This is a genomic window from Stenotrophomonas sp. 10L48, assembly GCF_056395105.1.
Genome location: NZ_JBFTIX010000006.1, coordinates 1 through 115,343 on the forward strand (window position 1 = coordinate 1; position 115,343 = coordinate 115,343).

Sequence of the window (115,343 nt, forward strand, 5' to 3'; positions counted from 1 at the left end):
GTGGTCACCACCATGTCGGCCATCGAAGCCTCCTCGAAGAAGATCGCCGAGATCATCTCGGTCATCGATGGCATCGCCTTCCAGACCAACATCCTGGCGCTGAATGCCGCAGTGGAAGCGGCCCGTGCCGGCGAACAGGGCCGTGGCTTTGCCGTGGTCGCCAGCGAAGTGCGTACCCTCGCCCAGCGCTCGGCCGCCGCCGCCAAGGAAATCAAGGGCCTGATCGACGACTCGGTCGGCAAGGTCGCCGAGGGTTCCAGCCTGGTCCACCAGGCCGGCAGCACCATGGGCGAGATCGTCGCGTCGGTGCAGCGCGTGACCGACATCATGGCCGAGATCTCCGCCGCCTCGCAGGAGCAGTCCGCCGGCATCGAGCAGGTCAACCAGACCGTGGTGCAGATGGACGAAACCACCCAGCAGAACGCCGCGCTGGTGGAAGAAGCCACCGCCGCCGCGCGGGCGATGGAAGACCAGGCCGCACAGCTGGCCGACGCCGTGGCGATCTTCCGCCTCGACAACCAGGTCGCTGTCGCAGTGAAGGCGGTGACCGCCAAGGTCGCGCCGAAGGCTGCCAGCCCTGCGCCTTCGCGACCGCTGTCGACGCCCGCACCGATCCGCCGTACCCATTCCAGCACCGTCGTCTCCAACGACGGCGACTGGCAGGAATTCTGATCCTCGCGGCGGCTCCGGCCGCCGCCCCGCCGATGGACACGTCACCCGTGCAGAGCCCTACCCCCATCGTCAGCGGTACGCGCGAATTCGAATTCGCCGACCGTGATTTCCGCCGCGTCTGCGACCTGATCTACCAGCGCGTGGGCATCGCCCTCGCCCCGGCCAAGCGCGACATGGTGTACGGACGCCTGTCGCGCCGGCTGCGCACGCTGGGCATGCGCAGCTTCCAGCAGTACCTGGACCACCTGGAACAAGGTGATGGCGACGAGTGGCAGGCATTCACCAATGCGCTGACCACCAACCTCACTGCGTTCTTCCGCGAGCCACACCATTTCGACAAGCTGCGCGAAGAGCTGCAGCAGCGCAACGGGCGCGGTCCGCTGCTGTTGTGGTCGTGCGCCGCCTCCACCGGCGAAGAGCCCTACTCGATGGCGATCACCGCCTGCGAAGCGTTCGGCACCCTGAAGCCGCCGGTACGCATCGTCGCCACCGACGTCGACACCCAGGTGCTGGCCACCGCCGGGCGCGGCGTCTACAACATCGACCGTGTCGCCGGCCTCGATCCGGACCTGCGTCGCCGCTATTTCCAGCGTGGCAGTGGCCCCAACGAAGGCCAGTGCCGCGTACTGCCGGCGCTGCGTGAACTGATCGAATTCCGCCCGTTGAACCTGCTGGCACCGCGTTACGACGTCGGCGGCCCGTTCGATGCGCTGTTCTGCCGCAACGTGATGATCTACTTCGACAAGCCGACCCAGCGCGCGATTCTTGGCCGCCTGGTCAACCACCTGGCCGACGACGGCCTGCTCTATACCGGCCACTCGGAGAACTACCTGCACGCGGCCGATCTGATCCAACCCTGCGGCCGTACCCTGTACCGTCGTGCGGCAAAGGCCGGCGCATGAACGCATCACTGCGTACCGACGATGTGATGCGCTACCAGGACGCACGCTTCAAGACCATCGCCGCCAAGCTGCTGCCAACCCAGTATCTGGTAGTGGATGACACCACCGCGCTGACCACTACGCTGGGCTCCTGCGTGGCGGCTTGCCTGCGCGACCCGGTACTGAAGATCGGCGGCATGAACCACTTCCTGCTGCCCGAAGGCAACGCCGGCGACGGCGCGCCCGCACGTTATGGCAGCTATGCGATGGAACTGCTGATCAACGACATGCTCAAGCGCGGCGCCCACCGCAAGCGCATCGAGGCGAAGGTGTTCGGCGGCGCCAACGTGCTGAAGGGCTTCACCAGCAATCCGGTAGGCACCCGCAACGCCGAATTCGTGCGCCAGTACCTGCAGGCCGAACACATCCCGATCCTCGCCGAGGACCTGTGCGGCATCCATCCGCGCAAGATCTGGTTCTTCGCCGATACCGGCCGCGTGGTTGTGCAGCGCCTTCCACACGCCCACGAAGCCGAAGTCGCCGCGACCGAATCGGCCGTGCGCGCACGCCTGTCCAAGGCCCCGGTCACCGGTGGCGTGGAGCTGTTCGAATGACCCTGACCGGCAACGCCCCCTGCCGGGTCCTGATCGTCGACGACTCCGCCGTCGTGCGGCAGATGCTCACCGAAATCCTGTCCAGCGATCCGGCCATCGACGTGGTCGGCACCGCCGCCGACCCGCTGCTGGCCCGCGAGAAGATCAAGCGCCTGGCCCCGGACGTGATCACCCTGGACGTGGAAATGCCACGCATGGATGGCCTGGCGTTCCTGGAAAACCTGATGCGCCTGCACCCGCTGCCGGTGGTGATGATCTCTTCGCTGACCGAGCGCGGCGCCGATACCACCCTGCAGGCACTGGGCCTGGGCGCGGTGGACTTCGTGTCCAAGCCCAAGCTCGACGTGGCCCGCGGCCTGCAGGGCTATGCCGATGAAATCATCTCCAAGGTGAAGATGGCTGCGCGTTCCCGGGTGCGCCCGCTGGTGCGCGTGGCCACGCCGAAACTCACGCTGGATGCCGCCCCTGCCGCGCGCCCGGCAGCAACGCAGTTCCGCACCACCGACCGCCTGATCGCCATCGGCTCGTCGGCTGGCGGTACCGAAGCATTGCGCGTGGTGCTGGAAGGCATGCCCGCCGACGGTCCGGCCGTGGTGATGACCCAGCACCTGCCCGCCAGCTTCAGCACCGCCTTCGCCGAACGACTGGACCGTCACTCGGCAATGGCCGTGCGCGAAGCCAGCGACGGTGAAGCGGTGCTGCCCGGCCACGCCTACCTCCCTCCGGGCGGCAAGCACCTGCGGATCATCCGCGACGGTGCACGCTGGCGTTGCCGTGTCGACGATGGTCCTGCGGTGAACCGGCACAAGCCGGCGGTGGACGTGCTGTTCCGCTCGGTGGCACAGAGCGCGGGCGGCAATGCCATCGGCGCGATCCTCACCGGCATGGGCGACGACGGTGCACGCGGCCTGCTGGAAATGCGCCAGGCCGGCGCGCCCACACTGGTGCAGGACGAGGCGACCAGCGTGGTCTGGGGCATGCCCGGCGCGGCCTTCAAGCTCGGCGCGGCCGAGGAACAGGTGCCGCTGGAGCGCATTGCCGAACGACTGCTGGCGCTGGCGCGCGGCTGAGCGTCTGCGGCGTCACCTCTGCCACTCCCTTTTTTCCACGTGCCGGCCGGGAAAGGCCGGCACGGATGTTTCGATTTTCATGGAGCTTGCCCATGGCCCAGCGCGCCCTCCCCGCCCGATCCTCCCTGCTGGCAGTCGTCCTGTTGGCCCCACTGGTGACTACCGCTGCCACAGCACCGGCCACGCCATCGGCCACGCCCGTGCCCCAACGCGATGGCCCCGCCTCCTGGACCGAGCGTGTGCAGATCCTGAGCGGCCCGGACAGCGCATCGAAGCGTCTGCACGCGCCCGACGTGGCACTGCGCATCGTCACTCCCGATGACAGCGAGGCGCTCACACCAAAGGGACTGGCCCTGCTGTTCAGCGGCAACGAGCCGGACTACTTCCGGCGCAACCACCTGCCCGGCAGCATCATCGAGGGCCAGGCCAGCCCCGCCATCACGCTGATGCCGAATGTGGCCAAGGCACTGGTGGGAGGCTACTTCCGCTATGCACCCGACGCTGTGCCCAAGCAGACCAGTACGCTGCGCTTCAGTGCAGATGATTGGGTGCTGGTACACCAGGGCAATACGCGCAAGGATCCGCTGTATCGCCTCAACCATTCCAGCACGATCCAGCAGCGCCGCGCCGATGGCAGCCTGGCCGAGATCATCAGCTGCAACGACAGTGATGACCGGGCGACCCTGGGCGCGTGGCAGGCCGATGACTACGCCAGGCTCAAGAGCGCGGCGCAGAAGATCACCATGAAATGCATCGACAAGCTCATCAAGCGGATACCGGCGATGTACCCACGCCCGCTGGCGGCGGAAGACCTCAGTGCCTATGCGGGCGGCGCGGTTCCGCCGGCACGGGTGCGCGTGTTCGCCGACTTCGGCCGGACCACGACGTTGTTTACCGATGCCTCCTGCCGCACCGACTACCGTGACCGGATTGACGTCAAGTACAACAACGCCGGTGACAAGGGCCTGCTTGGCATTCCCAGCACCGAGGCCCTGCGCAGCAAGGAGAACCAGCGATTCTCCACGCTCAGCTACCAGGAATACGAAGTTCCCGGTGGCAAGCCGCTGATCTTCGAGGCGGCCTTTGACCCGAAAAGCGGTCTCTACTGCAAGGGCACGCTGTCAGGCCAGTTCGTGGCCAAGCCCGGGCAGGATTACGAGGTGGAATTTGAAGTGGCCGACAAGATGTGCCGGCTGCATATCCGCCAGGTGCATACCGATGGCAGCGTGACACCGCAGCAGGCGCGGCCAACCCCCACGAGCTGCGAGGGCACCCGCGCGCCGGTGCGCATCGAACCGCGCCAGGACATGCAGGTCCTGCTGTTCACCCCGGGCAAGCTGCAGATCCAGGACGCCACGCAGAACAGTGCGCCGCAGCAGCTGAGCGACGACGGCAGCGCCAACGCCGCACTGCAGCAGGTGCTGCAGCAGGCCAGCAGCACCCCCGGTACGCGGTTGTGCATCGTGACGCCCGGCAGCACCTACAGCAGCCCAATGCGCGACGCGCTCTGGAACCGGGTGCTGGAATCGCCACAGGCGCTGCCCAGTCTGTGGCTGGAGGCTGCCGCAGTGACTCCGTCGCACAGCGCCGCAACAGGCGCCCAGGTCGACCTCGCCGCCGCGGTCACGCGCTGCAAGGCGTTCCCGATCAAGGAATTCGCGGCGCAGTGAGTTGCAGCGCGCGCACCCATCACGTTTCCCCAAGGAGTACCACCGTGGCATTACGCCCAGCCTGCCTCACCGTCGCGATCGCGGCCAGCCTGCTGCTGGCTCCGTCGGCCTACGCCGTCGACGAAGCACCCACGCCTGTCGCCGCCTCTGCGGTCACGTCCGGGGCATCACCGGATCCGGCAACGGACGCCATGCCCGTAACCGATATCGCCGAGGCCGCACCGGCAGCTGCGGCCGTCGCCGGACCAGCCGTCGGGGACGTCACAGTGGCTGTGGCACCCGCACTGGATCTCAGCAGCCTGCAACGGGTAAAGGTCACTTCCGGCCTGGGCGTCGGGCCCAACGGCAATCGCGTGGGCGACCATGTGCTGCGCCTTGTGATGCGCGGTGACACCGCCGCCGTCACCGCAGCCAAGGTCGGTCTGTCTGCCTTGGCGTTCGTCACCGGCGTGGGTGACATCGGCACCAGCAACAGCTTCAGCAAGAACAACGTGCGCGGCGAGGACATCCAGTCCGTTCCCAGCCCGGCCTTCGGCGCGTTGCCCGGCATGATCCGCGAGCAGCTGGCGCTCTATTTCACGGCCCATCCCGGCGCCATTCCCAGTGACGAGCGCACCGTGGAAGCCAGCGCCGGCCAGTGGTCCCTGGTGTACCAGAAGCTCAGCGACGCAGAGACCCCGTATGAGCTGCGCCACGATGTAACCATCGGCTTCCCGCTGGTGCGCAAGCTGTTCCGCAGCGCCAGTGGCGGCCAGGGCGTGCACTGCCAGGACGAAGCGCGGGTTGCTCCGCTGCAGGAATGGCAGGCCGACGACTACGCCAAGGCGAAAGCTGCATCGCGTGAGTTCGCCGAAGCCTGCATCGTCCGCTTCGTCGCCGAGCTGCCGCGCCTGTTCCCCGACCACGGTGCGTTGCCGGAAACGGCCGCGGAACCGGAGCTGCCGATGGACACGCCGGCGGTGACCGAGGAAGCGGCCGCCGCCGCCCAGGCCTGACCCCGGACGGACCTGAATCGCGACTAGTGCCGGCCAGCGGCCGGCACTACCCTCAGGCAGCGACCGTGTTGGCCACGTCCTGGTATTCCTCGATCTGGTCGAAGTTCATGTAACGGTAGATCTCGCTGCCGCTGGCGGCGATCACACCGATATCGGCCATGTACTCTTCCTTGGTCGGGATGCGGCCCAGGCGCGAGCAGATTGCCGCCAGTTCCGCCGAACCCAGGTACACGTTGGTGTTGCGGCCCAGGCGGTTCGGGAAGTTGCGGGTCGAGGTCGACATCGCGGTGGAGCCTTCGCGGATCTGCGCCTGGTTGCCCATGCACAGCGAGCAGCCCGGCATTTCCATGCGTGCGCCGGTCGCGCCGAAGGTGCCGTACACGCCTTCCTTGGTCAGCTCGGACGCATCCATCTTGGTCGGCGGGGCCACCCACAGGCGGGTCGGCAGGTCACGCTTGCCTTCCAGCAGCTTCGCAGCCGCACGGAAGTGACCGATGTTGGTCATGCACGAACCGATGAACACTTCGTCGATCTTGGCGCCAGCGACTTCGGACAGGGTCTTCACGTCGTCCGGGTCGTTCGGGCAGGCCACGATCGGCTCGTGGATGTCGGCCAGGTCGATCTCGATGACGGCGGCGTACTCGGCGTCGGCATCCGGCTCCAGCAGCTCCGGGTTGGCCAGCCACGCTTCCATCTTCTCGATACGGCGCTGCAGCGAGCGCGGATCCTGGTACCCCTCGGCGATCATCCACTTCAGCAGCGTGATGTTGCTGGTCAGGTACTCGATGATCGGTTCCTTGTTCAGGCGCACCGAGCAGCCGGCCGCCGAACGCTCGGCCGAGGCATCGGACAGTTCGAAGGCCTGTTCGACCTTCAGTTCCGGCAGGCCTTCGATTTCCAGGATGCGGCCGGAGAAGATGTTCTTCTTGCCAGCCTTGGCCACGGTCAGCAGGCCCGACTTGATCGCGTACAGCGGGATCGCGTTGACCAGGTCACGCAGGGTCACGCCCGGCTGCATCTTGCCCTTGAAGCGCACCAGCACCGACTCCGGCATGTCCAGCGGCATCACGCCGGTGGCAGCGGCGAAGGCGACCAGGCCCGAACCGGCCGGGAACGAAATGCCGACCGGGAAACGGGTGTGCGAGTCGCCGCCGGTGCCGACGGTGTCCGGCAGCAGCATGCGGTTGAGCCAGCTGTGGATCACGCCATCGCCCGGACGCAGCGAGATGCCGCCGCGGGTGGAGATGAATTCCGGCAGGGTGTGGTGGGTCTTGACGTCCACCGGCTTCGGGTAGGCCGCGGTGTGGCAGAACGACTGCATCACCAGGTCGGCCGAGAAGCCCAGGCAGGCCAGGTCCTTCAGCTCGTCGCGGGTCATCGGGCCGGTGGTGTCCTGCGAGCCCACCGAGGTCATCTTCGGTTCGCAGTAGGTGCCCGGGCGCATGCCCTTGCCTTCCGGCAGGCCACAGGCGCGGCCAACCATCTTCTGCGCCAGCGAGAAGCCCTTGCCGGTATCGGCCGGCTGCACCGGCAGGCGGAACAGGTCGGTCGGGGCCAGGCCCAGCGCTTCACGCGCCTTGCCGGTCAGGCCACGGCCGATGATCAGCGGAATGCGGCCACCGGCGCGCACTTCGTCGAACAGCACTTCGGACTTGACCTGGAACTCGGCGATCACTTCGCCGTTCTTCAGCGCCTTGCCATCGTACGGACGCAGCTCGACCACATCGCCGTGCTCCATCTTCGACACGTCCAGCTCGATCGGCAGCGCGCCGGCATCTTCCATGGTGTTGTAGAAGATCGGGGCGATCTTCGAACCCAGGCAGACGCCACCGGCGCGCTTGTTCGGGATGTACGGAATGTCATCGCCAGTCCACCACAGCACGCTGTTGGTGGCCGACTTGCGCGAGGAACCGGTGCCGACCACGTCGCCGACATAGGCGACCAGATGGCCCTTGTCCTTCAGCGACAGGATCTGCTGGATCGGGCCGCGCTTGCCGTCTTCTTCCGGGGTGAACGCGGCGTCGTCACGCTTGTTCTTCAGCATCGCCAGGGCGTGCATCGGAATGTCCGGGCGGGTGGTCGCGTCCGGTGCCGGCGACAGGTCGTCGGTGTTGGTTTCGCCCGGCACCTTGAACACGGTGACGGTCAGGCTCTGCGGCACTTCCGGGTTGCTGGTGAACCACTCGGCATCGGCCCAGCTCTGCATCACGGCCTGGGCGTTGGCGTTGCCCGCCTTGGCCTTTTCCTGCACGTCGTGGAAGGCATCGAACACCAGCAGGGTCTTCTTCAGCGCGTCGGCAGCGATGGCGCCAACGCTGGCATCGTCCAGCAGCTGCACCAGCGGCGCGACGTTGTAACCGCCCAGCATGGTGCCCAGCAGTTCGGTGGCGCGCTCGCGGCTGATCAGCGGGTTCTGCTCGCTGCCCAGTGCGATCGCGGCCAGGTACGAGGCCTTGACCTTGGCAGCGTCATCGACGCCGGCCGGCACGCGGTGGGTCAGCAGGTCGAGCAGGAACTCGGCCTCGCCCTGCGGCGGGTTCTTCAGCAGTTCGATGACATCGGCCGTCTGCTGCGCGGTCAGCGGCAGGGGCGGGATGCCAAGCGCAGCGCGCTCGGCGACGTGGTGGCGGTAGGCTTCCAACATGACAACTCCCGGGTAATGCGTAGGTTGAAAAAAAGTGGGCTCAGGCTTGCGGCACGATCAGCTTCAGGCCCTTGAAGTAGTCGCGATAAAACGTGTCGTTCCAGGTGATCAGGCCATCGCACTGCAGCAGGGCGTGCGCGCCGATCATGAATTCGTCCAGGCCACGGCGCTGGCTGCCGCCGCGCTGGCGATGGCGGCGATGCATCTCACCCGCGCGCAGGGCCGACTTGGCTTCCAGCGCGTTGAAGTGCACGCCCATTTCTTCCAGCGCTTCCAGCACCTCGGCACCGCCGCGCAGGGCGGCACAGATCTCGGCCAGGGTCGCGCCGCAGACCACCACGCGGCCACCGACCAGGCTCTGCCGCAGGCAGGCTTCCACCGCATCGGCCTGCGGGCCGTTGCTGAGCAGTTCGACCAGTACCGGTGAATCGACGGCGATCATCACCGCTTACTCCTCGTCGCGCAGGTCGCGCACGGCCGCGTCGGCCGATTCGAAGCCGTCCAGCGAGAACTTTCCGCGGGCGCGGGAGATCGCATCGTCCACGCTCTTGCGCAGGATGATCCGGCTGCCTTCCAGCTCCACCTTCAGCAAGGTGCCCTTGGTCAGGCCCAGCGCATCGCGCACTGCCTTGGGCAGGGTGATCTGTCCGCGTTCAGCAACGGTGGCTTCCATGGGGTACGCCTCAAAAAGTATGTATGAATTATACATACCCGTCGCATCCGGAACAAACCTCCCGATATGTGACACTGATCCCTCGTCAGTCGCAGCCGGGGGTTAGACTCGCCCAGCAGCCCTGCTGTGCCCCGGCTGGACGCCCCGGCGTCCAACCGCACCTATCCGCTCCATAAATAAGGAAGTTTCATGCGCGCGCTCGCCCTTGCCCTGATCCTCGCAGCCCCGCTGGCCGTTTCGACGACCTCCGCCCATGCCAACCCGTTCGGCGCCTACACCACCGGCATCGAGATCACCCAGCAGCAGATGGACACCCTGGAAGTGGGCAAGACCACCCAGGACAACATCCGTGAGAAGTTCGGCGCCCCCGGCCGCCGCGAACAGCTGGGCGACACCCAGGTCTGGTACTACGACTTCGTGAAGATCAAGAGCTTCGGCAAGAACATCCAGGAAGCGACCGTACTGGAGTTCAACAAGCAGGGCGTGCTGACGGCCAAGTCCAAGAGCAACGCTGTCGGCAAGACCGGCAATCCGCTGATCGATGCCGCCAACGGCAAGTAAGTCCTGCAGCCGATGCATTCCTGGACGGGGCGCCCATGAGCGCCCCGTCTGCGTGCGGGCTGGCGCAAAAACGATGCACACGCTGACACGAAGGCTACACACACCGCTGTAACCTTGCGTTCCAAGCCTGCCGGGTCATTGCCGGGCGCTGGATCGCCGATACTGGGCAGGATCCGGGGCCGGAGTGCCACCGGCAAACGCAAGCAGGCCCGCCCATGCGGGCCACTGCAAGCCATCCGCAAGAGGAGTCATCCCGCATGAGCGATTCGTTCTCCACCCGCAGCCAGCTGGACGTCGGCGGCAAGACCTACGACTACTTCAGCCTGCCCAAGCTGGGCCAGCGCTTCGACATCTCCCACCTGCCCTATTCGATGAAGATCCTGCTGGAGAACCTGCTCCGGCACGAGGATGGCGGCGTCACCGTCGGCAAGGATCACATCGAGGCCGTCGCCCGCTGGCAGCCCAGCGCCGAACCGGATACCGAAATCGCCTTCATGCCCGCGCGCGTGGTCCTGCAGGACTTCACCGGCGTGCCCTGCGTGGTCGACCTGGCCGCGATGCGCGATGCGGTGGTCAAGCTCGGCGGCCGCCCCGAACAGATCAATCCGCTGATTCCCTCCGAACTGGTCATCGACCACTCGGTGCAGGTGGATGTGTTCGGCAAGCCCGACGCACTGGACCTCAACGGCAAGATTGAATTCCAGCGCAACCAGGAACGCTACGGCTTCCTGCGCTGGGGCCAGAAGGCCTTCGACAACTTCAAGGTGGTGCCGCCCAACACCGGCATCGTCCACCAGGTGAACCTGGAAAACCTGGCCCGCGTGGTGATGACCGCGGACAAGGACGGCAAGGCCGTTGCGTATCCGGATACCGTGTTCGGTACCGACAGCCACACCACGATGATCAACGGCATCGGCGTGCTCGGCTGGGGCGTGGGCGGCATCGAAGCCGAGGCGGCCATGCTCGGCCAGCCTTCGTCGATGCTGATTCCGCAGGTGGTCGGCTTCAAGCTGACCGGCCGTATGCCCGAAGGCGCCACCGCCACCGACCTGGTGCTGACCGTCACCCAGATGCTGCGCAAGCTCGGCGTGGTCGGCAAGTTCGTCGAATTCTACGGCGACGGCCTGCAGCACCTGCCACTTGCCGACCGCGCGACCATCGGCAACATGGCCCCCGAATACGGCGCCACCTGCGGCATCTTCCCGATCGACAACGAATCGCTGACCTACCTGCGCCTGTCCGGCCGCAGCGAAGAGCAGATCGCCCTGGTCGAAGCCTACGCCAAGGCGCAGGGCCTGTGGCACGACGCCAACAGCCCGCATGCGCAGTACAGCACCACGCTGGAACTGGACATGGGCACGGTGAAGCCCTCGCTGGCCGGCCCCAAGCGCCCGCAGGACCGCGTGCTGCTGGAAGACGTGCAGAAGAACTACCGCGACGCGCTAGTCGGCATGACCGCCAACCGCGACAAGCGCAGCGAGGATGTCTCCACCTTCGTCAATGAAGGCGGCGGCGCCGCAGTGGGCAACGAGCAGCTGGCCAAGGGCTACGCCGACATCGAGATGGACGGCAGGAAGGTGCGGCTGAAGGATGGTGCGGTGGTCATCGCCGCCATCACCTCGTGCACCAACACCTCCAACCCGGCGGTGATGATCGGCGCCGGCCTGCTGGCCCGCAACGCGGCCGCCAAGGGGCTGGACCGCAAGCCGTGGGTCAAGACCTCGCTCGGCCCAGGCTCGCGTGTGGTCACCGACTATCTTGAAAAGGCCGGCGTTCTCACCGAGCTGGAGAAGATCGGCTTCTACGTGGTGGGCTATGGCTGCACCACCTGCATCGGCAACTCCGGCCCGCTGCCGACCGAAGTCAGTGCCGGCATCGCCAGTGGTGATCTGGTGGTGACCTCGGTGCTGTCGGGCAACCGCAACTTCGAGGGCCGCGTGCACCCCGAAGTGAAGATGAACTACCTGGCCAGCCCGCCGCTGGTGGTGGCCTACGCCATCGCCGGCACCACCGACATCGACCTGACCACCGAACCGCTGGGCACCGGCAGCGATGGTCAGCCGGTGTACCTGCGCGACATCTGGCCAAGCAACAAGGAGATCGGCGACGTCATCGCCGCCACCGTCGGCCCGGAGATGTTCAAGCAGAACTACGCCGACGTGTTCAAGGGCGATACCCGCTGGAACACCATCGCCTCACCGGACGGTGACCTGTACGAATGGAGCGATGCGTCCACCTACATCAAGAACCCGCCGTACTTCGATGGCATGACCATGCAGGTCGGCAGCATCGATGATGTGCACGGCGCGCGGGTGATGGGCCTGTTCGGCGATTCGATCACCACCGACCACATCTCCCCGGCCGGCAACATCAAGAAGGATTCGCCGGCGGGCCGCTTCCTGCAGGAGCGCGGCGTGCAGCCGGCCGACTTCAACAGCTACGGCAGCCGCCGCGGCAACGATGACGTGATGGTCCGCGGCACCTTCGCCAACATCCGCATCAAGAACCTGATGTTCGGTGGCGAAGAAGGCGGCAACACCCTGTACTACCCGGCCGGCGGTGGCCAGCCGGAGAAGCTGGCGATCTACGATGCGGCCATGAAGTACAAGGCCGACAAGGTGCCGCTGGTGGTACTGGCCGGCAAGGAATACGGCACCGGCTCGTCGCGCGACTGGGCAGCCAAGGGCACCCTGCTGCTGGGGGTGAAGGCGGTCATCGCCGAAAGCTTCGAACGCATCCACCGCTCCAACCTGGTCGGCATGGGCGTGCTGCCGCTGCAGTTCCGCAACGGCGAAAACGCACAGTCGCTGGGTCTGGATGGCTCGGAAGTGATCGATGTCACCGGCCTGCAGGATGGCGCCAGCAAGCGCGCCACGGTCACCGCGACCAAGGCCGATGGCACGAAGAAGACCTTCGAAGTCTCGGTGATGCTGCTGACCCCGAAGGAAGTGGAGTACTTCCGCCACGGTGGCCTGCTGCAGTACGTGCTGCGCCAGCTGGCTGCACGTTGATCGAACGTACTGCGTAGGTAGAGCCAGGCCATGCCTGGCTGCGACAAGACAAAAGGGCCGGATCCTCAAAGATCCGGCCCTTTTCTTTGCTGCTCGCCGGGCGTGGCGGCCCGGCGCCACCTACCGCCGCGGCGCGTCCGGGTCGGTACGCAGCGCCTTGAGCAGGCCCCACATGTAGAACGCCAGGATGAACGAGAACGGCAGGCCGCACAGCACCACCGCCGTCTGCATCGCGCTGAAGTTGCCGGCCAGCAACAGGCCGACACTGGCCACGGTAATACCCGCCGCCCAGAACACGCGCAGCCAGATCGGCGCGTCATGCCCATCCTCCACGCCATCATCGACACGCCGGGTACACAGGTTGGCGATCATCAGCGTGCCCGAATCGACCGGGGTCAGGAACAACACGAAACCAATGACCACTGCCGCACCAGCGATGTACGGCGCCGCGGGCAAGTATTCCAGCAGCTTGAACAGGGTCATCGCCGCATCGTGCTGAGCCACCTGGCCCAGCACCGCCTGGCCATGGTTCAGCACCAGGTCGATGGCGGTGTTGCCGAAGATCGACAGCCAGGCCAGCGTGAAACCCAACGGGATCAGCAGCACGCCCATGATCACTTCGCGGATGGTGCGGCCGCGCGAGATGCGCGCCACGAACAGGCCCACGAACGGCGCCCAGGCAATCCACCACGCCCAGTAGAACAACGTCCACGAGCCCATCCACTCACGCCCCTTCGGGTCGTTGAGGTACATGTCGAAGCTCTTGCGCACGAACGCGCCCAGGTAGTCGCCGGTGTTCTGTACCAGGCCATCGAACAGGTGCAGGGTCGGGCCGGTCACCAGCACGAACAGCAGCAGCAGGCACAGCAGGCGCACGTTGAGGTTGGACAACCAGGCGATGCCCTTCTCCACGCCGGCGACCACGCCGATGGTGGCTACGACCATCATCACCAGCACGATGGCCACCAGCACCTGCGGCGTATCCGGGATGTGGAACAGGTAGACCAGGCCGGACTGCACCACCAGCGCACCGATGCCGAGGTTGGTGACCATCGAGATCAGCGTCGCGAGGATACCGAAACCATCGACCATGTCGCCGATGCGGCCATGGATGCGCTCGCCGAAGATCGGGTACAGCGCCGAACGCAGGGCCAGCGGCAGGTTGCGGCGGTAGGCGAAGTAGCCCAGCGCCACGCCGACCAGAGCGTACAGCGCCCAGCCATGCAGGCCCCAGTGCAGGAAGGTCAGCACCATCGCTTCGCGGCCCGCGGCGACGGTGCCGCCGGGCTGCCCGGGCGGGTTGAGGAAATGATCGAGCGGCTCGTAGGCGCCGTAGTACAGCAGCGCGATGCCGATGCCGGCCGAGAACAGCATCGACACCCAGGCCACGTAGCCGAACGCCGGCGATTCCTCGTTATGGCCCAGGCGGATGCGCCCATACGGCGAGAACGCCAGCCACAGCACGAAGCCCAGGCAGGCCACGATCAGCAGCATGTACCACCAGCCGAACGCCGCCGAGACCTCGGCCTGTGCCCATTGCAGCCAGTGCTCGCTGGCCTCCGGGAAAAAGACGGTCAACGCACCGAGGATGCCGATGGAGACCGACGAACTGAAGAACACGAAACGGTTCAAGCGCAGGGGCGAGCGCTTGGGATGAGCCAGGGAAGACATGGGGTCGTCTCATCAGTCCAAGGGGGCACATGGGCGGGGCCGGACCGGAAACCGGGCCCATGGCGTGGGGGCGCGACCGGCATCGTAGGGTTTATTGATTGAACGTTCAATCAATAAAAAGTATGATCTTCACCAGCCCGGCATTCCGGGTCGCAATCCGTGGAGAGACAATGCCGAAGAAAGGCGTGGAACCGGTCCGCCGCGAGCAGCTGATCCGGGCCACTTTCCAGACCATCGACGAGATCGGCATGGCCGATGCCACTGTCGCCACCATCGCAAGGAAGGCCGGCCTGTCCAGCGGCATCGTCGCCCACTACTTCGGCGACAAGGACGGCCTGCTCAATGCGGCGATGCGGCAGATCCTGCGCGAGCTGAAGGCAGCCGTTGCCCGCTATCGCGACGCCGCCGCCGGCGACGCACGTTCACAGCTTCGCGCCATCGTCGATGGCAACTTCGACGACAGCCAGACCAACGGGACCGCCATGCGCGTATGGCTGACCTTCTGGGCCGCCAGCATGCATCAGCCGGAACTTGCGCGGCTGCAGCGCGCCAACGACCAGCGACTGTTCTCCAACCTCTGCCATCAGTTCAACCGCCAGTTGCCGCATGCACAGGCACGCCTGTCCGCACGCGGGCTGGCCGCGATGATCGACGGCCTGTGGCTGCGCGGCAGCCTGGTCGGTGGTGACTTCAACGCCGACAAGGCGCGCCGCATCGCCTACGGCTACATCGATTTCCAATTGCAGGCCAACGCGCCCTGAGCGCGCCACGACCCCGCCCCATCCCTTCCAGGAGCAAGCCGATGACCACCCTGCCCGTGCAACAGCTGTACATCCACGGCCGCCGCGTCGACGCCACCAGCGGCAAGACCTTCCAGACCGTCAACCCTGCCAATGGCCAGGTGCTGGCCGACGTGCAGATCGCCAGCCAGGCCGATGTCGAACGCGCCGTTGAAAGCGCCAGCGAAGGCCAGAAGGTGTGGGCAGCGATGACCGCCATGGAGCGCTCGCGCATCCTGCGCCGTGCCGTCGAGATCCTGCGCGAGCGCAACGACGAGCTGGCCCACCTGGAAACCCTGGATACCGGCAAGGCGCTGGCCGAAACCACCACGGTGGACATCGTCACCGGTGCCGACGTGCTGGAGTACTACGCTGGCCTGGCCACCGCCATCGAAGGCATCCAGCTGCCGCTGCGCGAATCGAGCTTCTTCTATACCCGCCGCGAGCCGCTGGGCGTGGTCGCCGGCATCGGCGCCTGGAACTACCCGATCCAGATCGCCATGTGGAAGTCGGCCCCGGCCCTGGCCGCCGGCAATGCAATGGTCTTCAAGCCGTCCGAAGTGACCCCGCTGACCGCGATCAAGCTGGCCGAGATCTACACCGAAGCCGGCGTGCCGGACGGCGTGTTCAACGTCGTGCAGGGCCCGGGCCGCGAGATCGGCAACTGGCTGACCGAGCACCCGGTGATCGAGAAGATCTCCTTCACCGGCGGCGTGGCCACCGGCAAGAAGGTCATGGCCAGCGCTGCGTCGTCGTCGCTGAAGGAAGTGACGATGGAACTGGGCGGCAAGTCGCCGCTGGTGATCTGTGACGACGCTGATCTGGACCGTGCCGCCGACATCGCGGTGATGGCCAACTTCTTCAGCTCCGGCCAGGTCTGCACCAACGGTACCCGCGTGTTCGTGCCGCGCAGCATGCTGGCCGCGTTCGAAGCTGCCGTGGTGGAGCGCGTCAAGCGCATCCGCATCGGCGACCCGATGGCTGAAGAGACCAACTTCGGCCCGCTGACCAGCTTCCCGCACATGGAAAACGTGCTGCGCTTCATCGAAAGCGGCAAGAGCGAAGGCGCGCGCCTGCTGACCGGCGGCGGTCGTGCTACAGACGGTGCCCTGGCCGAGGGCGCCTATGTGCTGCCGACCGTGTTCTCCGACTGCCGCGACGACATGACGATTGTCCGCGAAGAGATCTTCGGGCCGGTGATGAGCATCCTCGCCTACGACGATGAGGACGAAGTGATCCGTCGCGCCAACGACACCACCTTCGGCCTGGCCGCAGGTGTGGTCAGCAAGGACATCAGCCGCGCACATCGCATCATCCATCGCCTGGAAGCCGGCATCTGCTGGATCAACACCTGGGGCGAGTCGCCGGCGGAAATGCCGGTCGGCGGCTACAAGCAGTCCGGCGTTGGCCGCGAGAACGGTATCTCCACCCTCGGCCACTACACCCGCATCAAGTCGGTGCAGGTCGAACTGGGCGACTACGCCAGCGTGTTCTGACCGGCGCGTCCTGAGCACCGCCCATCGTCCGGCCACCGCGCCGATCCGACATTCCGCCGGGACGCCTGCATGCAGCGCGCCCGGCCTGCAGGAGAGCAACCATGAGCACCCATAACGAGTACGACTACATCATCATCGGCGCCGGTTCGGCCGGCAACGTGCTGGCCACCCGCCTCACCGAAGATGCCGATGTCAGCGTGCTTCTGCTGGAAGCCGGTGGCCCGGACTACCGGCTCGATTTCCGTACCCAGATGCCCGCCGCACTGGCCTTCCCGCTGCAGGGCCGCCGCTACAACTGGGCGTACAAGACCGATCCCGAGCCCTTCATGAACAACCGCCGGATGGATTGCGGTCGTGGCAAGGGCCTGGGCGGTTCGTCGCTGATCAACGGCATGTGCTACATCCGCGGCAACGCGATGGACTACGACAACTGGGCCGGCATGCCGGGCCTGGAAGACTGGACCTACCTGGATTGCCTGCCGTACTTCCGCAAGGCCGAAACCCGTGACATCGGCCCGAACGACTACCACGGCGGCGACGGCCCGCTGCGCGTCACCACGCCCAAGGCCGGCAACAACGAACTGTTCGCGGCGATGGTCGAGGCCGGCGTGCAGGCCGGTTATCCGCGCACCGACGACCTCAACGGCTACCAGCAGGAAGGCTTCGGCCCGATGGACCGCACCGTCACGCCGAAGGGACGCCGCTCCAGCACCGCGCGTGGCTACCTGGATCTGGCCAAGCCGCGCCCGAACCTGACCATCGTCACCCACGCGCTGACCGACCGCATCCTGTTCTCGGGCAAGCGCGCAGTGGGCGTGCAGTGGCTGCACAACGACCAGCCGCAGCGCGCCACCGCGCGCCGCGAAGTGCTGCTGTGTGGTGGTGCCATCGCCTCGCCGCAGATCCTGCAGCGCTCCGGCGTCGGCCCGGCCGACCTGCTGCGCAGCCTGGACATCGACCTGGTGCACCACCTGCCCGGCGTCGGCGCCAACCTGCAGGACCATCTTGAGATGTACCTGCAGTACGAGTGCAAGAAGCCGGTCTCGCTGGCCCCGGCACTGAAGCTGTACAACCAGCCGGCGATCGGCGCCGAATGGCTGTTCCTGGGCACCGGCATCGGTGCCAGCAACCAGTTCGAAGCTGGCGGCTTCATCCGCAGCGATGCCGAATTCGACTGGCCCAACCTGCAGTATCACTTCCTGCCGGTGGCGATCAACTACAACGGTTCCAACCCGATCAAGGCGCACAGCTTCCAGATGCATGTCGGCTCGATGCGCTCGCCCAGCCGCGGCCGCATCCACGTGCGCTCGAAGGATCCGCGCGAAGATCCCAGCATCCTGTTCAACTACATGTCGCACGACCAGGACTGGCGCGAGTTCCGCTCGGCAATCCGGATCACCCGCGAGATCTTCGCGCAGCCGGCGCTGGCTCCGTACAGCGGCCGCGAGATTTCGCCAGGCAGCGCGCTGCAGACCGACGCGCAGATCGATGCGTTCGTGCGCGAGCATGCCGAGACCGCCTACCACCCGTCGTGCTCGAACAAGATGGGCCACGCCGATGATCCGATGGCGGTGGTTGACGGCCAGGGTCGCGTGCACGGCCTGGAAGCCCTGCGCATCGTCGATGCCTCGATCATGCCGCAGGTGGTCACCGGCAACCTCAACGCACCGACCATCATGATCGCCGAGAAGCTGGCCGATGTGATCCGTGGCCGCGCGCCGCTGCCGCGCAGCACGGCTTCGTACTACAAGGCCAACGGCGCGCCGGTGCGCAACAAGAGCTGAGTCTCCGGCCATCGGAATCATCCGCCGGGCATGGCCCGGCGCTACCAGGCGGGCTTTGCCTTCAGTCGACGGGCATGGCCCGGCACTACGAGGCGAGCTTTGCCTTCGGTAGCGCCGGGCCATGCCCGGCGGCTTTTGGCGCATACGGCCGCGCAGTGTCCACCCTCTTCGCGTTTTCCCTACGGGACGGTATGCTGCGGAGAGCGGTTCTGGCGGATACTGTCCGCGCCGCACCCATCATTACGATTCCTGGAGGGGGAATATGAGTCTGGATCGTCCCTGGCTGCAGAGCTATCCGAAAGGCGTTCCCGCCGAAATCGACGTCAACGAGTTCCATTCGGTAGTTTCGGTCTTCGACGCCTCCGTCGCGAAGTACCGCGACCGACCGGCCTACTCCAGTTTCGGCAAGACCCTCACCTACGGTGAGACCGACGCCCTGGTCGAACAGTTCGCCGCTTACCTGCTGGGCGAGCTGAAGCTCAAGAAGGGCGACCGCGTCGCCCTGATGATGCCCAACTGCCTGCAATACCCGATCGCCACCTTCGGCGTGCTGCGTGCCGGCCTGACCGTGGTCAACGTCAACCCGCTGTACACCGCGCGCGAGCTGAAGCATCAGCTGGTCGATGCCGGCGTGACCGCGCTGGTGGTGGTGGACAACTTCGGCGACACCGTCGAACAGGTCATCGCCGATACCCAGGTCAAGCAGGTCATCACCACCGGCCTGGGCGACCTGCTCGGCGCCAAGGGCACGATCGTCAACTTCGTGCTCAAGTACATCAAGAAGATGGTGCCCAACTACCACCTGAAGGGCGCGATCCGCTTCAAGCAGGCGCTCAAGCTGGGCAGCCGCCACACCCTGCCGAAGGTCGAGATCGACCATGACGACGTGGCGTTCCTGCAGTACACCGGCGGCACCACCGGTGTCGCCAAGGGCGCGATGCTGACCAACCGCAACCTGATCGCCAACATGCAGCAGGCCTCGGCCTGGATCAGCGCATCGGGCATCGAGATGGGCAAGGAATGGATCATCACCGCCCTGCCGCTGTACCACATCTTCGCGCTGACGGCGAACGGCCTGGTCTTCATGAAGTTCGGTGGCTGCAACCACCTGATCACCAACCCGCGTGACATGAAGGGCTTCGTCAAGGAGCTCAAGTCGGTGCGCTTCACTGCGATCACCGGCGTCAACACGCTGTTCAACGGCCTGCTCAACACCCCCGGCTTCGACACCGTCGATTTCTCCTCGCTGAAGGTGACCCTGGGCGGCGGCATGGCCGTGCAGCGTGCGGTCGCCGAGCGCTGGAAGAAGACCACCGGCGTCACCCTGGTCGAGGCCTACGGCCTGACCGAGACCTCGCCGGCGGCCTGCATCAACCCGCTTACCCTGGCCGAGTACAACGGCTCGATCGGCCTGCCGATTCCGTCCACCGATGCCTGCATCAAGGACGACAACGGCAACATCCTGGCGCTGGGCGAAGTGGGCGAACTGTGCATCCGCGGCCCGCAGGTGATGAAGGGCTACTGGCAGCGCCCGGAGGAAACCGCCAAGGCCATCGACGCCGACGACTGGCTGCACACCGGCGACATGGCGAAGATGGACGAGCACGGCTTCTTCTACATCGTCGACCGCAAGAAGGACATGATCCTGGTGTCCGGCTTCAACGTGTACCCCAATGAAGTCGAGGACGTGATCGCGATGATGCCGGGCGTGCTGGAAGTGGCCGCGGTCGGCGTACCGGACGAGAAGTCCGGCGAGGTGGTCAAGGTGGTCATCGTCAAGAAGGACCCGAACCTGACCGCCGAGATGGTCAAGGAGCACGCCCGGGCCAACCTGACCGGCTACAAGCACCCCAGAATCGTTGAATTCCGAAAAGAGCTGCCGAAGACCAACGTCGGCAAGATCCTGCGTCGCGAACTCCGCGACACGCCCGCCCCGTAAGGGTTTCGGGAAAGTTGAACGCGCTCAGGCCCGGGTCGGCAACGACCCGGGCCTTTTCGCATGCGCGGGCCCGGGGCCGGTGTAGCATCGCCGCGTGAGTGGACCGTTCGGCCCGCCGGCCACCACCTTGATCTGCGGGCCGCACCGCCGAGGACCCTTCCATGAGTACCATCGAAAAGCTGCCCAGCAGCGGCTCGCCCTATGCCACCATCCGCACCCAGGACAGCGCCGACGGCGCCGCACACTGGCTGTTCATGCACGCCGATGCCTCCACCGGCGTGCGTCCCTGCTGCCGCAAGGACATGCTGGACGAGATGTGGAGCTACATGAGCGCCATCACCCGCGGGCCGGCGCAGCGCCACAGCGGCCAGCTGCGCCATTTCGTGCTGGCCTCCGACGCCGCCGCCTACAACCTGGGCGGCGACCTGGACCTGTTCACCCGCCTGATCCGCGAAGGCAACCGCGACCTGCTGCTGACCTACGCCCAACGCTGCGTGGAGGGCGTTCACCACCTGCACACCGGCTTCGGCGGCGACGTCCGCTCGATCGCCCTGATCCAGGGCGATGCGCTGGGCGGTGGCCTGGAAATGGCCCTGGCCTGCCACACCATCGTGGCCGAGGAAGGGTGCGGCATGGGCCTGCCCGAAGTGCTGTTCGGCCTGTTCCCGGGAATGGGCGCCTACTCGTTCCTGTGCCGCCGGGTGGCGCCGCAGCTGGCCGAGAAGATCATCCTCGATGGCCGTATCTACAGCGCCGAGGAGATGCACGCGATGGGCGTGGTCGACGTGCTGGTCAGGAAAGGTGAAGGCCGCGGCGCGGTCGAAGAGATGATCCGCCAGCAGCAGCGCCTGCCGCAGTCGTACCTGGCAATGAACGCCGCGCGCAACCTGGCACAGGCGGTCAGCTATGACGAACTGCTGGAAATCACCAAGGTCTGGGTCGATTCGGCACTGGCCCTGGGCGATCGTTCGCTGCGCACCATGGACCGTTTGATCAAGGCGCAGACCCGACGCGCCAATCTGGATGTGGCCTGATACGTTCCCCTCCCCCGCAGGGTTCAAGCCCGGCTGGCCACCGGGCTTTTTTTATGCGGCGCGCAGTCATCGACAACCCACCGCGCAGGCCCGGCAGGCCTGGCTCTACCGCTCGCCGTCGTCGGCCACGCCGCGTGCCTTGCGTTCGGCGCGCGCATCCAGCGCCTGCCGGCCTTCCTTGATGGCCCCCTGCAGCACCGCAAGACGCTGCCGCCATTCGGCCTTGAGCTGCCAGTCGGCCATCCGCATTAACTCACCGGCGCGGTTGGACGCGCGCACCAGGCCCAGGTTGCTGGCCACGCCCTTGATCGCGTGCGACTGCTCGCGGAAAGCACCCCAGCGTGCCGCTTCACCATCACCTTCGGCCTTGCGCAGGCACGATTCGGCATCGTCCAGGCACTGGCGGATGAACTCGCGCTCGAAACCCTCGCCCATTCCCAGCGACGCCAGCTCGTCAAGCACGCCGGTATCGAGCACGCCATCGAGGTTGGTGACGGTGCGCACGATCGGCGGCGCACTGGCCTTGAGCTGAGCGTTGTTGGCAATCTCGGCCAGGGTGTCCAGCAGTCGCACGGCCACCACGGGCTTGGCCAGGAACGCATGTGCACCGGCCTGGGTACAGCGCTGGATGGCTTCGGGAGTGACGTCGGCGCTGAGCACCAGCACCGGCGTGCGCGGGCCGCCGCCGGCCTGCATCACCCGCAGCTCCTTCAGCATGTCCAGGCCACTCATGCCCGGCATGTGCAGGTCGACGATGGCCGCATCGAACTCGCTTTCAGCCAGTGCGTCGAGCACCGCCTCGCCACCATCGACGCACAGCACCTTGTGCCCGGCCTTCTGCAGCAGCCGCTGCAGCACCATGCGGTTGGCCTCGTGGTCGTCGGCGACCAGGATCTGCATGCTGCGCACGCGCGCGCGATGGCGCAGGAACGGATCGGCGAAGGCGATGACGTTGCCGCCGGCACCGGTTTCGTCGCCAGCAGCAAGGGTCGGTACCGCACCCGGGACCACCGGCTGCGGCGGCGCGAACGGCAGCTCCACCCAGAAGTGGCTGCCCTGCGGCGGGTTGTCCAGGTAACCGATCTCGCCGTCCATGGCTTCCACCAGCCCCTTGGCGATGGTCGTGCCCAGGCCGGTACCCTCATGGCGGCGGGCCATGCTGACGTCGGCCTGCTCGAAGGCCTCGAACAGACGCGGACGCATCGCCGGTGCAACGCCGATGCCGGTGTCGAGAATGTCGAAGCGCAGCCGCACCCCACCCTGGGTGTCGGCGTGGACAACGCTGACGCGGATCTCGACCCGGCCGTGATCGGTGAACTTGACCGCGTTGCCGGCCAAGTTGAGCAGGATCTGCCGCAGATGCCCGACATCGCCGCGCAGGGTCGGCGGCACGGTCTCGGCCACCTTCACCCGGTAGTCCAGGCGCTTGGCCTTGGCCTGCGGCAACAGGATCAGGCCGATCGCCTGCATCACTTCGGAAAGAACGAAATCCTCGGCGACCACGCGCAGCTTGCCGGCCTCGATCGCCGAGATGTCCAGCACTTCCTCGACCAGCGCCAGCAGGCTGCGCGATGACGCCTGGATGGTACTCACGCACTCACGCTGCTCGTCATCCAGGCGCGTGGTCGCCAACACTTCTGTCATGCCATTCAATCCATTGAGTGGGGTACGAAACTCGTGGCTCATGTTGGCCAGGAATCGACTCTTGGCTTCGCTGGCGCGCCGCGCCTCGGCCATCGCTTCGGTCAACTGCCGCAGCAGCGTGGAAAAATACAGGGGAACCGCCGCCAGGCCAAGCCACAGGCCGATGGCCAGGCGTGCGTTCTGTTGCCAATAGGGGGTCGACAGCGCGGTACTGCCGAAGCTGACCATCGCCATCGCCACGGCCACATACAGGTAGTGGTTGCCGAAGCGCATGCCGTTGCCCACCGTCACCCACATCACCACGATGTAGACCCACGACAGCGGCTCGCCCATCTGGATCATGCCGGCAGCGATCAGGCCGTAGTCGGCCAGCATGCCCAGTACGCGGCGCGGATCGGAACGCTGCGGCCGCCACAGCAACCAGCCGAACAACAGCAGCGACAGACTCAGCCCCGTCAACACGATCGCCAGCACACCGACATACTGGGTGTGCGGCAGATCGTGCCGCGCCGAAGGCAGCAGCACGTAAGCCAGGATCAGGCTGATCAGGACGATGCGGACGATCTGCTGCCCGTGCTCGCTGTCCTGCCGCTGGGACAGGCGCAACCGCAATCGCGACAGCAGGCGTTTCACGCGCCCAGTCCCGGCCGTGCAGAGGCGGTGGAGTGCTCGGCGCAGATCTGTTCCAGCTGCTCACGGCCGCGCAGCAACGCGTCCACGCAACGCGGATCGAACAGGCGCCCGCGCTGGGCATACAGGTAGGCCATGGTGGCTTCCATCGTCCACGCTTCCTTGTAGGGGCGCGGCGAGATCAGCGCATCGAACACGTCGGCCACAGCGACGATGCGTGCCTCCAGCGGAATCGCATCGCCGACCAGGCCATCGGGATAACCACTGCCGTCGTAGCGCTCATGGTGACGCAGCGCGATCAATGCACCGACCTGGATGAAGCGGTTCTGGCTGCCGCTGAGCAGTTCATGGCCAATCCGCGGATGCCGTCGCATGATCGCCAGCTCCTCATCATTGAGCTTGCCCTGCTTGAGCAGCACCGCATCGGGAATGGCGATCTTGCCCATGTCGTGCAGCGGCGCGGCCATCTCGATCAGCTTGACGTCGTCTTCCGGCAGGCCCAGCTGCTCGGCGATCAGGCCAGCCACGCGCGCCATGCGCTCAAGGTAGGCACTGGTGCCGGCATCACGGAACTCGATCGCACGCGCCAGCCGCGAAAGCGTCTCGCGCTCGCGCTCCTCCACCTCGTGCATGCTGGCCAGCAGCCGCTGCTCCAGCGACAGCGCGCGCTGCTTCACGTTCTCGGTCTGCTGGCGCAGCTGCAACAGGTTGTAGCAGCGTGCGCGCAGTTCGCGCGGGCGGATCGGCTTGACCAGGAAATCGATCACGCCGGCTTCCAGTGCTGCCTGGCGGATCGGCTCGTCACCCACTACGGTGATCAGGATCACCGGAATATCGCGATGTTTCGGCAGCCGGCGGAAGCGGCGGGCGAACTCCAGCCCGTCCATCTCCGGCATGCGGTAATCGAGAAGCAGCAGGTCGACCGGGTACGATTCGCACCATGCCAACGCCGTCAACGGATCGCCGAAGTCATGCACGCTCAGTTCCGGCGCGATGTCCTCGATGACGTGACGGAGCATCGTCCGTGCGGAAGTCTGGTCATCGACGATGACGATGTTCAAGGCGTTCTCTGCCTGCTTTCTCGACCATGCTGAAAGGTCAGCGGGCGAGGATACCCCGCCGCTGTGCACGCTGGCACCCTGCATCGGCTCGACTCCCGTCACAAGCTCCCCGATTCATGATCGTCGTCACAATGTGAAGCGGATTCTCCACATCGCGGCCTCCCCTGACCCCATGAAGCCATAGCCGGTGTCAAGGTTGTGCAATAACGATACGCCGAGTGCGGGATGCGTCAATGGCGCCGTCTCAAACCGAGACGACGCGCACAAACGGACGCCGAAAACGCCGGTTACTGCTCCGGACGCATGTACGGGAACAGCAGCACGTCGCGGATCGAGCTGCTGCCGGTCAGCAGCATCACCAGGCGATCGACGCCGATGCCAAGGCCGCCGGTCGGCGCCATTCCGTACTCCAGCGCACGGATGTAGTCGGCGTCGTAGTGCATGGCCTCGTCATCGCCGCCTTCCTTCGCCGCCACCTGCGCCTGGAAGCGCTGGGCCTGGTCTTCCGGGTCGTTCAGCTCGGAGAAGCCGTTGGCCAGCTCCTTGCCGTTGACGAACAGTTCGAAGCGGTCGGTATAGCCCGGATCGTTGTCGTTGGCGCGGGCCAGCGGCGAGACCTCCACCGGGTGATCGGTGATGAAGGTCGGCTGGATCAGGGTGTGCTCGACGGTGGCTTCGAAGATCTCCAGCAGCAGCTTGCCCCAGCCGTAGGACGGCTTGACACGGATCTTCAGGCGCTCGCAATGGTGCAGCAGCGCGTCACGGTCGGTGCAGTCGGCCGCGGAGATTTCCGGGTTGTGGTGGCGCACCGCCTCGTCCATGCGCCAGCGGCGGAACGCCGGGCCCAGGTCGATGTTGGCGCCGTCCCACTCAACCACGGTGGTGCCGTTCACCGACTGTGCCACGTCACGGATCACGCCTTCGGTCAGGTCCATGATCTCGTTGTACGTGGCATAGGCCTCGTACAGTTCCATCATGGTGAATTCCGGGTTGTGGCGGGTGCTGACGCCTTCGTTGCGGAAGTTGCGGTTGATTTCGTAGACGCGTTCCAGGCCACCGACGGTCAGGCGCTTGAGGTACAGCTCCGGCGCAACGCGCAGGTACAGGTCAAGGTCCAGCGCGTTGTGGTGGGTGGTGAACGGCTTGGCCGCCGCGCCGCCGGGGATGTAATGCATCATCGGCGTTTCGACTTCGAGGAAGTCGCGGTTGTCCAGCCATGCACGCATCGCACGGATGATCTTCGAGCGCTTGATGAAGACCGCGCGCGACTCCGGCGTCACGATCAGGTCGACGTAACGCTGGCGATAACGCTGTTCGACGTCGGCCAGGCCATGCCACTTGTCCGGCAGCGGGCGCAGCGACTTGGTCAGCAGACGGATCGATTCGGCCTTGACCGACAGCTCGCCGGTCTTGGTGCGGGTCAGGCCACCTTCGACAGCGATGATGTCGCCCACGTCCCAGCCCTTGAAGGCGGTGTAGGCATCACCCAGCACGCTGCCCTGCAGGAACAGCTGGATGCGGCCCGATTCGTCCTGGATCTGGGCGAAGCTGGCCTTGCCCATGACCCGCTTGGCCATCAGGCGACCGGCCATCTTCACCTGGCGGCCGTTGCCTTCCAGGGTTTCGGCGGTCCACTGCTCCGCATCGGCGAATTCTTCCTGCAGGCTGCCGGCGAAGTCCTCGCGACGGAAGTCGTTCGGATACGCGATCCCCTGCCCGCGCAGCGCTTTGAGTTTCTCACGGCGCTCGGCGATCAACTTGTTTTCGTCGACGGGGGGGGTATCGGTAGCTTCGCTCATGGATCTGCGGGAATCGTGTAGTGAGGGGGAGTGTTGCGCCCGGCGCAGCCGGTTGCCCAGCATACCAAAAGCGCCCTGCCCCGGCCTCGGGCCGCCCCTGCTGCGGTAGCCGCCAACCTTGGTTGGCGCCCACCGTGTCGACCAAGGTCGACACCTACCGGGCTCCCAGGAACCMCTGCCGCAGTCGATCAACCTCAATCCACCGCCCTGGTAGCCGCCAACCTTGGTTGGCGCTCTACCGCGCCGGGCATGGGGAGGCATCCACGCATGGTCTGGATCTACTGTGTCGACCAAGGTCGACACCTACCGGGCTCGGGGGTCGACACCTACCGGGCTCGGGGGGCGACGCCTACGGGGCTCCGGGGGGGCGACACCTACCCGTTTCCCGGGAATGCCTGCCGCAGCTCATCCACCAGCACCCGCTGGTTCTCCGAATAGTCCACCGGCACCGACACCAGATGCACGCCGCCCGCGGTGAACGCTGCTTCCAGGGTCGGAATGAACTGCTCGATCGCCGTCACCTCGTGCCCTTGGCAGCCATAGGCCTCGGCGTATTTGACGAAATCCGGATTGCCGAAGGTCATGCCGTAGTCGGCGAAACCATCCACCGCCTGCTTCCAGCGGATCATTCCGTAGGCGCCGTCGTTGAGGATCAGCACTACCAGGTTCAGGCCCAGCCGCCGCGCGGTCTCCAGCTCCTGGCTGTTCATCATGAAACCGCCATCGCCACACACCGCCAGCACGCGTCGCTGCGGATACAGGATCGAGGCCATGATCGCTGACGGCAGCCCTGCGCCCATCGTTGCCAATGCGTTGTCCAGCAGCAGCGTATTGGCCACCTGGGTACGGTAGTTGCGCGCGAACCAGATCTTGTACATGCCATTGTCCAGCGCCACGATGCCGTCCGGCGGCATCACCTGGCGCACGTCATGCACCAGCCGCTGCGGCGTGAAACCGGCCTCTTCGGCGCGATCGGCGATGTGCTCCAGGATCGTCGCGCGCAGCGGCAGCAGTGCAGCGGCGTTGTCCACCCTGCCCTCGATACGGTCGGCCAGCAGGGTCAGCGAGCGGCCGATATCGCCGATCACCTCCACCTGCGGGAAGTACACCTGCTCCACCGCAGCCTGCGAGTAGCCGATGTGGATGACCGTGCGGCCACCCGGGCGCATCACGAAGGGCGGCTTCTCCGTCACCTCGTGGCCAATGGTCACGATCACATCGGCCTGATCGATGGCCATGTGCACGTAGTCGCGCTCGCTCAGTGCCGCCGTGCCCATGTACAGGCCCGAGCCACCGGCCACCGCGCCCTTGCCCATCTGCGTGGTGACGAACGGGATGCCGGCCCGCAGCACGAAGGCCGACAGCGCCTCGCTGGACTGCGGTCGCGACGCCGCCGAGGCGATCACCAGCAGCGGACGCTTGGCCTCGCGGATGATCTGCGCCGCACGGTCCAGCGCCTCGGGACTGGCGATCGGCCGATCCACCGGGTGTGGCGGGATCAGTGCAACGTCCTCGACCTCCATCGCCGCGATGTCCTCGGGCAGTTCCAGCAGCACCGGCCCGGGGCGCTCTTCCAGCGCCGTGCGGAAGGCCTCGCGGACGATGGTGGGGATGGTGCGCGCCGAAACGATCTGCCGCGCCGACTTGGTCAGCGGCTTCATCGTGCTGACGATATCCACGATCTGGAAGCGCGCCTGCTTGCTGGCCACGATGCCCTTCTGCCCGGTGATCATGATCACCGGCCACGCGCCGAGCAGTGCGTAGGCGGCACCGGTGGTGAAGTTCAGCGCACCCGGGCCGAGCGTGGCCAGGCACACGCCGGGCTTGCCGGTCAGGCGGCCGTAGGTCGCGGCCATGAACACGGCAGCCTGTTCGTGGCGGGTGATGACCAGCTCGATGCTGGAGTGGCGAAGCGACTCGACGACATCGAGGTTCTCTTCACCGGGAATGCCAAAAATGCGCTCGACGCCCTCGTTTTCGAGTGCGGCGACGAGCAGATCGGAACCCTTGGACATGGAATGACGTCCTTCTCGCAGTGCGTGATGATGGAACGTTGCAGGGATGCTGACAGGAACGGTGGATGGCCCGCGTCAACGGCGGTCGAACCACACCGTCTGCGCGTTGACGAACTCGCGGATGCCGAAGTGCGACAGCTCGCGGCCGAAGCCGCTCTTCTTCACTCCGCCGATCGGCACGCGTGGATCGGAGGCAGAGAAACCGTTGACGAACACGCCACCGGTCTGCAGCCGGCGCGCCAGCTGCATCGCGCGGGCGTGGTCGCCGGTCCACAGATTGCCGCTCAGGCCGAACTCGCTCTGGTTGGCCAGTTCCACCGCATGGTCGGCGTCGCGCGCGCGGCTGATCGACGCCACCGGCCCGAAGGTCTCGGTGTCGAAGGCCTGCATGCCCGGCTCGACGCCCGCCAGCACGGTGGGTGCATAGAAACTGCCGGGGCGATCGAGCTGCTTGCCGCCCACGAGCAACTGCGCACCGGCCTCGACCGACGCACGCACCTGTGCATCAAGCTGTTCAAGCAGGTCCTGCCGGGCCATCGGTCCGATCCGGTTGCCGGCCTCGCGGCCATCGCCCACGGTCAGCGCCTGCACGCGCTCGCAGAACAACGACACGAAACGCTCATACACGGCGTCTTCGACGATGATGCGCTTGCCGGCAATGCACACCTGCCCGGTGTTCTGGAAGCGCGAGGCCACCGCGGCATCGACCGCTGCCTCCAGGTCGGCGTCGGCCAGCACGATGAATGGATCCGAGCCACCCAGCTCCAGCACCACCTTCTTCAGCGCCTGCCCGGCCTGCGCGGCGATGCTGCGCCCCGCAGCGACGCTGCCGGTCAGGGTCACGGCAGCGATGCGGTCATCGGCGATGGCGGCACTGGTTCCCTCGCGGCTGATGTTGGCGGCGATGAAGGTGCCGTCGGGCAGGCCCGCGTCGCGCCACGCAGCGGCGAGCAGCCCGGCGGTGCCGACGATGTTTTCGGCCGGCTTCAGCAGGAAGCCGTTGCCGCCCATGAGGATCGGCACGGCCGCGCGCATCACCTGCCAGTACGGGAAATTCCACGGCATGATGCCGAGCACAACGCCCAGCGGCAGGTAGGAGACATAGGCCTTGTTGTCGGCCACCGCGGTCGGCTCATCGCGCAGGAACGCCGCACCGTTGTCGGCGTACCAGTCACACAGCACCGCGCACTTCTCGATCTCGGCCAGCGACTCGGCGTGGACCTTGCCCATTTCGGCAGTGGCCATCGCAGCGAGGGGTTCGCGGTCGCGACGCAGCACAGCGGCCATCGCACGCAGCACGCTGGCGCGTTGTTCCAGTGACTGCGCGCTCCAGGCTGCAAAACCGGCCTGGCCGCGGTCGAGGATGGCTTCCAGTTCGGCGTCGGTGGCGAAGGGGTGGCTGGCGATCTGCTGGCCGGTCGCCGGATCGCGGGAAATGGCAGCGGGGGCTGCGGGGGAAGCGGACATGCAGGTCTCCTGTTGTCTCGACAACGGGCGGCTGCCCGTTTCCTGACAACGAATGTGGACCCGATCGATGGCAGCAACAAGGCGTCTGCGTATCCTGTGACCTGCACTTACCTGCCTGAATGGGGTTGATCGGCAGGGCTGCGCCCTGGTACGCGCCATCGCATGCGCGCTGCCGCTCCCACGCTTCGCTACGCGAACCGCGGGCCCCACTTACCAGCCCCCATACCCCCGCCGCTTCGCGGCCGCCCCCTGACTCAGGGGGCTCTTCTCCAGACCCAACCCGGCGCCTCCAGTAGATCCACGCCATGCGTGGATGAATTTCCATCGAGATCGACTATCTCGAATTGAAACCGAAAAGCATCCACGCATCGCGTGGATCTAACGTGTCGACCAAGGTCGACACCTACCAACAGCAGCGGAGATCTGTCAGAGGTGGGGCGGTGTCGGAGTGCGGGGTGTCCGCGGCATGGATGCCGCGGCCAAGCCCCCATGGATGGGTTCACGGCGTCCCCGCACTCCGACACCGCCCCGCCACCCCACGGAAAGCCGGCTGTTGCTGTTGCTGTTGCTGTTGAGGTTGCCGGCCAGCGACCGGCACTACAGCAGGTGCAGGGCGCAGCCCTGCCGACCAACCTACCTTCGCGGCAGGTAGGTCACCAGTGACAGGTCATGCCGGCTCTCCGGCACCAGCGCCACGTACTGCAGGTCCAGCAGCCCGCGCGTGGGATGGTTCAGCTTCTTCGCACCTTCGTCGAAACGACGCACATCGTGCTCGGGCCACCACTGGCGGAACTGCTCGCTGTGCGCACCGATGTCCTCGGCCAGTGCCAGGAACGGCGCCTTGTCCGGCGCCTGCGCCATCGCCGCGCGGAAGCTGGCCAGCAGCCCGCGGGTCATTTCTTCCCAGTTGAGGATCAGCGTGCGGTACGGCGGATACAGGAACATCAGCCGCAGCGTGTTGCGTTCGTGCGGCGCCAGCTGACCGTAATCAACAAACAGATCGGCGATGGCCGGGTTCCAGGCCAGGATGTCGAATCGGGTATTGCGCACGTAGGCCGGGATCGGCTGCATCGCCTCCACCAGCTGGCGCAGGCCGTCGGTCACCGTCTCGTCGGGCGATTCCAGCGGCACGCCATAGCCGGACAGCGCGAACGCGTAGGCGCGCTCGTCGTCGCTCAATCGCAGTACCTGCGCCAGGCGCTCCAGCACCTCGGGCGAGGCGCGCACTTCGCGGCCCTGCTCGATCCAGGTGTACCAGCTGACACTGACCCCGATCGCCAGTGCGACTTCCTCGCGCTTCAGGCCCGGCGTGCGTCGGCGGCCGGCTGGCAGCCCCAGCGTTGCTGGGTCGACCCGCGCACGGCAGGCCTTGAGAAAGCCTCCCAGTTCCTTGCGTTCGGCTTCACTGCGCATCATCGCCCTGCCCTGCAGGTTTCAACGGCGTTGCGGGACGCCGAAGACGCCCCGCAACGCAGGGCCCGGGCAGCGGACGGTACCGCTGTCGCCGGGCACGCATCAGGCATCGATGCGCTTGGAGCCGACCGCCAGGCCGGCCTTCAGGCTGGCCTCGACGAACTCGTCCAGGTCACCGTCGAGCACCTTCTGCGTATCCGAACGCTCGATGCCGGTGCGCAGGTCCTTGATACGGCTCTGGTCGAGCACGTAGTTGCGGATCTGGCTGCCCCAGCCGATATCGGACTTGGTGGCTTCCACCGCATCACGCTCGGCGTTGCGCTTCTGGATCTCCAGCTCGTACAGCTTGGCGGCCAGCATCTTCATCGCGTTGTCGCGGTTCTGGTGCTGGCTACGGCCGGTCTGGCAAGCCACGACCGTGTTGGTCGGGATGTGGGTGATACGCACCGCCGACTCGGTCTTGTTGACGTGCTGACCACCGGCACCGGACGAGCGGTACACGTCGGTACGCAGATCGGCCGGGTTGATGTCGATTTCGATGTTGTTGTCCACTTCCGGCGACACGAACACCGAGGTGAAGCTGGTATGGCGGCGGTTGTCCGAGTCGAACGGCGACTTGCGCACCAGGCGGTGCACGCCGGTCTCGGTCTTCAGCCAGCCATAGGCGTAGTCGCCTTCCACGCGCAGCGTGGCCGACTTGATGCCCGCGACGTCGCCACCGGACACTTCCATCAGCTCGGTCTTCCAGCCACGCGATTCACACCAGCGCAGGTACATGCGCAGCAGGATCTCGGCCCAGTCCTGGGCTTCGGTACCACCGGCACCGGCCTGGATGTCGACGAACGCCGGAGCGTTGTCCATCTGCCCGGAGAACATGCGCTGGAACTCCAGCTTCTCCACGTGCGCCTGGTGCTTGTCCAGGTCGGCCACCACGGCCAGCGCGGTGTCCTCGTCCTGCTCGGACTCGGCCAGCTCCAGCAGTTCGGTGGCGTCGCTCAGGCCCTCCAGCACCGCGGCGATGCCGCCCACGGTCTTTTCCAGGGTCGAGCGCTCGCGCCCCAGGTTCTGGGCGTACTCGGCATTGTTCCAGACGTCGGGGCTTTCCAGCTCCCGCGTTACTTCCTCAAGACGCTCTTTCTTGGCGTCGTAGTCAAAGATACCCCCGGAGCGACAACACGCGATCGGTCAGATCGGCGATGCGCTGGCGGACAGGATTCAGTTCGATCATGTCGGCGGTTATGCATTCAAAAGATGACTGCAAATGATACCGCAGGCCGGGGTGAACCGGCGCAGAAGCCGGTCCCGCCCTGCCACGCCCCTACCCGCCCAAGGCCTGGCGCAGCAACGGCAGCTGGCGCCGGCTGCAGGGTACCTTGGCCCCATCGGCCATGTGCAGCAAGGCCTCGCCCCCATCCAGCGGCTCGATCGAGCGCAGCTGGTCACGGTTGACCAGCCAGCTGCGGTGGCTGCGCAGGAACAGGACCGGGTCCAGCCGCGCCTCCAGCACGGCCATGGTGATCCGCAGCGGGTAGTCATGCCCGCGCACCCGCAGGTTCACATAGTTGCCGGCGGCCTGGGCGTACTCGACGTCGGCCGTGGCCACCAGGAACTCCTTGCCCAGCTTGCGCACAAGGAAATGGTCGGGGCGATCGACCGGTTCGACCGGCGGGCCCTCATCGGGGGCGGCAAGCAGGGTCGCTTCACCCTGGCGGCGGCGGCCGAACCAGGCCAGGGCATGGACTGCCGAGACCAGCAGCGCATAGGTCTGGATGTCCTTGAAGAACTCGTAGAACCATTGCGCCGGCCAGTCCCCAAAGGTGTAGTGGCTGCCAAGCACGGCGTGGGCGGCCTTGCGCAGCAGGACCATCGCACTCACATGCAGCAGCCACCACGCAACCGCGCCCAGCAGATACGGCACCAAGCGCTGTCGCCAGGTATCGGTGTGCAGCGGCCAGCGCGAAGCGGCGCGGATCAGCACCGCCAGCAGCAGCAGCGACACCAGCGCACTGCTGAACTCGTCAATCGTGGCCGCCATCCATTGGGAGGGCAGCCCATCGCGCGCCGCCATCATGGCCTTGGCCAGCACATTGGCCGCCGCCGTCCCCAGGAACAGTACGACCCAGAACACGGCTGCCTGCCGCCCTTGCCTGCCGTTGCCCATCGATTCGCCACGCACGTCCGGGTCCTGCTGGTTGTACTCATCCATCACTGGATTATCGCCAACCACAGCCCCGCTGACGTACGCCATTCGTCCCCCCGCCCCGCCATTGGGCCCTGCCGGGCATCCAACCGCCCCTTGCTGCTGGCGACAGCCCACAAGGACTTCCACTCTGCGAGGACTCCAACACGGATACCGCCATGACCCGCCGCCACGACCTCGACACCCTGCGTATCGGTGCCTTCGGGCTGTTGATCCTCTACCACGTGGCCATGGCCTACGTGGCCGGATGGGACTTCCACCTCAAGAGCGTCCACACCGCGGAGTGGCTGCAATGGCCGATGATCGCGCTGAATCGTTGGCGCATGCCGCTGCTGTTTGCCATCTCCGGCATTGCACTGGGCCTGTGCCTGCCTGCGCAGGGCCGTTGGCGGTTCGCGTTACGGCGCAGCGGGCGGCTGTTGTTGCCGCTGTTGTTCGGCATCGTCGCGGTCGTTTCGCTGCAGGCCTACTGTGAAGCGGTGGACAAGGGCGACGTCACGCCAGGGCTCGGTGCATTCCTGTGGCGCTACTGGCAGTTCCGGCCGTGGCCGGGAGCCAGCTTCACCGGTGCCGCCTATGGCTTCACCTGGAACCACCTGTGGTACCTGGCCTATCTGATCCCTTACACGCTGCTGGCGATCGTGTTGGCCAGCGTAGTGCGGCCGCTGCACCACCGCCTGCCGGGCCTGCCTGCGGGCGACCGCTGGGTGGCCACGCTGGGCCTGCTGCTGCCGGTGCTGTGGCTGGCGTGGGCGCTGCTGGTGATCCTGCCCGCCCACCCGCCAACCCATGCGCTGGTCGATGACCTGTACGTCCACGCCGAATCGCTGCCCCTGTTCCTCGGCGGCTTCCTCGCCGCGCGCTGGCAGCGCGGCTGGGATCTGCTGGTGCGCGGCCGGCGGTTGACCCTGGCGCTGGCCGTTGTCGGGCTGACTGTCGAACTGGGCATCCGCGCGTTGGGGCGGATGCCCGACCTCGGCGATCTGCCGCAATGGGTGCTGGCGCTGCCGTGGGCGCAGACCGAGCGCGTTGGCCGAGCGCTGTACACCTGGTGTTCCCTGCTGGCCCTCTTCGGATGGGCGCAGGTCCTGCTGGCGCGGCCATGGCGTGGCCTGGGCTACTGCCGCGAGGCGGTGTTCAGCTGGTACATCCTGCACCAGACCGTGCTGATCATGCTGTTGTACTGGTTGCGTCCCCTGCAGCTGGGCGCATGGCTGGAGCCGGCGCTGGTGATTGTAGGCACCGTCGCCGGCTGCCTGCTGATCCATGAACTGCTGGTACGCCGTGTGCGCTGGCTGCGGCCGCTGTTCGGGTTGCGTGCCGATCGCAACGGCGCAGTGAGCATCACGCAGGACCACAGCGCCGGCCGCCGGGCATGGCCCGGCGCTACCGCACCTCGAACTCGCCGACCAGCACCGTCTCGGCACGATCCTTCAGCCGCATCGTGATCATCTGGTCCTTCTGCTTCGGCGTGCCCCAATGGGTGGTCAGGCGCAGCATCAGCGTCGTCGCACCGGTCACCAGCTGCTGGCGGCTGCCGAAGTAGTTCGCCTCCACCTTGTACTTGCCCGGCTTGGCGTTGCGCAGCGAGAACTGTTCCGGACCATAGCCACCGGTGAAGTCCTGCGACATCTGCCCACCCTGGTAGGTCAGGCGGTTGCCGTAGTACGCACGCTCGCCGTTCGGGTCGGTGACCCACAGGTCCATGTCGCTGTTGTCGGCATCCCAGGCCAGCACCACGCGCAGGTCCAGTGGCATCGCCTGCAGCAGGCGCGGGTCGATGCCGGTGGTATCCAGGCGCGGCGTGCTGCCGGCCACCAGGTTGGTCAGTTCATCCAGGGCGATCAGCGCGATGCCGTCGAAACGACCATCCCACGGCCGCACGACCACCTGGTACAGCGGCGCCAGCGCCTGCTGCGGCTTGCCCGCTGCGGCCAGCGCCAGGCCCAGATCACGGAAGCTCTGCGGTTCCTCCTGGCCCATCGCCAGCACCTGCTCGAACACCGGCACCGCCAGTGCGGGTGCATCGGCCTGCAGCAGGCGGTAGCCGAGAACGCGCAGCAGATGGCGGTTGTCCAGCTCCATCTCGGCCAGGTTGGACAGCACGCGCAGGGCAAGATCGCGCTGGCCCTGTTCGATCAACAGGTCGGCCACGTCGAGGAAGAACGCACTGCTGTTGGCGTTCGCAGCGCGCTCGGCCAGATAGCGGTCGTACAGCTGCGACGACGGCCCCTGGCGCAGGCGGCGGGCAACCGGCGAATCCGATTGCCAGGCGGCCAACCGGATTCCCAGCTGGCCGTCATTGGCGGCGGCCGGTGCATTGGACGCCGTGGGTTCGATGGCAACTGCATCCATCGCGGCCTCCAGGCCCGCAGGTGCCTGCCGCGGCGGCGATCGACGGGCGCGCGCGCTGCTGGACTCCGCCCGCTGCTCGGCGGCAACGGCCATCGGCGCTGGCGCGGGAGGAGGCGCGGCGAGCATCGCCACCGGGGCAGCCGCATACGCGTCCTGACCGACCACTTCCAGCGCCTTCGCCTGCACGCGCATGCCCTTCGGCCAACGGCGGCTCCACCATTGCTGGCGCTGCTGCCACTGCGTCACCACCTTGTCCAGGCGCTGACGGTCGGCGGCATCGCGATCTGCAACCTGGCGTGCGAAGCGCTGGTCGTACTGGGCGCGCAAGGCACCTGCGGGGCGGATCGCGTAGCGCAGGTAGTCGTCCAGCGTTTCCAGCACGATCAGTGAAGTGTCCGGGCCCACCAGGCTGAACTGCTGCGACAGGCGCTGCATCGCCTCGCGATTGCCGCGCCGATCGGTCGACAACTGCTGCAGGCGTGCCTGTGCCCACAGGCCGGCCAGCAGATCGCCATCGGCGCTGGTGGAGCTCTCCGGCAGTGCCTGCCATTGCCCACCGGCAATGCGCACCCGCATCGGCACACCTTCGGCCGCCAACCGCGCATGCAACCACAGCCAGCCCTGGGCCTGGCTGCGGCGGTCGACCACCACGTCCTGCACGCCACGGCCGGCATCGATCTGGACATCCAGTGGCATCGACAGCAGCTCCCGTGCAGCGGCATCGATATCGCTGCCGAGCGCCACGAAACTGCCAGCATGCGCCTCGCTCCAACCGCGCAGGCGTGTGGCATCGGTGCGTGCGCCGGCACTGCTGACCGCAAACAGGCGCTGATCGGCGGCCAACGCCGGCAGTGCTTCCGGCCCATAGGTCAGCAGGCCGTCGCTGACCATCAGGTACTCCTTCACCGAGGGCTGCGGCTGCCACTGCGCCAGCGCGCTGGCGCCATCCGGCTGCACCGCCATCAACGCGCGCCGCAGTTCACTCCAGTCACCCCTGCGGATACGGAAACGACGCACAGGCTCGGCGCGATCACGCAGCACGGTCAGCGCGACGTTGCCCTCGCCCATCGCAGCAAAGTAGCGATCCAGCAGCGCGAACTCGCGGGTGCGGTCGCGCTGGCCTGCGGAACCCGAACCGTCCCACAGCAGCCCCACCTCCGACGGCACACGGCGCGGCGCGGTCGACGTCGGCACCGGCAGCTGCGCCAACAGGTAGTGACCGTCCTGCCAGCGTGCAACCTGCACCTGTGCCTTGCGCTCGGCCAGCAGCGTCCATTGCAGCTGGGCCGGCAACTGCGCGCCACGTCCTTGCCAGTGCAGGCGGCCATCGGCGATGCGGAACGGCGCGCTTCCTGCCTCAGCCCCCTTCGGTGCCCGCACGTCCAGTTCGACGGCTGCGGCGCCGGCGACGAACTGCAGCGGCAGTGTCCAACGCCAGCCCTGCCCGGCATATGCCAGCGGCTCGCGTACGACCAACTGCACGCGGCGGCTGCCGCCGGCCGGCAGCGGATACACGCGCAGCCGGAACTGGTTGCCGGCGGTCTGCTCCAGCAGGCCCGGGTCGACGCCACGGCGGGCGATCTCCTCGAACACCTGACGACCGCGGTCCTTGGGCACCGGTACTGCCTCGCGCAACTCGCCGTTGATGTCCAGGGCGAACCCGGTGATCTGCTGGCCCTCGGCCAGCGGGAACTGCAGCTCGCCTTCCAGCACGCGCTGGTTGGGGTTATGGAACTCCAGGGTGATACGGGTCTGGGCGATACCGGCCTGGACCTCGCCTTCGATGCCGGCATGTCGCAGCTGCACGGGCTGCTCGGCGGCGGGCGCGATCAGGAGCGGAGTGGTTGCCTGCGGTCGAGCAATTCGGGGCGCCTGAGCGCCGACAGGCCAGGCCGCAAGGGCCAGCAACAACACAGCGCAGCAACGGGTGAAGACCATGACAGGACTCCAGTGGGATCGTGACTGCTTGAACGCACCAACCGGGTGGACGGGGTTAACGTGATTCGATGCTGGTTCTTCGCTGCCCCTGGGCGCACCATGTGCGACTTCCCGATCCCGTGCAAGGATGCCCATGCGTTCTCTCCTGCTTCCCACCCTGCTGGCCCTGTGCTGGCCGTTGGCCGCCGGCGCCGTCGATGCGCCTGCAGGCCTCTATTTCCAGCATCACGACTGGGTCGTGGCCTGCGACAACACGCGCACGTGCCGCGCGGCCGGCTACGCCAGTGGCGATGACAGCACCCTGAGCGTGCTGCTGACCCGGGCGGGCGGCCCCAATCAGGCCATCAGCGGTCGGATGTCGTTGCAGCCGATCGATGACCAGCCGCAGCCCAAGGGCGCGCTGCACCTGCGCATCCAGCAGCGTGACCTCGGTGTGCTGGCGCCGGCCACGGAGCCGGGTGTCCATGTGCTCAGCGCGGCACAGACCAGCGCAGTGCTGTCCGCGCTGGTGCGCGATGGTGGCATCGCGGTTGTCGATGGCGCCGGCCACACGTGGCCGCTGTCGGACAAGGGCGCAGCGGCTGTGCTGTTGAAGACCGACGAGTTCCAGGGCCGTGTGGGCACGCCGGGCGCGGTGATGCGCAAGGGGGCCGCTGCCGAAAGCAGCGTGCCTGCCGCCGTTGCCAAACCCGTGGTGCGCAAGGCACCGACGCTGTCGACGCCACCGGACGACCCGGCGTTTTCCAAGCTGGCCGCCTCGCCGGCGCTGCGTGCGGCGCTGCGCGCCACTCTGGAAGAACCCAGCTGCGAAGGCCTGCTCGACACCGACCCGGATCTTCCGATCAGCAATTCACCACTGCAGATCCAGCGCCTGGACGCCAAGCATCTGCTGGTCAACGTCCCCTGCTGGCGCGCGGCCTACAACAGCGGTGATGGCTACTGGGTCATCGGTGAGAAAGCGCCCTACCAGCCGCAATGGGTGACCAGCGACGCGATCGACTACGGCGACGGGCAGATCGTCGCCTCGCACAAGGGCCGCGGTCTGGCCGACTGCGTGTCGGATGAAACGTGGACCTGGGATGGCACCCGCTTCGTCGCGACCTCGGCGATCAGTGGCGGCCTGTGTCGCGGCGTTCCCGGGGGTACATGGGAACTGCCGACGCGGGTGACCGACGTACGCTGACCCTTCCGAAGCGGTAGCGCCGGGCCATGCCCGGCATGGACTACGCCGGCAGGCAGTGCTCGACGATCAGCTGGATGGCGGCGCCGCCACGATAGTCATCGCAGGCGAGCCGGTAGGCGAGATGCACGTGGCGACCGGGCGCATTGCCGTGCCAGCCGCCGAAATGGATCGCGTTGATCGTGCCGGGTACGCCGGGCAGGCGCAGTTCCAGCTTCAGATGACGCTCCTTCAGCACGCGCCAGTTGGCCACTTCGAAGTGGCCATCGAACAGCGGCTCGGGAAAGCCCTGCCCCCATGGACCCGCCAAACGCAGCGCATCGGCATGGCGATGATCGAGTTCGTCCGCGGCCAGTTCGCCGTCGCTGAGCACCTGCTGCTGCAGTGCAGCCGGGTCGAGCATTTCCAGCACGGTGGCGACGAACGCGGCTTCGAAGGCAGCCAGATGATCCAGACGCATGCTCAACCCGGCGGCCATCGCGTGACCGCCGAAGCGCTCGATCAAGCCGGGATGGCGCGCATCGACCAGCGCCAGCGCATCACGGATATGCAGGCCGGCGATCGAACGCGCCGAGCCGCGCAGGGTGTCGGCGCCCGGCTCGGCCGGCGCGAACGCGATCACCGGCCGATGCAGGCGATCCTTCATCTTCGAAGCAACCAGGCCAACCACGCCGGGGTGCCAATCAGCATCGAACAGGCAGGCCGCCACCGGGCGCTGCCCTGCGGTATCGAGCACCACCCGCGACAGCGCGTGTTCGGCGTCATCGGTCATCGACTGCTGGACCGCACGCCGCTCGGCGTTGATCTGTTCCAGCGTCTGCGCGATGTCGCGGGCCTGCCGCGGATCTTCGGTGAGCAGCAGGGCGATACCCAATGCCATGTCTTCCAACCGACCGGCCGCGTTCAAGCGCGGGCCGAGCCCGAAGCCGATGTCGGTGGCGGTCAGGCGTGCGGCATCGCGGCCGCTGGCCTCGATCAATGCCTTCAGGCCGACGCAGCCCTGGCCATTGCGCAGCCTGCGCAATCCTGCACTGACCAGGGCGCGATTGTTGGCATCGAGCACCACCAGGTCGGCCACTGTGCCCACCGCCACCAGGTCCAGCAGCGTGGTCAGGTCCGGCCCTTTGCCATCGGCAAATACCCCCGCTTCGCGCATCTGCCGGCGCAGCGCCATCAGCACGTAGAAGATCACGCCGACACCGGCCAGCGCCTTGCTGGGGAAGGCGTCGCCGTCGAGGTTGGGGTCGACGATGACATCGGCCGGTGGCAGCTGTGGACCGGGCAGATGGTGATCGGTCACCAGCACCTGCCAGCCACGCGCCTTGGCCGCGGTCACGCCGGCATGGCAGGCAATGCCGTGATCGACGGTGACCAGCAGATCCGGCTGCAGCGCAGCCAGCTCGTCCACCAGAGACGGCGACAGACCATAGCCGTGCACCATGCGGTTGGGCACTGCGTGGAAGACGTGCTGCGCGCCGAGCATGCGCAGCCCACGCACACCGACCGCGCAGGCGGTGGCGCCGTCGCAGTCGAAATCACCGACTACCAGGATGCGCTTGTCGGCGGCGATGGCTTGCACCAGCAGGTCCACTGCTGCGTCGATGCCGGTCAGCAGTTCCGGCGCATGCAGGTTGCCGAGCTTGGGCAGGGCCAGCTCCGGCGTGTGCGCACCACGTGCGGCATACAGGCGGGCCAGCAGGGGCAGCGTGCCCTCCGGCCAGCTACCGGGCACGGCCGCATCGCGACGGCGGATCATCGGCGTATCGGAAGACGGCAGCACAGCATCGGCGGCAAGGGACATCGGCATCGCCGGGTTGCGGAAGACCCGCGCATGATACCCCGCTCGGCTCGCCAGGCTCTTCCGGGCTTGGCGCAAGCGTGGCGATCGCCCATGCTTGTTCGCTTCTGAAACGGAATTCGCCATGTACCGCCTGCTGTCCGTACTGCTTGCCAGCCTCCTGCTGCCACTTGCTTCCCAGGCCGCAAACACGCCGCCAACCCCCGGTATCGAGTTCGTACACCACGACTGGTTCCTGGCCTGCGACAACACCGGCACCTGCCGTGCAGCCGGCTACAGCCCTGAAAAGGCGGACAGCCTGCTGGGCCTGATGCTGGAACGTGCCGGCGGCCCCGGGACGGCAGTGAAGGCGCGGCTGCGGGTCGGTGAGGATGGCGAAAGTGCAGTGCCTGAAGGTTCAATGCGCCTGCACGTGAACGGCCGTGATCTGGGCCCAGTGCAGGACACCGGGGCCGACGAGGCAGTGATGCTGCGGCCGGCGCAGGTAGAAGGCCTGCTGGCCGCCCTGCCCGGCCAGGCCCGTATCGAGGTGATCGACAGCAGGGGCACGCGCTGGCCGATTTCCGATCGTGGTGCCGCCGCGGTGCTGCTGAAAATGGACGAGGTCCAAGGGCGCGTGGGCACGCCCGGTGCGCTGGTACGCCGCGGCACGCGTGCCGAAGCGAGCGTGCCCGCCGCAGTGGCCAAGCCGGTGATCGTGCGCGGCGCGCTGGCGGCCGGCCGCCCCGGCGATAGCGAGCTGGGCAGCAGCGAAGCGCTGCGCGACGCGCTGATTGCCACGCTCGGCGACAACGACGACTGTCCGCGCCTGATCGAGTACAAGGGGACGCCGGACATGGTGATCGAGCGGCTCGACGAGCATCATGTACTGGTGCAGGCGCTGTGCCAGATGGGCGCGTACAACTACAGCAATGGCTTCTGGATCGCGCGCGATCAGCCGCCGTTCGCACCTGAGACGGTCACGCTGGAGGCAGAAGGCTTCTCGCGCTCCGATCGCACGTTGTACGCGCGCTACAAGGGCCGCGGCATCGGCGACTGCGTTTCTGGCTGGGACTGGGCCTGGGATGGCCGCAGATTCCAGCCAAGCAGTGCATTCAGTACCGGCCTGTGTCGTGGCGTGGCGGGCGGGCACTGGACGCTGCCGACGCTTGTCAGCACGGTCCGCTGACCCGGAAGCCTGGAACATGACTACGCTTCGATTTCCTCTACTGGCGCTGGCGTCACTGACGCTGGCACCTGTCAGCTTCGCCGGCACGCCCGCGCAGTTCACGTTCCTTGAACAGAACGGACACCTGGCGTGCGACAACACAGGCACCTGCCGGATGGTGGCGTTCGGCCCACCGGCCGCGTTGATGCTGGGCGTGCTCATCGAGCGTGCCGCTGGACCAGACACCCCCGTGACGGCGCGATTGTCGCTGGCTGATGGCAGTGACGGCGCGCCCCGCAGCCCGCGGGTGCATCCAGAGGGCCGGCTGCGGCTGCATGTGGATGGCGCGGACCTGGGTGATATCGGCCCGGTGGATGCGCTTGAGGCCGGCCTGGCTCTGGCACCGCCACATGCGCAGGCGCTGCTGGATGCACTGGGGCGCGGGCGGCCGGTCAGGATGACCGACACGGCGGGCCAGACATGGCCATTGGCAGAGAGCGGTAATGCCGCACTGCTGCTGAAGATGGACGAGGCACAGGGCCGCTTGCACACCCCAGGGGCGTTGGTGGGCAAGGGTTTGCGGCCGGAATCGCACGTGCCGGCCGCACGGGTGGCACCTCGCCTGGTGCCGCCACCGCTGCTGGTTGAAGCCCACGACGAGGATGCCGCGCTGGCCGAACGTGCCGATCTACTGCAAGCGCTGCTACCGCGCGCCGAGGCCGGCGCGGGTTGCGCTGCAGCCTCTTCCCGCTACCTGCGCATCGAGCGGATCGATGCAACGCATGTGCTGGCGATGTTGAACTGCACGACCGGCCGCTACATCCGGCCAGCCGGCAGCTGGGTGATCCGCGACCGAACGCCCTTTGCGCCCGTGCTGATCACTGCATCCACGCTGTTCCCGCTCTACCCGCATGCCGTGTTCCTTGAAGAAGGCTTTGCAAGCGCTACGGACCGCTGCGGGATAGACCGGCATTGGGCCTGGGATGGAGCCCGCCTGGTGCTGGCGGCAACCTTCGTCGGCCGGCACTGCCTGGGCGCCGGTCAGCGCCACTGGCAACTGCCGACCTACGTTACGGAATCGCGCTAGGGCATCCGCCGGGCATGGCCCGGCGCTACCACCCCGTCAGGCGTCGTGAAGCTGCCGTGGCTTCTTCCAGAACTGCCAGCGCTGGCCGCGATCCAGCTGGAACTGCAGGCCGTCCTCGAAATCCAGCACCAGGCGCTGCAGCTCGCCACGCTTGAGCGCGGCCAGCAGCGGCCGGATTGCATCGTTGCCCAGCTGCTGCAGCGAGCGCAGCTGGCGCAGGTCGACCAGTGCATCGACCGACTGCTCGCCATCCACCGCGACACCTGCGGCCTGGGCCAGGCCCTGCAGCAGCGCATCGCGGCTGCGCACCTGCGCGTGCGGCGTGGCCACCGATACCGGCATCACGCCACCACCCCAGAACCACAGCGAATTGATCGGCTGCTGGCCCTGCGCGGCGCGCTGCTGGTTCCACGAGTGGGTGTGCAGCAGCACCTGCGCTTCGGTCATCAGTGCGCGCCAGCGACGGCCCGCCTCGCCCGGCGGCAGGTGCGAGAACAGGTCATCACCCAGCACCTCGTCGGGGCTGTCGAACTCCGGCAGTTCAGTACCGATGGGCAGGCGCAGGTACCAGCGTGACGGATCGGGTGCATCCAGCACGAAGCCTGCATCCGCAAACAGCGGCTGCAGCACGGGCAGCAACGCCAGCGTATCGGCCAGGCTGGGCCGCAGCGTTTCGCCGTGGCCCATCATCCGCGCGCCATGCATGTCCGGCACCATGCAGGCCGGATCGGCACGCAGCCAGCAGGCGCCGGCGGCATCACCGACGTCACGCTGGCGGGTCAATGCGGCCACCGGCCAGTGCGGCGCGGCCACCGTGAAGTGGCGCAGCAGCTGCGCGCGTTCGCCGGCGTCGCCCTGCGAGGTGGTGGCGCGGCCCAGGGCGCGCGCCACGTCATCCGGCAATGCAGCCACCGCAAAGCGGCTGCGTGCCGGCAACAGCAGGGTTGCCGTCGCCACGGATCAGTCCTGGTAGCTGACGCTGACGATCTCGTACTCGCGCTGGCCGGCCGGCGCATCGATCACGATCGAATCACCTTCCAGCTTGCCGATCATCGCGCGGGCGACCGGCGAGGAAATCGCGATCAGGCCGAGTTTGATGTCCGCTTCCAGATCACCAACGATCTGGTACTTCTTCTCTTCGTCCGATTCCACGTCGGCCAGGATCACGCTGGCCCCGAATACCACCTTGGAGCCTGCATTGAGCTTGCTCACGTCGATGATCTCGGCGTGCGACAGCTCGCCTTCCAGCTGCTTGATGCGGCCTTCGATGAAGCCCTGTTCCTCGCGCGCGGCGTGGTACTCGGCGTTCTCCTTCAGGTCGCCGTGCTCGCGCGCTTCGGCGATCGCGGCGATCACCTTCGGACGCTTGACCGACTTCAGGTGATCCAGTTCGTCGCGCAGACGCTGCGCGCCCTTCATCGTGATGGGTGCTCTCATGCGTTCAACTCCTTGTGCAGTTCCTGCAGCGACCAGACCGGGCCGGTACCGCGGAATTCCAGTGAATCCACCAGCGCCTTGGCACCGGCAATGGTGGTCGAATAGGTGACACGGTGCTGCAGTGCCTCGCGACGGATCGAGAACGAGTCGTTGATCGCGGCACGGCCTTCGGTCGTGTTGACGATATAGACGATCTCGCCGTTCTTGATCGAATCGACGATGTGCGGGCGACCCTCGACCACCTTGTTGATGATCTCGCAGTCCATGCCGTGCTGCTGCAGCCACGCTGCGGTGCCACGGGTGGCAACCAGGCTGTAGCCACGCGCCAGCAGGGCCTTGGCCACCGGCAGCACGCGCTTCTTGTCCGGGTCGCGCACCGACACGAACGCCTTGCCCACTGGCGGCGCCTTGATGCCACCGGCTTCCTGCGCGCGCGCGAAGGCGGCGTTGAAGCTGCGGCCCACGCCCATCACCTCACCGGTGGAGCGCATCTCCGGCCCGAGGATCGGGTCGACGCCCTGGAACTTGGCGAACGGGAAGATCGCTTCCTTCACCGAGTAGTAGTCCGGCACGATTTCCTTGGTGGCGCCCTGCTCTTCCAGGGTCTTGCCGGCCATGCAGCGGGCCGCGATCTTGGCCAGCGGCATGCCGGTGGCCTTGGACACGAAGGGCACGGTGCGCGAGGCACGCGGATTCACTTCCAGCAGGAAGATGGTGTCGTTGCCTTCCTCATCGGTCTGGATCGCGAACTGGGTGTTCATCAGGCCCACCACGTTCAGCGCCTTGGCCAGCTCGACCACCTGGCGACGCAGCTCGGCCTGGGTTTCAGCCGACAGCGAGTAAGGCGGCAGCGAGCAGGAGGAATCGCCCGAGTGCACGCCAGCCTCTTCGATGTGCTCCATCACGCCACCGATCAGGACGTTGCCCTGGGCGTCGGCGATGATGTCCACGTCGCACTCGACGGCGTTGTCGAGGAAGCGATCCAGCAGCACCGGCGAATCGTTGGACACCTTCACCGCGTCACGCACGTAGCGGGCCAGATCGGATTCGCCGTAGACGATTTCCATCGCGCGGCCACCCAGCACGTAGCTCGGGCGCACCACCAGCGGGTAACCGATCTCGCGCGCCAGCAGCAGGGCTTCCTGGTCGTTGCGGGCAATGCGGTTCGGCGGCTGCTTCAGGCCCAGCTGTTCCACCAACTGCTGGAAGCGCTCGCGGTCTTCGGCCAGGTCGATCGAGTCCGGGCTGGTGCCGATCACCGGCACGCCGTTGGCTTCCAGCGCGCGTGCCAGCTTCAGCGGGGTCTGGCCGCCGTACTGCACGATCACGCCCTTGGGCTGCTCCAGCTCGACGATTTCCAGCACGTCTTCCAGGGTCAGCGGTTCGAAGTACAGGCGGTCGGAGGTGTCGTAGTCGGTCGACACGGTTTCCGGATTGCAGTTGACCATGATGGTTTCATAGCCATCCTCGCGCAGCGCCAGTGCCGCGTGCACGCAGCAGTAGTCGAACTCGATGCCCTGGCCGATGCGGTTCGGGCCACCGCCGAGGATCATGATCTTGTCGCGGTTGCTCGGCGCGGCTTCACACTCGTCCTCATAGGTCGAGTACAGGTAGGCGGTGCCAGTGGAGAACTCGGCGGCACAGGAGTCCACGCGCTTGTACACCGGGCGCACCTTGTGCGCGCGACGCAGCGCACGCACCGCGGCTTCGTTGGTGCCGGTCAGCTGGGCCAGGCGGGCGTCGGAGAAGCCGGCACGCTTGAGCTTGCGCAGGCGCGCCGCATCCAGTGCGTCGATGCCATCGGCTGCGACCTGGGTCTCGGCGGCGATGATTTCTTCGATCTGGTCCAGGAACCACGGATCGATGTAGGACAGCTTGAAGATGTCCTCCACGCTCATGCCGGCGCGGAACGCGTCGGCGACGAAGAACAGGCGCTCCGGACCCGGCGCCTTCAGCTCGCGGCGCAGGGTCTGCAGATCGTCTTCACTGGTCAGGTCCAGGCCGGTCGGGTCGAAGCCGACCTTGCCGGTTTCCAGGCCACGCAGGGCCTTCTGCATCGATTCCTGGAAGGTGCGGCCCATCGCCATCACCTCGCCCACCGACTTCATCTGGGTGGTCAGGCGTGCATCGGCAGCCGGGAACTTCTCGAAAGCGAAGCGCGGAATCTTGGTGACGACGTAGTCGATGGACGGCTCGAACGAGGCCGGGGTCAGGCCGCCGGTGATCTCGTTCTTCAGTTCGTCCAGGGTGTAGCCCACGGCCAGCTTGGCCGCGACCTTGGCGATCGGGAAGCCGGTGGCCTTGGACGCCAGCGCCGAGGAACGCGACACGCGCGGGTTCATCTCGATCACCACCACGCGGCCGGTGTCCGGGTTGATGCCGAACTGCACGTTCGAACCACCGGTATCCACGCCGATCTTGCGCAGCACGGCGATGGAGGCATCACGCAGGCGCTGGTATTCCTTGTCGGTCAGGGTCTGCGCCGGGGCCACGGTGATCGAGTCACCGGTATGCACGCCCATCGGGTCCAGGTTTTCGATCGAGCAGACGATGATGCAGTTGTCCGCGGTATCGCGGACCACTTCCATCTCGAATTCCTTCCAGCCCAGCACCGACTCTTCGACCAGCACTTCGGTGGTCGGCGACAGTTCCAGGCCGCGGTTGACGATCTCGATCAGCTCTTCGCGGTTGTAGGCGATGCCGCCGCCACTGCCGCCCAGGGTGAAGCTGGGGCGGATGATGGTCGGATAGCCGACGCGGGTCTGGATCTCCAGCGCTTCGTCCAGGGTATGGGCAACGGCAGCGGTCGGGCACTCCAGGCCGATCTCGCTCATCGCCACGCGGAACAGCTCGCGGTCTTCGGCCATCATGATCGCTTCGCGCTTGGCGCCGATCAGCTCGACGTTGTACTTCTCAAGCACACCGTTGTCGGCCAGGTCCAGCGCGCAGTTCAGCGCGGTCTGGCCACCCATCGTCGGCAGCAGCGCGTCGGGCTTCTCCTTGGCGATGATCTTCTCGACGGTCTGCCAGTTGATCGGCTCGATGTAGACGGCGTCGGCCATCTCCGGGTCGGTCATGATCGTGGCCGGATTGCTGTTGACCAGCACCACGCGGTAGCCCTCATCTCGCAGGGCCTTGCAGGCCTGGGCGCCGGAGTAATCGAACTCACAGGCCTGGCCGATGACGATCGGGCCGGCACCGATGATGAGGATGGTCTTGAGGTCAGTGCGCTTGGGCATTTTCTTCTCTAAGTCAGTACAGCGTGACAAGGGGGAGTGATCGCACGCTGTCGATCAGGAAATCTCTTCGGGTTTCAGCGCAATCCCGCACTGGTCCTGCAATCCCTGGCTCAGTTTCACCGCAAATTCGTCAGGGACGCTCATTGCATCGAAACCAGCATCCAGGCGCTTGAAGGACGTACTGCCGAGAAAGGCGTCGAATCCGGCGGCGTACGCCTCGTCGTTGACGTTGACCGACGCGTCCGCTGCCGACTCCGGGAGCGCGCCGGTGAGGATCAGGTAACCCTTTCCGGACGGTGTGGCCAGGAAGCGCGACCAGTCCGCGACGATCACGTCACCGTCCTCGCCAAGGCTGTTGATCAACGACTGGCGCGCATGAACGTAGAAGAACGACTGGATGGAGGTGCGGGCGCATTGGCGATCGCTTTCGGCCAGCGCTTTGAGCGTTGGCACCTCCTCGACCATCATCGCCGCCGACGACGCACCGACCGAGTCCTTCTTCAACGTGTGCAGCAGCGCGTCCATGTCCGCAGCGGACGCCGGCGCAGCCTGTGCCGCACCCGCGGCGCAGCACAGCGACAGCAGCAGAGCGGCGCTGCGCATCAAGCCTTCGCCTCGGCCATCAGGGTCACGAAACGATCGAACAGCGGACCGACGTCATGCGGGCCCGGCGAGGCTTCCGGGTGGCCCTGGAACGAGAACGCCGGCACATCGGTGCGGGCGATGCCCTGGTTGGTGCCGTCGAACAGCGAACGGTGGGTCACTCGCAGCGTGGCCGGCAGACTGGCTTCATCGACCGCGAAGCCGTGGTTCTGCGAGGTGATCATCACCCGGCCGCTGTCCAGGTCCTGCACCGGATGGTTCGCGCCGTGGTGGCCATGGCCCATCTTGATCGTCTTCGCGCCCGAGGCCAGGCCCAGCAGCTGATGGCCCAGGCAGATGCCGAAGGTCGGGATCTTCACGTCGATGAAGGTCTTGATCGCGGCGATCGCGTAGTCGCACGGTTCCGGGTCACCCGGGCCGTTGGACAGGAACACGCCGTCCGGCTTCAGCGCCAGCACTTCAGCGGCCGGGGTCTGCGCCGGCACCACGGTGACCTCGCAGCCGCGCTCGGCCAGCATGCGCAGGATGTTGGTCTTCACGCCGAAGTCGTACGCCACGACCTTGTACTGGGCCGGCACGCTGACGAAGGCGTTGGCGTCCAGGTCCAGCTGGCCCTCGGTCCAGACGTAGGTCTTGTCGGTAGTCACGACCTTGGCCAGATCCATGCCCTTCAGGCCCGGGAACTTGCGGGCCGCTTCCAGTGCCTTTTCCGCATCGATGCCGTCGCCGGCCATCAGCGCGCCGTTCTGGGCGCCCTTCTCGCGCAGGATGCGGGTCAGCTTGCGGGTGTCGATGCCAGCGATGGCGACCACGCCACGCTGGATCAGCCAGTCCTGCAGCGACACCTGGCTGCGCCAGCTGCTCGGGCGGCGCGGTACGTCGCGCACGATCAGGCCGGCCGACCACACCTTGGACGCTTCATCGTCCTGGTCGGTCATGCCGGTGTTGCCAATGTGCGGATAGGTCAGCGTGACCATCTGCCGGGCGTAGGACGGGTCGGTCAACACTTCCTGGTAGCCGGTCATGGCGGTGTTGAACACCACTTCACCGACGGACAGGCCGGGCGCGCCTACGGATTCGCCCTCGAATACGGTGCCGTCTTCGAGGACGAGGATTGCGGCTTGGGTCACGGAATTCTCACTTTGGCTACCGAGGGGGTGCCGAAGTCACGCCTGCGCTCACGGAAATCCGGTTGCAAAAAAGCGCGGACGTACGGTCTGGGACCGGTCCGGCTTTCGTGATTCGGCGAGTGCGAATTGTAGCGGTGCCGGGGCGCTCGCGCCAGCGGTTATCGCCATTCATGAACAGGCGATTGCGCATTCATTTCAATCCGGGGCCGTATGCAGGCACCCAAGGGTAGCGCCGGGCCATGCCGTCACGTACCCGGTAGCTGCCAGCCGCCCGGCCCTGCAGCTGGCGAGCGGCAAACAGCGCCCCGCGGGCAAAGATGTCGCGGTTGGTGGCCCGGTGCACCAGCTCGATGCGCTCGCCCAGGCCGGTGAACTGCACCAGATGCTCGCCGACGATGTCTCCGGCGCGCAGGCTGGCGTACTGCGGCTCGGCTCCGCCCCGCTGCGCCGCGGCACCCAGGGTCAACGCCGTGCCCGAGGGAGCGTCCTTCTTCTGCGTATGGTGCGATTCGACGATGTCGCAGTTCCAGCCGGCCAGCGCCTGCGCTGCACGTTCCACCAGCTCATCGAGCACCGCCACGCCCAGGCTGAAGTTCGACGCCCACACCAGCGGGATCTTCGCCGCCGCTGCTTCCAGTGCCTGGCGCTGCACACTGGAAATACCGGTGGTGCCCGATACCAGTCCTGCACCGCGCTCCACGCACAGTGCCAGCAGCGCATCGAAGCCCTCGGGCAGGCTGAAGTCGATCGCCACATCGAACACCGGCGCCCCCGGCAACTCGCTGGCCGCGAAGAACGGCACGCCGTCGATCACCCGCTGCGCCGGCGCGCGGCCGGTCACCGCAGCGACGATCTGCAGGGAATCAGGATGTTCGGCGGCCAGCCGCAACAGGGCCTGGCCCATGCGCCCGGAGGCGCCGTGAATAAGCAATCGCAGGGGAGTCTGGTTCATGCACGCAGGCTAGCGGCAGCACGCATGGTCCGGCAAGCACTGTCGCTGCTACGCTGCGTGCCCCTTCAAGCGCTGGCCCGCACCTCATGCACCTTTGCAAACCGCCCGCGCCAAGCGCTGAAGCCATCATGCCGCCTGCGCGGATGCAGGGCTGAAACGGTGCGCATTTCCGAAGTCGCCCGCCGTACCGGCGCCAGCGCCAAGGCCATCCGCCTGTACGAGGCACGCGGCCTGCTGCCGCCAGTGCCGCGCCTGAACCGCTATCGCGACTACAGCGAGCAGGACGTGGCCTGGGTGCAGCTGATCCGGCAGGCACTGGGGCTGGGCATCGGCTTGGCCGCCATCACCCGCCTGCAGCGTGGCGACGGCCAGCTGGACTGGCCAGCCGTGCTCGCCCTGCTGGAACGCCAGCGCACTGCGATTGCCGCCGAGCGCGAGCGGCTTGCCCGCGTCGAGGTCGAACTGCAGCAGGTGGGTGACGAGCTGCGGCAATGGCTGCAGCAGGGCGATGGCACCTGCGTGCTGGTTCCCGCTGGCTGCCCTGGCGGGGTTTGACTCTGCCCTTGGGGCATAGCGCAACGTCGGTCGCCTTCCAGCCTCCGAGACTGCCGTGTCCCGTTCCATCCTGATCCTGCTTGGCCATCCCGACCGCGACAGCCTGTGCGGCGCCCTCGCCCAGCGCTACGCGACCGCCGCCCGCAACGCCGGCCACCGCGTGCACATGATCGCCCTGGGCGACCTTCAGTTCGACCCGGTGCTGCGCCACGGTTATCGCCAGATACAGCCGTTGGAAACCGACCTGCAGGATGCAGCAGACGCGATCCAGGCCTGCGACCACCTGGTGCTGGTCTACCCGACGTGGTGGGGCGCGATGCCGGCACTGCTGAAGGGCTTCTTCGATCGCGTGCTGCTGCCGGGCTTCGCCTTCCGCTACCGTCGCGATTCGGTGTGGTGGGACCGGCTGCTGGCGGGGCGCAGCGCGCGGGTCATCACCACGCTGGATACGCCGCCCTGGTACTACCGCTGGATCTACCGCGATCCGGGCATCACCCAGATCCGTGCCACCATCCTTGAGTTCTGCGGCATCCGCCCGGTGCGGGTCAGCCGGCTGGGCCCGGTGCGCAGTAGCACGCCGCAACAGCGCGAACGCTGGTTGGCACTGGCAGCGGAGCTTGGCACCCGGGCAGGTTGAGGCATCGCCGCGAACCGGTCGCCTCACCCTGCCTGCAACGTAGATCCAAGTCCTGCGTGGATGATCAATTCCGACACCGCTGGAGGGCAGCGCTGGGGATGGGTAGATCCACGCCATGCGTGGATGATCAATCGGCAGTGCGGACCAAGGTCCGCACCCACCAGGGAAGGTCCGCACTCACCAGGGCAGCGCCCAGACGCCTCTCTAGTGCTGCTTCGGCGGCGTCGGTCCGCAGCTGTCGCAGCCGCCGCACGCACCGCCACCGCCAGTGGCCGGCGGCGCGATCTTCCGGCCCAGCGCCTGCAGCCAGGCCGCACGGCCCGGCTTCAGCAGCGCCAGTGCCAGCGCGCCGCGCAGCTTGCGCACGGTGCCGGGCGCCTGCTTCTTCAACACCACCCACGCACTGACCAGCACGGCCACCGCGATGATCAGGTACTGGACCAGCAGGCCGGCATCCATCAGCCGCCTCCCAGCGCCACGGTCACCTGGTAGGTGATCAGCGCCGCGACATAGGCGGCAGCAAACAGGTAGAACGCCGAGAAGCCCATCGTCTTCCACGAGTTGGTCTCGCGCTTGATGGTGGCCAGCGTCGAAATGCACATCGGCGCGTAGATGAACCACACCAGCAGGGCCAGGCCGGTAGCCAGCGACCAGCCGTCGGCCACCACCGGCGACAGTGCGGAGATCGCCGCATCATCATCGGCGGCCGACAGCGCATACACCGTCGCCAGCGAGGACACCGCTACTTCGCGCGCAGCGAGGCCCGGGATCAGCGCGATGCAGATCTGCCAGTTGAAGCCCAGCGGCGCGAAGATCGCGGTCATCGCGTGGCCGATCTGGCCGGCGTAGCTGTAGTCGATGGCCGGCATCGTCGCGTCGGCGGGCGCGCCCGGGAACGACAGCAGGAACCACAGCAGGATGGTCAGCGCCAGGATGATGCCGCCGACACGCTTGAGGAAGATCATGCCGCGCTCGTACAGGCCGACGGCGAGGTCGCGCGGATGCGGAATGCGGTACGACGGCAGCTCCAGCATCAGCGGGTGCTCGCTCTTGTCGCGACGCCACTTCTTCATCACCCACGACATCACCAGCGCGCTGAGGATGCCGGCCACGTACAGGCCGAACAGCACCAGGCCCTGCTGGTTGAAGATGCCGATCCTGCCGGCCGGTATGAACGCACCGATCAGCAGCGCATATACCGGCAGCCTTGCCGAGCAGGTCATCAGCGGTGCCACCAGGATCGTGGCCAGGCGGTCACGCGGGTCCTGGATGCTGCGGGTGGCCATGATGCCCGGCACCGCGCAGGCAAAGCTGGACAGCAGCGGGATGAACGACCGCCCCGACAGGCCGGCCGCCGCCATCATGCGGTCCAGCAGGAACGCGGCGCGTGGCAGGTAACCGGACTCTTCCAGCGCCAGGATGAAGGCGAACAGGATCAGGATCTGCGGCAGGAACACCACCACGCCGCCCAGGCCGGCGATGATGCCGTCGGTCAGCAGGCTGGTCAGCGGACCCGCCGGCAGCACGCTGGCGGCCAGCTCACCCAGCCAGGCAAAGCCGGCCTCGATGCCATCCATCAACGGCGTGGCCCAGGCGAACACCGCCTGGAAGATCAGGAACATCACCACCACCAGCGTGATCAGGCCGAACACCGGATGCAGCAGCCAGCGGTCCAGCGTGTCGTCGATCTTCGCCGTCCGTGCCGGCATGCGTACGGCTGCGGCCAGGATCGCGCGCACCTGCGCGTGGTAGTCCACGCCGCTCTCAACGCCGGCCAGCGGCGCATCCAGGTGCGGCACCATCGTATCCAGGCGTTCCACCAGTGCACGCGCGCCCTGCTTGCGTACCGCCACGGTTTCCACCACCGGCACACCGATCTCGCGCTCCAGCGCGGCCACATCGATCTGGATGCCGCGGCGCTGCGCGGCGTCGACCATGTTCAGGGCGATGATCATCGGCTTGCCCAGCTCGCGCAGTTCCAGGGCGAAGCGCAGGTGCAGGCGCAGGTTGGTGGCGTCGATCACGCACAGAAGGACGTCCGGCGCGGCCTCACCCGGGTAGAACCCCCGGCACAGGTCGCGGGTGATCGCCTCGTCCAGGCTGGCCGGCTGCAGGCTGTAGGCGCCCGGCAGGTCGAGCACGGCGAACTCGCGGCCGGACGGCGCACGCAGGCGGCCTTCCTTGCGCTCAACGGTGACGCCGGTGTAATTGGCGACCTTCTGCCGACTGCCGGTCAGCTGGTTGAACAGCGCGGTCTTGCCGCTGTTGGGGTTGCCGACCAGCGCGATGCGCAGCGGGGCGGCGGTTGCGGTGGCGCTCATGCACGTCCCTCCTGGCTGGCCGGGTCGATGACCACGCGCCGGGCCTCACTGATACGCAGCGCGAAACGGGTGAACCCGACCTGCACCAGCAGCGGCTCGCCACCAACCGGGCCTCGCGCCACCAGGCGCACTTCCTCACCCTTGACGAAGCCCAGCTCGCGCAGGCGCCGGGCGATGGCATCGTTGGCATGCAGGTCCTGCACGGAATCGACCACGGCCGAGGCGTGCAGGGGCAGTTCGGACAGCGTCATCTAGCGTGTTCTCTGCTGGATGTAAATGGTTCTCGATTCTAACATTCCCGCGTCGCGTCATGGCCCATGACCAATGGCCCGCTATGATCCATACAGGTATGGAGCAACCCCCGGAATCCCATGAACGATGCTTTGCAGATCGAGCGCAACGGCGCTGTCCTGACCCTCTGGCTGAACCGGCCGGAGCTGCACAACGCCTTTGACGCCGGCCTGATCGCCCGGCTGACCGCAGCCCTGGAAGCGGCCGGCCGCGATGACACGGTGCGCACGGTGGTGGTGGCCGGCCACGGTGCCTCCTTCTCTGCCGGTGCCGACATGCAGTGGATGCGCGGCATGGCCTCCGCCAGCGAGGCCGACAACCGTGACGACGCCCTGGCCCTGGCCCGGCTGATGCGCACCCTGGACGAGCTGCCCAAGCCCACCCTCGCCCGCGTCCACGGCGCGGCCTTTGGTGGTGGCGTCGGCCTGGTGGCCTGCTGCGATATCGCCATCGCCACCAGCGCCGCCCGCTTCGGCCTCACCGAAAGCCGCCTGGGCCTGCTGCCGGCAGTGATCTCGCCCTATGTGATCGAGGCCATCGGCAGCCGCCAGTCCCGCCGCTGGTTCGCCACCGGCGAGCACTTCGACGCCGACACCGCCCTGCGCATCGGCCTGATCCACCAGTTGGTGGAGCCCGAACGCCTGGACGAGGCCGTGCAGCGACAGCTTGCCCTGCTCGACAAGGCCGGGCCGATCGCCTCGGCTTCGGCCAAGCTGCTGGTCCGGCAGGTTCGCGACGCCCATGATCGCGACAGCCTGGACCGTGACAATGCCGCCCTGATCGCCCGCCTGCGGGTATCGGCCGAAGGCCAGGAGGGCCTGGGGGCCTTCCTCGACAAACGCGCGCCGCACTGGGTCACGGAGGCCTGACATGCTGGACCATATCGGCTTGAACAGCGGCGACCTGCCGCGCAGCAGTGCCTTCTTCCTGCAGGCGCTGGCACCGCTGCAGATCGGCGTGGTGATGGAGGTCAGCGCCGAACAGACCGGTGCCCACGACCACGTGGGTTTCGGCAACCACGGCAAGCCGTTCTTCTGGCTGGGCAATGCGGCGCCGCTCAGCCAGGGCGTGCACGTGGCCTTCGTCTGCGCCGAACGCGCCCAGGTTGATGCCTTCCACGCCGCTGCGCTGGCCGCAGGGGGGCGCGACAATGGTGCGCCCGGCCTGCGTCCCTGGTACCACCCGGACTATTACGCCGCCTTCGTGATCGACCCCGACGGCAACAACATCGAGGCGGTCTGCCACCTGCCCGGGTAGACCCCTGCGTCGCCACCAGGCGCAGGCGTGGCCGCTTGTGCGACCCGCCTGCGTATCTCATCTGGCAGCCCGGCGAAGACCGGCCGCCCCCGTTTCCCAGGAACCGTCGTGACCCCAGCCGATCCCATCCGCCCTGCCCGCCCCGCCCCGCTTTTCATGGGGGTGCCGCGATGAGCGATTTCGTCCGCATCGTCGAGGTCGGCCCGCGCGACGGGCTGCAGAACGAAAAGCAGGCCGTGGCCACCACCGACAAGATCGCCCTGATCGATCGCCTGTCGGCCACCGGCCTGCGTACGATCGAGGCGACCAGCTTCGTCAGCCCGCGCTGGGTCCCGCAGTTGGCCGATGCTGCCGAGGTCTATGCCGGCATCCAGCGCCGCGCGGGCATCGCCTATCCGGTGCTGGTGCCGAACGAACAGGGCTACGACCGTGCGCGCGCCGTCGGCGTGCAGGAAATCGCGGTGTTCACCGCTGCATCGGAAGCCTTCAACCGCACCAACACCAACGCCGGCATCGATGAATCGCTGGCCCGCTTCGAGCCGATCCTGCGCCGCGCGGCCGCCGACGGCGTGCGCGTGCGTGGCTACGTCTCCACCGTGCTCGGCTGCCCGTACCAGGGCGAGGTACCGCTGGCCGATGTGGTGCGCGTCGCCCGCGCACTGCACCAGATGGGGTGCTATGAGATCTCGCTGGGTGACACCATCGGCGTCGGCACGCCACGCAAGGCCCGCGCGATGCTGCAGGCGGTGGCTGCCGAGATCCCGATGAGCGCACTGGCGGTGCACTTCCACGATACCTACGGCCAGGCCATCGCCAACATCGCCACCTGCCTGGAAGAAGGCGTGCGCGTGGTCGACAGTGCGGTGTCCGGTGCCGGCGGCTGCCCGTACGCGAAGGGCGCCAGCGGCAACGTGGCCAGCGAGGACGTGGTGTACCTGCTGCAGGGGCTGGGCCTGGAATGCGGTGTCGACCTGCCGTCGCTGGCCGAGACCGGCCGCTGGCTGGCCGGACTGCTCGGCCGCGCGACCGCCAGCCGCGTCGGGCAGGCGCTGGCAGCGACATGAACGACAGCGGCCCGCGCGACCGTCCGGCCATCGGCGATACACCCGCCGCAACCGACGTCGCGCTGGCCGCTCTGGACGCGGCGCTGGCTGCTTCGCCGCCGCCGGCCCAGGCCAGGCTGCTGCGCCAGGCACGGCAGGCGCTGGCCGATGCGCAGCAGCGCGAACTGGATACCCAGGCCCGCTATGCCGCGTTGTTCGACGCCGTGCCCGACCCGGTCAGCATCCTCAGCGCCGAAGGCGTGGTGCTGGACGTCAACCGCGCCGGCATCGTCGCCTACGACCGCCCGCGCGAGGACATCGTCGGCCAGCCGATCGAACTGCTCAATCCCGACCTGCCCAGCGACCATCTGCAACCGGTGTGGGAAGCACTGAACCGCGGCGACACCTACGTCATCGAAGTGACCAACATGCGCGGTGATGGCAGCCGCTTTCCGGTGGAGGTGCACTCGGCCGGCTTCCAGGACCGCGGCCAACCCTGCATCGTCGCCGTCGCCCGCGACCTGAGCGGGCGCTGGCGCGCAGAGTCGCGCTATCGCCTGTTGATGGAATCGATCGACAAGGGCGTGATCCTGTTCGACCGCGACCTGCGCGTGCTGTCGGCCAACCCGGCCGCACATCGCATCCTCGGCCTCACCGGTGGCGGCGTGGGCTTGAACGCGATGCTCGATCCCGAAGCGTGGATCATCGTCGACGAGCATGGCCACCCGTTGACCCAGTCACAGTGGCCGACCAGCCGCTGTTTCCAGGCCGGGCGGGTGATCCGCAGCACCATCATCGGCCTGTACCACCGCCCGCGCGGACGCATGCTGTGGTTGTCCACCACCAACGTGCCGGTGTTCGGCAACGGCTGCGACCAGGCCGACCATGTCTATGCGATGTTCAGTGACATCACCGAACTGAAGCGCAACAACACCCTGTTCGCGCGCGCGCAGTCACTGGCCCATATCGGCGGCTGGGAGTGGGATCGCGGCCTGCAGCGCCTGTACCTCACCGATGAAGCGCGGCGCATCGTCGGCCAGCCGGCCGACCTGGAGGACATGCCCGACCTGCTGGACTGCCTGCGCAGCGACGACCGCGCCGCCCTGCAGCAGGCGCTGGCCGATACCATCGAACACCGCAGCAGCTTCGGCCTGGAGCTGCAGGGCCAGCGCCGCGATGGCCACTCGTTCTGGATCCGGATGATCGGCGAGGTCTCGGCCGGCGATGTCGATGCCGCCCGCATCACCGGCACCGTGCAGGACATCACCGAGCGCAAGCAGGCCGAGGAAACCCTGCGCGTGCAGGCCCGCACCGACCCGCTGACCGGAATCATGAACCGCGATGCGGTGCTGAGCGACCTCGGCGTGCGCATGGACAGCCCCAGCCACGACCGCGTGGCGGTGCTGTACATCGACCTGGACCGCTTCAAGGTGGTCAACGACCTGCTTGGCCACAACGCCGGTGATGAACTGTTGATCGAAGCGACCCGGCGCATCGCCACTGCGATCGGCACCGAAGGCCTGCTTGCACGCTTTGGCGGCGACGAGTTCCTGGTGATCTGCGACCTGCGCGACCAGCCGGACCAGGCCGAACAGCTGGCCGAGCGCATCACTGCGGCGTTCTCGGCACCGTTCCAGCTGGGCAGCGACGAGTTCCCGGTGACCGCCAGCATCGGCATCGCCCGCGCACCGCGCGATGGCAACCGGCCGCAGCAGCTGATCCAGAACGCCGACACGGCGATGTACGAGTGCAAGCGCCGCACCCGCAACGGTTGGCAGGTGTTCTCCCCGGAACTGGCACAGCGCCAGCATGACCGCCTGCAGATCGAGAGCCGGTTGCACAAGGCCCTCGATGGCGACGAGTTCCACCTGGTGTACCAGCCACAGGTCAACCTGCGCAGCGGCGCCACCATTGCCTGCGAGGCGTTGATGCGCTGGCACAACACGCAGCTGGGGCAGATGCGCCCGGACCTGTTCATCCGCCACGCCGAGCACACCGGCGACATCGTGCGCATCGGCCAATGGGCGCTGCGCGAAGCCTGCCGGCAGGTACGGCAATGGCAGGACGACGGGCTCGGCCTGGTGCGGGTGGCGGTCAACGTGTCCTGGCGCCAGTTCGTCGGTGAGGATCTCGCCCGCTGGGTGCGGCAGGTGCTGGACGAATTCGGCCTGCCCGGCAGCGTGCTGGAACTGGAGTTCACCGAGCGGGTGCTGATCGAGGATGCGCCGGACACCCTGCGCACCTTCGCCCGCCTGCGCGAAATGGGGGTGATGCTGACCATCGACGACTTCGGCGAAGGCTACAGCGCCCTGAACTACCTGCGGCGCCTGCCCATCCATGGGCTGAAGCTGAGCCAGCTGTTTGTCGAAGGCATTCCCCGCAACCGTTCGGATGTGGCGGTGTGCGAGGCGGTCTGCGCGATCGCGCGCAGCCTGGGGCTGGGCGTGGTCGCCGAAGGCGTGGAGACCGAGCCACAACGGCAGTGCCTGCTCGACCTGGGGGTGACCGTCGGCCAGGGTTTCCTGTTCGCCCATGGCCTGCCCGCCGCCGACTTCGAGCGTCGCCTGCGCCGCGCCCGCGAACTGGGCTGAGGCCGGCGGCGCAGTGCACAACGGCGGCTGCCGTCGCTTCCGTTAGAATCGGCGGTTCTTGAACCTGCAGGACCGTGCAATGCAGCTGTCTTCCGTACGTGCCGTGATCACTGGCGGCGTCTCCGGCCTCGGCCTGGCCGTGGCCCAGCACCTGGTTGCCAAGGGCGGCAAGGTCGCCCTGTTCGACCTCAACGACGCCAAGGGCGCGGCCGCTGTTGCCGAGCTGGGGCAGGACAACGCCCGCTATTTCAACGTCAACGTCAGTGATGAAGCGTCCGTGTCGGCGGCCATCGACCAGGCCTGCGATTTCCTCGGCGGCCTGAATGTCGCCATGAACTGCGCCGGCATCCTCGGCGCTGGCCGCGTGCTGGGCAAGGAAGGCCCGATGCCGCTGGCCGGGTTCCAGGGCACGGTGATGGTCAACCTGGTCGGCAGCTTCAATGTCGCCAAGGCCGCAGCCAACCGCATGCAGCACAACGAGGCCGGCGTGGACGGCGAGCGCGGCGTCATCATCAACACCGCCAGCGTTGCCGCCTACGAAGGCCAGATCGGCCAGGCCGCCTACTCCGCCTCCAAGGGCGGCGTGGTGGCGATGACCCTGCCGATGGCCCGCGAGCTGTCGCGCTTCGGCATCCGCGTCAACACCATCGCGCCGGGCGTGTTCTGGACGCCGATGGTCGATGGCATGCCCGAAGCCGTGCAGGAATCGCTGGCCGCCTCGATCCCGTTCCCGTCGCGCCTGGGCAAGCCGGAAGACTTCGCCAGCCTGGTCGGCCACATCCTCGGCAACACCTACATCAACGGCGAGACCATCCGCCTGGACGGCGCCACCCGGCTCGCTCCGAAGTGATTCCCCCCGGGCGCCGGGACGGCGCCCTCCCCCAACGACCAACATCATCATGAAAGCCAACGACATCAAGAAGGGCAACGTCGTCGAGTTCAACAACGGCGTCTACCAGATCCGCGACATCGAGCGCAGCTCGCCGCAGGGTCGCGGCGGCAACGTCCGCTTCCGCTTCATCATGTACAGCGTGCCGGGCGGCAACAAGCTCGACGCCAGCTTCGATGCCGACGACAACCTGGTCGAAGTCGAACTGCTGCGCCGCCAGTCCACCTACTCGTACAAGGACGGCGATGCGTTCGTGTTCCTGGACGACGAGGACTACACCCCCTACACCCTGGACGCGGACGTGATCGGCGATGACGCCGGCTACATCACCGACGGCCTGACCGGCATCTACGTGCAGGTGATCGACGAGCAGCCGGTGGCCATCCAGCTGCCGGCCTCGGTGGTGCTGGAAGTGATCGAGACGCCGCCGGAACTGAAGGGCGGCACCGCCACCAAGCGCCCGAAGCCGGCCAAGCTCAACACCGGCATCGAGATCATGGTGCCGGAGTACATCGTCAACGGCGAGCGTGTGCTGGTGAACACCGCTACCGGCGAATTTGCCGGCCGTGCCGATTAACCGCGCTGCGCTGATCGCCTGCCTGTCCCTGCTCGTGGCGTGCTCGCCGCGCGCAGCGGACAGCACCGGTGACGTCGCCGCGGACGCGGTGACGCAGCCCGCCGCAGCGGACACCGCTGCCGCTGCGGTTGCACCGGCTGCAGATGAAGCAGATGCTGTGGCGACGCTGGCAGGTAGCCCCGAGGAGGAGCAACAGGCGCGGGCTGCCGCCGGTTGCAGCGTCCCCGACGACGTCGCTTTCGTGCAGGACATCCGCATCTACTGCGGCATGCCGGCCGATGTGCAGGCCTTCATCGAACGGGAGAACAGCTGCCAGCATTTTGCCGGCGAAGAACCCTACGACGACGCCCGTCGTCGCGAGCTGGAGGCCGCCATCGCCAGGTTCTGCGACGATCGAGAGAAGATCTTTGCCGACCTGGTGGCCCGCCATCGCGATGACTGCGCGATCCGGCAGGCGTTGATCGGCGTGAACCTGCGCTACGACCTGTCCCCCGATCTGGATCTGAAGCCCTGCGAGGGCTGACGCAAAAAAGGGGACGGAGGGGATGACGTCGTTCATGGCACAAACAACGTCATCCCCTCCGTCCCCTTTTTCTTATTTGCCGCCGAAGTTGCCGCAGCCGTGGTACTGGCGCGTGCCCACGGCCAGCATCGCCTTGGCTTCGAATGTCTCGCCACTCATGCCGTCCTGGCAGGTGGTGCGCTGGAAGCTCAGCTTGATGTCGGTGCCATCCGCCGCCTTGCCCACCCAGCCATCCGCACCCTCGGTCGGTTTGGCGACGGTGAAACGGCGCTCGCCGTAATCCACGTCCACCTGCAGGCCCGGCGTATCGCCGTCGACGACGGCAAGCCAGCCCGGCTCGTTGCCGGTGGCACGGAACGCCGCGTTGCCGGCACTGCCATCGCCCTCGGTCGCTTCCACCGCGCCACACTCGCGGTCCGCCTCGCCCTTCAGGCTGAGCAGCGCTTCGTCACTGCCACGGGTCCAGAAGCTGTTGCCCTTGCCGTCGCCATACTTCGCACCGGAGGCCGCACGTTCGGAGGACATCGCGAAACTGCGCCCGCCAATCACAACCGTCGCTGCGTCCTCTCCGTTGAAGGTCGCGCGCACATCAAGGTCGCCGCAGCGATAGAGGGTTTCGTTGCCGGCGCCTTTGCCGCCGCCATCAGCGTCGGCGGCCACCGGTGCCGGTGCCGGCGTTGCGGCCGCATCGCCTGCATTACTGGCGGCCGGCGCCTGGGCCGGCTGGCAGGCGCTCAGCGCGAGGCCGAGGGAGGCAGCCAACAGACTGGGAATTACACGCATGGCTCGACTCCTTGTCGAAACTACAGAGACCCTGGACCCTACCATCTGCACGCAAACGGGGCCTGAAAGCCGCATGACCCTGTTCAGCCTGCCAGCGCCGCCATCGACAGCAGCTGCGCGCCGCTGGCACTGGAAGCGCTTGTCCAGACGCGCAACAAGCGCAAGCGCTGCACGTGTTCGCGTCCCCGCCAATGCACATGCAGCTGAACATCGCCGGACAACAACGCCAGCCGACCACACAGCAACGTTTCAACTGCATGCACCTGCAGCGCAAGAATCTGCAGGCGCCCTTGCTGCCAGTCCCTCAACCAGGGCAGCTCGAGCACCCGCCCGCCCTGCCCGTCCATCATGAACAACACCGGTGACAGCAGCGCAGTGGCTGCGCCATGGTCGCCGTCCAGCAGCGCATCCCGCAGCTGCTGCTCCAACACGCGCAGCTGCGCCTCGTACAGGCCCTCAGGGTTCCTGCTTTCCATCCACCTGCTTTCCATCCACGCTCCCTCCCGGCGTCGGCCGGCGTCGGCGCAGGCGCTGCGCAAGCCACTGCTGCGCCCCCTGCACCACCACATAGAACACCGGCACGAAGAACACGGCCAACACGGTCGCACTGACCATGCCGCCGAACACGCCGGTACCGATGGCCTGTTGCGTTTCCTTTGAAGCCCCCTGCGCCAGCATCAGCGGCACCACGCCCAGCGCGAACGCCAGCGAGGTCATCACGATCGGTCGCAATCGCAGGCGTGCTGCTTCGATGGTCGCCTCGACCAGACCGCGTCCCTGCTGTTGCAGTTGGCGGGCGAACTCGACGATCAGGATCGCGTTCTTCGCCGAAAGTCCGATCACCGTGATCATGCCGACCTTGAAGAACACGTCATTGGGCATCTCGCGCAGCAACACCGCAGCAACAGCGCCGAGCAGGCCCAACGGCACCACCAGCATCACCGCAAGCGGGATCGACCAGCTCTCGTACAACGCCGCCAGCACCAGGAACACCACCAGCATCGACAGCAGCAGCAACCACGGCGCCTGTGCGCCGGACTCACGCTCCTGCAGCGACTGGCTGGTCCACTGCAGGGCGAAGCCCGCTGGCAGCTGCTGGGCAAGGCGCTCCATCTCGACCATCGCCTGGCCGGTGGACACCCCGCCGGCAGGTGTGCCGGACAGATTCAATGCCGGGAACCCCAGGTAACGCTGCAGCTGCAGCGGCGCCTCGGTCCAGTGCGGGGTGACCAGCTCGGACAGTGCCACCATGCCGCCTTCGCTGTTGCGGACATACAGCTTCAGCACGTCCTCCAGCTCCATCCGGTACGGCGCATCGGCCTGCATGATCACCTGCTGCATGCGCCCGCGATTTGGAAAATCGTTGACGTACTGCGAGCCCATTGCCGCCGACAACGTGGCACTGATGTCGGTGAACGCCACGCCCATCGCTTCGGCCTTGGCGCGATCGATGTCCAGCCGTACATTGCTGCCCGCCGGCAGGCCATCGGCATTCACATCGGCCAGCAACGGACTTGCCTCTGCCAGCTTCAACAGCTGCTGCAGGGCAGCGCGCAGCTCGGCCTGGCCCTGTCCGGTACGCGCCTGCAGCGCCAGCGAGAAGCCGGAGGAACGGCCAAGGCTGTCGATGGCCGGCGGCATCACGCTCATCACCTCGCCTTCCGGGACCGTTGCCATGGCCTGCTGCGCCGCCTTCACCTCGTCCGATGCGGTGCTGCCGCCGCGTTCACCCCAGTCCTTCAACATGGTGTAGGTCAGCGCCGCACTTGGGCCGGAACCGGAAAAGCTGTAGCCGAGGATGGCCTGGTTGGACGCGATCGCCGGCCGCGAGGCGACATGCTGTTCGTAAGCTTCGACCACCGCCAGCGTACGCTCGGCGGTTGCTTCGGCCGGCAGCTGGATGGAAGTCATGAAATAGCCCTGGTCCTCTTCCGGCAGGAACGCACCCGGCAACCAATGCAGGCCGATCAGCAGTGCCACCAGCAAGGCAGCGAACAGGCCCATCACCCGGCCACTGCGCCGCAGTACGGCCGCCACGCCCTGCTGGTAACGCCCGGTCATGCGCTCGAAGCCGCGGTTGAACGCACCGAACACGCCGCCGCGGCCATGGTGACCACGTGTGCCCTGCCGCAGCAGCGTCGCGCAGAGCGCCGGGGTCAGGCTCAGCGCCAGCAGGGCCGAAAACAGGATGGACACCGACATCGCCACGCTGAACTGGCGGTAGATCGCACCAACCGAACCACTGGCCAGCGCCATCGGGATGAACACCGCCGTCAGCACCAGGGTGATGCCGATCACCGCACCGGTCAGCTCACGCATCGCCTTGATCGTGGCCTCGCGCGGCGGCAGCCCCTCTTCGGCCATGATCCGCTCCACGCCCTCGACCACCACGATCGCGTCGTCAACAATGATGCCGATCGCCAGCACCATGCCGAACATGGTCAATACGTTGATCGAGAACCCCAGCGCCAGCATCACCGCGAAGGTGCCCAGCAGCGCGATCGGCGCGACCAGGGCGGGGATCAGCGTATAGCGCCAGTTCTGCAGGAACAGGTACATCACTGCAAACACCAGCAGCATCGCCTCGATCAGGGTCTGCAGCACCTTCTGGATCGATACTTTCACGAAGGGCGCGGTATCGAACGGAATGCTGGATTCGACACCCTGCGGCAGCAGCGGCTGCAGGTCGGCCATGCGTTCGCGCACCGCCGTGGCAGTACGCACCGCATTCGCACCGGGGCGCAGCTGCACGCCGGCGGCCGTCGCCGGATAGCCATCTTCGCGCGTGCCCCAGGCATAGCTCTGCGCGCCCAGTTCGACCCGGGCAACGTCGCCCAGCAGCACCCGCGAACCATCGGCACCGGCGCGCAGCACGATCGCCGCGAACTGCCCGGGCGTGGACAGCTGGCCTTCGGCACTCAAGGGCACGGTGATGCGCTGGCCGGGAACACCGGGCGAATCGCCGATGCGGCCCGGCGAGATCTCCAGGTTCTGCTGCTCGATCGCGCTGGCGACATCGCCCATGGTCAGGCCGTAGCCGGTCAGGCGGGTCGGGTCCAGCCAGATCCGCATCGCCTGTTCGGCACCGAACAGCTGCACGCGGCCGACGCCGTCGATGCGCCGCAGCTCCTCGATGATGTTGCGCGCCATGAAATCGCCCAGCGCCGCTTCGCTGACACTGCCATCGGGTGAGCGCAGGCCCACCAGCATCAGGAACCCGGAGTCGGCCGCCTCCACGAACAGGCCGTTCTGGCGCACGCTGCGCGGCAGGCGCGGCTCGATCGCCTTGATCCGGTTCTGCACGTCTACCTGCGCCAGCTCAGGGTCGGTGCCGGGCTTGAAGGTGGCGGTGATCGACGCTTCACCGGAGGTGTCCACCGACGATTCGAAGTACAGCAGGTGCTTGACGCTGGACAGCTCGCGCTCGATCAGGCCAACCACCGCATCATTCAATGTCTGCGGGCTGGCGCCGGGATAGCTGGCATAGATGCTGACGCTGGGCGGTGCGACCGCCGGGTAGCGCTCGACCGCCAGCCGCGGAATGGCCAGCACGCCGGCCAGGATGACGAAGATCGCCAGCACCCAGGCAAATACCGGGCGATCGATGAAGAAACGGGCCATGTCGTAGGTTCCTGGAAGGGCTCAGCCCTGGCGTTCGGATGTCGGCGGTGCGCTGGCACTGGCGACCGGCACCTGCCAGTCGCGCGGATCGACCAGTACGCCTTCCTGCAGGCGCTCCTGGCCTTCCACCACCACCTTCTCGCCGGCCTTCAGGCCGTGCCGCACCAGCCATTGCCGGTTGACGCTGCCGTCCACCTCCAGCGTGCGGATCACCGCCTTGCCATCGGCGGCGATGACCCAGGCATAGGCCTGGCCACCGGCGCTGCGGAGCACTGCCTGCTGCGGCAGCAGCAACGCGCTGGCCGGCGCACCACGGGGCACCCGCGCACGCACGTACATGCCCGGCAGCAACTGCCGCTCCGGGTTGTCGACCAGGATGCGCAGGATCACATCGCCGGTGCGAGCATCGACATTGACACCGGAGAACAGCAGCCGGCCGCGCTCGGGCAGCGGCGTACCCGCCGCGCCGATGATCGTCACCGGCAACTCGCCGTCCACCGCGCTGCGCTGCAGGGACTGCAGCTGCGAAGCAGGCTGGCGCACGTCCACGTAGACCTGGTCGATCTGCTGCACCACCGCCATCGGCTCGGCATCGGCGACGCCGACCAGCGCGCCTTCGGTCACCAGCGCCTGATCGATGCGGCCATCGATCGGTGCACTGACCGTGGCGTAGCGCAGGTCGAGCTGGCGTCGCGCAAGGATCGCGCGCGCCTCGTTGACCGCTGCCCGGGCCTGCTCATGCTCGGCACTGGCATCGTCGCGATGCTGCTGGCTGACCGCCTGTGCGGCCGCCAATGCCTGCAGCCGCTGTGACTGCACCCGGCTGCGACCCAGTGCCGCCTCGCTGCGCTGCAGGGCAGCCAGTGCCGAATCGACGTCGGCGCGGAACGCCGCCGGGTCGATCTGGAACAGAGGCTCTCCGGCATGCACCTCCGCGCCCTGCTCGAACATCCGGCGCTGCACGATGCCGCCGACCTGCGCACGGATCTGCGCGGTGCGCACCGCCGCCACCCGACCGGGTAGTTCATCATCGCGCTGCACCACCTGCGGGCCAACGGTGACCACGCTGACACGCGGCACGGCTTCGACGGTGGGTTCGGGGCGGGAGCAGGCCGTCATGGCCAAGGCGAAGGCCGCGACCAGCGCGACCGGAGTCCTGAAGGTTCTCATTGCTGTGCACAGTGCCGCAGACGCGGCTGAGGAATCATGAAGCGCGCAGTGTGCGTGGCGATGATGGGGTTTCGATGGAGGAACTGTGGAGATACGATGGAGGACAAGCACCTTCCGGCCTCGCCTTGCCATGCATGCCTCCCCTGCCCTCGCGGCGCTGGTCCTGATCGTCGAGGACGAAGCCGAGATCGCCGACATCCTTGCTGCCTACCTTGAACGCGAGGGCCTGCGCACCCTGCGTGCGGCCGATGGCCAGATCGCCCTGGACATGCATCGCAGCATGCGCCCGGACCTTGTGCTGCTGGACGTGCAGCTGCCGCGACTGGATGGCTGGAGCGTGCTGACCCAGCTGCGCCAGCGCGGTGAAACGCCGGTGATCATGCTGACCGCGCTGGACCAGGATCTGGACAAGCTGACCGCATTGCGGATGGGTGCCGATGACTATGTGGTCAAGCCGTTCAACCCGGCAGAAGTGGCGGCACGCGTGCGTGCAGTACTGCGGCGTACGCTGCGCAGCCCGCGGGCGGATGCGCCCAGCGCCCTGCGCGTGGGCCCGCTGCTGATCGACACCGCCACCCACGCGGTGCATGTGGAGGGCGACGGCTACAGCCACGAGCTGCTGCTGACCCTGACCGAGTTCAAGCTGCTGCATTGCATGGCATTGGCCCCGTCACGGATCTTCAGCCGCAGCGAACTGATGCACGAATGCCTGCCGGAAAGCGAAGCACTGGAGCGCACCGTGGACAGCCATGTCAGCAAGCTGCGGCGCAAGCTGGACGAAGTGGGTCTCACCCAGATTCCGGCCAGCGTGCGCGGTGTCGGCTACCGATTGATGGCCGACCGCTGATGCGCCGCTCCGGGCTCAGCCGGCACATCATCGTATCGATGTCGCTGATGGTCGTTGGCGTCATCGTGATGGTGATCCTCTCTTCGTGGCTGCTGTACGCCGTACTGATCGAGTTCTTCCCGGCCAGCGCCGAAGAGCCGGAAGGTTGGCTGCCAAGCGGACCGGAGCTGGCCTGGATGGTCGGGGTGATCCTGACCGGTCTGGCGCTGGCGATCGCTGCCTCGTTCCGACTGGCCCACCGCATCCTGTCGCCGCTCAATTCACTGGTGGACAGCGTGCGTGCGCTGGCTGGCGGCGATCTCGGCGCGCGCGCCACGGCCGAGGCCAACTCGCCCGGCGAGGTCGCAGCGCTGGTGGACGATTTCAACGCAATGGCACGCCGCCTGCAGCATATGGAAAGCGAACGGGTGATGTGGCACGCGGCCATCGCCCACGAACTGCGCACGCCGGTGACGATCCTGCGCGGCCGCCTGCAGGGCCTGGCCGAAGGCGTGTTCCAGCCCGATGAGTCGCAGTTCCGCAGCCTGCTCGCGCAGGTCGAGGGCCTGTCACGGCTGATCGAGGACCTGCGGGTGTTGAGCCTGGCCGACAACGCCCGCCTCGACGTGCGCCGCGCCCGTACCGATGTGGTGGCCGAGGTGCATTCGGTGATGACCCTGGTGGATCCCGCGTTCCGCAGCGCCGGCTTCGTGCTGGAGCTGGAAACCAGCCGCGAGGAGCACCCCGCCCATTGCGACCCGACGCGGTTGCGGCAGGCGCTGCTGGCCTTGTTGGAAAACGCGCGCCGCTATGCCAACCCGGGCAAGGTACGCATCGCCGTGCATGACACCGTGGCCCATGTGCAGGTGGCGATCGAAGACGAAGGCCCTGGCATCGACCCGGCCCTGCACGCGGACATCTTCAATCCATTCATGCGCGGTGACGGCTCACGATCACGCCTGGGCGGTGGCAGTGGCCTCGGCCTGGCGGTGGTCAAGGCCATCGCCGATGCGCACGGCGGCCAGGTCTACTGCACCCCGGGCACCAGCGGCGGCAGTCGTTTCATCATCGAGCTGCCGCGCCAGTAGGCGGCACTGCGGCCGCCTGCTCACGCACGTGCGCACCCAACACAGCGAGATTGCGGTCGATGTCATCCAGCTCGCGCTGCTGTGATGACGGCAACTGCGCGCGCAGCTGCACGCGCAGCGCCTGCCAGGCGGGTACCGCCTGTACGCTGGCAGCGGCCGCTGCCCGTGCCACCTCCGCCTGTTCGTCCGCCTGCGGCAGGCCGTAGCCAGCGTCGGCCAGCAACTGGCCCGGCCGCAACCACTGCCCGCTCTGTTCCAGCAACGCGCGCAGCGAGCGGGTAGCGCTGCTGTCCGGGTTGGCCAGCAACCGTCGCTTCAGTGCATCGCGCGCACGCAGCTCCGCGCGCCGCTGCGCCGCCTGTTCCAGCAGCAACAGGCCGGCACTGGCACGTACATCACCACGCAGCAACCACGGTGCGCGCTGTTGCGCCGGCAGCGCCAGCCATGCGCGCACATCGCGCGCCGGCAGCGCCATCTGCGTGGCGGCAACCGCGAACAACTGCTGGTAGTGGTCGCGCGCAGAAGCAAAGTAGTAGCCCTGCGCCAGGGCCTGCGCGGGATCGGCCAGCACCTGCTCGTCCAGTGCGTGCAGCCGCGCCAGGCGGCGGCGCAGCCCGCGCGGGCTCAACTGTGCCAGGCCGGCTTCTCCCAGGCGCGGAACACCGGCCTGCAGCAGCTTCGCCGTCTCCACCGCGCAGTTGTTGCTGACGAAGTAATAGCGACCGTCATAGCTCCAGTGCACCTGGGCGGTGCGCTCGAGCAGGCTGGCGATCTCGCTGCTGTCCAGCTGCAGCGGCAGCGAGGCCAGTCCGCGCAGTTCGACCTTGGTGTATTCGTCCACCACCTGCTGCAGTGGCAGCACGAACAGGCGCGAAGGATAACCACCGGTCAGCCCGCGCCAGTTGGAGATCTGCACGTCGCCAACGAAGGCGCGGAAGGACAGCACCCGATGATGCTCCAGGTCCAGCCTGCAGTCCGGGCCCGGTGCGCGTCCAGGACGGCAGATCACCAGCCGCAGCATGCTGTGGCCCCAGCGGCTCATCGGCTGCGCACTGCCTTCGGCGAACAGGTAGTCCACGGCATACACCCGCGCCGGGTCCAGTGCGAGCAGCGATGCAGCGCCCTCTTCCGCATCGGCCTGCAGCAGCGGAACGGTGCCCGCACAGTGCGGCGCGGGCAGTGAGGGCGGCGTACCGAAATGCGCCTGGTACCACTGCGCCAAGGCCGGACGGCGGCAGGCGAACTCTGCATCGAGCACGAAGTGCTCGGCGTTCACCGCCAGGTACTCGGCCGGGTCGGTCAGTTCGTAGGCATCGGGACTGCGGTCGCGGAAGGCGTTGTCACCGCGGCCCAGATGCCAGGGCTTGCGCTGCCAACCTGCAAGGTCACGCCAACGGGCGCTGCGTGACCAGTGCGCCCCCGCGCGGTCGGCAACATGGGTCAGTTCGTGCACCAGCGCACTGCGCCGGGCGCGTCGGGCACCGGCTACATCGTCGTCCAGCAGATCGCGGCGCAGCGCGATGCCCCCGGCGAAGGCACGGCCATGCACGTTGGCGGGCAGGTCGTCACGCCAGCCGACCTGCACCTGCGTGGGCAAGGCACGCAGCAGGCCGTCGGGCAGCAACGACTGCACATCAGCCAGTGTCTGCATTGCGACCTGCTGCTGCGCCGGGCTCAGCCCGGCCGGGTCCAGCTGCAGGCGGTCGGCGGCATGGGCTGTTGGAATGACCAGCCACGCCAACGCAGCGAGCCAGCCCATCCGCCTCCGTCGCGTTGGGCCATGCCCGGCAGCGTTCCACGCAGGTGTCATGAGGTTGCCGGCCAGCGGCCGGCACTACCCGGGCGCTGGATCAACGCGCCAGCAGGGCGCGTGCCAGCTGCAGGTCGCTCTGCTGCTGCGCAGCTGCATCCTGCTCACGCAGGTGCACCAGTGCCGCCTGCAGGCGCGCGCCACGGATCTGGCCATCGCTGGCGACAAACGCAGCCGCATCATCGCGGGCAGCCAGCACCACCTTGTCATCGCCGGAACTGCTGCCCGAGGAACCCGAAGAGGCGCCCGTCGCCGAACCGGCCGAGGTGCCGGCAAAACTCGAAGCGACGCCGGCCAGCGGCAGGGACAACAGGGCAAGCAGCAGGAACGGACGGATCATGGTCGGGGAGTTCATCGATTGGGTGGGTGGAGCGTAACGGCTGGGTGAAGACTTTGCCTGTGTCAAAGGTCGAACAATTTGCCGGGATTCAGCCGCCCTTCGGGATCGAATGCGCGCTTGACCGCCTTCATCAGCGCGATCTCGGCCGGTCCACGCGTGCTGTCCAGGTAGCCCTTCTTGACCAGGCCGATACCGTGCTCGGCCGAAATGCTGCCATTGAAGCGCGCCAGCACCTGCGCCAGCAGCTTGGTGACATGCTCGCACTGGCTTACGAAGTCCGCGTCGCTGGTGCCGTCCGGCTTGAGCACGTTGATGTGCAGGTTGCCGTCGCCGATGTGGCCGAACCAGACTACGTCGAAGTGCGGGTAGGCCTCGCCGATCAGCGCCTGGGTCTCGGCCAGGAACGCCGGCATCGACGAGATCCGCACCGAGACATCGTTCTTGTAGGGCTTGTAACGTGCCAGCGCCTCGGTGATGCCCTCGCGCAGGCGCCACAGGTGCGCCGCCTGGGCATCGCTGGCACTGATCACGCCGTCGCTGACCCAGCCGTTGCCCATGCAGTCCTCGAAGGCCGCCATCGCCGCCGCCTCCTGCGCCTCGTCACCGGCAGCAAACTCGGTCACCACGTAATAGGGATGCACTTCATCGAACGGTGCCTGCGCACCATGGGCCAGAACATGTTCCAGCGCCCGGTCGGTGAAGAATTCAAAGGCCTGCAGCTGCAGCCGCGCACGGAAGGCGGCGAACACCTGCATCAGCACGTCGAAGCTGGGCAGCGCCAGCAGCATCACGTTGCTGGCCGGCGGCGGGTCGGTCAGTTTCACCGTGGCCTCGACGATCACGCCCAGCGTGCCCTCCGATCCGATCAGCAGCTGGCGGAAATCGTAGCCGCTGGAGTTCTTGATCAGGCCCTTGTTGAGCTCGAGCAGTTCGCCCGTGGCGGTAACCACTTTCAGTCCGGCGATCCATTCACGGGTATTGCCGTAGCGGATCACCCGGATGCCACCGGCATTGGTGGCGATGTTGCCGCCGATCGAGCACGACCCGCGCGCCGCGAAGTCCACCGGATAGATGAGGCCATGTTCAAGGGCCGCGTTGTGCAGCGCCTCCAGCGGCATGCCGGCCTGCACCACCAGGGTGCGGTCGACCGCATCGTAGTCCAGCGCCTTGTTCATCCGCTCCAGGCTCAGCACCAGCTCGCCATTGGCCGCTACCGCACCGCCGGAAAGGCCGGTGCGACCGCCGGAGGGAACCACCGCCACGCCCTCGGCCGCGGTCCAGCGCATTACCGCCTGCACTTCTTCAACCGTGGCCGGCAACGCGATCGCCAGCGGCGCCGGTGTCCAGCGCCGGGTCCAGTCGCGGCCGTAATGCTCCAGGTCAGCAGGGTCGGTCTTCAGCTTCAGGCCGGGACAGGCCTGCTGCAACGAGGCGATGCGGGAATCGGTCATGACGGTCCAGCGCGGGGCGTGAAGAACGGGCAAGCGTGCCAGTGGCCGGGCCCAGCGTCCAGCCCTGCAGAGCCTTCAATAGCCGCAGTTGCAACCAATTGCGCACTGCACCATGGGCGTTGCGATCTGGCATAGTGGTCAGCCCCTGTCCCACTGGCCGTGCCGCCCCATGTCGCCGAAGAAGACCTCGTTCCCGAAGCAGGATATCCGCGTGCTGTTGCTGGAGGGGGTCAGCCAGACCGCCGTGGAGGTGTTCAGCGCCGCCGGCTACAGCCAGATCGAGGCGCACACCAAGGCGCTTCCCGAGGACGAACTGAAGGCGCGCATCGCCGAAGCCCACATCGTCGGCATCCGCTCGCGCACCCAGCTCAGTGCCGAGGTGCTGGCCGAGGCCAAGCGCCTGATCGCGGTCGGCTGTTTCTGCATCGGCACCAACCAGGTCGACCTGGATGCGGCCGAGCTGGCCGGCATTCCGGTATTCAACGCGCCCTACTCCAATACCCGCAGCGTGGCCGAACTGGTGATCGCCGAAGCGATCATGCTGACCCGCGGCATCCCGCAGAAGAACGCCGAATGCCATCGCGGCGGCTGGTCGAAATCGGCCAGCGGCAGCCATGAGGTGCGCGGCAAGGTCCTGGGCATCATCGGCTACGGTCACATCGGCACCCAGGTCGGCGTACTGGCCGAATCGCTGGGCATGCAGGTGATCTTCCACGATGTGGAAACCAAGCTGTCGCTGGGCAATACCCGTGCGGCGGCCAGCCTGGACGACCTGCTGGCGCGTGCTGACATCGTGACCCTGCACGTGCCGGAGACGCCGTCCACGCAGTGGATGATCGGCAGCACCGAGCTGGCGAAGATGCGCCGCGGCGCGCACCTGATCAACGCCGCGCGCGGCACCGTGGTCGACATCGATGCGCTGGATGCAGCACTGGCCAGCGGCCACATCGGTGGCGCTGCACTGGATGTGTTCCCGGTCGAGCCGAAGGGCAACGGCGATATCTTCGAATCGCCGCTGACCCGCCACGACAACGTGATCCTGACCCCGCACGTCGGCGGCAGCACGCTGGAAGCGCAGGACAACATCGGCATCGAAGTGGCGGCCAAGCTGGTGCGCTACAGCGACAACGGCAGCACCCTGTCGGCGGTCAACTTCCCGGAAGTGACCCTGCCCGAGCACGCCGACAGCCTGCGCCTGCTGCACATCCACCAGAACGTGCCGGGCGTGTTGTCCAAGGTCAACGAGATCTTCTCGCGGCACAACGTCAACATCGACGGCCAGTTCCTGCGCACCGACCCGAAGGTGGGTTACGTGGTGATCGACATCACCGCCAGCGAGGAGCAGGCCAGCGCGGTGCGTGACGAGCTGGCGGCGATTCCGGGCACCTTGCGCACCCGCATCCTGTATTGAGATGTACGTCGCCGGGCGTGGCCCGGCGGAATGCGTCCGGCATTGCGTCATCCACGCGTGGCGTGGATGCGTCTTTCAGCGCGCCAGCCAACGGCGCGCCATGCGCTGCATCGATTCGTCCGACTGGGGATCGCTGGCGACCTCGGCCACCGGTCGCCAGGCCAGCTCCAGCGACTCTTCGCTGAGCACGAAACTCTCTCCGCCCAGCGCACGGATCACGAAACGCACGTCGTAGTGCCAGTGCCCCGGCACATCCTTGCGCTCGGGAATCCAGTGCTTGTCGATATCGAAGATGGCCGGATCATCCAGCACCAGGCCGCTCAGGCCCGATTCCTCCTCGGCTTCCTTCAACGCTACCCGGGCCAGATCGCGGTCGCCGTCGGCGTGGCCACCCAGCTGCAGCCAGCGCTGCAGCTTGCGATGGTGGGTCAGCAGCAGCCGCTGGCCATCGGCGCTGACCAGCCAGCAGCTGGCGGTGAAGTGGCCGGCCAGGCGTTCGCGGCGGAAAGCATCTTCCGCATCGTCGATCAATGTGCTGAATTCGGCAGCAAGGGCGTCGTGGGCGGGTTCTTTGCGCGCATAGTCATGCAGCAGGCCGCGCAAGCGATCGTCAAGTGCGGCAAGGGATTCGGTGGTTTCGCTCATGAATGCGGGGTGCCTGGAAAAATACCTGCCATTATCGCCGTACATTGTTGCGTTTGCGCTTGTGCGGTGCCTTCAGCATTGGCTAAGGTACAGCGGGCCGTTCGCACGGCTTTCACGATTCCAGGCCGCCGGCAATGTACTGGCGGCCCTCCCAATCCGATCATCAGGAAGTACTGCATGCTGAAAGCTCTGTTGAGGGTCAAGCCGGTCGAACCGGCCGGGCACGTCGATGCCGGCGAACCCATCGAAGGCAGCCTGGATGGCGAAGCCACGTTGAAACGGACCCTCACGGCGAAACACCTCATCATGCTTGGCATTGGTGCGGTGATCGGCGCAGGCATTTTCGTGCTTACCGGCCAGGCCGCGGCCAACCACGCCGGCCCGGCGGTCATGCTGTCGTTCGTGTTCGCCGGCATCGCCTGCGCGCTGGCCGGCCTGTGCTACGCCGAGTTCGCAGCGATGATGCCGGTCTCCGGCAGCGCCTACTCCTACTCCTACGCCACGCTCGGCGAGGGCATGGCCTGGTTCATCGGCTGGTGCCTGGTGCTGGAGTACCTGTTCGCCTCGGCCTCGGTCGCGGTGGGCTGGTCGGCGTACCTGATCAGCTTCATCACCACCACGCTGCACATGCCGTTCCCGGACGCGCTGAGCGCGGCGCCGATCGCCTGGAACGGGCACGAGTTCGCCGCCTCCGGCAAGCTGTTCAACCTGCCGGCGGTGCTGATCGTGGCGGCGGTGACCGGCCTGCTGTACGTGGGCGTGACCCAGTCCGCGTTCGTCAACGCGATCATCGTGGCCATCAAGGTCTTCGTGATCTGCCTGTTCGTGGGCATCGGCGCGGCCCACGTGGACCCGGCCAACTGGCACCCGTTCATCCCGGAAAACACCGGCGTGTCCGGCGAGTTCGGCTGGAGCGGCGTGTTCCGCGCGGCCACCATCGTGTTCTTCGCCTACATCGGCTTCGATGCGGTCTCCACCGCCGCCGGTGAAACCAAGGACCCGCAGCGCAACATGCCGATCGGCCTGCTCGGCTCGCTGGCGGTGTGCACCATCGTCTACATCATCGTCTGCGCGGTGCTGACCGGCATGCTGCCCTACCACCTGCTGGGCACCGACAAGCCGGTGGCCACCGCGCTGGAAGCCTACCCGAGCCTGTCCTGGCTGAAGACCGCAGTGGAAATCGGCGCGATCGCCGGCCTGTCCTCGGTGGTGCTGGTGATGATGATGGGCCAGACCCGCATCGCCTACACCATCTCGCGCGATGGCCTGCTGCCGAAAGTGTTCGGCAAGGTCCACAAGCGCTTCCGCACGCCGTACTGGGCCACGATCGTGGTCGGCGTCATCGCCGCGTCGCTGGCCGGCCTGGTGCCCCTGAACGTGCTGGGCGAACTGGTATCCATGGGCACCCTGCTGGCCTTCGCCACGGTCTGCATCGGCGTGCTGATCCTGCGCTACACCCGCCCGAAGCTGCACCGTCCGTTCCGCGTGCCGCTGGTGTGGGTGATCTGCCCGCTGGGCGCGCTGTCGTGCCTGTTCCTGTTCTGGCAGGCGTTCGTGGTGCATTGGCACCTGTTCGTAGGCTGGACCGTGCTGGGCCTGCTGATCTACTTCGGCTACGGCATGCGCCACAGCAAGCTGGCCAAGTCGCCCTGATCCTCCCGACGGGCCAGCCCCTGCGCCGGCTCGTCGATATCCGCAAGCATTTCCGCCCGCGCCCGGTCACCGGGCGCATCGCACAAGACCACCACACATGTTCAAGCAACTGTGGGCCACCAAGCATCCGCATGCCGCCCATAAAGACGCCAACGGCCTGAGCCTGCGTCGCCACCTCGGCCCCTGGGGCCTGACCGCACTCGGCATCGGCGCCGTGATCGGCGGCGGCATCTTCGTCATCACCGGCCAGGCCGCCGCCAACCACGCCGGCCCGGCCATCATGCTCTCGTTCGTGCTGGCCGCGATCTGCTGCGCCTTCTGCGCCCTGGCCTATGCCGAGTTCGCGGCGATGGTGCCGGTTTCCGGCAGCGCCTACACCTATACCTACGCCACCTTCGGCGAGCTCTCGGCCTGGTTCATCGGCTGGATGCTGGTGCTCGAGTACGGCGTCTCCGCCTCGGCCGTGGCGGTCAGCTGGACCGGGTATTTCCTCAGCCTGCTCAGCCATTTCGACATCCATCTACCGGCGGCGCTGGTCAGCGCCCCCTTGGATGCGCAGCTGCGGCCCACCGGCGCCATCGCCAACATTCCCGCCGCGATCCTGGTGCTGCTGTTGACCTGGCTGTGCTACGTCGGCATCAGCAAATCCTCGGCGATGAACATGGCCATGGTCATCCTCAAGACCGGGCTGATCGTGCTGGTGATCGTGGTCGGCTGGAAGTACGTGGACACCAGCAACTGGACCCCGTTCATCCCGGCCAACGAAGGCCCCGGCAAGTACGGCATGGAAGGCGTGCTGCGTGGCGCGGCGATGGTGTTCTTCGCCTATATCGGCTTCGAAGCGGTATCGGTGGCCGCGCAGGAATCACACAAACCGCAGCGCGACATGCCGATCGGCATGATGCTGTCGCTGGTGATCTGCACGGTGCTGTACATCGCGATGGCCGCGGTCATGACCGGCCTGGTGCCCTACCAGCTGCTGGGCACCGATGAGCCGGTGGTGACCGCTGTGGCCGCGCATCCGCAGCTGGGCTGGTTGCGCGTGGTGGTGGAAATCGGTGCGTTGATCGGCCTGTCGTCGGTGGTGCTGGTGATGATCATCGGCCAGCCGCGCATCTTCATGATCATGGGCCGCGACGGCCTGTTGCCGCCGGTGTTCACCAAGATCCACCCGAAGTACCGCACGCCGCATATCAACACCGTCATCACCGGCATCGGCATCGCCCTGCTGGCGGCTCTGTTCCCGCTGGACATCCTCGGCGAGCTGACCTCGATGGGCACGCTGATCGCCTTCGCGGCGGTCTGCGCCGGCGTACTGATCCTGCGCCGCACGCAGCCCGACCTGCCGCGCCCGTTCCGCATTCCGGGTGCATGGCTGGTCTGCAGCCTGGGCGTGATCAGCTGCCTGGCGCTGCTGTCGGCGATGACGTTGCACAACTGGATGCTGATGGGCGTGTGGACGTTTGTCGGCTTCGTGATCTACTTCTTCTACGGGTTCAAACACAGCCGCCTGCGGGGGAAGTAAGAGCGGCAGGGCCACGATGGCCCTGCCCTCCTGCTCCGAGGGGTGGGGTGCCCGCCTCGTCTAGCGACGATTGAACCAGATGAGCTGCTGCTGCCAGCCGGCACTGGCCATGCAGGCCCTGAACTCGCTGCTGCGGTCGGACGCATTGACGTCCACGATGTAGCTCTCCTCTTTCGGCATCGGCACCAGGTTGTACTTGCCATCAATTGCGCAGACTTCATCAAGCCTGCAGGGCACCTTGCGGTCCTCATAGACAGTGCGCGTGGCCACTTCATTCCTTACCGGCCAGTGATCGTCGGCCCGCGCCGTGCAACTCGAGTGGGCGGGGCCGAATGATCGCGCTCCCGCATCCATCTTCACCCATTCCATTGTGCAGCCGCTGCAGGCCAGCACGATACCGATCACTCCCATCACTCCCATCGCGCGCGCAATCATCGAAGTACTCCTGTCCTTGGCGCCGGAATTTCTGCTGCCACCCGATGGTGTTTCGCGACACGAAAGCTGTCTACGACCGGAATCGCTTTCAGCACGAGCGCTGTCTTCCCCATTCAGCCAGCGCTGTGCTTGCCTCGATCCAAATCCTGCCCACCGTCTGCCGGCAAACCGCGGAGCCTTGTCCACGCAGCAGGCCAGCTACCGCCCCGCAGGCCCAGCAATGGGCTGGATCACGTAAAATGCCGGCATGGACACCCCCACCTTCCCCTACGACACCGCGCGCCTGAGCGAACTGGCCCAGCTGCTGATCGACAACGTCCGCGAACTGGCCCAGGCCGGCTGGACCCCGGCCACCAGCAGCAACTTCTCCCACCGCCTGGACGACCGCCACGCCGCGATCACCGTCTCCGGCAAGGACAAGGGCCGCCTGATCGAAGACGACATCATGGTCGTGGATTTCGATGGCAAGGCCGTCGGCCGCCCGCTGCGCCCGTCTGCCGAAACCCTGCTGCATACCCAGCTGTATCGCCGCTTCCCGGAGATCGGCTGCGTGCTGCATACGCATTCGCCGGTGCAGACCATCGCCTCGCGCCTGTATGCACCGCAGGGCCATATCCGGGTGGAAGGCTACGAACTGCTGAAGGCCTTCGCGGGCAACAGCACCCACGAGATGGCCATCGACATCCCGGTGTTTGCCAACACCCAGGACATGGACGTGCTGTCTGCCCAGGTCGACGCCCTGCTCGACACGCAGACCCTCTGGGGCTACCTGATCGACGGCCATGGCCTGTACGCCTGGGGCCGCGACATGGCCGAAGCACGGCGGCACATGGAAGCGTTCGAATTCCTGCTGCACTGCGAGCTGGAGCTGCGCAAGCTGCGCCGCTGAAGTTTCCGGCACGGCCAGATGCCGTTCTGGAATCAGGCCATCAATGCCACCCTGCTACCCTGTCCTTCCCCGAGACGTTCAAGCTGCCGCCATGAGCCGACTGCGCATCTACGACGATACCCATCCCGAATCGCCGCTGCTGGACACCCAGGACGGCGCGATCATCGCTGCCGAACTGCAGAAGATCGGCGTCACCTTTGAGCGCTGGCAGGCCACCGCGCCGGTCGCCCCGGGCGCAAGCCAGGACGAAGTGTTCGCCGCCTACCGCGCCGACATCGACCGCCTGGTTGCCGAACGCGGCTTCAAGAGCGTGGACGTGGCCTCGATCGCCCCGGACAACCCGAACCGCGCCGAGCTGAGGAAGAAATTCCTCGACGAACACTTCCACAAGGAAGACGAAGTACGCTTCTTCGTCGCCGGCTCGGGCCTGTTCACCCTGCACGTGGGCGACAAGGTCTATGAGATCGAGTGCGTGAAGGATGACCTGATCGCCGTGCCCGACGGCACCACCCACTGGTTCGACATGGGTGATGAGCCGAGCTTCGTGGCGATCCGCTTCTTCACCGAACCGGATGGCTGGGTCGGTCACTTCACCGGCACCGACATCGCGCAGAAATTCCCCCGCTACATTCCGACCCAGGCGTCCTGATCAATGCAGCCCCGCGTCATCCTGACCGACATCGAAGGCACCACCAGCAGCATCTCATTCGTCAAGAACGTGCTGTTCCCGTACGCACGCCAGGCGCTGCCCGGCTTCGTCGCCGACCATGGCCAGCAACCGGAGGTGCGTCGCTGGCTGGATGCAGTCGCCACCGAGATCGGCGGCGCCTGCCAGGACAGCCTGGTGGCCGAGACGCTGCAGGGCTGGATCGACCAGGACCGCAAGCACACCGCACTGAAGGCCCTGCAGGGGCTGATCTGGGACGCAGGCTACCGTCGTGGCGACTACACCGCGCACTTCTACCCGGAGGTTGCGCCGGTGTTGAAGGGGTGGCACGCCTCGGGCCTGCCGCTGTATGTGTACTCCTCCGGATCGGTGCCGGCGCAGAAGCTGTTCTTCGGCTTCAGCGACGCCGGTGACCTGAGTCCGCTGGTGTCGGGCTGGTTCGATACCGAAGTCGGTGGCAAGCGCGAGGCCGACAGCTACCGCCACATCGTGCAGGCCATCGGCGTTCCCGCTGGCGAGATCCTGTTCCTGTCCGACGTGGTCGAGGAACTGGACGCCGCCCGCGAAGCCGGCCTGCAGACACGCCTGATCGATCGCCTGGACGACTACCCGATGCCGCGCATCGGCGACGCCGCCAACGGCCATGATCGCGTCGAGAACTTCCAGCAGATCCAGCTGTAAGGCCATCCGCTTTGGTGAATGCCAACCTTGGTTGGCATGCTTCTGATGTGCCAACCAAGGTTGGCACCTACCAAGGGCAGATCCGCTTCTGATGTGCCAACCAAGGTTGGCACCTACCAAGGCGGGTAGACGGCGCTGCTCAACGATCGTTGAGGGTCTTCACCTTCAACGCCTCGCGCAGCGCAGCCAGATCCACCGGGCCACGCACGGCGATGTCGCGGGTTTCGCCCGGCAGCAGGTCCAGCAGGTTGTCTTCCACCTGCACGTCGAGCGCGCCGAAATCGATCCAGGCTGCGCGCACCAGCGCAGCGCTGTGCAGCCGCAGGCGATAGTGGTCACCGTCGATCGCCAGCGTTGACGTCAACTGCTGGCGTGGCAGCACCTGATCCTTTGCTTCGACGAAGCCGACCACCTGCCGTGCCGTCACCTTGCCATCCTGCAGCAGTTCGAACACCGCCACCGTCCGCGCCGGATCGGCACCGACCAGCAGCTCGGCATCCGCGTAGGTGCCGATATCGATCACCCCGGCGGCGGCCAGGGTCATCGCCTGCTCGCGACGGCGCAGCACCTTGCCCTCAACGTCCATCACCCGCAGGCGCCAACGTGCATCCAGCGCGGCACCATCATTGATCAGGCGCACGCGCGTACCGCCTTCATCGCGCAGTGCGGCCACCGTAACCGGCGCGAAGAAGCGCCGCGCGGCATAGTGCAGCGCCTTCCAGCGACCGAAGTAGTCGACGCTCGACCACGATGCTCCCGGCCAGACATCGTTGAGCTGCCAGTACAGCGAGCCCATCGTGTAGGGCCGCGAAGCGCGATGGTGCAGCGCCGCCAGGGCGATGCCATCGGCCTGCATCACCTGGCTCAGGTAGACGAAGTCCTCGAAGTCCTTCGGCGTGCCGTAGCCCAGCTCGATGTAGTGCAGCAGGCGTGCATTGCCCTCGCCGGCCATGAACTTCTGGTGCGCACGGATCACCGGGCTGTCGATGCGCTGTTCGGCACGGGTGGCAATCTGGTCCACCGTCGCCACCGCTGGCCAGGCCTGCAGGCCATACTCGGACATGAAGCGCGGGGTCTCGCGCAGATACGCCTGCACCGGCAATGCCGGATTGCCCCACACCTGCCAGTAATGCTTGTCGCCACGGGTGGAGTCGTTGGCCTTCTCGTCCAGGTCGTTGCTGGGCGAACTGGACCAGTACGGCACGCCCAACCCATCTTCGCTCACCACCTGGCGCAGGTCGTTGCCGAACAGGTCAACGTAGCCCTGCCAGACCTTCGCTGCGAACGCCGGATCGGCGGACTTCAGGTCACGGCCGTGGCCCCAATCCTTCCACGCGGTTTCTTCTTCGTTGTTGCCACACCACAGCACGATGCTGGGATGGTGGCGCAGCCGGCGCACGTTGTCGCGCGCCTCGGCGACCACGCTGGCGCGGAATGCCGGGTCGTAACCCGGCTGCATGCCACCGCCGAACATGAAGTCCTGCCAGACCAGCAGGCCCAGTTCGTCGGCGATGTCGAAGAACGCATCGTCCTCGTAGTAGCCGCCGCCCCAGTTGCGCAGCATGTTCATGTTGGCATCGCGCGCGGCGACCAGTACCTGGCGCAGGCGCGCAGCATCAACGCGCGCGGGGAAGGCGTCGAAGGGGATCACGTTCGCGCCCTTGGCGAAGATCGGCACCCCGTTGATGACGAAGGCGAAGCCCTGCCCTCCCTTGTCGTCCTGCTCGCGGCGCAGTTCGACGGTGCGCAGGCCAATGCGCTGTTCGCGTGCCAGCACCGCATCGGCACTGCCGTCCAGGCGCGCCTGCACGGTGTAGCGGTCCTGCGCACCATGGCCGACCGGCCACCAGCGCCGCGGCTTGGCCAGTTCAACCGGCACGTCCACGCTGTTCCGGCCGGGCGTCAGTTCGACCGTGCGCTGCACCCGCGCGACGCTGCGGCCGTAGGGATCGCGCACCTCGACGTCCACCGCCACCGGACCGGCGACCGCGTCCTGCTCCACCTGCAGCACTACCGCCAGCTTTGCGTTTTCTGCATCAAGCGCATCAGTGCGTACGGCCACATCGGTCAACCGATGCGCATCCCATGCCTGCAGGTCAACGCCCCGCCAGACGCCGGCAGTGACGTAGCGCGGGCCCCAGTCCCACCCGAAGTGGTACGCCGGTTTGCGAGCGAAGTTGCCAACCATCGCGTCCTTCGGTTCATCACCGTAGGGCGAAGGATAGTTGCCGGCAATCCTGTGCGGCATTGCCTGCACGCCGGCCAGCAGCGTGCGGATCGGCGAACGGAACACGATCTGCAGCTCATTGCCCTTCGCACGCAGGCGACCTTCGACGCGGGCGCGCCAGGTGCGGTGGGCATTGTCGGCGCGCAGCAGCGGCTTGCCGTTGAGCGTCACCTCGGCATAGGTGTCCAGGCCGTCGAAGCGCAGCTCGGCATGGGCCTTTGCCAAGCTGGCAGCGTCCACATCGAAACGGGCTCGGTACTCCCAGTCGGCCAGACCGATCCACTGCAGCTCGGCTTCGGGCGCACCGACGTAGGGATCGCGGATCAGCTCATGCGCCAGCAGATCGGTGTGCACGCTGCCTGGCACCGTGGCCGCGCGCCACTGCTGCAGGCCAGGATGGGCCGCGCCCTGCGCGTCACCGGGCAGCAGCCGGAACTCCCATTGCGCCTGCAGCGGTGCGGCGCCTGCGGGGAAGGCGCCAAGGGCGATCATCAACAGCAGCAGACGGACAGCGTTGGAAATGCGATGCACGTGATACTCCTGTTTTTCCGCCAGGTATGACCCGGCGCTACCAATGCCACACGCCACGGTAGCGCCGGACCACGTCCGGCGAGCGCGCAGCGCGGCAGACCTCAACGCACGACGTTCAGCACTTCGTAGCAGGCACCCATGGTGTGGTAATCCACCTTGCCGGCCGGGCTCTTCTCATCGCTGTACTTGCGGTTGTCGGCGTCGAGGATGCGGAACCATGCGCCGTATCGATGGTCGACGAAGTGCTCCCACGAGTACGCCCAGATACGGTCGTACCACTGCCAATAGCGGTCGTCGCCGGTGCGCGCGGCCATCAGCGCGGCGGTGGCCAGGGTCTCGGCCTGCACCCAGAAATACTTGTCGTCGTCACAGACGAAGCTGTCACCGCCGATCGGCGCGCCGTCCATGCCCGGCTGCCGGCGCGACTCCGGGGCGAAGCCGTAGTACAGGCCGCCGCGCACCTCGTCCCAGCTGCGCTCTACGGCAACATCGAACAGATGCTGCGCGGTCGGCACCAGCCAGTCGGCCTGCACGTGTCGGTCCAGGATCAGCAGCAGCTTGGCCCACTCGGTCTGGTGCCCCGGCTGGAAGCCCCACGGCCGGAACAGGTGCTTGGGATCGTCCAGGTTGTAGTCCCAGTCGATGTTCCAGTTGACGTCGTAGTGTTCCCAGACCAGACCGCCGGCCTTTGCCGCCTGGCGGCGGGTCATGTTGTCGGCCAGCTGCAGCGCGCGCTCGACATAGCGCTGCTCGCCACTGGACTCGAACGCGGCCAGCATCGCCTCGCACATGTGCATGTTGGCGTTCTGGCCGCGGTAGCCGGTGAAGTTCCACTGGCCGTCGGCCTCGTCCCTGTACAGGCCGTGTTCGGCTTCCCAGAAGCGCGCCTGCAGCAGCTGCCAGGTTTCGTCCATCCACGTGCGGGCTTCTTCGATGCCCGCCTTCAACGCACAGCTGTAGGCGAGCAGCACGAAGGCCACGCCGTAGCAGTGGTTCATGTCGTCCTCTACCGCACCATCGCGCAGGGTCCAGGCGTAGCCGCCGGTGGCCGGGTTGCGGTGAACCTCGCGCAGGTAGCGCACCCCGTGCTCGACCGCGTCGCGATACTCGGCGTTGCCGAATTCGCGGTAGGCCATGGCGTAGTTGAAGACGAAGCGGGTACTGCTCACCAGATGACGATGGCTGGCGTCGTAGATGCTGCCGTCGTCACGGAAGTAATGGAAGAAGCCGCCCTCCGGGTCGATGCAGCGCGGATGGTAGAACGCCATCGTGTCGGCGATGTGGGCGCGCAGGAACGCGGGGGAACGGAAATCGGGCGAGGTGCTCATGCGGGGAGATCCTGTAGCTGCAGCAGCTGCTGCACTTCATCGAACGAGGGCATCGCAGCGAACGCGCCCTTGCGGGTCACCGCCAGTGCGCCAACGGCGGCGCCGAAGCGCAGCGTGGCGGCGATCGCCTGCGGGTCCTGGCAGAACGCGGCAAAGCCCGCACCTGCCCCACCCCGCTCCAGCAGGCCAACCAGCACGCCGCCGACGAAGGCATCACCGGCAGCGGTGGTGTCCACGGTGGCGACGCGGAAACTGCTGACCTTGCCCTGCGTTTCACGGGTATACCAATGCAGCGTGGCGGCGCCGTCGGTGATGATCACCCAGCGTGCCTGCGCGGCCAGCAGGCGGCGCAGCACCAGCGCCTCGCCGTCATCGCCCAGCGGGGCGGCCAAGTAGTCCAGTTCCTCGCGCGACAGCTTGACCAGGTCGGCGCGCTCCAGCGCCTGCCACAGGCGCGGTGTCGGGTCGACATCGGCTGGCCACAGCGCCGGACGCAGGTTGAGATCCAGGCTGACCACCGCGCCGGCCGCACGCGCACGGTCCATGCCGGCGAACGTCGCTTCGGCGATGTCCGCTTCAGTCAGGCTGTTGGAACAGACGTGGAAACACTGCGCGCCATCGAAGCAGCCCGCGTGGAAATCGCTGTCACGGAACAGCAGGTCGGCCGCAGGCGGACGGTAGAAGCTGAAGCTGCGTTCGCCGCCCGCGTCCAGTGCAACGAAGGCCAGCGCGGTTTTGGCCGCGTCGGTGCGCACGATGTAGTCGGTGCCGACACCGTGTTCGCTCAGGCTCTCCGCCAGGAAGTCGCCGAACATGTCGCGGCCGAGCATGCCGACGAACTGGGTCTTCGCGCCCAGCCGCGCGGCGGCCACCGCGACGTTGGCCGGTGCACCTCCGGCGTACTGCAGGAACGCGCGCGGGGTATCGGCCGAGGCCGGCGGCTGCGCTAGTAGATCGATCAAAATTTCGCCGAAGCAGACGATGGAACCCATTTTCGACTCAGCCTCCCTGCGTGCCGGCAGCCGGCGCGCGCGCGCCGACCAGTCCGTAGAAAATGATGTAGCCGTAGCACAGCAGCGGCAGGATGAAGCTGGCCTGCACGCCGATGTGGTCAGCCAGGACGCCCTGCAGGTAAGGCACCACCGCGCCACCGACGATGGCCATGATCAGCAGGCTCGAACCCTTGCTGGTCAGCGGGCCCAGGCGCTCGATGCTGAGCGCGAAGATGGTCGGGAACATGATCGAATTGAACAGGCCGATCGCCACCACCGAGTACAGCGCGACATTGCCGGAGGTCATCATGGTCAGCGTCAGCAGGCCCACGTTGACCAGCGCGAAGATCGCCAGCAGGCGGCTCGGCGAGAAGCGCGCCAGCAGCGCCGAACCGGCGAAGCGACCGATCATCGCCATCGTCCAGTAGGCCGACACATAGTGGGTGGCTTCCTGCTCGCTGAAACCGCCGATGGTGGGCATCGACAGGTAGTTGACCAGGAAGCTGCCGATCGATACTTCAGCACCGACGTAGAAGAAGATGCCGAGCACGCCCAGCAGCAGGTGGCGCTTGCGCAGCGCATCCAGATAGCTGTGCTGATGCCCCTGGTCAGCCTGCTCGGTGGTGTCGTTCAGCGCCGGCAGGCGGAACAGGAACACGAACAGGGCCAGCAGCACCAGCGCCACGGCCAGGCCGACGTAAGGGCCCTGCACTGCGTGTGCCTCGGCGGTACGGTAGGCGAGCTGCTCGGCGGCCGGCAGCGCGGCGATCTGCTCGCCGCTCATGGCCGTGTTGGACAGGATCAGCATGCCGCCGAAGATCGGCGCGATGGCCGTACCCAGCGAGTTCAGCGCCTGCGCCAGGGTCAGGCGGCTGGAACTGGTCTGCTCCGGACCAAGCAGCGCGACATACGGGTTGGCCGCCACCTGCAGCACGGTGATGCCGGTGGCCAGCACGAACAATGCACCGAGGAAGGCGCCATAGACGCGCAGCTCAGCGGCCGGCCAGAAGCCCAGTGCACCGATGCCGGCGATCACCAGGCCGGCGACGATGCCCTTCTTGTAACCCAGCGCTGCAACCAGCCGCCCTGCCGGCAGCGACATCAGGAAGTAGGTGCCGAAGAAAGTGAACTGCACCAGCATTGCCTTGGCGTAGTTCAGCTCGAACACCGCCTTCAGATGCGGAATCAGGATGTCGTTGAGGCAGGTCAGGAAGCCCCACATGAAGAAGATGGTGGTGACCACGGCCAGCGCCTTGCCGTTGGTGACGGCAGGCTGGTTGCCCGGGGAACCCGATGGGCGGGGCGTTGCGGAGATCGGCATGCAGTACGCGCCTCGATGCGCGAAAGGTCGTTGGTGCGTGGAAGGGTGCAATCAGTTCAGGAGCGAAGCATCAATTCAATTCGGACGTGCGGCGCTGCTTTCGCGGATTCGCAACTGTACCGGGGCGACCGTGCGCCGTGGTGGCGCGTCCGGTTCCTCCAGCCGCTGCAGCAGCAGCGAGGCCGCCTGCCGCCCGCGTTCGCGCGGGTCGGCCGTCAGTGTGGTCAACGGCGGCACGGCAACCGACGCTTCGGAAATATCGTCGAAGCCGGTCACCGCGAAGTCACCGCCGGGACGGATGCCGCGCGAGTTCAGGCCCAGCATCAGGCCCAGCGCGACGGTGTCGTTGTAGCAGACCGCTGCGCTCGGCCGATGGCCGTCGACGAACAGTTCATCGGTGCGCGCGGCCGCTTCCAGGCGGTTGGGTGCAGATTCGATCATCCAGCCCGGCGGCAATGCCAGCCCGGCCTCGGCCAGGGCCTGCTGGAAACCGGCACGACGCTGGTGGCAGGAACTCGATGCCGCGTGGCCGCCGAAGAACGCAATCTGGCGATGGCCGCGCTCGATCAGGTGGCGGGTGGCCAGGTAGGCGCCATGCTGGTTGTCCAGGGTCAGGAAGTCCCAGTCGGCGCCCTCCAGTTCGCGGTTGAACAGCAGTACGTTGGCGTTGGCGCCCAGCACCTGCCGCAGCAGCGTGGCATCGCTGCCTTCGGCCGGCGACAGGATCAGGCCCGCAGGCGTGTGTTCCATCAATGTCGACAGCACCGCCTGCTGCCGCTCGGGCGACTCGCCGGTACTGCCGAGCAGGGTCACGTAGCCGCGCCCGCCCAGTGCCTCGTCCACACCGGAGGCGAATTCGGCGAAGAACGGGTTGGACAGATCGTTGATGACCAGGGCGATGCTGGAGGACGTGCGCCGCCGCAGGTTCGCTGCAGCGCGGTTATAGACGTAACGCTGGCGGCGCAGCTCAGCCTCGACCCGGGCGCGGGTATCGACGTTGACCAGCGGGCTGCCGCGCAGCACCAGCGACACGGTCGCGCGCGAAACGCCGATGGCACGGGCGATGTCGGTCACCGTCACCGCCTTGCCGGAACGCTTGCTGGAACTGTCGCTGTTGTCGTTCATCGTCTTCCCGCACTCCGATGGATGCTCAAGCCTAATGGATCGCGGCCCTGTCGTGCCGTGCCGTTCGCTGGGTTGCCTCGAACGGCACAGCCCGGCTCAGTGCAGCTGGCTGCCCGGTGCCGCGCACCAGGACACCGGCAGGTCCTTGACCGCCGTGCCCCAGCCCTCGGTCGGCGCCCGCCCGTCCAGCGCGAAGCGCAGCTTCGGGCCCTGCTGCAGCTGGCTCCAGCCCAGCCATACCGGGGCATGTGCCTGGCCGTCGACCTGCACGCCCTGCACGTACTGCAGGCGGCGGCCATCGGCGCCAGGTGCCTCGATACGCAGGGTGCGGCCATTGCCCAGCTCGACCTCGACCTTGGCAAAGCGCGGCGTATGCAGCAGGAACTCGCCGCTGCCCGGCACCGCCGGGTACACGCCGATCGCACTGAACAGGTACCAGGCCGACATCGTGCCGAGGTCATCGTTGCCGGTCACGCCGTTGGGTGCATTGGTGAACAGCTGCTGCGCTGCACGCACCACCGCTGCGGTCTTCCACGGCTGGCCGATCAGCGTGTACAGCCACGGCGAATGCAGGTCGGGCTCGTTGTTGGGGTTGTAGCGGAACTGGTTGTAATAGCTGTACGGCCCGACCACCCACTCCTTGCGGGCGGCATTGAGGGGGTCGGCCTGCAGAGCGTCCATGGCGAAGAAAGCATCCAGGCGGCGGCCGGCCTGTTCGCGGCCGTCCATCGCTTCGACCAGGCCCGGCACGTCCTGCTGCGCCAGCCACTGGTACTGCCACGCCGTGCCTTCATGGAAACCGTGATGCGAGCGCGGGCTGTAATGGCCATCGGCCGGTGTGTACCACTGGCCATCTTCGGTACGCGGGCGCGGGAAGCCGGTGAAGCCGGTCTCGGCGTCGCGCACCTGCGGGTCCCATACCTTGCGCCAGTTGCGGCCGCGCTCACGCAGGACCGCCGCATCCTGGGCATGGCCGAGCCCATCGGCCATCTGCGAAAGCGCGCAGTCGGCCAGTGCGTACTCCAGCGTTGCCGAACCACCATGGTGGGGATCGACATCCATGCCCTTGGACGGGAACGCACGGTCGTAGACCACGTAGCCCTTGTCCAGGTAGGTCGGGTTGCCGGAGCGACCGGCAGCACGCGAGTTCAGCGGCGGCGTACCGAACGCATTGCGGCGCAGCGCATCCCATGCCTGCCCTTCGCGGCCCTTGAGCGCACCGAAGCGCCACAGGTCGACCATGAAGGGGGTGACCGGATCGCCGGTCATGATGTTGGTCTCGAAGTTGGCATAGCCCCAGCGCGGCAGCCAGCCGCCCTGCTCATCGATCGCCAGCAGGCTGCGGCCGATGTCGCGCGCCACATCCGGGCGCGTCAGTGCCAGCCACTGGTTCTGTGCACGGTAGGTATCCCACAGCGAGAAGTACTCGTAGTAGGTCCAGCCATCGGCGCGATGGATGCCATCGTCGTAGCCGCGGTAACGGCCGTCGGCATCGCTGCCGGTGAGCGGCTGCAGCAGCGCGTGGTACAGCGCACTGTAGAACACGGTGCGGTCATCGCCATTGCCGCCCTGCACGCGCACGCGTGCCAGCTGCTCACGCCACGATTGCTGCGACAGCGCGCGCATGCGCTCGAAGCCCAGCAGCGCCCCGCCCTGCATGCCCTCGGCGCGCAGGTTGGTGCGCGCACCTTCGGCATCCACATGCGAAATCGCGCTGACGGCGGTGACCGACTGGCCCTTGGCCAGGTCGAAGCTGAGCCACGCGCCATTCGGCTTCTGCTCGCCTTCCATGCTGTGGCGCGCGCCCGGCAGGCCGCCGCCCTCGCCCCAGGTGCCATGCGCCTTGAACGGGCGGTCGAACTCAATGCGGAACCAGGTGGTGTACTGGTGCCCGCCGCAGAAACTCTTGGTGACCAGCTTGCCTTCCACCACGCGGTCACCCACCACATCGACCACGCTGCCGATCACCGAGTGGCGCTCGTTGGCCTGACCGACATTCACCAGCACGTGGCCATCGCCCTGGCGCTGGCTGAAGGTGTAACGCTCGGCAGCTGCGCGGGTGCGCGCGGTCGCTTCGGCGTCGATGCCGCCGTAGCTGGTCAGGCGCACCTTGTAGTAGCCGGCCTGGCCGATCTCACCGTCGTGGCTGTAGGCCGACGCATAGGTCTTGTGATTGAAGGCTTTCGCATCGGCGGTATCGAAGTCGCCGCCGGGGCCGATCGAACCGGTCACCGGCAGCACCGAGACCTGCCCACCCTGCTCCCAGCAACCGGCGCCGGACAGGAAGGAGTGGCCGAAGCCGCGGATCTTGTCGTCGTCGTAGCGCCAGCCCGAATAGTGGCTGCCGATCGGGCTGACCTGGATCAGGCCGAACGGTGCCGAAGCACCGGGGAAGGTGTTGCCGTCATCCTTGCTGCCGATGAAGGTATTGACCTCGCGCTCCAGCGCGGCCGGTGCGGCCTGCAGCCAGGGCGTCACCGCCAGTGCCAGCAGGCAGGCGATGCGGGCCAGGGGCCGATGGGACAATGCCGACAGGCGGCGGGCGGGACGACGGCGGGACAACCTGGTCACGGGCAGGACTCCTTGGCGGCAGGGCGGCAGCGAAGAACCGGCCGCACAGGCCGAGCCCTCGTTTCCATCGGTACAAATCCGCACCCCGGCGGATTTAGATCGATTCAAGTAGAGCATGGGAATTTCGCCCAATGCATTCTGCGGCGCAGCATGAGCGGGGGGCTTCGGCCGGGCTGCGCCCGGCACCCGCAGAGGCCGGAGCAACGGCGACGGCAACGGCAACAGCAACAGATGCATTCCGTGGGGTGGCGGGGTGTGCCCGGTTGCGGGGGACGCCGTAAACCCGTCCCTGGGGGCTTGGCCGCGGCATCCATGCCGCGGACACCCCCGCAACCGGACCCACCCCGCCTTCGACAGTTTTCGGCGATCTGTCGGAATCCTGGTGGGTGTCGACCTTGGTCGACGCGTAGATCCACGCCACGCGTGGATGCTGTTCGATGACTACCGAAATATTGATTTCGACGAATTTTATCCACGCAAGGCGTGGATGGATGTTCCTACCGATTTCGAAATCATCGATTGGATTTCATCCATGCATGGCATGGATCCACGTGTCGACCAAGGTCGACACCTACCAACAGCAGCGGGAATCTGTCGAAGGCGGGGTGGGTCCGGTTGCGGGGGCGTGAGCGCCATGGGCCCGAGGCATGCCTCGGGCGGGCTGGGCAGGACGCCCAACCCCGGTCTTGCCGTGTGCGCAGGACAGCGCACACGAGCAAGGCGCGACCGAGCTTACATGGACGTACTTGCAGCGTCCCCCCGCAACCGGACCCACCCCGCCATCCCGCAGGAAACCAGCTGTTGCTGTTGCAGTTGCTGTGCTGTTGCCCTGGCCTGAAGGCCTCTGCGGGTGCCGGGCGCAGCCCGGCCGGCCCACCCCGTCTGCGCATGTAAACGCTTACAGCATTTTTCCGAGAAGGGTCATTTGCACGACACGTCACTGCCATATTGCGCAGCAACATGCGTCGGCGCGTTGGCCGTGCTAAAAATCGCCCCGCCCATCGCTTAGATCGATCCAAGACGACATCGCGATGGCCCGGGAGTTGGGGAGCAGGACAGGACGTGTCAGGCCATCTGCCAGGCGCTCGTTGCATCTGCAGGGCGAAGGCAAGATCGGCATCACGAATTAGATCGATTCAAGTTTCCGCGTCAGTCAGTCACCGGATCAATCCAGGAGAGAGGGAGAGATGGCAATGAAGCATTCAACACGTACGCAGGGCCACGACGCGTTGTCGCTGGCCATCGCGCTGGCCCTGGCCGCCGCCGTCGCCCCGCTTGGCGCTTCCGCGCAGCAGGCGTCAGCTACGACCGGCACGCAGGACGCCACCACCCTGGACAGCGTCCAGGTCACCGGCTACCGCTACGCGATCGAAAAGAGCCTGCAGCAGAAGCGCGACGCCAACGCCGTGGTCGAAGTGATCACCGCCGAGGACGTTGGCAAGTTCCCCGACAAGAACGTGGCCGACGCGCTGCAGCGCGTGCCCGGCGTGGTCATCACCCGCAGCGGTGGCGAAGGCAAGTCGGTCAGCGTGCGCGGCCTCGCGCCCGACCTGACCCTGACCCAGTTGAACGGCAACTACGTCGCCTCGTCGGAAACCAACAACGAAGCTACCCGCTCGTTCAACTACACCCTGCTGCCGTCGAACATGCTGTCCAGCGCCGAGCTGTTCAAGTCGCCGGAAGCGCGCATCGACGAAGGCGGCATCGGCGGCACGGTCATCCTGCACACGCGCCGCCCGCTGGAGATGGAAGCCAACTCCGGCTACGTCAACCTGGAAGGCACGTCGTCCGATACCAGCCACGACGTCGACCCGCAGGTGTCGGCGCTGTACTCCTGGCACAGCAAGGACGAGCGCTTCGGCGTGCTGGTCGGCGTGACCCAGCAGAAGCGCACCAGCCGCACCATGGAGACCAGCACAGAGGACTACCAGTGGTACGGCAACAACACCACCGCGCGCGATGCCAACGGCAACCTGCTGGAACAGGATGGCATCCACTACTGGTGGGGCCAATCCGGTTTCAACAACCAGACCGGCACGAACTACAGCGAATTCTTCATGCCGACCTCGGTGAACTTCGCGGTGAAGGAAGAGAAGCGCGAGCGCAAGGGCGGCCAGCTGACTTTCCAGTTCAAGCCGATCGACAACCTGACCCTGACCGCGAACTACTTCCGCTTCGAACTGCAGGGTGACTACACCCAGAACATGCTGAAGGTGCCGGAGTGGAACCTGGCCCGCTACAACGGCGATGGCAACTGGGCCGGTGGGCGCCTGCTCAACGGGCTGAGCTTCGATCCCAGTGGCAGCATCGTCACCGGCGCGCAGTACGAAAAGCTTGCCGGCAAGACCTATTACTGCAGCGAAGACCAGGCCGCCGCAGCTGGCCTGCCGCCGGGTGGCTGGGGTCCGGATGACTGCACCATCCCCACCCCGCAGCTGACCGGTGGCTACAGCAAGGAAAAGGCGCTTTCGCAGACGGCCGATCTGACCGTCGACTGGGACATCAGCCCGCTGTGGAAGGCCAGCTTCACCGGCGGCCGCACCTGGTCCAAGGGTGGCCCGTCGATGAATTTCCGCATGTCGGCCAAGCCCCGCCGCAAGGTCGGTGACCAGTGGCAGGCGGGCAACCAATACACCGCGTGGGACCTGACCGGCACGCCGTCGCTGACCGTCTCGCCGGACATCCAGCAGCAGCTGATGGCCGGCATCGCCGAGGTCGATACCGGCTCCACCGATTCGTCGTGGATGCAGACCGAGGTCAAGCAGAACTACTTCCAGGCCGACGTCACCAAGATGTTCGAAGCCGGCTGGCTGGATTCCATCCAGTTCGGCGCCAAGTACCGCGACGGCCAGGTGCACCGCAATACCGGCAACACCTACTGGGTCTGCCAGGGCCTGGACCCGGTCGACTATGACAACAATCGTTACCAGGCCGGTTGCGATCCGACCGCAGGCAATGCGCAGCCGGGCTTCTTCCTGTCCAACCCGATCAACAACATCGCCGGTGGCTTCAATGCCAACGTGTTCCCCGGCATCAACTACCCGGCCTACATCGACTACCTCAACCAGACCTACGGTGGCTCGCACAACCGTACCGAGGAAGACTTCGTCTACGACGTCAACGAGAAGATCTACTCGGGTTACTTCCAGGCCAACTTCCGCACTGATCGCGTGCGCGGCAACGTCGGCGTGCGCGTGGTGCGCACCAAGCAGTTCGCCCAGTCCAGCGATTCGGTCGAGCGCTTCAACGACTACTTCGTGGACAACGCCGCGGGTGCGCCGATGAGCTGCGATGACCCGGCTGCCGATCCGAACCTGCGTTGCCAGGGCGGCTTCGTGCGTCTGCCGGACAACCAGGTGCGCGACAAGGTCTATACCCTCAGCTCGCTGGAAAAGACCTATACGGACTTCCTGCCGAGCTTCAACATCGCCTGGGACATCACCGACAACCTGGTGCTGCGCGGTGCCGCGTCGAAGGTAATCGCGCGCCCGGGCTACACCAGCATCGCCTATCCGGGCGGCCTGCAGTACATCAGCCAGGAATACAGCAATGATCGTCGGGTCGCTGGCGGCACCGACACCCCCGGCTGGTACGGCTCGGGCAGCAACAAGGCACTGGAGCCGTTCAAGGCGGTGCAGTTCGACCTTGGCCTGGAGTGGTACTTCAAGCCGGGTTCGGTTGCAGGCGTGGCGTTGTTCCGCAAGAACGTGGACAACTTCACCGTGCCGGTCGTGCGCGACCAGCAGATGAGCGTCGGTGGTGAAACGGTGGTGGTGCAGAAGTACAGCACCGAAGCCAACGGCCGTGACGGCGTCTCGCAGGGCGTGGAGCTGTATGGCCAGTACACCTTCGCCTTCGGTCTGGGCGTGCAGGCCAACTACACCTACAACGACACCAACCTGGCCTCGATCGTGCTTGATGGCGAAGAGATCGGTTCGTCACCGCTGGTCGRCAGCGCCAAGAACCAGGCCAACGTCACCGTGTTCTACGAGAACGAGAAGTTCCTGGCCCGTGCCTCGTACAACCGTCGTGGCGAAGTGGTGGGCGGCCTCAACAACGGCCTGACCACCTACACCAAGCCGTACAGCCAGCTGGATCTGAACGTGGCCTACAACCTCACGCCGGACTGGACCGTCACCGCAGCAGTGCTGAACGCCACCAAGTCCGAGCTGCGCAGCTACATCGGCAACGACAGCCAGGCCCGCCTGCTGTCCAACCTGTATGCCGGGCGCCAGCTGTACTTCGGCGTGAACTGGAAGTTCTAAGGCATTACCCCCGCCTGCGGGCGGGGACGATCCTCCACGGCAGCCGCGCTGGTACAGGTGGCTGCCGTTTTTCGTGGGCCCTGCGCCGCGGGAGCGCTTGACCCTGCCATCGTTGCAAGGTGCACACTGCCTCCACCCCCAAGTGCATCGAAGGAGCTACAGATGGAATTCCATGTGGAAGGCATGACCTGCGGCGGCTGCGCGCGCAGCGTGACCAAGGCGATCGAGCTGGTCGACCCGGCGGCGACGGTGTCGGCCGACCCGCCCAGCCGCCGCGTGCAGGTGCAGACCTCGGCCAGCGAAGCGCAGATCATTGCAGCGCTGACCGAAGCGGGTTTCCCGCCGCGCCCGGCCTGATCGCCTGACCCACTGCATGAACGATGCCCGCCCCGTGCAACTGCCGGGGCGGGCATTTTCTTTTCCGTATGTCGTCTTCAGGTCCTGCGCGCGCGCCTGCGTACCGCCCCGGTGGGCGCCGCCACCGGCGCAGCGCCCTCCTCGCCTTCGCCCAGCCGCTGCAGGATCGGGCACTCGGGACGATCATCGCCGGCGCAGCAGCTGATCAGTGATTTCAGCGTATCGGCCATCTGCCGCATGTTCTCGATGCGCTGTTCCAGATCATCGATGTGCTGCTCGGCCAGGCGCTTGACGTCGGCGCTGTGCCGCGAGGTGTCGTTCCACAGGCCCAGCAGGTCGGTGATCTCGGCCACCGAAAAGCCGAGATCACGCGCGCGACGGATGAAACGCAGCCGGTGCACGTCGGCCTGCGAATAGGCGCGATAGCCCGCGCCGGTACGGTCAGCTGGCGGAATCAGGCCGATCTGCTCGTAGTAGCGGATCATCTTGGCCGACACGCTGGATGCCTTCGATGCTTCACCGATGTTCATGCCATCACTCCTTTACTGGGCCGCATGGGACGCCTCGACCATCGGCGCCTGGAAGCGCCGCAGGCGCAGCGCATTGCCGAGCACGAACACACTGGACAGGGCCATGGCACCGGCGGCGAACACCGGCGACAGCAGCACGCCCCATACCGGGTACAGCGCACCCGCCGCGACCGGAATCAACGCGGTGTTGTAGGCGAAGGCCCAGAACAGGTTCTGGCGGATGTTGCCGATGGTCGCCTTCGACAGCGCGATGGCATTGGGCACGCCCTGCAGGTTGCCGGACATCAGCACCACGTCGGCCGATTCCACCGCGACGTCGGTGCCGGTGCCGATGGCCAGGCCCACATCAGCCTCGGCCAGCGCCGGCGCATCGTTGATGCCATCACCGACGAACGCAATCTGCCCGTAGGCCGCCTTCAACCGGCGCACCGCCTCCACCTTGCCTTCGGGCAACACCTCGGCCACCACTTCATCGATGCCGAGCTGGCGGGCGATGGCCTGCGCGGTGGCGGCGTTGTCACCGGTAATCATGGCCACCTTCAGACCCAGCTGGTGCAGGGCGGCAATGGCGGCCGGCGTACTCGGCTTGATCGGATCGGAGACGGCGATGATCGCCGCCAGGCGGCCATCGATGGCGGCATACAGCGGCGACTTTCCTTCGTTGCCGAGGCGGTCGGCCAGCGCAGCGAACATGCCGATGTCCACGCCCAGCGAACGCATGAAGCGATCAGCACCCACTTCCACCCGCGCACCGTCGACGCTGGCACGCACGCCCATGCCGGTCACCGACTCGAAATCAATCATCGGCGGCAACGCGATGCCCTCCTCCGTCGCCGCCTCGACAATGGCGCGGGCGATCGGGTGCTCCGAGCGCGACTCCACCGCCGCCACCCGCGCCAGTACCTGCGCACGATCGAAACCGTCGGCGATTTCCAGATCGGTCAGCAGCGGGCGACCTTCGGTCAAGGTGCCGGTCTTGTCCACCGCCACCACCTTGGCGTCCTTCAACAGCTGCAGCGCCTCGCCCTTGCGGAACAGCACGCCCATCTCGGCGCCACGGCCGGTGCCGACCATGATCGAGGTCGGCGTGGCCAGCCCCATCGCGCATGGGCAGGCGATGATCAGCACGGCCACCGCGTTGACCAGCGCGAAGGTCAGCGCCGGCGACGGCCCGAAGATCAGCCACACCAGGAAGGTGGCCAACGCCGCCAGCATCACCGCCGGCACGAACCACAGCGTCACCTTGTCGACCACGGCCTGGATGGGCAGCTTGGAACCCTGTGCCTGTTCAACCAGACGGATGATCTGCGCCAGCATGGTCTGCCCACCCACCGCGGTCGCACGCAGGGTCAGCGCACCCTTCTGGTTGACGGTGCCGCCAACCACGCTGCTGCCGGCCGACTTCTCCACCGGGATCGGCTCGCCGGTGATCATCGATTCGTCGACGTAGCTGCGACCATCGGTCACCTCACCATCCACCGGCACGCGCTCGCCCGGACGCACTTCCAGCAGATCGCCCAGCAGCACCTCGTTGATCGGGATATCGACGATGCGCCCTTCGCGGCTGACGTGCGCCACCTTGGCCTGCAGGTTGACCAGGCGCTTGATCGCCTCAGAGGTACGGCCTTTCGCGCGCACCTCCAGGAACCGGCCGAGCAGGATCAGCGCGACGATCACCGCCGCCGCTTCGTAGTAGACATTCACCGTGCCCGCCGGCAGCAGGCGCGGGATGAAGGTGGCCACCACCGAATAACCGAACGCCGCCGCGGTACCCACCGCCACCAGCGAGTTCATGTCAGGCGCCAGGCGCAGCAGCGCCGGGAAGCCCTTCTGGTAGAAACGCCGGCCGGGAATGGCCAGGACCAGCGTGGTCAACACGAACTGCAGGTACCAGCTGGCCTGCATGCCGATCGTGGACATCACCCAATGGTGCATGCCGGGGATCAGGTGCGAGCCCATTTCCAGCACGAACACCGGGGCCGCCAGCACGCTGGCCAGGATCAGGTCGCGCTTCAGCGCCACCCGCTCGGCATCCTTCTTTTCCGCCGCTTCCTCGTCGACCTGGGTACCGCCATCGATCGCGCGCGCCGCATATCCAACCTTGTCGATCGCCGCCACCAGTGCATCGATGCCGGCAACGCCGCGCACGGTCGCACGCTCGGTGGCCAGGTTGACGCTGGCGTGGCTGACGCCCGGTACGGCCAGCAGCGCGCGCTCCACGCGGCCGACGCAGGACGCGCAGGTCATCCCTTCCACGGCCAGTTCGGTGGTCGCGGCGGGTACTTCGTAGCCCACCTTCTCTACTGCCTGGATCAGCGCATCGCGGTCGACCGGACCAGAGGAACGGATGTCTGCGCGCTCGGTGGCCAGGTTGACCGACACGCTGGCGACCCCCTCGACCTTGGCCAGGGCCGCTTCAACGCGGCCAACACAGCTGGCGCAGGTCATGCCTTCGATCGGCAGGCTGATGGTGGAAGCCGTCTCGTGGACGGCTGTGGGGCTGGAGGTGCTCATGGCCTGGTTTCCCTGGTTCCATCTGGAGGATGGTGACCAGCCTAGACCTTGCCACCGTGGGAAGGTCAAATCCACCCCACCCCGCCAACGACCCACCCATCCCGCGCGCGCCCAGTAGAGCCACGCCATGCGTGGCTGCCCGTCAAATCGTGGCTGGCGCCGGGCCATGGCCGGCGCCGCCTTCCCTCAGAACGTGAACACATACTCCAGCGCGAACTCGCGGCCCACCGCGCCCAACAAGCGGGTCGGCGCGAAATCGTAGTCGACCTTGTACGGGTCCTTGTGGTTCCAGCTGGTCGCATTGAACGCGTTGTTCACGTACAGATTGACCTTCATGAACTCGGTCACCTGGTAGCCGACGTTGAAATTCCACGTAATGAACGGCCCGACCCGCCCGTAATAGCGCGCCGTCTGCTCCCCCGCATTCGGGTTCGGATTGGCCGATCCATCCGGGCGCGTGGCGGGTTCCAGGCAGTTCAGCGACGGGCTGTCGCTGGGCACGTAGCCATCGGCGAACGGCAGGCAGCCGCCGGGGTTGTCCAGGCGGTCGGTGCCCCAGTGGTAGCGCACGCCCGGCACCGAGCCGATGCGGTCGGCATACACGTTCGCATTCCAGTTGCCACCCTGCCACGCCAGGCTGGCGCGCAGCTTGCTGCGCAGGTCACGGTCGCGACGCTCAGGGTTCGGATCGTTGGCGTAACGCTGTTCTTTCGTCGAAATCTGGTTGGTGTAGTTCACCCCCAGCTGGAAGCTGCCCCATGCGGCCGTCTCCAGCCGGTAGCGCGCGCTCAGGTCGATGCCGCGCACTTCGCGGCTGGCCAGGTTGAACGGCCCGCGCTCGATCGACACCAGCCGGCCGCTGCTGTCACGGTTCACCCGGGCCAGGATGCCGGCACAGTAAGCCTCACCTGCCGGGTTCGCCCACGGCGTGCCGTCCATGTTCTTGCCGGTCAAGCAGCCGGCCTCGCTGGCCAGCACCTCGTCCGCGCCGACGTCGACGATCATGTCTTCCAGCTTGATCGCCCAGTAGTCAGCGCTCATCGACAGGTTCGGCAGCACGTCCCACACGAAGCCGACCGTCCACGAATCGCCGGTTTCCGAGCGCAGCAGCGGCGTACCCCGGCGGTTCACGTCGAACGCGTACCAGACATCGGTATTGCCCACGCCGCAGTTGTTGACCAGATAAGCGCCGCTCTCGATGCAGCGCAGGCGGTCGTAGGTCAGCACTTCAGAACTGCTGGCCTGGCCCAGCAGGTAGTGCATGTCCGGCGCATGGAAGCTGGTCGCGTAAGAGCCGCGCACCAGCAGCGACTCGAACGGCCGCCATTCCAGGCCGGCGTTCCAGGTGGTTTCCTTCTGGCTGCCGATATCCAGCGCTTCGCCGCCGCCGTCGGCCTTGTAGCTGCCGTACCGGTCGTAGCGTGCCGCCGCGGTAGCGATCAGGCTGTCGGCCAATGGGATCTTGAACTCGACACCGGCCGAGTAGCGGGTACGCTCGCCACCGCCGCGATCAACGTTCTGCAGATCGAAATCGATGCCCGCGCGCGGGTCCGGGCTGAGGTGATAGCCCTGCTTGGCCACTTCGGCCACCGCGGCGAACGAGATCGGCCCGGCCCAGCCCTGGAACAGTTCACCGGTGATGTCGGCCGAGGCCTGGTTGACGTAGGACGATGCCCGGTTCTTCGCTACCGTGCCCATCTGCCAGTACTGGTCCGGGGTGATCGGGTTCCACCAGCGCGACTCGTTCAAGGCGTAGATCGCCTCGCCATCGCCGGTGGTGCCCAGCCGTGGGCCGAGGAAGAAGTCGTACGACTTCTGCTCGTCGACCACGTTCTGCCGCTCCTCGACGCGGTAGTAGGAACGGCCGACCGTGGCGCTCCAATCGAAGCGATCGGCCAGGCGCCCGCGCAGGCCTGCGCTGATATCCCACGACAACTCGCGGTTGGTATTTCGCAGCGTGTCCAGGCCACCGACTTCGTTCGGGGTGAACTGGCGCACGCCGAGCACCGGGCGATTGCGGTTGGCATCCCAGTAGTAACCGTTGGCATCGTCGATCAGCGACACGCTCGGCGGATTGGTGCCCCAGATCGCTTCGGAACGGTATACCGCCAGGTTGCTCCAGGCCTGCAGATCGTTGCCGAAATCGAAGGTGGCATACAGGTTGCCCGACAGGTTCTCCGAGCCTCCGGTCAACAGCCAGTTGGCGTAGTCGGCGCTCATGCCGCAGAGGCGGCCGGTGTTGCTCACCGTATTGGCGTTGTAGTTGTAGACCAAGCGGTCGGCGGTGTAGTACTCGCCAGCGAATTTCTCGCAGGTGCCGTCGGGCGGCGCCAGGCGCTGGCCGTTGCTGGGGTCGATCAACGCCAGGCCAGCGGTGGGACGGAAGCCGACCTTGCGCTGCTCCATGTTCCAGGACGGGTACAGCGCATCGTCGGCGTCGTCCATCTGCGGCCGGTCACGGCCGAACAGCGGATCGCGCTTGGTGTACTGCAGAGCGTAGGTCACGCTCCAGTTGTCGCCGGTCTTGCCGCCCGCCCAGGACAGATCCCAGGTGTCACGCCCGCCTTCGGTGGAGGTACCGCCGCGCACGCGCACTTCGTCGCCGTCGTAGTTGGTCTTGAGGATGACATTGACCACGCCGGCGATGGCGTCTGAACCGTAGATCGCCGAGGCGCCGCCAGTCAGCACTTCGATGCGTTCGACCGCCGCCGCCGGAATGTTGCTGTAGTTGGAGAAATTGGTCTCGCCGCCATAGGGCAGCGGATAGTCGGCCACGCGGCGGCCATTGACCAGCAGCAGGCTGCGGTTGGGGCCCATGCCGCGCAGGTTCAGGCCACTCGCGTTGGGGGTGTGTGAGCCCCACTGCGATGCCGCCTCGACCGTGCCGGTCGCCTCGGTCAGGGTCTTCAGAGCGTCGTATACGGTGACGAAGCCTTCCTTCTGGATCTGTGCGGCGCTGATCACGTTGACCGGGGCCGGGCCCTCGACGCTGGCACGCTTGATGCGCGAACCGGTGACGGTGACCGCATCAAGATCCTTGGTGGGCGACGGGGCCGCTTCCTGTGCGCCAGCGGCGAACGGCAGCAGGGCCAGGGCGAGGGCGTGGGACAGCAGATGACGGCGGTTGCGGACGGACTGAGCCATGGGTGGTTGCTCTTGGATGGTGGACGCGCGGTCGGATGGCGATCCCGGGCGTTGAATCGATCCATCTCGATTCGACCGCCCTCCCCTGTGGATCGATCCAAACTAAAGCACAGCTGAACCACGCCCAGCATGCGGCGACGCAGCATCCAGCGGACGCGCGTGGTTATCGCCGAAGGAAATCCAAGCGAATCAATTGGTTGCACGACATCTTTATGGAAGCGGCACAGATGCCGATGACACGATCACGACAGTCGCGCGCAGAACGGTTTTGTCCGTGGGGAACTGGTAGCCGGGTCGGATCCTCTCGCAGAGGCGCTCTGACCGGATAGCGTCTGGTCGGGGTCGGAGCCCTTCAGCGAAGGGATCCGACCCCTGCGGCGCTCAGCCGTCCAGCGCCTTCCGCAGCGCACTCACCGTGGCGGTGTCTGTCTGGCTCCAGTCCGGGTCCAGCCCGCGCAGGGCCGGGTTCTGGAACTGCATGGCCGAACGTCGTTTCCCCTTGGCCGAGGCATGCAGCTCGAGACAGCCGGTCTGCCGCGCCACGGCGGCGATGTTGCCCGGGCCCAGCCCTGCGCCGGCCATGACGCTGATCCTGCCGGCCGCCTGCGCGACCAGCGCGGCCAGTACATCGGCACCGGCGTCTGCGCTGGCCTGGCCGCCGGACGTCAGCACCCGCTGGCAGCCCAGCCCGATCACCTGCTCCAGCGCCGCCGGCAGATCGCGCGCGGCATCGAAGGCACGGTGGAAGGTCACCTGCAACGGGCCGGCCGCGCGCAGCAGGTCGCGGCACAGCGGCAGGTCGATATCGCCCTGCGCATCCAGCGCACCGATCACCACGCCATCGCAGCCCAGCGCGCGGCACTGGGTGATGTCGCGCAGCATCAGCTCGGTTTCCAGCGCGTCGTAGTGGAAATCCCCCGGACGCGGCCGCACCAGCACGAACAACGGAATCTGCAGCCGCTCGCGGGCGATGGCGATGCTGGCAAACGACGGCGTGGTACCGCCTTCGGCAAGGTTGTCGAACAGTTCGATGCGATCTGCGCCACCGGCCTGCGCGGCCAACGCCGAAGCCACCGAATTGCTGGCGATCTCCAGCGTCAGGCGTGCGCTCACGCCTGCGTGCTCGTATAGATCGACGGTGAGTCGCGTAGGTCATCCTGGCGCTGCGCATCGCACACCGCGTAGACGAAGCCGCGATGCAGTGCATAGGCACCCACCTCGCCCTGCTTGTTCATGGCAAGGAAGCAGACCTGCAGCGTGCGGCTGGCTTCGGGTCGCTTGCGCACCACCCGGTCGATCGCTTCGCGACAGGCCTGTGCCGGCGAACGGCCCTGGCGCATCAGCTCGACCACCAGGAACGAGGCCGCGTTGCGGATCATTTCTTCGCCCACACCCGAGGCGGTGGCCGCGCCCACGTCGTTGTCCACGTAAAGGCCGGCGCCGATGATCGGGCTGTCGCCGACCCGGCCGTGCAGTTTCCAGGCCATGCCGCTGGTGGTGCAGGCACCGGCCAGGTTGCCCTTGGCGTCCAGTGCCAGCATGCCGATGGTGTCGTGGTTATCGCTGTTGCCGGGAAGACCGCGGCGCTCGGCATTGATCTGCGGCGCGTACTTTTCGGTCTTCAGCCACTCACGCCAGGCCGCTTCGGCCTTCGGCGTCAGCAGGTGCTGGCGCTGGAAGCCCTGCTGCACGGCGAACTGCTGGGCGCCCTCGCCCACCAGCAGCACATGCGGGCTGTTCTCCATCACCCTGCGGGCCACCGACACCGGGTGCAGGATGTCGACCAGCGCAGCAACCGCGCCACAGCGGCCGTCACCATCCATGATGCTGGCGTCCAGGCTCAGCACGCCGTCGCGGTCCGGGTTGCCACAATGGCCGACGGTGGGATTGCACAGCTCGCTTTCGGCCCAGCGTGCACCGGCTTCCACCGCATCCAGCGCACTGCCGCCCTGCGCCAGTACCTTCCACGCGGCCTGGTTGGCCGGCACGCCGAAGTCCCAGGTCGAGACCACCTTGGCGCCACCGTGCGTACGCGCCTTCACCGCCGGCAACGCTGCCACGCCTGCGGCCAGTGCACCGGCCTGCAAAAACTGCCTGCGATCCACCATCTTCGCCTCCGTCTGCATGCTGCGCCCGCCGGCCCGATGCCGGCAGCGCCGATCAATCGTGCGCGGGGGTCCGCGCTGCGTGCCAGGCTGCGGCACCGAGCACACCCAGCTGGCCATGTTCGACCCGCCACACCGGCACCTGGCGCAGCACGTCGGTCAGCACCCCCTTGTTGAGGAAGCGCTCACGGAAACGGCCGTCGGCCAGGAAGTCCTGCACATGGGTGGAAATGCCGCCGGCCAGGTACACCGAGCGCGCGCCCACGGCGATCGCCGCGTCGCCGGCCAGGCTGCCCAGCCAGGCGCAGAACACCTGCAGGGTTTCCACTGCCAGCGCGTCGTCGCCTTGCCGCGCAGCCGCGATCAGCGCTTCGGTGCTGGTCCATTGCGGAGCCACGCCGCGCAGTTCGCACAGGCAGGGATACAAGTTCATCAGGCCGCTGCCGGACAGCACGCGTTCGTTGTCCACATGCGGCCAGCGCTGCAGCAGCTGGCCCAGCACATGCAGTTCCAGCGCATTGCCGGCGCCCAACGCAGCGTGTCCGATCTCGCTGGCCAGCACCGGGCGCTCGCCATCGGCGAAGCGCAACGCGGCGCCCAGGCCGGTGCCCGGCCCCAGCACCAGTGCCGGGAAGGTCTTGGCCGGATCGGCATCGCCATTCAGCGGCACCAGCGTGTCGGCCTGCAGGTAGGGAATGGCCAACGCCACTGCTTCGAAATCATTGATCAGCTGCAGGTCGGGCAGGCCCGACTCGCGGCGCGTCGCCGACAACGACACCGTCCACGGCAGATTGGCATTGATCAGGGTATCGCCGTCGAGCAGGCCGGCGATGGCGACCACCGCACTGGCCATCGGCTGGCCGAGACTGGCGGTGAAATCGGCCAGGATCGCCGCCAGGCTGGGGTGGTCGGCGCAGGCGTAGGTGCGGTAGCTGCCCAGCCGCGGCGCCTGCCCCGGCAGGGTCTCAGCCAACGCAAGACGAGCGAAGGTACCGCCGACATCGGCGACGACCAGGCTGCGGGGGACGCCGCTGCGGGCGGACTCGGATGGCGCCGGGGACACTGCTGCAACGTTCACGCTGGCCTGCTTGGATCGATTGAATCGTGCCGATTCTCAGGCATCGGACGGCCTTTGCCTAGCGCGACGACAGCGCCGCCCGGGTCACATGCCTTCCTGCTCGGCCACCTGCACACCGTCCACCAGCACCCGCAGGCGCTGCGGGCGGAACCCGGCGAACAGCAGCGGCCGGGTCCGCTCCACCAGCACTTCATGGCCGGCGATATGGCGCTGCCACGACTGTACCAGCGAGAACGAGAAGTGCGTGCCCGGATGCAGCGGATGCTGCACCCAGACCTTCTCGCTGGCGCTCTGCAGCATCATCGCGCCGGTGAACCAGTGGCGGCTGAGGGTGACCGGGGTGGTGCCGGCCATGAAGCGGATATCCATGCTGCGTCCTTTCGTGATGGAAGTTGGTGATGGCAGCCCGGCCCGCGCTCAGGGCTGCGCGGTCTGCAGGCTGTAGCTGGTGCTGGCGGTGAACACCGCACCATCGGGCTGGGTGGAGCGCACCTCGACCTTGTGGCTGCCCACGGCCAGGTCGGTCGGCAACGCGCCACGCCACAGGTGCGGCGAGGCGGTGGCTTCCGGCGAACGGTCGTAGCCGCGCAGCGTGGAAGCCAGGTCGTCGGCCACGTTCTCCACCAGCAGGCGCGGATCAGGCTGGCTGACCTGCTTCATCGGCTGCCAGGCGCCGCCATCGACGCGGTACTCGACCACGCTGGCGTCCTCGCCCATGTACACGTTGGCATAGATGCCCCACGCCGGGTACGCGCCCTTGCGCAGCACCTTCGGTGCATGCAGGCCGATCTGCTCGCTGGCGGCCGCACCGGCCACCCGGTACTGCAGGCGATAGCTGCCGTTGCCGGCCACGTCCAGCAACGCATAGCCCTTCGGCGTGCCGTCGCTCATGGTGCTGTCCGGTACGCCGGCGGCATTCTTCACGCCCGACCAGAACGCACCGCAGTTGGCACCGACGTTGTACTCGTGCAGCGGCCTGGCGCCCTGCCAGCCGTCGGCTTTACCGTGATAGACGTGCTGCTGGGTGTGGCTGTGGCCACTGAGCACCAGCACGTTGCGGAAGTCCTTCAGCAGGTCGAACAGGCGCTGGCGGTCGGCATGGCGGAAGGTCTCGCGCCCCGGTGCCGCATCGAACAGCGGGATGTGCATGCCCAGCACCAGCAGGCGGTCCTTGTGCAGGCCCTTCAGGTAGGCAGCGAGGAAAGCGAACTGATCCTCGCGCAGGCCACCCACATACCTGGGCTTGGCGTTGGGGTCGTACACCACGTCGTCGAGGAACACGAAACTGGCGCCCCCCTCTTCCACTGCATAGGTATCGGGGCCGTAGATGTTGCGCCAGCTGTCCAGCGAATGCGCATCATTGGCCGCGTCGACATCCAGGTCGTGGTTGCCGGGTACGTGGAACCACGGCACGCCAAGTTCGGTGGTGACCTTGTTGATCGCCGGGTACAGGGTCAGGTCGTCGTTGACGATGTCACCCAGGGTGGTGCCCAGGCGGGCCTTGGTCTGGCCCACCAGCGGCGCCACGATGGACTGCCGGTAGTAGCCGATGTCCTGCAGGCTGGCGGTCTGCGAGTCGGTGAACACCAGCATCTGGAAACCACGGCGGCTGTCATGCCGGTCGTTCTGCAGGGCGAAGTCCCAGTTGCGGGCAACGTCACTGGTCGCGGCGATGCCACCGTACTTCAGCGCCGGAGAACCATTCGGCCGGTAGTGCCGCCAGAACGACGGCAGGCCGTCGGCGGCCTTCGGGAAGGAATAGGCATCGGGCTTGATCACGAAGACCGTCTGCCCGTCACGCACCGGCAGGCTGTAGCTGCCGTCGGCGGCGGTCTTGACGATGGTTTCGCCGTTGGACACCTGCACGCCGGCCAGGCCCGGATCGGTCGCACCGCGGCCCGGCTTGCCGTCACGCTCCAGATAGACCTTGCCGCTGACCACGGTATCGGCGGCCCAGGCCGGCGAGGTCAGCAACAGGCAGCACAGCCAGGCGGCAGGCAGTTTCATGGGGGCGGTCCGGGAAAAAGAGACCGCCTATTGTAGATTCCGGCGATGACATCGCGCACGCGATTGCCGCTTTTCCTGTCGTGCCGGCCGCTGGCCGGCATTCCACCAGGCGTCCCTTGATCATSGGGTTGCCGGCCAGCGGCCGGCGCTACCGCACCTCTAACGATGGCGCTTTTCCAGCACGTCGCGGGCATCTTCCAGCGACAGCCCGCGCGCGCGCAGCAGCACCAGCAGGTGGTACAGCAGGTCCGACGCCTCGCCCAGCAAGGCCTCATCGTCCTGCGCCACCGCGGCCAGCGCCGTCTCCACGCCTTCCTCGCCCACCTTCTGCGCGATGCGGCGGATGCCGCCTTCGAACAGGGACGTCGTATAGCTGCCGGAGGGGCGCAGCGCCTCACGCACGGCGACCAGCTGGTCCAGGCCACCGAGGAAGTCCTTCGGTGCGCCGTCGAAGCAGCTTTCCGCGCCGGTGTGGCAGGTCGGACCTGCCGGGCGCGCCAGCACCAGCAGCGTATCGGCATCGCAATCGACGCTGATCGACTGCACCGCCAGCACATTGCCGGACTGCTCGCCCTTGGTCCAAAGACGCTGCTTGCTGCGGCTGAAGAAGGTCATGTGGCCGATGGCCAGCGTCGCTGCCAGCGACTCGGCGCTGACGTAACCCAGCATCAGCACCTGCAGGGTGTCGGCGTCCTGCACAACGGCCGGCAGCAGCCCATCGCCCTTGTCCCAGTCCAGCGTTTCCAGCGCCTGCGGCGACGGCCGCACATCAATAGACATCCCGCACCTCGATCTGCTGCTCGCGCAGGTAGCGCTTCAAGTCGGGAATGGCGATGGCGCCACTGTGGAATACGCTGGCCGCCAGCGCACCGTCAACGTCGGCCTGGTCAAAGGCCTGGGCGAAGTGCTCCATCGTACCCGCACCGCCCGATGCGATGAGGGGCACCTGGCACAGCGCACGTGCCTGGCGCAGCTGCTCGACGTCATAGCCACGGCGCACGCCATCGCTGTCCATGCAGTTCAGCACGATCTCGCCGGCACCCCGGCGCTGCGCCTCGACGATCCAGTCCAGCGTGCGCAGCGGCACTGCCTGGGTTTTGTCCGGGTCGCCGCTGAAACGGCGCACGCGCCACTGGCCGTCGTCCTCGCGTACCGAGTCGACACCGACCACCACGCACTGCACGCCGAATTCTTCGGCCAGTTCGCTGATCAGTTCCGGGCGGCCCAGCGCGGGCGAGTTGATCGAGATCTTGTCCGCACCGGCGAACAGCACACGACGCGCGGTCTCCACGCTGTCGATGCCGCCGGCCACGCAGAACGGGATATCGATCAGGCGCGCGATGCGCTCGATCCAGGCCACGTCCACCGACCGTGCCTCCGGGCTGGCGCCGATGTCATAGAACACCAGCTCGTCGGCACCCTGGTCGCGATAGCGCTGCGCCAGTTCAGCGATGTCCCCCATGTCGACGTGATCGCGGAAACGCACGCCCTTGACCACGCGGCCATCGCGCACGTCCAGGCACGGAATGATCCGGCGGCTCAGCATGCCAGCGCCTCCGCCAGGTCCATGCGCTGTTCCAGCAATGCCTTGCCGAGGATCGCGCCGCCACAACCGGCGGCCTGTGCCGCAGCCACGTCGGCCACATCGCGGATACCGCCTGACGCCTGTACCGCCACGCCCGGCAGCAACGCTGCGAGGTGCTGGTACAGGCTGATGTTGGGCCCGGCGAGCATGCCATCGCGGGCGATGTCGGTGCACAACAGGTGACGCATGCCGGCCTGTGCATAGCGTTCGGCCAGCGCATCCAGGGTCACCCCCGCGTTCTCGGTCCAGCCATGCACCGGCAGCTGCCATTGCCCCTGCGCGTCCTGCCGTGCATCGAGGGCGATGGTCAGCCGCTCCGGGCCGAACTCGCCCAGCCAGCCGATCACCTGCGCCGGCTCGCGCACCGCCAGTGAGCCGATCACCACGCGGCTGGCGCCGGCATCGAGGATGCGTGCCACGTCGTCACGGCCACGCACGCCGCCACCGGTCTGCACCTGCAGCGGGGTCTGCGCACGGATCGCGGCCAACAGCGGCGCCAACGTGTAGCCACCGGCACGTGCGGCATCCAGATCGACCAGGTGCATCCACTGTGCGCCCTGCGTGGCGAATGCCTGCGCACGCGGCAGCGGGTCGTCGCCATAGTGGGTTTCCTGCGCGTAGTCGCCCTGGCGCAGCCGCACGACGCGGCCGTCGCGGATATCCAGTGCGGGGTAGACGATGAAACTCATGCAGCGGTGCCCTCGAGGAAATTGCGCAGCATCAGCGAACCGGTATCGCCGGACCGCTCGGGATGGAACTGGGCGCCGAAGTAGCGGCCCTGCTCGACCACGGCGGTGAACAGGCCGCCGTGATCACAGGCGGCGACGGTATGGCTGTTCAGCGGCGCGGCATAGCTGTGCACGAAGTACGCACTGGCGCGCTCGGGAACCCCCTGCAGCAGCAGCGACGGGCGCAGCGGCAGCAGCCGGTTCCAGCCCATGTGCGGCACGCGGATGCCACAGGCCGGCACCAGCTTGCGCACCACGCCGGGGATCAATCCCAGCGTATCCACGCCGGCCTCTTCGGAGCGGTCAAACAACAGCTGCATGCCCAGGCAGATGCCCATCAAGGGCACCTGCAGCTGGCGCAGCGGCTCGACCAAACCCTGCGCATGCAGGCGCTGCATGCCGGGGCCGGCCGCGCCGACGCCGGGCAGGATCACCCGTTGCGCGCCGGCCAGGCCTTCGGCATCGCGGACCAGCTTCACCGTCGCACCGAGCCGTTCCAATGCGTAGCGCACCGAACCCAGGTTGGCACCGCCGGCATCGATCAGTACGACCTCGCTCACAGCGCCCCCTTGGTGGTCGGCAAGGCGGTGCCCTGCCGCGCCAGTGCCGGCCGCAGTGCACGTGCCAGGGCCTTGAAGCAGGCTTCAACCTTATGGTGGTCGTTGTCGCCACGCACCTGCAGGTTGAGGTTCAGCCCGCTGGCATCGCACAGCGAACGGAAGAAGTGCGGGACCAGCTCGGTCGGCATGTCGCCCACGCGCTCGCGCTTGAACTCGCCTTCAAACACGAAATACGGGCGGCCACTGAAATCCAGCGCAGCGCTGGCCAGGGTTTCATCCATCGGCAGGGTGAAGCCGTAACGGCCGATGCCGCGCTTGTCGCCCAGCGCCTCGCGCAGGGCCTGGCCCAGTGCAAGGCCGGTGTCTTCGATGGTGTGGTGCTCGTCGATGTGCAGGTCGCCCTCGGCGCGGATGTCCAGGGCGAAACCGCCGTGCTTGCCGATCTGCTCCAGCATGTGGTCGAAGAACGGCAGGCCGGTGTGGATGTGCGCATCGCCGGCACGATCCAGATCCAGCTCGACGCGGATCTTCGTCTCCTTGGTATTGCGCTGGACCACCGCCGTGCGTGGTGCATCGGCCAGTGCGTGGGCGATGCCCGGCCAGTCCCACTCGCCGCCGAACTGTTCGGTGCGCAGCTGGAAACCACGGATGTTGAGGTTGTCGGCGAACTGCAGGTCGGTGATGCGGTCGCCCACCATGCCCGAGCGCGCCCAGTCGATGCTGCGGTCCTGCAGGTAGGCCGTCATCAGGCCGATGCCCGGCTTGCGAGTCGGCGCGTTGTCGTGCGGCCAGCTGCAGTCGACCAGCACGTCACGGAAAACGATGCCCTGGCTTTCGAAGATCTGCAGCATCAGGTCATTCGGGCCATCGAAGCTGGCGCGCGGGTAGCTCTCGCTGCCCAGACCGTCCTGGTTGGTGACGATCACGAACTGGTAGCCGGCATCGCGCAGCTTCAGCAGCGCCGGGATCACCTGCGGCACGAAGCGCAGCTTCTCGTAGGCGTCGATCTGGAAATCCGCCGGCTCCTCGATGAGGGTGCCGTCGCGGTCGATGAACAGGATCGGCGTCATGCCGCGGCCCTCCGTGCCGACAGGGCCGCAAGCACGCGGTCGTTCTCTTCGGGGCTGCCGATGCTGATACGCAGTGCGTCACCCAGCTGCGGTGCGGCGCGCTGGTCGCGCACCACCACGCCGGCAGCAAGCAGCGCGTCGAACGCCGCCTGCGCATCGGCAAAGCGGACCAGCAGGAAGTTGCCGGCCGAGGCGTATACCCGGCCGATGCCAGGCAGGCCCTGCAGGCTGTGGTGCAGGCGCTCGCGCTCGGTGATGACCGTGGCTACCCGCTCAGCGGTGCGCGCAAGCGCGGCCGGCTGCAGCGCCTGCACGGCCAGCTCGGCGCACGGCGTCGGCACCGGGTACGGCGCCTGGCATCGGCGCAGCACGGCAATCAGTTCCGGCGCGGCGATCAAGGTGCCCATACGCGCGGCGGCCAGTGCGTGCGCCTTGGACAACGTGCGCAGCACTGCCAGGTTGGCGTGCGCGGCAAGCAGCGTGGTCGCCGAAGCGCGCTGCGCGTACTCGACATAGGCCTCGTCCACCACCACCAGCGCCTGCCCGCGCAGGGCAAGGGCCACGCGCTCGATCTCCGCCAGCGGGATATCGCTGCCGGCAGGATTGGACGGCGCGCACAGGAACACCAGCGTTGCGCCCTGCCCCTTGGCCATAGAGATGACCGCTTCCAGGTCCGTGCGCAGGCCCTCACCATCGTCAATCAGCGGCACCTCGATCAACGGCGCACCCTGCAACCGCGCACAGACTGCGTACATGCCGAATACCGGCGGCGTCACCAGCACGCCGTCGCGGCCGGGCACGCACAGGGCGCGCACCAGCAGATCGATCGCCTCGTCGCTGCCACGACCTACCAGCAGCTGTTGCGGCTGCACGCCGTACAGCGACGCCAGCGCATCACGCAGCGCAGCCGGTTGCGGTTCCGGGTAGCGGCGGCAGCCCCCCGTGGCGTCGGCCGGGTTGGCCCACGCCGATTCGTTCGCGTTCAACCACACCTCGCCCTGCACCGCGCTGCTGCGCGCCGAACTGTAGCCGGCAAAGGCCTGCAGGTCCGGCCGTACCAGGGCCAGCACGCCGTCGATGTCCGCGCTCATGCGGCCACCTCCATGCGCAGTGCCACCGCACGTTCGTGCGCATCCAGTCCTTCGGCGCTGGCGATGATGCGCGCGCAGCCACCGATCGCGGCCAGGCCAGCGGCGGTCGCGCTCTGTACGCTGATCAGGTTCTGGAAGCTGGCCACGCTGACGCCACTGTAGGCGCGCGCGGCACCGGCGGTGGGCAGCACGTGGTTGGTGCCGCTGCAGTAGTCACCCAATGCTTCCGGCGTGTAGTCGCCGAGGAACACCGAACCGGCCGCCTGCACCTGGTCCAGCCACGCGCGCGGTTCGCGCAGGGCCAGGATCAGGTGTTCGGGGGCGTAGCGGTTGCTGATCGCAAACGCATCGGCCAGCGATTCCACCTGGATCAACTGCGATGCCGACAGCGCCTGGCGGGCGATGTCCTGCCGCGGCAGCAGGGCCACCTGGCGCTCAACTTCGGCCTCGACGGCCGCCAGCATCGCCGCGTCATCGGTCAGCAGCAGCACCTGGGAATCCGGGCCGTGCTCGGCCTGCGACAGCAGGTCGGCGGCAACGAATGCAGGGTTGGCACCGGCATCGGCGATTACCAGCACTTCCGAGGGACCGGCCGGCATGTCGATGGCGGCGGCACCGTCCTGTGCCACCTGCTGCTTGGCCTCGGTGACGAAACTGTTGCCCGGCCCGAACAGCTTGTCGCTCGCCGGGATGCTTTCGGTGCCATAGGCCATCGCCGCGATCGCCTGCGCACCACCCAGCTTGAACACGCGTTGCACACCGGTCAGTCGCGCGGCCACCAGCACCGCAGGATCGGCCGTACCGTCGGCACGCGGCGGGGTGCACAGCACCACCTGTGGGCAACCGGCCAACTGCGCCGGCACGCCCAGCATCAGCGCGGTGGACGGCAGTGGCGCACTACCGGCCGGCACGTACAGCCCAACCCGGCCGATCGGCCGCAGCACACGCTCGCAGACCACGCCCGGCGCGGTTTCCACCGTATAGCCCTGGCCCATGCCGGCTGCGTGGAAGCGGGTGATGCGTTCGGCCGCTTCCACCATGGCCTGGCGCAGCTCGGCCGGCACCGCGGCATCGGCAGCTGCGAACTCGGCTGCGGAAACTTCGAAATCCTGCAGATCCACGCCATCGAAGCGCGCGGTGATCGCGCGCAGCGCGGCGTCGCCCTGCGTGCGCACCTGCGCGATCAGCGCGGCCACCGCATCACGGGTCTGCTGCGCCACGGTCTGCACCGGGCGGGTCAGCGCCGCGCTGCGTGCGGCCTCGTCAAGTTGCGACCAGATCAGACGATTCATGCCAGCGACCGCTCCACGCTCAGTACCATCAGGCCCTGGGCGCCGGCGCGCTCCAGTTCTTCCATGCGCTGCCAGGTCAATGGACCGGGGCACATGGTCTGCAGGCGCAATGCACCGCCATCGGCAGGCAAACGCACCAACGGTTCGGCATCGGCCAGCAGCTGCGACAACGCGTCGACGCGGTCCTCGCTGGCGCGGAACATCAGCAGCTTGCGGTCCTGCCGCTGCACCACACCGTCCAGGCGGCGCAGCAGCATGCTGCGCAGCGCGCCGCGCGCATCATCGGGAACGCGTACTGCACCGGCCAGCACGGCTTCGCTGTCGAGCAGGTTGTGCACCGGGGTGAGCTGGTTGGCACGCAGCGTGGCGCCGCTGGAGACCAGGTCGCAGATCAGGTCGGCGGTGCCCAGGCGCGGCGCGATCTCCACCGAGCCGGACAGTTCCACCACCTGTGCATCCACGCCCTGCGCGGCCAGCCACTGCTTGAGGATGGCCGGGTAGCTGGTGGCGATGCGGGTACCGGCCAGTTGTGCCGGCCCCTGCCATTGCCAGTCTTCCGGCACCGCCAGCATCAAGCGGCACTGGCCAAAGCCCAGCCCCCGTAATGCCTGGTAGGCATCGGCCAGCCCGATCTGGCGACGCGCGGCCGCCTGTTCGTCCAGTTCATTGCGGCCGACGATGCCCAGGTCGCAGACGCCATCGGCGATCAGGCCGGGAATGTCGTCGTCGCGCACCAGCAACAGGTCCACCGGCAGCGATTCGCCGTAGCAGAACAACTTGTCGCGGCTCTCGCGCCAGCTCAGGCCACAGGCACTGAGCAGGTTGCGGGCGGGCTCGGCCAGCCGGCCACTCTTCTGGATGGCGATACGCAGCCGGTCTCGCGCCGGCGCTGCCTGGGTTGCACTCATGGGGGAGGTCTCGAAGTCTGGAACGGGGCGCGGATCAGCGCGAAGCAAGGCGGTCGACAGCGGCGGCATAGCCTCGATGGCCATGCTCGAGCGTGCGTGCCACCCGTCCGGTGGTGGTCACGCTGACGCCGGTGCGCTCGTGGATCTCGCGGTAGGGCACGCCCTGCTGCAGCAGCGGCACCACCTTCCAGCGGTCGGCCATGGCTTCCAGCTCGGCTGGCGTGCACAGGTCACGCAGGAAGGCGACCACCTGCTCCGGCTCGCGCAGCGCGGCAAAGGCCTGGGCCAGGGATTCAAGATCGGCGTGCGGGTCTTTGGCGGCGATGTCGGGGCGGGCTTTCACGGGCAGGGCTCTTGCATCAATGTAATAGCGCGTTAGTACATTAACGCATTCTTGCAGGCCGCGTCAAAGGCACGACCAGGTTCCGCCAGGCCCGTTCAGGCAGCGGAAACGAAAACGCCCACCGGGTGGTGGGCGTTCGGATGCGGCAATGGACAGGGCTTCGATCAGGGCAGGCAGCGGACCTCTGCCTGCAGCGCGCCGCGCCGCAGGCATTCACCGAACAGGCTGCCCTGCCGGCTGGGACGAGGCTGCAGGTTCCGCAGCGCTCCTGCCCGGCCCGGGCACGCCCGCTCGGCAAGGGCCTGCAGATCCTGCTCAAGCTGCGCTCGATCCATCACATGGCAGCGATCAGCCACCAGCTGGTAATTCGCAGGGCCGATCCGGGTGCTGCGCAACGCCGGATCGCTCTGGCATGCCGCCAGCAGGAACAGCATCAGTGTTCCTGCAGCGGCACGCGTCACGGCATGACCCGCGACTGCTCCAGTTCCACCTGCAGGGTGCTGGCCAGTTCATCACGGGAGACTTCGAACTGCTGCTCGCGCAGCAGGTCCTTCACCGCCACCACGCCGCGCGCCAGTTCGTCCTCGCCAGCCAGCACCACGAAACGGATACCGGCCTTGGCCGCGTACTGGAACTGCTTGCCGATCTTCTTCGGCTCCATCTGCACTTCGGTGTTGATGCCACCGGCGCGCAGGCGGCGGGCGATGTCCAGCGACTGCGGCATGCCCTGCTCGTCCATCAGCGCCACCAGCGCCTGCACGCTGCTGGCCTCGATACCCTCGATCAGGCCAGCTTCGCGCAGCTGCCAGAACAGGCGCGACAGGCCGATGGAAATGCCCACGCCCGGCAGCTTGGACTTGCTGTAGTGGCTGGCCAGGTCTTCATAACGGCCACCGGAACAGATCGACCCGATCTGCGGGTGGTCGGTCAGCGTGGTCTCGTACACCGTGCCGGTGTAGTAATCCAGGCCACGTGCAATGGAGAAGTTCAGGCAGTACGCGCTTTCCGGCACGCCCAGTGCCTGCACCAGCTGCAGCACTTCGCGCAGCTCGGCCACGCCGGCACGCAGGATCTCCGAGGAACCCGCACCGTCTTCCAGCGCTGCCAGCTGTGCCAGCGCATCGGCATGACCCTGCGAACGCACGGCGACGAAGGCCAGGATCTTCTCGACCTGTTCGGCCGGAATGCCGAAGCCCTCGCCCACCAGCGTCTCGCGCACGTAGTCGGGGCCACGCTTGTCCAGCTTGTCCACCTCGCGCAGCACTGCCAGCTGTCGTTCGCCCTCGGCCACGCCCAGGCTTTCGAAGAAGCCGCGCAGCAGCTTGCGGTTGTTCAACTGGATGCTGAAGTCACCGATGCGCAGTTCGGCAAATACCGCATGGATGACCGCCAGCACTTCGGCG

The 115,343-nt window shown here is 67.0% G+C and carries 93 protein-coding genes (1 of these 93 running past the window's edge); 36 read left to right on the forward strand and 57 right to left on the reverse strand.

From position 1 onward, the window contains the following. The 6 genes from AC1DCU_RS11545 to AC1DCU_RS11570 form a co-directional block, all read left to right on the forward strand. The coding region (locus AC1DCU_RS11545; protein WP_478013524.1) for a methyl-accepting chemotaxis protein at positions 1–672 on the forward strand (672 nt) is incomplete at its 5' end. Between the two features lie 32 nt (positions 673–704). Then, positions 705–1,574, forward strand: coding sequence for a CheR family methyltransferase (locus tag AC1DCU_RS11550; RefSeq protein WP_032975462.1), 870 nt, complete (start codon positions 705–707; stop codon positions 1,572–1,574). After that, positions 1,571–2,167 (forward strand): chemoreceptor glutamine deamidase CheD, encoded by a 597-nt coding sequence (gene cheD, locus AC1DCU_RS11555; RefSeq protein ID WP_025878962.1) that lies wholly within the window; start codon positions 1,571–1,573, stop codon positions 2,165–2,167. The genes AC1DCU_RS11550 and cheD overlap by 4 nt, the downstream gene beginning before the upstream one ends. Further along, entirely contained in the window at positions 2,164–3,237 is a 1,074-nt protein-coding gene (locus tag AC1DCU_RS11560; RefSeq protein WP_333623509.1) for a protein-glutamate methylesterase/protein-glutamine glutaminase, read from the forward strand. Before cheD ends, AC1DCU_RS11560 begins: the two co-directional genes overlap by 4 nt. 92 nt (positions 3,238–3,329) lie before the next feature. Then, on the forward strand, positions 3,330–4,907 hold the full coding sequence (locus AC1DCU_RS11565) for a hypothetical protein (RefSeq protein WP_478013525.1): 1,578 nt from the start codon (positions 3,330–3,332) through the stop codon (positions 4,905–4,907). A 44-nt stretch (positions 4,908–4,951) separates the two neighbouring features. Then, positions 4,952–5,902 carry a hypothetical protein gene (locus AC1DCU_RS11570; RefSeq protein WP_442252126.1) on the forward strand — a complete coding sequence of 317 codons (951 nt, stop codon included), beginning with the start codon at positions 4,952–4,954 and terminating at the stop codon, positions 5,900–5,902. A 52-nt stretch (positions 5,903–5,954) separates the two neighbouring features. On the opposite strand, the gene acnB is transcribed toward AC1DCU_RS11570, so the two are convergent. The 3 genes from acnB to AC1DCU_RS11585 are packed head-to-tail and all read right to left on the reverse strand — an operon-like array spanning position 5,955 to position 9,219. Continuing rightward, positions 5,955–8,546, reverse strand: coding sequence for a bifunctional aconitate hydratase 2/2-methylisocitrate dehydratase (acnB, locus tag AC1DCU_RS11575; protein WP_140227022.1), 2,592 nt, complete (start codon positions 8,544–8,546; stop codon positions 5,955–5,957). A gap of 40 nt (positions 8,547–8,586) precedes the next feature. Next, positions 8,587–8,988, reverse strand: a complete 402-nt coding sequence (locus AC1DCU_RS11580; protein ID WP_049466025.1) for a type II toxin-antitoxin system VapC family toxin — start codon at positions 8,986–8,988, stop codon at positions 8,587–8,589. Between the two features lie 6 nt (positions 8,989–8,994). After that, a complete protein-coding gene (locus AC1DCU_RS11585; protein ID WP_025878955.1) occupies positions 8,995–9,219 on the reverse strand; it encodes an AbrB/MazE/SpoVT family DNA-binding domain-containing protein in 225 nt (74 codons plus the stop codon). Positions 9,220–9,408: 189 nt separating this feature from the next. On the opposite strand from AC1DCU_RS11585, the gene bamE reads away from it, so the two are divergent. Together bamE and acnA are read left to right on the forward strand one after the other, a co-directional pair. Continuing rightward, positions 9,409–9,780: an outer membrane protein assembly factor BamE domain-containing protein gene (bamE, locus tag AC1DCU_RS11590; protein WP_025878954.1), complete on the forward strand. Its 372-nt coding sequence runs from the start codon at positions 9,409–9,411 to the stop codon at positions 9,778–9,780. 257 nt (positions 9,781–10,037) lie between these two features. After that, a complete protein-coding gene (gene acnA, locus AC1DCU_RS11595) occupies positions 10,038–12,791 on the forward strand; it encodes an aconitate hydratase AcnA (RefSeq protein ID WP_442252124.1) in 2,754 nt (917 codons plus the stop codon). A gap of 120 nt (positions 12,792–12,911) precedes the next feature. Here acnA and AC1DCU_RS11600 read toward each other — a convergent pair whose 3' ends face one another. Continuing rightward, positions 12,912–14,462, reverse strand: coding sequence for a BCCT family transporter (locus tag AC1DCU_RS11600; RefSeq protein WP_025878952.1), 1,551 nt, complete (start codon positions 14,460–14,462; stop codon positions 12,912–12,914). A 170-nt stretch (positions 14,463–14,632) separates the two neighbouring features. On the opposite strand from AC1DCU_RS11600, the gene betI reads away from it, so the two are divergent. The 5 genes from betI to AC1DCU_RS11625 all read left to right on the forward strand — a co-directional run bounded on the left by betI (position 14,633) and on the right by AC1DCU_RS11625 (position 21,494). Further along, positions 14,633–15,223, forward strand: a complete 591-nt coding sequence (gene betI, locus AC1DCU_RS11605) for a transcriptional regulator BetI (RefSeq protein ID WP_025878951.1) — start codon at positions 14,633–14,635, stop codon at positions 15,221–15,223. Positions 15,224–15,264: 41 nt separating this feature from the next. Then, positions 15,265–16,737 carry a betaine-aldehyde dehydrogenase gene (betB, locus tag AC1DCU_RS11610; protein ID WP_032975471.1) on the forward strand — a complete coding sequence of 491 codons (1,473 nt, stop codon included), beginning with the start codon at positions 15,265–15,267 and terminating at the stop codon, positions 16,735–16,737. Between the two features lie 101 nt (positions 16,738–16,838). Beyond that, positions 16,839–18,521 carry a choline dehydrogenase gene (gene betA / locus AC1DCU_RS11615; protein WP_025878949.1) on the forward strand — a complete coding sequence of 561 codons (1,683 nt, stop codon included), beginning with the start codon at positions 16,839–16,841 and terminating at the stop codon, positions 18,519–18,521. Positions 18,522–18,783: 262 nt separating this feature from the next. Further along, the gene (locus AC1DCU_RS11620) at positions 18,784–20,460 is read left to right on the forward strand and encodes a long-chain fatty acid--CoA ligase (RefSeq protein WP_025878948.1); all 1,677 of its coding nucleotides are present in this window, start codon (positions 18,784–18,786) and stop codon (positions 20,458–20,460) included. Positions 20,461–20,621: 161 nt separating this feature from the next. Beyond that, complete coding sequence (locus AC1DCU_RS11625) at positions 20,622–21,494, forward strand: crotonase/enoyl-CoA hydratase family protein (protein WP_025878947.1); 873 nt, start codon at positions 20,622–20,624, stop codon at positions 21,492–21,494. Between the two features lie 105 nt (positions 21,495–21,599). Here the strand turns inward: AC1DCU_RS11625 and AC1DCU_RS11630 are convergent, their stop codons facing one another. The 8 genes from AC1DCU_RS11630 to AC1DCU_RS11665 form a co-directional block, all read right to left on the reverse strand. Then, a complete protein-coding gene (locus tag AC1DCU_RS11630; RefSeq protein ID WP_032975476.1) occupies positions 21,600–23,771 on the reverse strand; it encodes a response regulator in 2,172 nt (723 codons plus the stop codon). Then, positions 23,768–24,913: a cyclic di-GMP phosphodiesterase response regulator RpfG gene (gene rpfG, locus AC1DCU_RS11635; protein WP_025878945.1), complete on the reverse strand. Its 1,146-nt coding sequence runs from the start codon at positions 24,911–24,913 to the stop codon at positions 23,768–23,770. Before rpfG ends, AC1DCU_RS11630 begins: the two co-directional genes overlap by 4 nt. 203 nt (positions 24,914–25,116) lie before the next feature. Continuing rightward, positions 25,117–26,628 carry a lysine--tRNA ligase gene (gene lysS / locus AC1DCU_RS11640; RefSeq protein WP_282280128.1) on the reverse strand — a complete coding sequence of 504 codons (1,512 nt, stop codon included), beginning with the start codon at positions 26,626–26,628 and terminating at the stop codon, positions 25,117–25,119. 374 nt (positions 26,629–27,002) lie between these two features. After that, a complete protein-coding gene (locus tag AC1DCU_RS11645) occupies positions 27,003–28,643 on the reverse strand; it encodes an acetolactate synthase large subunit (RefSeq protein WP_025878943.1) in 1,641 nt (546 codons plus the stop codon). A 75-nt stretch (positions 28,644–28,718) separates the two neighbouring features. Next, positions 28,719–30,110: an NAD-dependent succinate-semialdehyde dehydrogenase gene (locus AC1DCU_RS11650; protein ID WP_032975477.1), complete on the reverse strand. Its 1,392-nt coding sequence runs from the start codon at positions 30,108–30,110 to the stop codon at positions 28,719–28,721. Between the two features lie 633 nt (positions 30,111–30,743). Then, on the reverse strand, positions 30,744–31,526 hold the full coding sequence (locus tag AC1DCU_RS11655; RefSeq protein WP_025874707.1) for a helix-turn-helix transcriptional regulator: 783 nt from the start codon (positions 31,524–31,526) through the stop codon (positions 30,744–30,746). A gap of 99 nt (positions 31,527–31,625) precedes the next feature. Continuing rightward, a protein-coding gene (gene prfB, locus AC1DCU_RS11660; protein WP_099783880.1) for a peptide chain release factor 2 occupies positions 31,626–32,751 on the reverse strand; the annotation gives its coding sequence in 2 pieces (ribosomal slippage) (positions 31,626–32,675 and positions 32,677–32,751; 1,125 coding nt in all). Between the two features lie 90 nt (positions 32,752–32,841). Continuing rightward, a complete protein-coding gene (locus AC1DCU_RS11665; protein ID WP_301909887.1) occupies positions 32,842–33,684 on the reverse strand; it encodes a LytTR family DNA-binding domain-containing protein in 843 nt (280 codons plus the stop codon). Positions 33,685–33,881: 197 nt separating this feature from the next. On the opposite strand from AC1DCU_RS11665, the gene AC1DCU_RS11670 reads away from it, so the two are divergent. Further along, positions 33,882–35,171, forward strand: a complete 1,290-nt coding sequence (locus AC1DCU_RS11670; protein WP_442252238.1) for an acyltransferase family protein — start codon at positions 33,882–33,884, stop codon at positions 35,169–35,171. On the opposite strand, the gene AC1DCU_RS11675 is transcribed toward AC1DCU_RS11670, so the two are convergent. Next, entirely contained in the window at positions 35,110–38,016 is a 2,907-nt protein-coding gene (locus AC1DCU_RS11675) for a VIT domain-containing protein (RefSeq protein ID WP_442252239.1), read from the reverse strand. The two genes, AC1DCU_RS11670 and AC1DCU_RS11675, sit on opposite strands and share 62 nt — an antisense overlap. Before the next feature lie 133 nt (positions 38,017–38,149). Here AC1DCU_RS11675 and AC1DCU_RS11680 point away from each other — a divergent pair, with 133 nt between their 5' ends. Beyond that, positions 38,150–39,199 (forward strand): DUF1176 domain-containing protein, encoded by a 1,050-nt coding sequence (locus tag AC1DCU_RS11680; RefSeq protein WP_442252240.1) that lies wholly within the window; start codon positions 38,150–38,152, stop codon positions 39,197–39,199. Positions 39,200–39,239: 40 nt separating this feature from the next. Here the strand turns inward: AC1DCU_RS11680 and recJ are convergent, their stop codons facing one another. Then, positions 39,240–40,997, reverse strand: coding sequence for a single-stranded-DNA-specific exonuclease RecJ (gene recJ, locus AC1DCU_RS11685; protein WP_282280136.1), 1,758 nt, complete (start codon positions 40,995–40,997; stop codon positions 39,240–39,242). A 121-nt stretch (positions 40,998–41,118) separates the two neighbouring features. On the opposite strand from recJ, the gene AC1DCU_RS11690 reads away from it, so the two are divergent. Both AC1DCU_RS11690 and AC1DCU_RS11695 read left to right on the forward strand, forming a co-directional pair. Further along, entirely contained in the window at positions 41,119–42,162 is a 1,044-nt protein-coding gene (locus AC1DCU_RS11690) for a DUF1176 domain-containing protein (protein ID WP_442252241.1), read from the forward strand. 16 nt (positions 42,163–42,178) lie between these two features. Beyond that, complete coding sequence (locus AC1DCU_RS11695; protein ID WP_442252242.1) at positions 42,179–43,228, forward strand: DUF1176 domain-containing protein; 1,050 nt, start codon at positions 42,179–42,181, stop codon at positions 43,226–43,228. Positions 43,229–43,264: 36 nt separating this feature from the next. On the opposite strand, the gene AC1DCU_RS11700 is transcribed toward AC1DCU_RS11695, so the two are convergent. The 6 genes from AC1DCU_RS11700 to dapB form a co-directional block, all read right to left on the reverse strand. Further along, positions 43,265–44,185, reverse strand: coding sequence for a phosphoglycerate mutase (locus tag AC1DCU_RS11700; RefSeq protein WP_025874723.1), 921 nt, complete (start codon positions 44,183–44,185; stop codon positions 43,265–43,267). Between the two features lie 3 nt (positions 44,186–44,188). Next, positions 44,189–44,653 carry a transcription elongation factor GreA gene (gene greA / locus AC1DCU_RS11705; protein ID WP_025874725.1) on the reverse strand — a complete coding sequence of 155 codons (465 nt, stop codon included), beginning with the start codon at positions 44,651–44,653 and terminating at the stop codon, positions 44,189–44,191. Positions 44,654–44,661: 8 nt separating this feature from the next. Continuing rightward, a complete protein-coding gene (gene carB / locus AC1DCU_RS11710; RefSeq protein ID WP_248148735.1) occupies positions 44,662–47,904 on the reverse strand; it encodes a carbamoyl-phosphate synthase large subunit in 3,243 nt (1,080 codons plus the stop codon). A 54-nt stretch (positions 47,905–47,958) separates the two neighbouring features. Beyond that, positions 47,959–48,507, reverse strand: a complete 549-nt coding sequence (locus AC1DCU_RS11715) for a hypothetical protein (protein WP_442252244.1) — start codon at positions 48,505–48,507, stop codon at positions 47,959–47,961. Continuing rightward, positions 48,507–49,637: a glutamine-hydrolyzing carbamoyl-phosphate synthase small subunit gene (gene carA / locus AC1DCU_RS11720; RefSeq protein ID WP_442252245.1), complete on the reverse strand. Its 1,131-nt coding sequence runs from the start codon at positions 49,635–49,637 to the stop codon at positions 48,507–48,509. Before carA ends, AC1DCU_RS11715 begins: the two co-directional genes overlap by 1 nt. 190 nt (positions 49,638–49,827) lie before the next feature. Next, positions 49,828–50,589 (reverse strand): 4-hydroxy-tetrahydrodipicolinate reductase, encoded by a 762-nt coding sequence (gene dapB, locus AC1DCU_RS11725; RefSeq protein ID WP_478014174.1) that lies wholly within the window; start codon positions 50,587–50,589, stop codon positions 49,828–49,830. A gap of 159 nt (positions 50,590–50,748) precedes the next feature. Here dapB and AC1DCU_RS11730 point away from each other — a divergent pair, with 159 nt between their 5' ends. Continuing rightward, a complete protein-coding gene (locus tag AC1DCU_RS11730) occupies positions 50,749–51,144 on the forward strand; it encodes a MerR family transcriptional regulator (RefSeq protein WP_059064101.1) in 396 nt (131 codons plus the stop codon). A 55-nt stretch (positions 51,145–51,199) separates the two neighbouring features. Further along, positions 51,200–51,781: an NAD(P)H-dependent oxidoreductase gene (locus AC1DCU_RS11735; protein ID WP_140227034.1), complete on the forward strand. Its 582-nt coding sequence runs from the start codon at positions 51,200–51,202 to the stop codon at positions 51,779–51,781. Positions 51,782–51,985: 204 nt separating this feature from the next. Here AC1DCU_RS11735 and AC1DCU_RS11740 read toward each other — a convergent pair whose 3' ends face one another. From AC1DCU_RS11740 to AC1DCU_RS11750, 3 genes are read right to left on the reverse strand one after another with little or no spacing between them, the layout of a single operon-like run. Continuing rightward, positions 51,986–52,240, reverse strand: coding sequence for a DUF6587 family protein (locus tag AC1DCU_RS11740; RefSeq protein ID WP_025874739.1), 255 nt, complete (start codon positions 52,238–52,240; stop codon positions 51,986–51,988). Beyond that, positions 52,240–54,102 carry a ferrous iron transport protein B gene (feoB, locus tag AC1DCU_RS11745; protein ID WP_032975492.1) on the reverse strand — a complete coding sequence of 621 codons (1,863 nt, stop codon included), beginning with the start codon at positions 54,100–54,102 and terminating at the stop codon, positions 52,240–52,242. The genes AC1DCU_RS11740 and feoB overlap by 1 nt, the downstream gene beginning before the upstream one ends. Further along, positions 54,099–54,353: a FeoA family protein gene (locus AC1DCU_RS11750; RefSeq protein ID WP_025874743.1), complete on the reverse strand. Its 255-nt coding sequence runs from the start codon at positions 54,351–54,353 to the stop codon at positions 54,099–54,101. Before AC1DCU_RS11750 ends, feoB begins: the two co-directional genes overlap by 4 nt. A 120-nt stretch (positions 54,354–54,473) precedes the next feature. Here AC1DCU_RS11750 and AC1DCU_RS11755 point away from each other — a divergent pair, with 120 nt between their 5' ends. The 7 genes from AC1DCU_RS11755 to AC1DCU_RS11785 all read left to right on the forward strand — a co-directional run bounded on the left by AC1DCU_RS11755 (position 54,474) and on the right by AC1DCU_RS11785 (position 61,273). Further along, on the forward strand, positions 54,474–55,262 hold the full coding sequence (locus AC1DCU_RS11755; protein WP_033831003.1) for an enoyl-CoA hydratase-related protein: 789 nt from the start codon (positions 54,474–54,476) through the stop codon (positions 55,260–55,262). Between the two features lies 1 nt (position 55,263). Next, on the forward strand, positions 55,264–55,650 hold the full coding sequence (locus AC1DCU_RS11760) for a VOC family protein (protein ID WP_442251836.1): 387 nt from the start codon (positions 55,264–55,266) through the stop codon (positions 55,648–55,650). Between the two features lie 170 nt (positions 55,651–55,820). Beyond that, positions 55,821–56,714, forward strand: a complete 894-nt coding sequence (locus AC1DCU_RS11765; RefSeq protein WP_033831001.1) for a hydroxymethylglutaryl-CoA lyase — start codon at positions 55,821–55,823, stop codon at positions 56,712–56,714. Continuing rightward, a complete protein-coding gene (locus AC1DCU_RS11770) occupies positions 56,711–59,284 on the forward strand; it encodes a sensor domain-containing protein (RefSeq protein ID WP_180831209.1) in 2,574 nt (857 codons plus the stop codon). The genes AC1DCU_RS11765 and AC1DCU_RS11770 overlap by 4 nt, the downstream gene beginning before the upstream one ends. Positions 59,285–59,363: 79 nt before the next feature. Beyond that, entirely contained in the window at positions 59,364–60,134 is a 771-nt protein-coding gene (locus AC1DCU_RS11775; RefSeq protein WP_442251839.1) for an SDR family NAD(P)-dependent oxidoreductase, read from the forward strand. 49 nt (positions 60,135–60,183) lie between these two features. After that, on the forward strand, positions 60,184–60,750 hold the full coding sequence (gene yeiP / locus AC1DCU_RS11780) for an elongation factor P-like protein YeiP (RefSeq protein WP_006363947.1): 567 nt from the start codon (positions 60,184–60,186) through the stop codon (positions 60,748–60,750). Next, positions 60,740–61,273: a hypothetical protein gene (locus AC1DCU_RS11785; RefSeq protein WP_032975540.1), complete on the forward strand. Its 534-nt coding sequence runs from the start codon at positions 60,740–60,742 to the stop codon at positions 61,271–61,273. The genes yeiP and AC1DCU_RS11785 overlap by 11 nt, the downstream gene beginning before the upstream one ends. Before the next feature lie 72 nt (positions 61,274–61,345). Here AC1DCU_RS11785 and AC1DCU_RS11790 read toward each other — a convergent pair whose 3' ends face one another. The 4 genes from AC1DCU_RS11790 to AC1DCU_RS11805 form a co-directional block, all read right to left on the reverse strand. Continuing rightward, positions 61,346–62,056, reverse strand: coding sequence for a COG3650 family protein (locus AC1DCU_RS11790; protein ID WP_442251840.1), 711 nt, complete (start codon positions 62,054–62,056; stop codon positions 61,346–61,348). A gap of 83 nt (positions 62,057–62,139) precedes the next feature. Continuing rightward, positions 62,140–62,532, reverse strand: coding sequence for a nuclear transport factor 2 family protein (locus AC1DCU_RS11795; protein WP_442251841.1), 393 nt, complete (start codon positions 62,530–62,532; stop codon positions 62,140–62,142). After that, positions 62,513–65,677: a multidrug efflux RND transporter permease subunit gene (locus AC1DCU_RS11800; protein ID WP_442251842.1), complete on the reverse strand. Its 3,165-nt coding sequence runs from the start codon at positions 65,675–65,677 to the stop codon at positions 62,513–62,515. Before AC1DCU_RS11800 ends, AC1DCU_RS11795 begins: the two co-directional genes overlap by 20 nt. A gap of 21 nt (positions 65,678–65,698) precedes the next feature. Next, positions 65,699–66,847, reverse strand: a complete 1,149-nt coding sequence (locus tag AC1DCU_RS11805; RefSeq protein ID WP_059064094.1) for an efflux RND transporter periplasmic adaptor subunit — start codon at positions 66,845–66,847, stop codon at positions 65,699–65,701. A 130-nt stretch (positions 66,848–66,977) separates the two neighbouring features. Here AC1DCU_RS11805 and AC1DCU_RS11810 point away from each other — a divergent pair, with 130 nt between their 5' ends. After that, positions 66,978–67,694 carry a response regulator gene (locus AC1DCU_RS11810; RefSeq protein WP_025874768.1) on the forward strand — a complete coding sequence of 239 codons (717 nt, stop codon included), beginning with the start codon at positions 66,978–66,980 and terminating at the stop codon, positions 67,692–67,694. Further along, on the forward strand, positions 67,694–68,761 hold the full coding sequence (locus tag AC1DCU_RS11815) for an ATP-binding protein (protein ID WP_025874770.1): 1,068 nt from the start codon (positions 67,694–67,696) through the stop codon (positions 68,759–68,761). The genes AC1DCU_RS11810 and AC1DCU_RS11815 overlap by 1 nt, the downstream gene beginning before the upstream one ends. Here AC1DCU_RS11815 and AC1DCU_RS11820 read toward each other — a convergent pair. The 3 genes from AC1DCU_RS11820 to AC1DCU_RS11830 all read right to left on the reverse strand — a co-directional run bounded on the left by AC1DCU_RS11820 (position 68,739) and on the right by AC1DCU_RS11830 (position 72,362). Continuing rightward, positions 68,739–70,571 carry a DUF7844 domain-containing protein gene (locus AC1DCU_RS11820; protein ID WP_442251844.1) on the reverse strand — a complete coding sequence of 611 codons (1,833 nt, stop codon included), beginning with the start codon at positions 70,569–70,571 and terminating at the stop codon, positions 68,739–68,741. The genes AC1DCU_RS11815 and AC1DCU_RS11820 overlap by 23 nt on opposite strands. A 40-nt stretch (positions 70,572–70,611) precedes the next feature. After that, positions 70,612–70,911 (reverse strand): DUF2388 domain-containing protein, encoded by a 300-nt coding sequence (locus AC1DCU_RS11825; protein ID WP_032975508.1) that lies wholly within the window; start codon positions 70,909–70,911, stop codon positions 70,612–70,614. 62 nt (positions 70,912–70,973) lie between these two features. Beyond that, positions 70,974–72,362 (reverse strand): FAD-binding oxidoreductase, encoded by a 1,389-nt coding sequence (locus AC1DCU_RS11830; RefSeq protein ID WP_442251845.1) that lies wholly within the window; start codon positions 72,360–72,362, stop codon positions 70,974–70,976. A gap of 169 nt (positions 72,363–72,531) precedes the next feature. On the opposite strand from AC1DCU_RS11830, the gene serA reads away from it, so the two are divergent. Continuing rightward, positions 72,532–73,773 (forward strand): phosphoglycerate dehydrogenase, encoded by a 1,242-nt coding sequence (serA, locus tag AC1DCU_RS11835; RefSeq protein ID WP_032975510.1) that lies wholly within the window; start codon positions 72,532–72,534, stop codon positions 73,771–73,773. Between the two features lie 75 nt (positions 73,774–73,848). Here the strand turns inward: serA and AC1DCU_RS11840 are convergent, their stop codons facing one another. Next, complete coding sequence (locus tag AC1DCU_RS11840) at positions 73,849–74,463, reverse strand: NUDIX hydrolase (protein ID WP_312964896.1); 615 nt, start codon at positions 74,461–74,463, stop codon at positions 73,849–73,851. A gap of 132 nt (positions 74,464–74,595) precedes the next feature. Here AC1DCU_RS11840 and AC1DCU_RS11845 point away from each other — a divergent pair, with 132 nt between their 5' ends. Then, entirely contained in the window at positions 74,596–76,071 is a 1,476-nt protein-coding gene (locus tag AC1DCU_RS11845) for an amino acid permease (protein WP_442251846.1), read from the forward strand. Between the two features lie 97 nt (positions 76,072–76,168). Next, positions 76,169–77,596, forward strand: coding sequence for an amino acid permease (locus AC1DCU_RS11850; protein ID WP_442251847.1), 1,428 nt, complete (start codon positions 76,169–76,171; stop codon positions 77,594–77,596). A gap of 60 nt (positions 77,597–77,656) precedes the next feature. On the opposite strand, the gene AC1DCU_RS11855 is transcribed toward AC1DCU_RS11850, so the two are convergent. Beyond that, positions 77,657–78,031, reverse strand: coding sequence for a hypothetical protein (locus AC1DCU_RS11855; RefSeq protein WP_442251848.1), 375 nt, complete (start codon positions 78,029–78,031; stop codon positions 77,657–77,659). 247 nt (positions 78,032–78,278) lie between these two features. Here AC1DCU_RS11855 and AC1DCU_RS11860 point away from each other — a divergent pair, with 247 nt between their 5' ends. The 3 genes from AC1DCU_RS11860 (at position 78,279) to mtnC (ending at position 80,268) form a co-directional block, all read left to right on the forward strand. After that, a complete protein-coding gene (locus AC1DCU_RS11860) occupies positions 78,279–78,920 on the forward strand; it encodes a methylthioribulose 1-phosphate dehydratase (protein WP_223495003.1) in 642 nt (213 codons plus the stop codon). 91 nt (positions 78,921–79,011) lie between these two features. Beyond that, positions 79,012–79,569 (forward strand): 1,2-dihydroxy-3-keto-5-methylthiopentene dioxygenase, encoded by a 558-nt coding sequence (locus AC1DCU_RS11865; RefSeq protein WP_025874787.1) that lies wholly within the window; start codon positions 79,012–79,014, stop codon positions 79,567–79,569. Between the two features lie 3 nt (positions 79,570–79,572). After that, entirely contained in the window at positions 79,573–80,268 is a 696-nt protein-coding gene (mtnC, locus tag AC1DCU_RS11870) for an acireductone synthase (protein WP_032975514.1), read from the forward strand. Between the two features lie 139 nt (positions 80,269–80,407). On the opposite strand, the gene AC1DCU_RS11875 is transcribed toward mtnC, so the two are convergent. The 6 genes from AC1DCU_RS11875 to AC1DCU_RS11900 all read right to left on the reverse strand — a co-directional run bounded on the left by AC1DCU_RS11875 (position 80,408) and on the right by AC1DCU_RS11900 (position 90,363). Continuing rightward, the gene (locus AC1DCU_RS11875) at positions 80,408–82,987 is read right to left on the reverse strand and encodes a beta-mannosidase (protein WP_478013537.1); all 2,580 of its coding nucleotides are present in this window, start codon (positions 82,985–82,987) and stop codon (positions 80,408–80,410) included. 140 nt (positions 82,988–83,127) lie between these two features. After that, on the reverse strand, positions 83,128–84,354 hold the full coding sequence (locus AC1DCU_RS11880) for an AGE family epimerase/isomerase (protein WP_442251849.1): 1,227 nt from the start codon (positions 84,352–84,354) through the stop codon (positions 83,128–83,130). Beyond that, positions 84,351–85,346 carry a carbohydrate kinase family protein gene (locus AC1DCU_RS11885; protein WP_313445406.1) on the reverse strand — a complete coding sequence of 332 codons (996 nt, stop codon included), beginning with the start codon at positions 85,344–85,346 and terminating at the stop codon, positions 84,351–84,353. Before AC1DCU_RS11885 ends, AC1DCU_RS11880 begins: the two co-directional genes overlap by 4 nt. A 7-nt stretch (positions 85,347–85,353) precedes the next feature. Continuing rightward, a complete protein-coding gene (fucP, locus tag AC1DCU_RS11890) occupies positions 85,354–86,667 on the reverse strand; it encodes an L-fucose:H+ symporter permease (RefSeq protein ID WP_025874796.1) in 1,314 nt (437 codons plus the stop codon). Positions 86,668–86,742: 75 nt separating this feature from the next. Further along, positions 86,743–87,792 (reverse strand): LacI family DNA-binding transcriptional regulator, encoded by a 1,050-nt coding sequence (locus AC1DCU_RS11895; protein ID WP_025874798.1) that lies wholly within the window; start codon positions 87,790–87,792, stop codon positions 86,743–86,745. 96 nt (positions 87,793–87,888) lie between these two features. Next, positions 87,889–90,363: a GH92 family glycosyl hydrolase gene (locus tag AC1DCU_RS11900; protein ID WP_425513048.1), complete on the reverse strand. Its 2,475-nt coding sequence runs from the start codon at positions 90,361–90,363 to the stop codon at positions 87,889–87,891. Between the two features lie 1,187 nt (positions 90,364–91,550). Between AC1DCU_RS11900 and AC1DCU_RS11905 the strand changes: the two genes are divergently transcribed. Both AC1DCU_RS11905 and AC1DCU_RS11910 read left to right on the forward strand, forming a co-directional pair. Next, positions 91,551–94,628, forward strand: a complete 3,078-nt coding sequence (locus AC1DCU_RS11905) for a TonB-dependent receptor (RefSeq protein ID WP_478014176.1) — start codon at positions 91,551–91,553, stop codon at positions 94,626–94,628. A gap of 162 nt (positions 94,629–94,790) precedes the next feature. Next, positions 94,791–94,985 (forward strand): heavy-metal-associated domain-containing protein, encoded by a 195-nt coding sequence (locus tag AC1DCU_RS11910; protein ID WP_025874804.1) that lies wholly within the window; start codon positions 94,791–94,793, stop codon positions 94,983–94,985. 77 nt (positions 94,986–95,062) lie between these two features. Here the strand turns inward: AC1DCU_RS11910 and cueR are convergent, their stop codons facing one another. From cueR to hisS, 19 genes are all read right to left on the reverse strand, one after another. Then, positions 95,063–95,515 carry a Cu(I)-responsive transcriptional regulator gene (gene cueR, locus AC1DCU_RS11915; RefSeq protein ID WP_025874806.1) on the reverse strand — a complete coding sequence of 151 codons (453 nt, stop codon included), beginning with the start codon at positions 95,513–95,515 and terminating at the stop codon, positions 95,063–95,065. A 12-nt stretch (positions 95,516–95,527) separates the two neighbouring features. Then, complete coding sequence (locus tag AC1DCU_RS11920) at positions 95,528–98,029, reverse strand: heavy metal translocating P-type ATPase (protein ID WP_032975524.1); 2,502 nt, start codon at positions 98,027–98,029, stop codon at positions 95,528–95,530. Between the two features lie 186 nt (positions 98,030–98,215). Further along, positions 98,216–101,173 (reverse strand): TonB-dependent receptor plug domain-containing protein, encoded by a 2,958-nt coding sequence (locus AC1DCU_RS11925; protein WP_478013526.1) that lies wholly within the window; start codon positions 101,171–101,173, stop codon positions 98,216–98,218. A 381-nt stretch (positions 101,174–101,554) separates the two neighbouring features. Beyond that, positions 101,555–102,286, reverse strand: a complete 732-nt coding sequence (locus AC1DCU_RS11930) for a copper homeostasis protein CutC (RefSeq protein ID WP_442251200.1) — start codon at positions 102,284–102,286, stop codon at positions 101,555–101,557. Then, complete coding sequence (locus AC1DCU_RS11935; RefSeq protein ID WP_059064083.1) at positions 102,283–103,281, reverse strand: glycosylasparaginase; 999 nt, start codon at positions 103,279–103,281, stop codon at positions 102,283–102,285. The genes AC1DCU_RS11930 and AC1DCU_RS11935 overlap by 4 nt, the downstream gene beginning before the upstream one ends. A 52-nt stretch (positions 103,282–103,333) precedes the next feature. Continuing rightward, positions 103,334–104,356, reverse strand: a complete 1,023-nt coding sequence (locus tag AC1DCU_RS11940; RefSeq protein ID WP_032975527.1) for a glucokinase — start codon at positions 104,354–104,356, stop codon at positions 103,334–103,336. A gap of 84 nt (positions 104,357–104,440) precedes the next feature. Continuing rightward, the gene (locus AC1DCU_RS11945) at positions 104,441–104,725 is read right to left on the reverse strand and encodes a hypothetical protein (RefSeq protein ID WP_025874818.1); all 285 of its coding nucleotides are present in this window, start codon (positions 104,723–104,725) and stop codon (positions 104,441–104,443) included. A 48-nt stretch (positions 104,726–104,773) separates the two neighbouring features. Further along, positions 104,774–106,363, reverse strand: a complete 1,590-nt coding sequence (locus tag AC1DCU_RS11950) for a calcineurin-like phosphoesterase C-terminal domain-containing protein (protein ID WP_032975528.1) — start codon at positions 106,361–106,363, stop codon at positions 104,774–104,776. Positions 106,364–106,522: 159 nt separating this feature from the next. Then, positions 106,523–107,143: a bifunctional phosphoribosyl-AMP cyclohydrolase/phosphoribosyl-ATP diphosphatase HisIE gene (hisIE, locus tag AC1DCU_RS11955; RefSeq protein WP_025874822.1), complete on the reverse strand. Its 621-nt coding sequence runs from the start codon at positions 107,141–107,143 to the stop codon at positions 106,523–106,525. After that, positions 107,133–107,909 (reverse strand): imidazole glycerol phosphate synthase subunit HisF, encoded by a 777-nt coding sequence (gene hisF, locus AC1DCU_RS11960; RefSeq protein ID WP_442251201.1) that lies wholly within the window; start codon positions 107,907–107,909, stop codon positions 107,133–107,135. Before hisF ends, hisIE begins: the two co-directional genes overlap by 11 nt. After that, positions 107,903–108,637, reverse strand: a complete 735-nt coding sequence (hisA, locus tag AC1DCU_RS11965; protein WP_032975531.1) for a 1-(5-phosphoribosyl)-5-[(5-phosphoribosylamino)methylideneamino]imidazole-4-carboxamide isomerase — start codon at positions 108,635–108,637, stop codon at positions 107,903–107,905. The genes hisF and hisA overlap by 7 nt, the downstream gene beginning before the upstream one ends. Continuing rightward, positions 108,634–109,236, reverse strand: a complete 603-nt coding sequence (gene hisH, locus AC1DCU_RS11970) for an imidazole glycerol phosphate synthase subunit HisH (protein ID WP_025874829.1) — start codon at positions 109,234–109,236, stop codon at positions 108,634–108,636. Before hisH ends, hisA begins: the two co-directional genes overlap by 4 nt. Continuing rightward, entirely contained in the window at positions 109,233–110,306 is a 1,074-nt protein-coding gene (gene hisB / locus AC1DCU_RS11975) for a bifunctional histidinol-phosphatase/imidazoleglycerol-phosphate dehydratase HisB (protein WP_025874831.1), read from the reverse strand. Before hisB ends, hisH begins: the two co-directional genes overlap by 4 nt. After that, entirely contained in the window at positions 110,303–111,397 is a 1,095-nt protein-coding gene (gene hisC, locus AC1DCU_RS11980) for a histidinol-phosphate transaminase (RefSeq protein WP_442251202.1), read from the reverse strand. Before hisC ends, hisB begins: the two co-directional genes overlap by 4 nt. Then, positions 111,394–112,689 carry a histidinol dehydrogenase gene (gene hisD, locus AC1DCU_RS11985; RefSeq protein WP_442251203.1) on the reverse strand — a complete coding sequence of 432 codons (1,296 nt, stop codon included), beginning with the start codon at positions 112,687–112,689 and terminating at the stop codon, positions 111,394–111,396. The genes hisC and hisD overlap by 4 nt, the downstream gene beginning before the upstream one ends. Continuing rightward, positions 112,686–113,597, reverse strand: a complete 912-nt coding sequence (hisG, locus tag AC1DCU_RS11990) for an ATP phosphoribosyltransferase (RefSeq protein WP_033830971.1) — start codon at positions 113,595–113,597, stop codon at positions 112,686–112,688. Before hisG ends, hisD begins: the two co-directional genes overlap by 4 nt. Before the next feature lie 34 nt (positions 113,598–113,631). Then, positions 113,632–113,940 carry a YerC/YecD family TrpR-related protein gene (locus tag AC1DCU_RS11995; RefSeq protein ID WP_282280152.1) on the reverse strand — a complete coding sequence of 103 codons (309 nt, stop codon included), beginning with the start codon at positions 113,938–113,940 and terminating at the stop codon, positions 113,632–113,634. Positions 113,941–114,104: 164 nt separating this feature from the next. Continuing rightward, positions 114,105–114,374, reverse strand: a complete 270-nt coding sequence (locus AC1DCU_RS12000; RefSeq protein WP_032975535.1) for a hypothetical protein — start codon at positions 114,372–114,374, stop codon at positions 114,105–114,107. Positions 114,375–114,397: 23 nt separating this feature from the next. Further along, positions 114,398–115,343: the 3' portion of a histidine--tRNA ligase gene (gene hisS / locus AC1DCU_RS12005; RefSeq protein WP_025874842.1), read on the reverse strand. Its footprint extends 452 nt past the window's final position; 946 of the gene's 1,398 nt are visible here — the last part of the coding sequence; the start codon falls outside the window, past its right edge; it ends in the stop codon at positions 114,398–114,400.

Coding starts and splice junctions, on each gene's coding strand:
- AC1DCU_RS11620 (WP_025878948.1), top strand. CDS start 18,784: ATGAGTCTGGATCGTCCCTGGCTGCAGAGCTATCCGAAAGGCGTTCCC.
- AC1DCU_RS11805 (WP_059064094.1), bottom strand. CDS start 66,847: ATGAGAACCTTCAGGACTCCGGTCGCGCTGGTCGCGGCCTTCGCCTTG.
- AC1DCU_RS11740 (WP_025874739.1), bottom strand. CDS start 52,240: ATGGATGCCGGCCTGCTGGTCCAGTACCTGATCATCGCGGTGGCCGTG.
- hisC (WP_442251202.1), bottom strand. CDS start 111,397: ATGAGCGCGGACATCGACGGCGTGCTGGCCCTGGTACGGCCGGACCTG.
- cheD (WP_025878962.1), top strand. CDS start 1,571: ATGAACGCATCACTGCGTACCGACGATGTGATGCGCTACCAGGACGCA.
- AC1DCU_RS11885 (WP_313445406.1), bottom strand. CDS start 85,346: ATGGGTTCCATCGTCTGCTTCGGCGAAATTTTGATCGATCTACTAGCG.
- AC1DCU_RS11550 (WP_032975462.1), top strand. CDS start 705: ATGGACACGTCACCCGTGCAGAGCCCTACCCCCATCGTCAGCGGTACG.
- AC1DCU_RS11935 (WP_059064083.1), bottom strand. CDS start 103,281: ATGGTGGATCGCAGGCAGTTTTTGCAGGCCGGTGCACTGGCCGCAGGC.
- recJ (WP_282280136.1), bottom strand. CDS start 40,997: ATGTCCCTTGCCGCCGATGCTGTGCTGCCGTCTTCCGATACGCCGATG.
- AC1DCU_RS11600 (WP_025878952.1), bottom strand. CDS start 14,462: ATGTCTTCCCTGGCTCATCCCAAGCGCTCGCCCCTGCGCTTGAACCGT.
- AC1DCU_RS11790 (WP_442251840.1), bottom strand. CDS start 62,056: ATGCGTGTAATTCCCAGTCTGTTGGCTGCCTCCCTCGGCCTCGCGCTG.
- AC1DCU_RS11690 (WP_442252241.1), top strand. CDS start 41,119: ATGTACCGCCTGCTGTCCGTACTGCTTGCCAGCCTCCTGCTGCCACTT.
- hisF (WP_442251201.1), bottom strand. CDS start 107,909: ATGCTGAGCCGCCGGATCATTCCGTGCCTGGACGTGCGCGATGGCCGC.
- AC1DCU_RS11925 (WP_478013526.1), bottom strand. CDS start 101,173: ATGGCTCAGTCCGTCCGCAACCGCCGTCATCTGCTGTCCCACGCCCTC.
- AC1DCU_RS11820 (WP_442251844.1), bottom strand. CDS start 70,571: ATGACACCTGCGTGGAACGCTGCCGGGCATGGCCCAACGCGACGGAGG.
- mtnC (WP_032975514.1), top strand. CDS start 79,573: ATGCAGCCCCGCGTCATCCTGACCGACATCGAAGGCACCACCAGCAGC.
- AC1DCU_RS11695 (WP_442252242.1), top strand. CDS start 42,179: ATGACTACGCTTCGATTTCCTCTACTGGCGCTGGCGTCACTGACGCTG.
- AC1DCU_RS11655 (WP_025874707.1), bottom strand. CDS start 31,526: ATGATGCGCAGTGAAGCCGAACGCAAGGAACTGGGAGGCTTTCTCAAG.
- hisG (WP_033830971.1), bottom strand. CDS start 113,597: ATGAGTGCAACCCAGGCAGCGCCGGCGCGAGACCGGCTGCGTATCGCC.
- acnA (WP_442252124.1), top strand. CDS start 10,038: ATGAGCGATTCGTTCTCCACCCGCAGCCAGCTGGACGTCGGCGGCAAG.
- AC1DCU_RS11560 (WP_333623509.1), top strand. CDS start 2,164: ATGACCCTGACCGGCAACGCCCCCTGCCGGGTCCTGATCGTCGACGAC.
- AC1DCU_RS11815 (WP_025874770.1), top strand. CDS start 67,694: ATGCGCCGCTCCGGGCTCAGCCGGCACATCATCGTATCGATGTCGCTG.
- hisA (WP_032975531.1), bottom strand. CDS start 108,637: ATGAGTTTCATCGTCTACCCCGCACTGGATATCCGCGACGGCCGCGTC.
- AC1DCU_RS11865 (WP_025874787.1), top strand. CDS start 79,012: ATGAGCCGACTGCGCATCTACGACGATACCCATCCCGAATCGCCGCTG.
- AC1DCU_RS11680 (WP_442252240.1), top strand. CDS start 38,150: ATGCGTTCTCTCCTGCTTCCCACCCTGCTGGCCCTGTGCTGGCCGTTG.
- cueR (WP_025874806.1), bottom strand. CDS start 95,515: ATGAACATCGGTGAAGCATCGAAGGCATCCAGCGTGTCGGCCAAGATG.
- serA (WP_032975510.1), top strand. CDS start 72,532: ATGTCGCCGAAGAAGACCTCGTTCCCGAAGCAGGATATCCGCGTGCTG.
- AC1DCU_RS11825 (WP_032975508.1), bottom strand. CDS start 70,911: ATGATCCGTCCGTTCCTGCTGCTTGCCCTGTTGTCCCTGCCGCTGGCC.
- AC1DCU_RS11910 (WP_025874804.1), top strand. CDS start 94,791: ATGGAATTCCATGTGGAAGGCATGACCTGCGGCGGCTGCGCGCGCAGC.
- AC1DCU_RS11715 (WP_442252244.1), bottom strand. CDS start 48,507: ATGCGCAGCGCCGCTCTGCTGCTGTCGCTGTGCTGCGCCGCGGGTGCG.
- bamE (WP_025878954.1), top strand. CDS start 9,409: ATGCGCGCGCTCGCCCTTGCCCTGATCCTCGCAGCCCCGCTGGCCGTT.
- AC1DCU_RS11760 (WP_442251836.1), top strand. CDS start 55,264: ATGCTGGACCATATCGGCTTGAACAGCGGCGACCTGCCGCGCAGCAGT.
- AC1DCU_RS11650 (WP_032975477.1), bottom strand. CDS start 30,110: ATGTCCGCTTCCCCCGCAGCCCCCGCTGCCATTTCCCGCGATCCGGCG.
- AC1DCU_RS11895 (WP_025874798.1), bottom strand. CDS start 87,792: ATGAACGACAACAGCGACAGTTCCAGCAAGCGTTCCGGCAAGGCGGTG.
- AC1DCU_RS12000 (WP_032975535.1), bottom strand. CDS start 114,374: ATGCTGTTCCTGCTGGCGGCATGCCAGAGCGATCCGGCGTTGCGCAGC.
- AC1DCU_RS11755 (WP_033831003.1), top strand. CDS start 54,474: ATGAACGATGCTTTGCAGATCGAGCGCAACGGCGCTGTCCTGACCCTC.
- AC1DCU_RS11850 (WP_442251847.1), top strand. CDS start 76,169: ATGTTCAAGCAACTGTGGGCCACCAAGCATCCGCATGCCGCCCATAAA.
- carB (WP_248148735.1), bottom strand. CDS start 47,904: ATGCCCAAGCGCACTGACCTCAAGACCATCCTCATCATCGGTGCCGGC.
- AC1DCU_RS11670 (WP_442252238.1), top strand. CDS start 33,882: ATGACCCGCCGCCACGACCTCGACACCCTGCGTATCGGTGCCTTCGGG.
- AC1DCU_RS11840 (WP_312964896.1), bottom strand. CDS start 74,463: ATGTACGGCGATAATGGCAGGTATTTTTCCAGGCACCCCGCATTCATG.
- rpfG (WP_025878945.1), bottom strand. CDS start 24,913: ATGCAGGGTGCCAGCGTGCACAGCGGCGGGGTATCCTCGCCCGCTGAC.
- dapB (WP_478014174.1), bottom strand. CDS start 50,589: ATGAACCAGACTCCCCTGCGATTGCTTATTCACGGCGCCTCCGGGCGC.
- AC1DCU_RS11855 (WP_442251848.1), bottom strand. CDS start 78,031: ATGATTGCGCGCGCGATGGGAGTGATGGGAGTGATCGGTATCGTGCTG.
- AC1DCU_RS11645 (WP_025878943.1), bottom strand. CDS start 28,643: ATGTCCAAGGGTTCCGATCTGCTCGTCGCCGCACTCGAAAACGAGGGC.
- AC1DCU_RS11830 (WP_442251845.1), bottom strand. CDS start 72,362: ATGACCGATTCCCGCATCGCCTCGTTGCAGCAGGCCTGTCCCGGCCTG.
- hisIE (WP_025874822.1), bottom strand. CDS start 107,143: ATGTCTATTGATGTGCGGCCGTCGCCGCAGGCGCTGGAAACGCTGGAC.
- hisB (WP_025874831.1), bottom strand. CDS start 110,306: ATGACGCCGATCCTGTTCATCGACCGCGACGGCACCCTCATCGAGGAG.
- AC1DCU_RS11765 (WP_033831001.1), top strand. CDS start 55,821: ATGAGCGATTTCGTCCGCATCGTCGAGGTCGGCCCGCGCGACGGGCTG.
- betA (WP_025878949.1), top strand. CDS start 16,839: ATGAGCACCCATAACGAGTACGACTACATCATCATCGGCGCCGGTTCG.
- hisD (WP_442251203.1), bottom strand. CDS start 112,689: ATGAATCGTCTGATCTGGTCGCAACTTGACGAGGCCGCACGCAGCGCG.
- AC1DCU_RS11565 (WP_478013525.1), top strand. CDS start 3,330: ATGGCCCAGCGCGCCCTCCCCGCCCGATCCTCCCTGCTGGCAGTCGTC.
- betI (WP_025878951.1), top strand. CDS start 14,633: ATGCCGAAGAAAGGCGTGGAACCGGTCCGCCGCGAGCAGCTGATCCGG.
- yeiP (WP_006363947.1), top strand. CDS start 60,184: ATGAAAGCCAACGACATCAAGAAGGGCAACGTCGTCGAGTTCAACAAC.
- AC1DCU_RS11675 (WP_442252239.1), bottom strand. CDS start 38,016: ATGGTCTTCACCCGTTGCTGCGCTGTGTTGTTGCTGGCCCTTGCGGCC.
- AC1DCU_RS11920 (WP_032975524.1), bottom strand. CDS start 98,029: ATGAGCACCTCCAGCCCCACAGCCGTCCACGAGACGGCTTCCACCATC.
- AC1DCU_RS11750 (WP_025874743.1), bottom strand. CDS start 54,353: ATGACGCTGTCCGAACTGCCCCTGCACGCCTCGGCCGTGGTCGATTCC.
- AC1DCU_RS11580 (WP_049466025.1), bottom strand. CDS start 8,988: ATGATCGCCGTCGATTCACCGGTACTGGTCGAACTGCTCAGCAACGGC.
- betB (WP_032975471.1), top strand. CDS start 15,265: ATGACCACCCTGCCCGTGCAACAGCTGTACATCCACGGCCGCCGCGTC.
- AC1DCU_RS11950 (WP_032975528.1), bottom strand. CDS start 106,363: ATGAAACTGCCTGCCGCCTGGCTGTGCTGCCTGTTGCTGACCTCGCCG.
- feoB (WP_032975492.1), bottom strand. CDS start 54,102: ATGAGCGCCACCGCAACCGCCGCCCCGCTGCGCATCGCGCTGGTCGGC.
- AC1DCU_RS11860 (WP_223495003.1), top strand. CDS start 78,279: ATGGACACCCCCACCTTCCCCTACGACACCGCGCGCCTGAGCGAACTG.
- acnB (WP_140227022.1), bottom strand. CDS start 8,546: ATGTTGGAAGCCTACCGCCACCACGTCGCCGAGCGCGCTGCGCTTGGC.
- AC1DCU_RS11810 (WP_025874768.1), top strand. CDS start 66,978: ATGCATGCCTCCCCTGCCCTCGCGGCGCTGGTCCTGATCGTCGAGGAC.
- fucP (WP_025874796.1), bottom strand. CDS start 86,667: ATGCCGATCTCCGCAACGCCCCGCCCATCGGGTTCCCCGGGCAACCAG.
- AC1DCU_RS11875 (WP_478013537.1), bottom strand. CDS start 82,987: ATGATCGCCCTTGGCGCCTTCCCCGCAGGCGCCGCACCGCTGCAGGCG.
- AC1DCU_RS11770 (WP_180831209.1), top strand. CDS start 56,711: ATGAACGACAGCGGCCCGCGCGACCGTCCGGCCATCGGCGATACACCC.
- AC1DCU_RS11775 (WP_442251839.1), top strand. CDS start 59,364: ATGCAGCTGTCTTCCGTACGTGCCGTGATCACTGGCGGCGTCTCCGGC.
- AC1DCU_RS11795 (WP_442251841.1), bottom strand. CDS start 62,532: ATGGAAAGCAGGAACCCTGAGGGCCTGTACGAGGCGCAGCTGCGCGTG.
- AC1DCU_RS11880 (WP_442251849.1), bottom strand. CDS start 84,354: ATGAGCACCTCGCCCGATTTCCGTTCCCCCGCGTTCCTGCGCGCCCAC.
- AC1DCU_RS11585 (WP_025878955.1), bottom strand. CDS start 9,219: ATGGAAGCCACCGTTGCTGAACGCGGACAGATCACCCTGCCCAAGGCA.
- lysS (WP_282280128.1), bottom strand. CDS start 26,628: ATGAGCGAAGCTACCGATACCCCCCCCGTCGACGAAAACAAGTTGATC.
- AC1DCU_RS11800 (WP_442251842.1), bottom strand. CDS start 65,677: ATGGCCCGTTTCTTCATCGATCGCCCGGTATTTGCCTGGGTGCTGGCG.
- AC1DCU_RS11945 (WP_025874818.1), bottom strand. CDS start 104,725: ATGGATATCCGCTTCATGGCCGGCACCACCCCGGTCACCCTCAGCCGC.
- AC1DCU_RS11845 (WP_442251846.1), top strand. CDS start 74,596: ATGCTGAAAGCTCTGTTGAGGGTCAAGCCGGTCGAACCGGCCGGGCAC.
- AC1DCU_RS11625 (WP_025878947.1), top strand. CDS start 20,622: ATGAGTACCATCGAAAAGCTGCCCAGCAGCGGCTCGCCCTATGCCACC.
- AC1DCU_RS11665 (WP_301909887.1), bottom strand. CDS start 33,684: ATGGGCAACGGCAGGCAAGGGCGGCAGGCAGCCGTGTTCTGGGTCGTA.